Annotated in this window: 115 protein-coding genes (1 of these 115 only partly in view); 61 read left to right on the top strand and 54 right to left on the bottom strand. The window is 64.1% G+C overall.

The window, feature by feature from the left end:
* Positions 1 to 205, top strand: the 3' portion of a protein-coding gene (locus tag ASD04_RS10255) for a hypothetical protein (protein WP_056256100.1). 101 nt of this gene lie to the left of the window's left edge; only the last 205 of its 306 coding nucleotides appear in the window; the start codon falls outside the window, past its left edge; the stop codon is at positions 203 to 205.
* A 35-nt stretch (positions 206 to 240) separates the two neighbouring features.
* On the opposite strand, the gene ASD04_RS19600 is transcribed toward ASD04_RS10255, so the two are convergent.
* A complete protein-coding gene (locus ASD04_RS19600) occupies positions 241 to 537 on the bottom strand; it encodes a hypothetical protein (protein WP_056256096.1) in 297 nt (98 codons plus the stop codon).
* A gap of 115 nt (positions 538 to 652) precedes the next feature.
* Between ASD04_RS19600 and rimM the strand changes: the two genes are divergently transcribed.
* From rimM to ASD04_RS10230, 4 genes are all read left to right on the top strand, one after another.
* Positions 653 to 1186 (top strand): ribosome maturation factor RimM, encoded by a 534-nt coding sequence (rimM, locus tag ASD04_RS10245; RefSeq protein WP_056256093.1) that lies wholly within the window; start codon positions 653 to 655, stop codon positions 1184 to 1186.
* A complete protein-coding gene (gene trmD, locus ASD04_RS10240) occupies positions 1183 to 1866 on the top strand; it encodes a tRNA (guanosine(37)-N1)-methyltransferase TrmD (protein ID WP_056256087.1) in 684 nt (227 codons plus the stop codon). The genes rimM and trmD overlap by 4 nt, the downstream gene beginning before the upstream one ends.
* A gap of 234 nt (positions 1867 to 2100) precedes the next feature.
* Positions 2101 to 2652, top strand: a complete 552-nt coding sequence (gene rplS, locus ASD04_RS10235) for a 50S ribosomal protein L19 (RefSeq protein WP_056256085.1) — start codon at positions 2101 to 2103, stop codon at positions 2650 to 2652.
* 501 nt (positions 2653 to 3153) lie between these two features.
* Entirely contained in the window at positions 3154 to 3966 is an 813-nt protein-coding gene (locus ASD04_RS10230) for an exodeoxyribonuclease III (RefSeq protein WP_056256082.1), read from the top strand.
* A 10-nt stretch (positions 3967 to 3976) separates the two neighbouring features.
* On the opposite strand, the gene ASD04_RS10225 is transcribed toward ASD04_RS10230, so the two are convergent.
* From ASD04_RS10225 to ASD04_RS10215, 3 genes are all read right to left on the bottom strand, one after another.
* The gene (locus tag ASD04_RS10225) at positions 3977 to 4633 is read right to left on the bottom strand and encodes a DUF930 domain-containing protein (protein WP_056256079.1); all 657 of its coding nucleotides are present in this window, start codon (positions 4631 to 4633) and stop codon (positions 3977 to 3979) included.
* Positions 4634 to 4701: 68 nt separating this feature from the next.
* Positions 4702 to 5169, bottom strand: a complete 468-nt coding sequence (locus ASD04_RS10220; protein WP_056256077.1) for a cyclic nucleotide-binding domain-containing protein — start codon at positions 5167 to 5169, stop codon at positions 4702 to 4704.
* Positions 5170 to 5273: 104 nt separating this feature from the next.
* Entirely contained in the window at positions 5274 to 5957 is a 684-nt protein-coding gene (locus ASD04_RS10215; protein ID WP_056256075.1) for a response regulator transcription factor, read from the bottom strand.
* On the opposite strand from ASD04_RS10215, the gene ASD04_RS19415 reads away from it, so the two are divergent.
* Positions 5950 to 6096, top strand: a complete 147-nt coding sequence (locus ASD04_RS19415; protein WP_156461197.1) for a hypothetical protein — start codon at positions 5950 to 5952, stop codon at positions 6094 to 6096. The two genes, ASD04_RS10215 and ASD04_RS19415, sit on opposite strands and share 8 nt — an antisense overlap.
* Before the next feature lie 17 nt (positions 6097 to 6113).
* On the opposite strand, the gene ASD04_RS10210 is transcribed toward ASD04_RS19415, so the two are convergent.
* Positions 6114 to 6788 (bottom strand): YggS family pyridoxal phosphate-dependent enzyme, encoded by a 675-nt coding sequence (locus ASD04_RS10210; RefSeq protein WP_056256072.1) that lies wholly within the window; start codon positions 6786 to 6788, stop codon positions 6114 to 6116.
* A gap of 130 nt (positions 6789 to 6918) precedes the next feature.
* Between ASD04_RS10210 and leuS the strand changes: the two genes are divergently transcribed.
* Genes leuS through holA form a run of 3 tightly spaced genes read left to right on the top strand, consistent with a single transcriptional unit; the run spans position 6919 to position 11088 of the window.
* A complete protein-coding gene (leuS, locus tag ASD04_RS10205) occupies positions 6919 to 9573 on the top strand; it encodes a leucine--tRNA ligase (RefSeq protein WP_056256069.1) in 2655 nt (884 codons plus the stop codon).
* Positions 9560 to 10066, top strand: a complete 507-nt coding sequence (locus ASD04_RS10200) for a hypothetical protein (protein WP_056256068.1) — start codon at positions 9560 to 9562, stop codon at positions 10064 to 10066. Before leuS ends, ASD04_RS10200 begins: the two co-directional genes overlap by 14 nt.
* Positions 10066 to 11088 (top strand): DNA polymerase III subunit delta, encoded by a 1023-nt coding sequence (gene holA, locus ASD04_RS10195; protein ID WP_056256065.1) that lies wholly within the window; start codon positions 10066 to 10068, stop codon positions 11086 to 11088. Before ASD04_RS10200 ends, holA begins: the two co-directional genes overlap by 1 nt.
* Before the next feature lie 69 nt (positions 11089 to 11157).
* Here the strand turns inward: holA and ASD04_RS10190 are convergent, their stop codons facing one another.
* The 8 genes from ASD04_RS10190 to hemE all read right to left on the bottom strand — a co-directional run bounded on the left by ASD04_RS10190 (position 11158) and on the right by hemE (position 19793).
* Positions 11158 to 12033: a ParB/RepB/Spo0J family partition protein gene (locus ASD04_RS10190; protein ID WP_056256062.1), complete on the bottom strand. Its 876-nt coding sequence runs from the start codon at positions 12031 to 12033 to the stop codon at positions 11158 to 11160.
* Positions 12034 to 12043: 10 nt separating this feature from the next.
* Complete coding sequence (locus ASD04_RS10185; RefSeq protein WP_056256061.1) at positions 12044 to 12844, bottom strand: ParA family protein; 801 nt, start codon at positions 12842 to 12844, stop codon at positions 12044 to 12046.
* 27 nt (positions 12845 to 12871) lie between these two features.
* Positions 12872 to 13519, bottom strand: coding sequence for a 16S rRNA (guanine(527)-N(7))-methyltransferase RsmG (gene rsmG / locus ASD04_RS10180; protein ID WP_056256057.1), 648 nt, complete (start codon positions 13517 to 13519; stop codon positions 12872 to 12874).
* The gene (mnmG, locus tag ASD04_RS10175; protein ID WP_056256054.1) at positions 13519 to 15381 is read right to left on the bottom strand and encodes a tRNA uridine-5-carboxymethylaminomethyl(34) synthesis enzyme MnmG; all 1863 of its coding nucleotides are present in this window, start codon (positions 15379 to 15381) and stop codon (positions 13519 to 13521) included. Before mnmG ends, rsmG begins: the two co-directional genes overlap by 1 nt.
* A 116-nt stretch (positions 15382 to 15497) precedes the next feature.
* The gene (gene mnmE, locus ASD04_RS10170; RefSeq protein WP_056256052.1) at positions 15498 to 16784 is read right to left on the bottom strand and encodes a tRNA uridine-5-carboxymethylaminomethyl(34) synthesis GTPase MnmE; all 1287 of its coding nucleotides are present in this window, start codon (positions 16782 to 16784) and stop codon (positions 15498 to 15500) included.
* A 66-nt stretch (positions 16785 to 16850) separates the two neighbouring features.
* Entirely contained in the window at positions 16851 to 18116 is a 1266-nt protein-coding gene (gene rho, locus ASD04_RS10165) for a transcription termination factor Rho (protein ID WP_056256049.1), read from the bottom strand.
* 188 nt (positions 18117 to 18304) lie between these two features.
* A complete protein-coding gene (gene hemJ / locus ASD04_RS10160; RefSeq protein ID WP_056256046.1) occupies positions 18305 to 18733 on the bottom strand; it encodes a protoporphyrinogen oxidase HemJ in 429 nt (142 codons plus the stop codon).
* A 31-nt stretch (positions 18734 to 18764) separates the two neighbouring features.
* Positions 18765 to 19793: a uroporphyrinogen decarboxylase gene (gene hemE / locus ASD04_RS10155; protein WP_056256042.1), complete on the bottom strand. Its 1029-nt coding sequence runs from the start codon at positions 19791 to 19793 to the stop codon at positions 18765 to 18767.
* Positions 19794 to 20224: 431 nt separating this feature from the next.
* Between hemE and ASD04_RS10150 the strand changes: the two genes are divergently transcribed.
* Genes ASD04_RS10150 through dnaQ form a run of 4 tightly spaced genes read left to right on the top strand, consistent with a single transcriptional unit; the run spans position 20225 to position 22966 of the window.
* Positions 20225 to 20827 carry a Maf family protein gene (locus tag ASD04_RS10150; protein ID WP_156461210.1) on the top strand — a complete coding sequence of 201 codons (603 nt, stop codon included), beginning with the start codon at positions 20225 to 20227 and terminating at the stop codon, positions 20825 to 20827.
* Entirely contained in the window at positions 20824 to 21654 is an 831-nt protein-coding gene (locus tag ASD04_RS10145) for a shikimate dehydrogenase (RefSeq protein WP_082531134.1), read from the top strand. Before ASD04_RS10150 ends, ASD04_RS10145 begins: the two co-directional genes overlap by 4 nt.
* 2 nt (positions 21655 to 21656) lie before the next feature.
* Positions 21657 to 22253 carry a dephospho-CoA kinase gene (gene coaE, locus ASD04_RS10140; RefSeq protein ID WP_056256035.1) on the top strand — a complete coding sequence of 199 codons (597 nt, stop codon included), beginning with the start codon at positions 21657 to 21659 and terminating at the stop codon, positions 22251 to 22253.
* On the top strand, positions 22250 to 22966 hold the full coding sequence (dnaQ, locus tag ASD04_RS10135; RefSeq protein WP_056256032.1) for a DNA polymerase III subunit epsilon: 717 nt from the start codon (positions 22250 to 22252) through the stop codon (positions 22964 to 22966). The genes coaE and dnaQ overlap by 4 nt, the downstream gene beginning before the upstream one ends.
* A gap of 71 nt (positions 22967 to 23037) precedes the next feature.
* Here dnaQ and secB read toward each other — a convergent pair whose 3' ends face one another.
* Both secB and ASD04_RS10125 read right to left on the bottom strand, forming a co-directional pair.
* Positions 23038 to 23559 carry a protein-export chaperone SecB gene (secB, locus tag ASD04_RS10130; protein ID WP_056256030.1) on the bottom strand — a complete coding sequence of 174 codons (522 nt, stop codon included), beginning with the start codon at positions 23557 to 23559 and terminating at the stop codon, positions 23038 to 23040.
* 75 nt (positions 23560 to 23634) lie between these two features.
* Positions 23635 to 24090 (bottom strand): FxsA family protein, encoded by a 456-nt coding sequence (locus ASD04_RS10125; RefSeq protein WP_056256027.1) that lies wholly within the window; start codon positions 24088 to 24090, stop codon positions 23635 to 23637.
* Between the two features lie 164 nt (positions 24091 to 24254).
* On the opposite strand from ASD04_RS10125, the gene ASD04_RS10120 reads away from it, so the two are divergent.
* The 3 genes from ASD04_RS10120 to ASD04_RS10110 are packed head-to-tail and all read left to right on the top strand — an operon-like array spanning position 24255 to position 25955.
* Complete coding sequence (locus ASD04_RS10120) at positions 24255 to 24968, top strand: Tim44/TimA family putative adaptor protein (RefSeq protein WP_056256022.1); 714 nt, start codon at positions 24255 to 24257, stop codon at positions 24966 to 24968.
* 31 nt (positions 24969 to 24999) lie between these two features.
* Positions 25000 to 25590 (top strand): Smr/MutS family protein, encoded by a 591-nt coding sequence (locus tag ASD04_RS10115; RefSeq protein WP_056256019.1) that lies wholly within the window; start codon positions 25000 to 25002, stop codon positions 25588 to 25590.
* The gene (locus ASD04_RS10110; protein WP_056256016.1) at positions 25587 to 25955 is read left to right on the top strand and encodes a helix-turn-helix transcriptional regulator; all 369 of its coding nucleotides are present in this window, start codon (positions 25587 to 25589) and stop codon (positions 25953 to 25955) included. Before ASD04_RS10115 ends, ASD04_RS10110 begins: the two co-directional genes overlap by 4 nt.
* Positions 25956 to 26081: 126 nt before the next feature.
* On the opposite strand, the gene hslU is transcribed toward ASD04_RS10110, so the two are convergent.
* Genes hslU through hslV form a run of 3 tightly spaced genes read right to left on the bottom strand, consistent with a single transcriptional unit; the run spans position 26082 to position 28466 of the window.
* A complete protein-coding gene (hslU, locus tag ASD04_RS10105) occupies positions 26082 to 27392 on the bottom strand; it encodes an ATP-dependent protease ATPase subunit HslU (RefSeq protein WP_056256014.1) in 1311 nt (436 codons plus the stop codon).
* On the bottom strand, positions 27385 to 27909 hold the full coding sequence (locus ASD04_RS10100) for a GNAT family protein (protein ID WP_056256011.1): 525 nt from the start codon (positions 27907 to 27909) through the stop codon (positions 27385 to 27387). Before ASD04_RS10100 ends, hslU begins: the two co-directional genes overlap by 8 nt.
* Complete coding sequence (hslV, locus tag ASD04_RS10095) at positions 27906 to 28466, bottom strand: ATP-dependent protease subunit HslV (RefSeq protein ID WP_056256010.1); 561 nt, start codon at positions 28464 to 28466, stop codon at positions 27906 to 27908. Before hslV ends, ASD04_RS10100 begins: the two co-directional genes overlap by 4 nt.
* 166 nt (positions 28467 to 28632) lie before the next feature.
* Here hslV and hisB point away from each other — a divergent pair, with 166 nt between their 5' ends.
* The 7 genes from hisB to coaA all read left to right on the top strand — a co-directional run bounded on the left by hisB (position 28633) and on the right by coaA (position 33352).
* The gene (hisB, locus tag ASD04_RS10090) at positions 28633 to 29268 is read left to right on the top strand and encodes an imidazoleglycerol-phosphate dehydratase HisB (RefSeq protein WP_244488302.1); all 636 of its coding nucleotides are present in this window, start codon (positions 28633 to 28635) and stop codon (positions 29266 to 29268) included.
* A 136-nt stretch (positions 29269 to 29404) separates the two neighbouring features.
* Positions 29405 to 29752, top strand: a complete 348-nt coding sequence (locus ASD04_RS10085) for a DUF2628 domain-containing protein (protein WP_056256004.1) — start codon at positions 29405 to 29407, stop codon at positions 29750 to 29752.
* Entirely contained in the window at positions 29749 to 30399 is a 651-nt protein-coding gene (gene hisH, locus ASD04_RS10080; RefSeq protein ID WP_056256002.1) for an imidazole glycerol phosphate synthase subunit HisH, read from the top strand. Before ASD04_RS10085 ends, hisH begins: the two co-directional genes overlap by 4 nt.
* Positions 30396 to 31169 (top strand): 1-(5-phosphoribosyl)-5-[(5-phosphoribosylamino)methylideneamino]imidazole-4-carboxamide isomerase, encoded by a 774-nt coding sequence (gene hisA, locus ASD04_RS10075; RefSeq protein WP_056256577.1) that lies wholly within the window; start codon positions 30396 to 30398, stop codon positions 31167 to 31169. Before hisH ends, hisA begins: the two co-directional genes overlap by 4 nt.
* A complete protein-coding gene (gene hisF, locus ASD04_RS10070) occupies positions 31166 to 31963 on the top strand; it encodes an imidazole glycerol phosphate synthase subunit HisF (RefSeq protein ID WP_056255999.1) in 798 nt (265 codons plus the stop codon). Before hisA ends, hisF begins: the two co-directional genes overlap by 4 nt.
* A 121-nt stretch (positions 31964 to 32084) precedes the next feature.
* Complete coding sequence (locus ASD04_RS10065) at positions 32085 to 32402, top strand: phosphoribosyl-ATP diphosphatase (RefSeq protein ID WP_056255996.1); 318 nt, start codon at positions 32085 to 32087, stop codon at positions 32400 to 32402.
* The gene (coaA, locus tag ASD04_RS10060; protein WP_056255994.1) at positions 32402 to 33352 is read left to right on the top strand and encodes a type I pantothenate kinase; all 951 of its coding nucleotides are present in this window, start codon (positions 32402 to 32404) and stop codon (positions 33350 to 33352) included. Before ASD04_RS10065 ends, coaA begins: the two co-directional genes overlap by 1 nt.
* Positions 33353 to 33534: 182 nt before the next feature.
* Here coaA and ASD04_RS10055 read toward each other — a convergent pair whose 3' ends face one another.
* A complete protein-coding gene (locus ASD04_RS10055) occupies positions 33535 to 33885 on the bottom strand; it encodes a VOC family protein (RefSeq protein ID WP_156461195.1) in 351 nt (116 codons plus the stop codon).
* A gap of 118 nt (positions 33886 to 34003) precedes the next feature.
* On the opposite strand from ASD04_RS10055, the gene dapB reads away from it, so the two are divergent.
* From dapB to ASD04_RS10040, 3 genes are read left to right on the top strand one after another with little or no spacing between them, the layout of a single operon-like run.
* Positions 34004 to 34831, top strand: a complete 828-nt coding sequence (gene dapB, locus ASD04_RS10050; protein WP_056255991.1) for a 4-hydroxy-tetrahydrodipicolinate reductase — start codon at positions 34004 to 34006, stop codon at positions 34829 to 34831.
* A 2-nt stretch (positions 34832 to 34833) separates the two neighbouring features.
* A complete protein-coding gene (locus ASD04_RS10045; protein WP_056255988.1) occupies positions 34834 to 35283 on the top strand; it encodes an EVE domain-containing protein in 450 nt (149 codons plus the stop codon).
* A complete protein-coding gene (locus ASD04_RS10040; protein WP_056255985.1) occupies positions 35283 to 35897 on the top strand; it encodes a 2,3-bisphosphoglycerate-dependent phosphoglycerate mutase in 615 nt (204 codons plus the stop codon). Before ASD04_RS10045 ends, ASD04_RS10040 begins: the two co-directional genes overlap by 1 nt.
* Positions 35898 to 36013: 116 nt before the next feature.
* On the opposite strand, the gene ASD04_RS10035 is transcribed toward ASD04_RS10040, so the two are convergent.
* On the bottom strand, positions 36014 to 36895 hold the full coding sequence (locus ASD04_RS10035; protein WP_056255981.1) for a bifunctional helix-turn-helix domain-containing protein/methylated-DNA--[protein]-cysteine S-methyltransferase: 882 nt from the start codon (positions 36893 to 36895) through the stop codon (positions 36014 to 36016).
* 119 nt (positions 36896 to 37014) lie between these two features.
* Positions 37015 to 37500, bottom strand: coding sequence for a DUF2244 domain-containing protein (locus ASD04_RS10030; protein ID WP_082531131.1), 486 nt, complete (start codon positions 37498 to 37500; stop codon positions 37015 to 37017).
* 48 nt (positions 37501 to 37548) lie between these two features.
* Between ASD04_RS10030 and nth the strand changes: the two genes are divergently transcribed.
* On the top strand, positions 37549 to 38223 hold the full coding sequence (nth, locus tag ASD04_RS10025) for an endonuclease III (RefSeq protein ID WP_056255976.1): 675 nt from the start codon (positions 37549 to 37551) through the stop codon (positions 38221 to 38223).
* A gap of 11 nt (positions 38224 to 38234) precedes the next feature.
* Here the strand turns inward: nth and ASD04_RS10020 are convergent, their stop codons facing one another.
* The gene (locus ASD04_RS10020; RefSeq protein ID WP_056255973.1) at positions 38235 to 38687 is read right to left on the bottom strand and encodes a DUF2214 family protein; all 453 of its coding nucleotides are present in this window, start codon (positions 38685 to 38687) and stop codon (positions 38235 to 38237) included.
* 60 nt (positions 38688 to 38747) lie between these two features.
* Here ASD04_RS10020 and ASD04_RS10015 point away from each other — a divergent pair, with 60 nt between their 5' ends.
* Positions 38748 to 39311, top strand: coding sequence for a TetR/AcrR family transcriptional regulator (locus ASD04_RS10015; protein WP_056255964.1), 564 nt, complete (start codon positions 38748 to 38750; stop codon positions 39309 to 39311).
* Between the two features lie 64 nt (positions 39312 to 39375).
* Positions 39376 to 40380 (top strand): adenosine kinase, encoded by a 1005-nt coding sequence (locus tag ASD04_RS10010; protein WP_056255960.1) that lies wholly within the window; start codon positions 39376 to 39378, stop codon positions 40378 to 40380.
* A 141-nt stretch (positions 40381 to 40521) separates the two neighbouring features.
* Here ASD04_RS10010 and ASD04_RS10005 read toward each other — a convergent pair whose 3' ends face one another.
* The 4 genes from ASD04_RS10005 to ASD04_RS09990 are packed head-to-tail and all read right to left on the bottom strand — an operon-like array spanning position 40522 to position 43206.
* Positions 40522 to 41292 (bottom strand): TIM barrel protein, encoded by a 771-nt coding sequence (locus ASD04_RS10005; protein ID WP_056255957.1) that lies wholly within the window; start codon positions 41290 to 41292, stop codon positions 40522 to 40524.
* Positions 41289 to 41987: an orotidine-5'-phosphate decarboxylase gene (gene pyrF, locus ASD04_RS10000; RefSeq protein WP_056255954.1), complete on the bottom strand. Its 699-nt coding sequence runs from the start codon at positions 41985 to 41987 to the stop codon at positions 41289 to 41291. Before pyrF ends, ASD04_RS10005 begins: the two co-directional genes overlap by 4 nt.
* Positions 41988 to 42020: 33 nt before the next feature.
* Positions 42021 to 42656, bottom strand: coding sequence for a histidine phosphatase family protein (locus tag ASD04_RS09995; protein ID WP_056255952.1), 636 nt, complete (start codon positions 42654 to 42656; stop codon positions 42021 to 42023).
* Positions 42657 to 42660: 4 nt separating this feature from the next.
* Positions 42661 to 43206, bottom strand: coding sequence for an NADPH-dependent FMN reductase (locus ASD04_RS09990; RefSeq protein ID WP_056255949.1), 546 nt, complete (start codon positions 43204 to 43206; stop codon positions 42661 to 42663).
* Positions 43207 to 43327: 121 nt separating this feature from the next.
* Between ASD04_RS09990 and ASD04_RS09985 the strand changes: the two genes are divergently transcribed.
* Positions 43328 to 43735, top strand: coding sequence for a VOC family protein (locus tag ASD04_RS09985; protein WP_056255947.1), 408 nt, complete (start codon positions 43328 to 43330; stop codon positions 43733 to 43735).
* A 7-nt stretch (positions 43736 to 43742) separates the two neighbouring features.
* On the opposite strand, the gene dnaJ is transcribed toward ASD04_RS09985, so the two are convergent.
* From dnaJ to ASD04_RS09960, 5 genes are all read right to left on the bottom strand, one after another.
* On the bottom strand, positions 43743 to 44879 hold the full coding sequence (dnaJ, locus tag ASD04_RS09980; RefSeq protein WP_056255945.1) for a molecular chaperone DnaJ: 1137 nt from the start codon (positions 44877 to 44879) through the stop codon (positions 43743 to 43745).
* 206 nt (positions 44880 to 45085) lie between these two features.
* Entirely contained in the window at positions 45086 to 46150 is a 1065-nt protein-coding gene (locus ASD04_RS09975; protein WP_056255943.1) for an alpha/beta hydrolase, read from the bottom strand.
* A 229-nt stretch (positions 46151 to 46379) separates the two neighbouring features.
* Positions 46380 to 48293 carry a molecular chaperone DnaK gene (gene dnaK, locus ASD04_RS09970; protein ID WP_056255941.1) on the bottom strand — a complete coding sequence of 638 codons (1914 nt, stop codon included), beginning with the start codon at positions 48291 to 48293 and terminating at the stop codon, positions 46380 to 46382.
* Between the two features lie 214 nt (positions 48294 to 48507).
* Positions 48508 to 48840 carry a hypothetical protein gene (locus tag ASD04_RS09965; protein ID WP_056255940.1) on the bottom strand — a complete coding sequence of 111 codons (333 nt, stop codon included), beginning with the start codon at positions 48838 to 48840 and terminating at the stop codon, positions 48508 to 48510.
* Positions 48841 to 48927: 87 nt separating this feature from the next.
* Positions 48928 to 49260 carry a hypothetical protein gene (locus ASD04_RS09960; protein ID WP_056255937.1) on the bottom strand — a complete coding sequence of 111 codons (333 nt, stop codon included), beginning with the start codon at positions 49258 to 49260 and terminating at the stop codon, positions 48928 to 48930.
* 135 nt (positions 49261 to 49395) lie between these two features.
* Between ASD04_RS09960 and pabB the strand changes: the two genes are divergently transcribed.
* Complete coding sequence (gene pabB, locus ASD04_RS09955; RefSeq protein ID WP_056255935.1) at positions 49396 to 51162, top strand: aminodeoxychorismate synthase component I; 1767 nt, start codon at positions 49396 to 49398, stop codon at positions 51160 to 51162.
* 66 nt (positions 51163 to 51228) lie between these two features.
* Entirely contained in the window at positions 51229 to 51861 is a 633-nt protein-coding gene (pncA, locus tag ASD04_RS09950; protein ID WP_056255933.1) for a bifunctional nicotinamidase/pyrazinamidase, read from the top strand.
* Between the two features lie 204 nt (positions 51862 to 52065).
* On the opposite strand, the gene grpE is transcribed toward pncA, so the two are convergent.
* Both grpE and hrcA read right to left on the bottom strand, forming a co-directional pair.
* On the bottom strand, positions 52066 to 52644 hold the full coding sequence (grpE, locus tag ASD04_RS09945; RefSeq protein WP_056256574.1) for a nucleotide exchange factor GrpE: 579 nt from the start codon (positions 52642 to 52644) through the stop codon (positions 52066 to 52068).
* A gap of 76 nt (positions 52645 to 52720) precedes the next feature.
* Positions 52721 to 53797, bottom strand: a complete 1077-nt coding sequence (hrcA, locus tag ASD04_RS09940) for a heat-inducible transcriptional repressor HrcA (protein WP_056255930.1) — start codon at positions 53795 to 53797, stop codon at positions 52721 to 52723.
* 140 nt (positions 53798 to 53937) lie between these two features.
* Here hrcA and rph point away from each other — a divergent pair, with 140 nt between their 5' ends.
* The 3 genes from rph to hemW all read left to right on the top strand — a co-directional run bounded on the left by rph (position 53938) and on the right by hemW (position 56887).
* Positions 53938 to 54654, top strand: coding sequence for a ribonuclease PH (gene rph, locus ASD04_RS09935; RefSeq protein ID WP_056255927.1), 717 nt, complete (start codon positions 53938 to 53940; stop codon positions 54652 to 54654).
* 226 nt (positions 54655 to 54880) lie between these two features.
* Entirely contained in the window at positions 54881 to 55522 is a 642-nt protein-coding gene (locus ASD04_RS09930) for a non-canonical purine NTP pyrophosphatase (RefSeq protein ID WP_056255925.1), read from the top strand.
* A gap of 210 nt (positions 55523 to 55732) precedes the next feature.
* Positions 55733 to 56887: a radical SAM family heme chaperone HemW gene (gene hemW / locus ASD04_RS09925; protein ID WP_056255922.1), complete on the top strand. Its 1155-nt coding sequence runs from the start codon at positions 55733 to 55735 to the stop codon at positions 56885 to 56887.
* Positions 56888 to 56936: 49 nt separating this feature from the next.
* Here hemW and ASD04_RS09920 read toward each other — a convergent pair whose 3' ends face one another.
* Positions 56937 to 58154 carry a penicillin-binding protein activator gene (locus tag ASD04_RS09920; protein ID WP_082531129.1) on the bottom strand — a complete coding sequence of 406 codons (1218 nt, stop codon included), beginning with the start codon at positions 58152 to 58154 and terminating at the stop codon, positions 56937 to 56939.
* Positions 58155 to 58232: 78 nt separating this feature from the next.
* Between ASD04_RS09920 and rsmI the strand changes: the two genes are divergently transcribed.
* The 5 genes from rsmI to ASD04_RS09895 all read left to right on the top strand — a co-directional run bounded on the left by rsmI (position 58233) and on the right by ASD04_RS09895 (position 61633).
* A complete protein-coding gene (gene rsmI / locus ASD04_RS09915) occupies positions 58233 to 59120 on the top strand; it encodes a 16S rRNA (cytidine(1402)-2'-O)-methyltransferase (protein ID WP_056255916.1) in 888 nt (295 codons plus the stop codon).
* Positions 59089 to 59475: a YraN family protein gene (locus ASD04_RS09910; protein ID WP_056255913.1), complete on the top strand. Its 387-nt coding sequence runs from the start codon at positions 59089 to 59091 to the stop codon at positions 59473 to 59475. The genes rsmI and ASD04_RS09910 overlap by 32 nt, the downstream gene beginning before the upstream one ends.
* Before the next feature lie 123 nt (positions 59476 to 59598).
* Positions 59599 to 60549, top strand: coding sequence for a glutathione synthase (gshB, locus tag ASD04_RS09905; protein ID WP_056255910.1), 951 nt, complete (start codon positions 59599 to 59601; stop codon positions 60547 to 60549).
* A gap of 8 nt (positions 60550 to 60557) precedes the next feature.
* Positions 60558 to 60929, top strand: coding sequence for a hypothetical protein (locus tag ASD04_RS09900; protein ID WP_156461194.1), 372 nt, complete (start codon positions 60558 to 60560; stop codon positions 60927 to 60929).
* 65 nt (positions 60930 to 60994) lie between these two features.
* Positions 60995 to 61633 carry a MarC family protein gene (locus ASD04_RS09895; protein ID WP_056255905.1) on the top strand — a complete coding sequence of 213 codons (639 nt, stop codon included), beginning with the start codon at positions 60995 to 60997 and terminating at the stop codon, positions 61631 to 61633.
* Positions 61634 to 61927: 294 nt separating this feature from the next.
* On the opposite strand, the gene ASD04_RS19980 is transcribed toward ASD04_RS09895, so the two are convergent.
* Together ASD04_RS19980 and ASD04_RS09890 are read right to left on the bottom strand one after the other, a co-directional pair.
* Positions 61928 to 62050 (bottom strand): hypothetical protein, encoded by a 123-nt coding sequence (locus tag ASD04_RS19980; protein WP_280137673.1) that lies wholly within the window; start codon positions 62048 to 62050, stop codon positions 61928 to 61930.
* 86 nt (positions 62051 to 62136) lie between these two features.
* Positions 62137 to 62976 carry a GH25 family lysozyme gene (locus ASD04_RS09890; protein ID WP_056255902.1) on the bottom strand — a complete coding sequence of 280 codons (840 nt, stop codon included), beginning with the start codon at positions 62974 to 62976 and terminating at the stop codon, positions 62137 to 62139.
* Positions 62977 to 63157: 181 nt separating this feature from the next.
* Here ASD04_RS09890 and ASD04_RS09885 point away from each other — a divergent pair, with 181 nt between their 5' ends.
* A complete protein-coding gene (locus ASD04_RS09885) occupies positions 63158 to 64681 on the top strand; it encodes a YifB family Mg chelatase-like AAA ATPase (protein ID WP_056255898.1) in 1524 nt (507 codons plus the stop codon).
* Between the two features lie 51 nt (positions 64682 to 64732).
* Here the strand turns inward: ASD04_RS09885 and cfa are convergent, their stop codons facing one another.
* Positions 64733 to 65851, bottom strand: coding sequence for a cyclopropane fatty acyl phospholipid synthase (gene cfa / locus ASD04_RS09880; RefSeq protein ID WP_056255895.1), 1119 nt, complete (start codon positions 65849 to 65851; stop codon positions 64733 to 64735).
* Positions 65852 to 65988: 137 nt separating this feature from the next.
* Here cfa and ASD04_RS09875 point away from each other — a divergent pair, with 137 nt between their 5' ends.
* The gene (locus ASD04_RS09875; protein ID WP_056255893.1) at positions 65989 to 66618 is read left to right on the top strand and encodes a DUF1294 domain-containing protein; all 630 of its coding nucleotides are present in this window, start codon (positions 65989 to 65991) and stop codon (positions 66616 to 66618) included.
* Positions 66619 to 66659: 41 nt separating this feature from the next.
* Here the strand turns inward: ASD04_RS09875 and aceA are convergent, their stop codons facing one another.
* Together aceA and ASD04_RS09865 are read right to left on the bottom strand one after the other, a co-directional pair.
* Complete coding sequence (gene aceA / locus ASD04_RS09870; RefSeq protein WP_056255890.1) at positions 66660 to 67943, bottom strand: isocitrate lyase; 1284 nt, start codon at positions 67941 to 67943, stop codon at positions 66660 to 66662.
* A gap of 240 nt (positions 67944 to 68183) precedes the next feature.
* Positions 68184 to 68411 (bottom strand): hypothetical protein, encoded by a 228-nt coding sequence (locus ASD04_RS09865; protein ID WP_056255888.1) that lies wholly within the window; start codon positions 68409 to 68411, stop codon positions 68184 to 68186.
* A gap of 151 nt (positions 68412 to 68562) precedes the next feature.
* On the opposite strand from ASD04_RS09865, the gene ASD04_RS09860 reads away from it, so the two are divergent.
* Positions 68563 to 69972, top strand: coding sequence for a short-chain fatty acyl-CoA regulator family protein (locus ASD04_RS09860; RefSeq protein WP_056255883.1), 1410 nt, complete (start codon positions 68563 to 68565; stop codon positions 69970 to 69972).
* A gap of 11 nt (positions 69973 to 69983) precedes the next feature.
* Here ASD04_RS09860 and ASD04_RS09855 read toward each other — a convergent pair whose 3' ends face one another.
* The 3 genes from ASD04_RS09855 to ASD04_RS09845 form a co-directional block, all read right to left on the bottom strand.
* The gene (locus ASD04_RS09855) at positions 69984 to 70694 is read right to left on the bottom strand and encodes a YafY family protein (RefSeq protein ID WP_056255881.1); all 711 of its coding nucleotides are present in this window, start codon (positions 70692 to 70694) and stop codon (positions 69984 to 69986) included.
* Between the two features lie 63 nt (positions 70695 to 70757).
* Entirely contained in the window at positions 70758 to 71873 is a 1116-nt protein-coding gene (locus tag ASD04_RS09850) for an epoxide hydrolase family protein (protein WP_056255878.1), read from the bottom strand.
* A gap of 706 nt (positions 71874 to 72579) precedes the next feature.
* Positions 72580 to 73590, bottom strand: a complete 1011-nt coding sequence (locus ASD04_RS09845) for an aldose epimerase family protein (protein WP_056255875.1) — start codon at positions 73588 to 73590, stop codon at positions 72580 to 72582.
* Between the two features lie 119 nt (positions 73591 to 73709).
* Between ASD04_RS09845 and ASD04_RS09840 the strand changes: the two genes are divergently transcribed.
* From ASD04_RS09840 to ASD04_RS09785, 12 genes are all read left to right on the top strand, one after another.
* Complete coding sequence (locus ASD04_RS09840; RefSeq protein WP_244488296.1) at positions 73710 to 74753, top strand: LacI family DNA-binding transcriptional regulator; 1044 nt, start codon at positions 73710 to 73712, stop codon at positions 74751 to 74753.
* 92 nt (positions 74754 to 74845) lie between these two features.
* Positions 74846 to 76309, top strand: a complete 1464-nt coding sequence (xylB, locus tag ASD04_RS09835) for a xylulokinase (protein ID WP_056255872.1) — start codon at positions 74846 to 74848, stop codon at positions 76307 to 76309.
* Positions 76306 to 77613, top strand: coding sequence for a xylose isomerase (gene xylA / locus ASD04_RS09830; RefSeq protein ID WP_056255869.1), 1308 nt, complete (start codon positions 76306 to 76308; stop codon positions 77611 to 77613). Before xylB ends, xylA begins: the two co-directional genes overlap by 4 nt.
* Positions 77613 to 78056 (top strand): GNAT family N-acetyltransferase, encoded by a 444-nt coding sequence (locus ASD04_RS09825; RefSeq protein ID WP_056255866.1) that lies wholly within the window; start codon positions 77613 to 77615, stop codon positions 78054 to 78056. Before xylA ends, ASD04_RS09825 begins: the two co-directional genes overlap by 1 nt.
* Before the next feature lie 10 nt (positions 78057 to 78066).
* The gene (locus ASD04_RS09820; protein WP_056255863.1) at positions 78067 to 79689 is read left to right on the top strand and encodes a glycoside hydrolase family 43 protein; all 1623 of its coding nucleotides are present in this window, start codon (positions 78067 to 78069) and stop codon (positions 79687 to 79689) included.
* Between the two features lie 334 nt (positions 79690 to 80023).
* Positions 80024 to 80839, top strand: coding sequence for a DUF2189 domain-containing protein (locus tag ASD04_RS09815; RefSeq protein WP_056255862.1), 816 nt, complete (start codon positions 80024 to 80026; stop codon positions 80837 to 80839).
* Positions 80840 to 80927: 88 nt separating this feature from the next.
* Positions 80928 to 83633, top strand: coding sequence for a DNA mismatch repair protein MutS (gene mutS, locus ASD04_RS09810; RefSeq protein WP_056255860.1), 2706 nt, complete (start codon positions 80928 to 80930; stop codon positions 83631 to 83633).
* Positions 83614 to 86406, top strand: a complete 2793-nt coding sequence (locus ASD04_RS09805; RefSeq protein ID WP_056255858.1) for a [protein-PII] uridylyltransferase — start codon at positions 83614 to 83616, stop codon at positions 86404 to 86406. Before mutS ends, ASD04_RS09805 begins: the two co-directional genes overlap by 20 nt.
* A 141-nt stretch (positions 86407 to 86547) precedes the next feature.
* On the top strand, positions 86548 to 88107 hold the full coding sequence (gene murJ, locus ASD04_RS09800; RefSeq protein WP_056255856.1) for a murein biosynthesis integral membrane protein MurJ: 1560 nt from the start codon (positions 86548 to 86550) through the stop codon (positions 88105 to 88107).
* 70 nt (positions 88108 to 88177) lie between these two features.
* Positions 88178 to 89209, top strand: coding sequence for a tryptophan--tRNA ligase (trpS, locus tag ASD04_RS09795; RefSeq protein ID WP_056255855.1), 1032 nt, complete (start codon positions 88178 to 88180; stop codon positions 89207 to 89209).
* Between the two features lie 35 nt (positions 89210 to 89244).
* On the top strand, positions 89245 to 89718 hold the full coding sequence (locus tag ASD04_RS09790; protein ID WP_056255853.1) for a universal stress protein: 474 nt from the start codon (positions 89245 to 89247) through the stop codon (positions 89716 to 89718).
* Positions 89719 to 89891: 173 nt separating this feature from the next.
* Positions 89892 to 90458, top strand: a complete 567-nt coding sequence (locus ASD04_RS09785; RefSeq protein WP_056255851.1) for a NifU family protein — start codon at positions 89892 to 89894, stop codon at positions 90456 to 90458.
* Between the two features lie 87 nt (positions 90459 to 90545).
* Here ASD04_RS09785 and ASD04_RS09780 read toward each other — a convergent pair whose 3' ends face one another.
* From ASD04_RS09780 to miaB, 4 genes are all read right to left on the bottom strand, one after another.
* Positions 90546 to 91574, bottom strand: a complete 1029-nt coding sequence (locus ASD04_RS09780) for a hemolysin family protein (protein WP_244488295.1) — start codon at positions 91572 to 91574, stop codon at positions 90546 to 90548.
* A 71-nt stretch (positions 91575 to 91645) separates the two neighbouring features.
* Positions 91646 to 92119 carry an rRNA maturation RNase YbeY gene (gene ybeY, locus ASD04_RS09775; RefSeq protein WP_056255846.1) on the bottom strand — a complete coding sequence of 158 codons (474 nt, stop codon included), beginning with the start codon at positions 92117 to 92119 and terminating at the stop codon, positions 91646 to 91648.
* 157 nt (positions 92120 to 92276) lie between these two features.
* On the bottom strand, positions 92277 to 93338 hold the full coding sequence (locus tag ASD04_RS09770) for a PhoH family protein (RefSeq protein ID WP_244488294.1): 1062 nt from the start codon (positions 93336 to 93338) through the stop codon (positions 92277 to 92279).
* A gap of 130 nt (positions 93339 to 93468) precedes the next feature.
* The gene (gene miaB, locus ASD04_RS09765; RefSeq protein WP_056255842.1) at positions 93469 to 94863 is read right to left on the bottom strand and encodes a tRNA (N6-isopentenyl adenosine(37)-C2)-methylthiotransferase MiaB; all 1395 of its coding nucleotides are present in this window, start codon (positions 94861 to 94863) and stop codon (positions 93469 to 93471) included.
* A 121-nt stretch (positions 94864 to 94984) separates the two neighbouring features.
* Between miaB and ASD04_RS09760 the strand changes: the two genes are divergently transcribed.
* The 5 genes from ASD04_RS09760 to ASD04_RS09740 all read left to right on the top strand — a co-directional run bounded on the left by ASD04_RS09760 (position 94985) and on the right by ASD04_RS09740 (position 100839).
* A complete protein-coding gene (locus ASD04_RS09760) occupies positions 94985 to 95176 on the top strand; it encodes a hypothetical protein (RefSeq protein WP_056255840.1) in 192 nt (63 codons plus the stop codon).
* 229 nt (positions 95177 to 95405) lie between these two features.
* On the top strand, positions 95406 to 97049 hold the full coding sequence (locus tag ASD04_RS09755) for a sensor histidine kinase (protein ID WP_056255838.1): 1644 nt from the start codon (positions 95406 to 95408) through the stop codon (positions 97047 to 97049).
* Positions 97050 to 97181: 132 nt separating this feature from the next.
* The gene (rpsO, locus tag ASD04_RS09750) at positions 97182 to 97451 is read left to right on the top strand and encodes a 30S ribosomal protein S15 (protein WP_056255836.1); all 270 of its coding nucleotides are present in this window, start codon (positions 97182 to 97184) and stop codon (positions 97449 to 97451) included.
* Positions 97452 to 97821: 370 nt separating this feature from the next.
* Positions 97822 to 99966 carry a polyribonucleotide nucleotidyltransferase gene (gene pnp, locus ASD04_RS09745; RefSeq protein ID WP_056255834.1) on the top strand — a complete coding sequence of 715 codons (2145 nt, stop codon included), beginning with the start codon at positions 97822 to 97824 and terminating at the stop codon, positions 99964 to 99966.
* Between the two features lie 246 nt (positions 99967 to 100212).
* The gene (locus tag ASD04_RS09740) at positions 100213 to 100839 is read left to right on the top strand and encodes a L,D-transpeptidase (RefSeq protein ID WP_056255833.1); all 627 of its coding nucleotides are present in this window, start codon (positions 100213 to 100215) and stop codon (positions 100837 to 100839) included.
* A 431-nt stretch (positions 100840 to 101270) separates the two neighbouring features.
* Here ASD04_RS09740 and infB read toward each other — a convergent pair whose 3' ends face one another.
* From infB to ASD04_RS09715, 5 genes are all read right to left on the bottom strand, one after another.
* Entirely contained in the window at positions 101271 to 104111 is a 2841-nt protein-coding gene (gene infB, locus ASD04_RS09735; protein ID WP_056255831.1) for a translation initiation factor IF-2, read from the bottom strand.
* Positions 104104 to 104805, bottom strand: a complete 702-nt coding sequence (locus ASD04_RS09730) for an RNA-binding protein (RefSeq protein WP_280137672.1) — start codon at positions 104803 to 104805, stop codon at positions 104104 to 104106. The genes infB and ASD04_RS09730 overlap by 8 nt, the downstream gene beginning before the upstream one ends.
* Positions 104806 to 104833: 28 nt before the next feature.
* A complete protein-coding gene (gene nusA / locus ASD04_RS09725; protein WP_056255828.1) occupies positions 104834 to 106432 on the bottom strand; it encodes a transcription termination factor NusA in 1599 nt (532 codons plus the stop codon).
* Positions 106433 to 107056: a ribosome maturation factor RimP gene (gene rimP, locus ASD04_RS09720; protein WP_056255826.1), complete on the bottom strand. Its 624-nt coding sequence runs from the start codon at positions 107054 to 107056 to the stop codon at positions 106433 to 106435. It lies immediately after the preceding gene.
* 254 nt (positions 107057 to 107310) lie between these two features.
* On the bottom strand, positions 107311 to 107976 hold the full coding sequence (locus ASD04_RS09715) for an FAD-binding oxidoreductase (RefSeq protein WP_056255824.1): 666 nt from the start codon (positions 107974 to 107976) through the stop codon (positions 107311 to 107313).
* Between the two features lie 259 nt (positions 107977 to 108235).
* On the opposite strand from ASD04_RS09715, the gene ASD04_RS09710 reads away from it, so the two are divergent.
* Entirely contained in the window at positions 108236 to 108535 is a 300-nt protein-coding gene (locus ASD04_RS09710) for a hypothetical protein (RefSeq protein WP_056255823.1), read from the top strand.
* 45 nt (positions 108536 to 108580) lie between these two features.
* Here ASD04_RS09710 and ASD04_RS09705 read toward each other — a convergent pair whose 3' ends face one another.
* From ASD04_RS09705 to metK, 3 genes are all read right to left on the bottom strand, one after another.
* Positions 108581 to 108964, bottom strand: coding sequence for a helix-turn-helix domain-containing protein (locus ASD04_RS09705; protein WP_056255820.1), 384 nt, complete (start codon positions 108962 to 108964; stop codon positions 108581 to 108583).
* Between the two features lie 110 nt (positions 108965 to 109074).
* Entirely contained in the window at positions 109075 to 109785 is a 711-nt protein-coding gene (gene trmB, locus ASD04_RS09700; RefSeq protein WP_056255811.1) for a tRNA (guanosine(46)-N7)-methyltransferase TrmB, read from the bottom strand.
* A gap of 138 nt (positions 109786 to 109923) precedes the next feature.
* Positions 109924 to 111180, bottom strand: a complete 1257-nt coding sequence (gene metK / locus ASD04_RS09695) for a methionine adenosyltransferase (protein ID WP_056255809.1) — start codon at positions 111178 to 111180, stop codon at positions 109924 to 109926.
* Positions 111181 to 111440 lie beyond the last annotated feature (260 nt).

Genomic DNA, 111440 nt, shown 5'->3' with positions numbered 1-111440 from the left:
GCAGCGCCTGGCAACCCACCGCGACCGAATCGACCTCGCGCTCAAGGAACTCGAAAGCGAACGCTTCGAGCTGATCTCCCGCCGCGACCTGCTGCGCCGCCAGGTGGAAGCGGTCGAGCAGGGCCTGGCCATGCATATCGAAGACATCGAAGCCACCATGCACCTCTATGAGGGCGGCCTCAACGCGCTGCCGGCCAGCAACTGAGCCTGCTTCACCCCGCGGACGGCATCTGTCTTGCGCTAGCGTTCGACGAACTCGAACTCAGCCTCGTTGCCGCCCGCCGGGTCATCTGACACGCGCAGCGCCAGGCCGCCCTCGTCCAGCGCGGCAAACCATTCTTCCCAGCTCACCAGATGAAAACCGCCAATGCGGTCGGGCCCTTCATTGCCATCGGTATTGATGGCGTGCTGGCCGAAAGTCAGTTGCAGCAGCGTGCGGATGCCCGTGCCGTCGGGCGTATCCATCAGCATCGGATTGCCGCCCCGGGCTTCGGCCCATTGGCGGATATCGTCGCGGTCGGTGAGAGTTCTGGCCATCGATAGGCTCCTTGCCGGTTTCGCTTGGACAATTGCCGCCTCCCCTGCTTGGTTCCGCACAATTCCCAAGCCGCCCGGCGCCTGCTAAGACCCATGCACAGCCGCCGGAGCGAGCATGACCAAGTCCAACCAGATATTTCTCGGCCAGATCGGCGCCGCGCATGGCATCAAGGGCCAGGTGCGCATCGCCACCCATACCCAGGATCCCGAGGCCATCGGCAGCTACGGCCCGCTCGATACCGACCGGCCGGGCCTGACCGTAACCCTGACCAAGGTGCGCCTGCAAAAAAATGTGGTCATCGCTCACATCAAGGGCATTTCCGACCGCACGGCAGCTGAACAGCTTAACGGCGTCAGTCTCTTCGTGGATCGCAGCAAGCTGCCCGAACCCGAGGACGAAGACGATTTCTACCATGCCGACCTGATCGGGCTCGATGTCCGGCTCGATAGCGGCGTGGTCATCGGCAAGGTCTCCGCCATGCCCAATTTCGGTGCGGGCGATCTCATCGAGGTGCGCGATCCGCAAAGCGGCGACACCTATCTCTACCCCTTCACCAAGGCCGTGGTGCCTCACATCGACATTGCCGGGGGCTTCCTCACCATCGTCGTGCCGACCGATGCCCCCGAAGGCGAGGAAGAGCCCGATTGAGCTTTTCGGCCGCCATCATCACGCTTTTCCCCGAACTGTTTCCCGGCCCCCTCGGCGCCTCGGTGCTGGGCCGCGGCATGGCCGATGGCCTGTGGTCGCTCGAGGCCACCCACCTGCGCGATTTCGCCACGGACCGGCATCGCACGGTGGACGATACGCCCTCGGGCGGTGGCGCCGGCATGGTGCTCAAGCCCGATATCCTGGCCAGGGCCATCGATGCGGTATCCCCCGCCGGCGATCCGCGCCCGCGCATCCTGATGTCGCCGCGCGGCACGCCGCTGACCCAGGCGCGCGCCCGCGAACTGGCGCTGGGACCCGGCGCTGTCATCGTCTGCGGCCGCTTCGAGGGTATCGACCAGCGTGTCATCGATGGCCGTGCGCTCGAAGAAATCTCCATTGGCGACTATGTGCTGGCCGGCGGGGAAGTGGCCGCCATGGTGCTGCTGGAGGCCGTGGTGCGGCTCATTCCCGGCGTGCTTGGCGGGTCGGACAGCCACGCCGACGAGAGCTTCGAGAACGGGCTGCTGGAATACCCCCAATATACCCGCCCGCAAAGTTTCGAGGGCATGGATATCCCCGCCGTGCTGACTTCGGGCGACCATGGCAGGATCGCCAGATGGCGCGCCGAACGGAGCCGGGAACTCACGGCAATGCGGCGGCCGGATTTGCTCGAAGAGTAGCCGAAATCCCAGCCAGCGCAGTCGCCAAAAGCCTCTTTGCAGCCTTGATGACACTCAAACCCTAGACTCTCGGGCATTTTTCGCCTATAGCCGCGCCACTATCGCGATGTCGGGCTGATCGGACCTGGCTCGCACCAATAAAAAGACGAAAAACCTCCGTTACCAACCAAGACCGGGCGGCGAGCCGAAAGGCCCGATAAACGCTCCTTTGAAAAGATTCAGAACGGAATCGACATGACCAATATCATCGAACAGCTTGAGGCCGAGCAGGTTGCTGCTCTTGCCGCCAAGCGCGAACTGCCCGACTTCACCCATGGCGACACCATCAAGGTGTGGGTCAAGATCCGTGAAGGCGACAAGGAACGCCTGCAGGCCTATGAAGGCGTCGTGATCGCCCTCAATGGCGGCGGCATCACCGCCAGCTTCACCGTGCGCAAGATTTCGTATGGCGAAGGCGTCGAGCGCGTGTTCCCCTACTACTCGCCCAACGTGGCGAGCGTGGAAGTCCTCAAGCGCGGCAAGGTCCGTCGCGCCAAGCTCTATTACCTGCGCGACCGTCGCGGTAAATCCGCCCGTATTTTCGAATCGACCAATTCGCGCACCAAGAAGATCGAAGCCGGCGAGCGCACTGCCGCCCAGGCTGCGCGTGAAGCCCGCGAAGCCGAGAAGATCGCTGCCGCCGAGGCGTTCGCCGCCGAACAGGCCGCCAAGGATGCGGAAGCCGCAGCCGCTGCAAAGGCTGCCGAGGCCGCTGCTGCTGCCGAAGAGGCCCCCAAGGCCGAGTAAGCCCTGGCACATTGCCGCATGTGAAAAACCCGGTCGCAAGGCCGGGTTTTTTGTTGCACGACCTGAGGCTCTTTTCCGCCTCCCGTCCAGTACCGCCCTGGGACTTGATCCGAGAGCCAGCCTCATCCTGGCACAAGCGGCCAATGGTCCTCGGGTCAGGCCCGGGGATGACGCGCAGTGGTTGGGAAAACGCCGGCGAACTTGCGCCACTTATCCATCTTATCCCCGTTCGAAAAAGCTGGTGCATACTGTGCTCATCCCCGCCAATCACGCGGCCCCGACGCAGGGCCGGGACCTGTGTCCGGACCCGGTGAGGAAACTCCAGACCCGTGATGGGCGGCCCTTGGTCCGTTCTATGTCGACAGTTCTTGGTCCAAAGGCCGCCCATCACAAGTGTAACCGCAAGCGAAAGCCGGGCGGCGATTGCGCACGTCCGGCCATTTTCGGCTTGTGAGACTCCGCGCCCTTCGCGATAAAGAGGCTTCTGACCAAAGGCCAAAAATGCCCGTCTCCATCGTCACCTGGAACATCAATTCTATCCGGCTGCGCCTGCCCATGGTGCTGGACTTCATCGCCCAGCATCATCCGGACGTCATCATGTTCCAGGAGATCAAGTGCCTGGATGACCAGTTCCCGCGCAATGCCTTCATCGAGGCCGGCTACAAGCACATGGCCGTACATGGGCAGAAGGGCTATCACGGCGTCGCCATCGTCTCGAAATTCCCGCTGACCGATGTGTCGAGCCGCGTCTTCTGCGACATCCCCGAATCGCGCCATATCTCGGCGCTGACCGATTTCGGCCATGGTCCGGTGACCTTGCACGATTTCTACATTCCGGCCGGCGGCGACGAGCCCGACCCCGAGACCAACCCCAAATTCAAGCACAAGCTGGGCTTCCTCAGCGAGCTGACCAGCTGGTTCACCGATCCCATCTTCCAGCGCGGCCATCTCATCGCCGGCGATTTCAACATCGCCCCGCATGAAAACGACGTGTGGAGCCACAAGCAATTGCTCAAGATCGTCAGCCACACCCCGGTCGAGACCGAGGCGCTCAACGCCATCCTCAATGGCGGGCATGGCTGGACGGACCTGGTGCGCAAGCATGTGCCGCACGACCAGAAGCTCTATTCGTGGTGGAGCTATCGCAGCGCCAATTGGGAGCTGGCCAACAAGGGCCGGCGGCTCGACCATATCTGGGCCACATCGGACGTGGCCGAGCACTGCACCGGCACCGAGATCGTCAAGGCCTTCCGCGGCTATGCCAGGCAGCCCAGCGACCATGTGCCTGTGATCGCCCGGTTTGCCGGGGTCTAGGACCGATCGCCTAGTTCAGCCAGTCGTCATTCCCATTGAGGAAGTGCTCTTCCCATTGCTCCGGCGGCACGGCGGCGCCCAGCGCATATTCAAAGGCGCTGACGCCGGCTATGTCGGGCGTCACCGCACAATGGTAGCGGAAGTGAAACCAGCTTCCGCCGCTGCGCACGGCGCCATCGGGCGCGTCGAGCACAGTGCCGGCGACGGTAATGCTGTCAAAGGCATAGCCCACCAGGGCGTCGGCCGGCACGGCCGGGTCGGCCAGCCGCAATTGCTCCAGCGCTTCCATGTTGCAGAGCTGGGTAACCTGTTCGCTGCTGGCCAGCAGCGGAAAATTCCTGCGGACCTCGGCATTGGCAGGATCGGCCAGGATGCCGCCGGCATAGAAGTCGGTCGCGGCGATCATGCCATCATCGGCGCTGGCTGTGGGCACAGGCGGCGGCGCTTCGGGCACGGCTGCGGGCTTTGGCGCCGGCTCGGCGCTCGCCACGGCGGGCGGTGGCGATTGTGGCGCGGGGCGGACCAGCTCGACCGAAATCACGTGCTGCGCCGGGCGCTCCAGGCTGCGCGGCACCGCCAATGCCAGCAGGGCCGCCAGCAGCCCGCCATGAATGACGACCGATACCGGCAGCGTCCAGCGAACCATGGTGTCGGCGGAGTGAAGCATGTCGAGAGGGTGCGCGCGAACTGACGGGGCCGTCACTGGCATGACTTTGCGCCCTTTTGCGGGCCGGTTCAGCCGCCCTCGTCCGCCTTCATCTTGCGATGTGCCGGCTCGAGCGCGCCCAGATAATCGCCCAGCTCACGCTCGACCCGCGCCACGGCGCGCTGCGCCAGCTCGGGCGATTGCTGCACCAGCTTGAGGAAGGCGGTCCGCGGCACGAACAGCGTTCGCGTGTCGGTGACGGCGGTGACGGTCACGGGCCGCGGCTTGCTGAGGATCAGCGCCATGGCCGACACCACGCTGCCCGGCTCGGAAATGGCATAGGGCTTGCCGGCGCCCGGCCCTTCCGGCTTGGCCTTGAGCGTGCCCTCGAGCAGCACGAACGCTCCCTGCGGCATGTCGCCGGCCTGGTAGAGCACCGCATCGGGATCGAAATGCCTGACATCGCCGGCAAAGGCCAGCATGCGCCGCTGCTCGTCGTCGCAGATATCGAAGAATTCGGCCCGGCCCAGTGCCTCGGCCGCATCGTCCCTGATCATATGCCCAATCCGGATGCGCCAGTGACCCCACCGGAGCGGAGCCACCTCATCCTATAGGGCATTTCATGCTGGTTTGTACTCGATTTTGTGCCGGTCCACCGGGTTTAGGGCACCAGGCGATAGCCACCTTCTTCGGTCACCAGCAGGCGGGCATTGGAGGGGTCGCGCTCGATCTTCTGGCGCAGGCGATAGATATGGGTTTCCAGCGTATGGGTGGTGACGCGGTTATTGTAGCCCCAGACTTCCTTGAGCAGCACGTCGCGGGTGATGGTCTTGGGGCCCTGGCGGTAGAGGTATTTGAGGATGGAGGTTTCCTTGTCGGTCAGCCGCACCTTGCCGCCGTCATTGGCCTCCAGAATCTTGGCCGAGGGCTGGAAGCTGTATTGGCCGATGGTGAAAACCACATCCTCGCTCTGGTCGTGCTGGCGCAAGGCGGAATTGATGCGGGCCAGCAGCACCGGGAAACGGAATGGCTTGGTGAGATAGTCATTGGCGCCCGAATCGAGGCCCCGTATCTGGTCGGCGTCGCTGTCATGCCCGGTCAGCATCAGGATCGGGCTTTTATAGCCCTCGCTGCGCAATACCTTGACCGCTTCGCGCCCATCCATGTCCGGCAGGCCGACATCGAGAATCATCAGGTCGATATTGTTTTCGCGCGTCGCCTTGAGCGCATCATTGGCCGTCGCCGCCTGCATGATTTCGAACTCATTGAAGCTCTCGAGCTGGTCAACCAGCGTCTGGCGCAGATCAGCGTCGTCGTCCACCAGCAGGATGCGTCGCTTGTTCATTGTTTTCTCCGGTCTTTTTGCGTCGGCCCCCGCCAAGGGTCACAATATTGCGACCGGTTTTTGGCCAGCCAATCACAACGGCGTTACAGGCATGAGCAACGAAGAAAAGCGGCAGGAAGTTGCAGTTCGCTGGCAATAAGCAGCGGTGGTCGTGCGCTAGACGCGCTCCCGGTGCCCGAACAGCGCACTGCCCACCCGGACATGGGTTGCGCCCATGGCGATGCCGGCTTCGAAATCGCCGCTCATCCCCATGGAGAGGCCGCTGACACCGGCGTCGCGGGCGAGGGTGGCGAGATGGGCGAAATAGGGGCCGGGCGGCACGCCATCGGGCGGGATGCACATGAGGCCGGCAATATCGAGCCCGTGCACATCGCGGCAGCGGGCGACGAAGGCGGCGGTTTCGGCCGGGGCGATGCCGGCCTTCTGCTCTTCGAGCCCGATATTGACCTGGACGAAACAGGGCAGCCAGCGGCCGGCGCGCGCCATTTCGGCGGCCAGCACGCCGGCCAGCTTGTCGCGATCCAGTGTCTCGATGACATCGAACAGCGCCACCGCCTCGCGCGCCTTGTTGGTCTGCAGCGGCCCGATGAGATGGAGCACCACATCCGGATAAAGCTGGCGCAGGCCGGGCCACTTGTCCTTGGCCTCCTGCACCCGGTTTTCACCAAACACGCGCTGGCCTGCCGCCAGGAATGGCGCGATCGCCTCGGCTGGAAAGGTCTTGGAGACGGCGACCAGCTCCACCGCCTCGGGCGGGGCGCCGAAGCGGGCATGAGCGCGGGCGATGCGATCATTGATGGCAACTAGGCTGGTAGCGGCGGCGGTATCCATGCTTTCGCCCTGTTCCTGTTGACCTTGGCTTGTATTTCTGGTGATGGTCCGGTAGCCAAAATCCCCCCTAAACGCAAGCCAGACCGAACTTTACCCGGCGCTTGCGAAAGATAATCCAAGGACGAATTCAGTGAGCGGCGAACGCTACAATCCGCGTGAAATGGAACCGAAATGGCAAAAGGTGTGGGACGATGCCCGCAGCTTTGTCAGCTCCAATGACGATCCGCGCGAGCCCTATTACGTCCTCGAGATGTTCCCCTATCCCTCGGGCCGCATCCATATGGGCCATGTGCGCAACTATTCCATGGGCGACGTGGTGGCGCGCTATTATCGCGCCAAGGGCCGCAATGTGCTGCACCCCATGGGCTGGGACGCCTTTGGCCTGCCCGCGGAAAATGCCGCCATCGAGCGCGGCATGAATCCGGGCATCTGGACCCGGCAGAATATCGAAGCCATGAAGGCCCAGCTCAAGTCCATGGGCCTGGCCATCGACTGGACCCGCGAAATCGCCACCTGCGAGCCGGACTATTACCGGCACCAGCAGGCCATGTTCATCGACATGCTCGCGGCCGGCCTGGTCACCCGCAAGAAATCCAAGGTCAACTGGGACCCCGTGGACATGACCGTGCTGGCCAATGAGCAGGTCATCGACGGGCGCGGCTGGCGCTCGGGCGCCGTCGTGGAACAGCGCGAGCTGACCCAGTGGTTCTTCAAGATTTCGGACTATGCCGAAGAGCTGCTGGAAGCGCTGGACGGGCTGACCGAATGGCCGGAAAAGGTGCGCATCATGCAGCGCAACTGGATCGGCAAATCCGAGGGGCTGCGGCTGCTGTTCGAACTGGAGCCTGGTCAGACCACGGCAGCGAGCAGCATCGAGGTTTTCACCACGCGGCCGGACACCATTTTCGGCGCTTCCTTCATCGCGCTGTCGCCCGACCATCCGCTGACTTCGGAACTGGCGGCGGGCAACCCGGCTCTGGCTGAATTCGTGGCCGAATGCCATCGCCATGGCACCGCCACCGAAACCCTGGAAAAGGGCGAAAAACTGGGCCTGTTCACCGGGCTGCGCGTCAAGCATCCGGTGATCGAGGGCGCGACCCTGCCCGTCTATGTCGCCAATTTCGTGCTGATGGACTATGGCACCGGCGCCATTTTCGGATGCCCGGCGCATGACCAGCGCGACCTCGACTTCGCCCGCAAATACGACCTGCCAGTTATCCCCGTCGTCCTGCCCCTGGTGCATACTGAGGCCGGGTATGCCGACGCAGACCCTGACGCGTTCATAAGCAAGATGGCTTCCGAGACGGAAGCATATGTGGGACCTGGCAAGATATTCAATTCTGGTTTCCTGGACGGTCTTGAGATCGAAGCCGCCAAGAAGGCCATTGCCGCCCATTTTGCCGCGCGCAAGGTCGATGGCCAGGCGCAGGGCACGGTGGAGGTGAATTATCGCCTGCGCGACTGGGGCCTGTCGCGCCAGCGCTATTGGGGTGCGCCCATCCCGATCATCCATTGCGAGGTCTGCGGCACCATTCCGGTACCCAAGAAGGACTTGCCGGTGGTGCTGCCTGATGACGTCAGCTTCGACAAGCCCGGCAATGCGCTCGACCATCACCCCAGCTGGAAGCATGTGAACTGCCCGCAATGCGGCGGCGCGGCCCGGCGCGAAACCGATACCATGGACACGTTCGTCGATTCGTCCTGGTATTTCGCCCGCTTCACCGCGCCCGACGCCGATACGCCGACCATTCCGGCCATTGCCGATCGCTGGCTGCCGGTTGATCAGTATATCGGCGGGGTGGAACACGCCATTCTGCACCTGCTCTATTCGCGCTTCTTTACCCGCGCCATGAAGGCCACCGGCCATGTGGGGCTGGACGAGCCGTTCAAGGGCCTGTTCACCCAGGGCATGGTGACCCACGAGACCTACAAGTCGCCAGCGGGCGAGTGGGTGCCGCCGACCGAAGTGGTGGTCGAGACCAATGGCGAGCAGCGCACCGCCCGCCATATCCGCTCGAGCGAGCCGATCGCCATCGGTTCGATCGAAAAGATGAGCAAATCCAAGAAGAATGTGGTCGATCCCGACGAGATCGTGGCCAGCTATGGCGCCGATACGGCGCGCTGGTTCATGCTGTCGGATTCCCCGCCGGAACGCGACGTGCAGTGGACCGAGGCCGGCGTCGAGGGCGCGAGCCGCTTCCAGCAGCGCGTGTGGCGGCTGGTCGGCGAAACTATCGATCTGGCGAAACAGTCTTCGGACATTGTTCATGGTTCGGATGACGATGAGGCCAAAACCCTGCGCAAGGCGGTGCATCGCGCCGTGCATCATGTCGGCGCCGATATCGAGGGCCTGCGCTTCAACCGCGCCGTGGCCCAGATTTATGAGCTGACCAACGCCCTGGTGCGCGGCGCCGGGCTGGTTTCGGCGGCTCCGGCGGCGCGTCTGGATGCCCTGCAGCAGGGCGTGGAGCGCCTGGTCCAGCTCATCGCACCGATGATGCCGCATCTGGCCGAGACCTGCTGGCAGGCTCTGGGCAAACCGGGCCTGGTTACCGACGCGCCCTGGCCCGAAGTGGATCCGGCTCTGCTGGTCGATGACACGGTGACCATGCCGATCCAGGTCAATGGCAAGCGCCGCGGCGAAATCACCGTTGCCAAGGGCACGCCCGCCGCGGAGGTGGAAAAGCTGGTCTTGTCAATGGACGAGATTGCCCGCATTCTTGATGGCAAGGCTCCCAAGAAGATCGTCATCGTCCCGGACAGGATCGTCAATGTCGTTGTCTAAGCCCCTGCGCCGTATCGTTGCCGCCGGCTTGCTGGTTGGCCTTGGGACGGCGCTGGGCGCCTGCAGCTTCTCCCCGGTCTATAGCGGCGCGCTGGCCAGCCAACCCATGCTCGAGCTGGCCTATGCCAGGCCCAATTCGCGGCTCGAACAGGTCATCTACCAGGAACTGGCACTACGTTTCGGCACGTCGGACGCCGCAACGGCGCCGCTGGCAACTGTGTCGGCAAGCTCGTCATCGGCGGTTGTCGGCCTGTCGGCGACGGCCAATCCCAACAAGCTGAGCCGGATGACCGTCACCGCCACGCTGACCATCACCCAGCGGGACGAGACCGGCACCGCGCCGATCACCTTCACCCGCACCGCCAGTGCCGAATATACCACCAGCGGCCAGGTCCTGGCCGATACGGCGGCCGGCGCCGAGGCCGCCGAGCGTGCCGCCCGGGCGGCCGCCGAATCGCTGCGGCTGGCCATGCTGGCCTCGCTCAGCCGCTGATGACGGCTCTCAAGGCACATGAAGTCGCCCGTTTCCTCATCCGGCCGGACCTGACCGAGGGCATTTTCCTGGCCTATGGCCCCGATGCGGGCCTGGTGCGCGAAACGGCGCAGCGCCTGATCCGCCAGTTGAGCGGTGACGATCCGGAAGCGGCCAGCGTCATCACGCTCGATGGGGCAGAAGTGGATGCCGATCCCTCCATCCTGGCGGTGGAAGCCCGCACCATGTCGCTGTTCGGTGGCAAGCGCATCGTGCGCGTGCGCGGTGCCGGTAAATCGCTGGTGATGACGCTGACCGAATTGCGTGACGATCCTGCCGGCGCCGCCATCGTGCTCGAAGCGGGCAACCTGGCACCTAAGGATGCCTTGCGCGCCTTGGTGGAAGCCGCCACGCTCGGCCGCGCTTTGCCCTGCTATCCCGATAGCGACGAGACCTTGCAGGCGCTGATTCGCGAGACCTTCAACCAGAACGGCATCCGCATCGACGCCGATGTGGTCGCCACTTTGCGCGAAATCCTCGGCAATGACCGCGAAATCACCCGCCGCGAGCTGGAAAAGCTCTGCCTCTACGCCGCATCCAGCAAGAACCTGACCCGCGAGGACGTGCTGCTGCTCTGTGCCGACAATGGCATGTTGACCATCGACGCCATTCTCGACGCCACCGGCGGCGGCCATGCCGAAAAACTGGAACTGGCGCTCAACCGCGCTTTGTCATCGGCGGTCGATCCGCAGCGCCTCCTGGCCATGTGCACCATTCATTTCGCCAATCTGCGCCGCTGGCGGACCGAGGTGGATGCCGGCAAGGCGCCGCGCATGGTGCTGGAAGGCCTGCGGCCAAAACCGCATTTTTCGCGGATTTCCAGCCTCGAACAGCAATTGCGCCTGTGGTCGGACGCAGCTTTGGCGACCGCCACCGACCGCATCCTGCAGACCACGGCCGACAGCCGGCGCCGCCCGGCTCTGGCCGAAGCCAGCCTGCGCCGCGCCCTGCTCGCCATCTGCATGATGGCCGCCGCGCACTAGCCAGCGCCGCGTTTCACGTGAAACGGGCAGCCGGCGGGAATGACACCGTAGGTTGTGTCGAAGTGGCTGTTAGTTGGGATAGCCCGTGAGCTTCACGCAGATGCCGTCGAGCTGTTCCAGCGTCTTGTAGCGGATTTCGAGCTTGCCGCCGCGTTCGCTATGCGCCAGCGACACCGAAAGCCCCAGCGCATCGGACAGCCGGCGTTCCAGCGCCACCGTATCTGCATCGCGCTGGCTTTGGGCTGCGCTGGGCTTTTTGGTGCCGGCGACATCGCGCTGCTGGCTCAGGGCCTCGGCCTCGCGCACCGACAGGCCGCCAGCGACGATCTGGCGGGCCAGGGTGGCCGGATCCTCGGCGGTGATCAGTGTGCGGGCATGACCCGCCGTCAATGTGCCGCTGGCCACCATGCCGCGCACGTCCTCTGGCAGGCGCAGCAGGCGCAAGGTGTTGGCGACATGCGAGCGGCTCTTGCCGATAACCTGCGCCAAATCCTGCTGGGTATAATCGAACTGCTCGATCAGTTGCCCGTAACCCATGGCTTCTTCAAGCGGATTGAGATCGGCACGCTGCACGTTCTCGATAATGGCGAGTTCGAGCGCTTCCTTGTCGCCCACTTCGCGCACGATGACCGGCACATCATGCAGACCCGCCTTCTGCGCGGCGCGCCAGCGGCGCTCGCCGGCAATCAGCTCGAAAATATTGGGATCGTCGCTCGGCCGCACCAGCAGAGGCTGCATCACGCCCTTTTCGCGAATCGAATTGGTCAGCTCCTCGAGCTGGTCCGGATCGAAGGTGCGGCGGGGATTGGCGCGGTTGGCGATGATGAATTCCACCGGCAGGCGCTTGACCCCGCCCGATTCGGTGACGCGCGCGCCTTCCACGGTGGCCATGTCGCCAATCAGCGCCGCAAGCCCGCGGCCAAGACGTGTGGGTCTGTCGTTCATGGTGGAACTCCTATGCCGCGTTGAGCTGCCGCTCGCGGCGGATTACTTCGGTGGCCAGGCGCAGATAAGCCTGGCTGCCGGCGCATTTGAGATCATAGAGCAAAGCCGGCTTGCCATAGGATGGCGCCTCGCTGAGCCGCACGTTGCGTGGAATGACCGTGTCGTAGACAAGATTGCCCATCTCCTGCCGCACATCCTGCAACACCTGTTCGGAGAGGTTGTTGCGCTTGTCGAACATGGTCATGACCACGCCCTGGATGGACAGGCGCGGATTGAGCGTCGAGCGGATTTGCTCAATAGTTTGAAGCAGTTGGCTCAAGCCCTCCAGCGCGAAGAACTCGCATTGCAAGGGGACCAGCACCGCATCGGCCGCGACCAGAGAATTGACGGTGAGCAGGTTCAGCGAAGGCGGGCAGTCGATGAGGATATAGCTTACCGGCTTCTCGTTGATGCTGAGGTCGCCGAGCTGCTTGAACGCATTGCGCAGCTTGAAGGCGCGGTCCGCATGCCCGGCAATGGTCAACTCCACGCCCAGCAAATCCATGGTCGAGGGGACGATAGCCACATTGGGCACCGACGTCATGATGGCCGCCTGCGCCACGCTGGCTTCCCCGACCAGGAGGTCATAGGACGACACGTCGCGATCGGTGCGCGAAATGCCGAGTCCGGTGGAGGCATTGCCCTGCGGATCGAGATCGACGATCAGCACGCGCTCGCCAATGGCGGCCAAGGCGGTCGCAAGATTGATGGCGGTCGTGGTCTTGCCCACGCCGCCCTTCTGGTTCGCCAATGTCAGGATACGGGGCGCCACAATGGCCTCCAGCTCGTTCGCCGCTAACTAACTCACTGTTTTCGAACGCAAATTCTTGAGCGTGAGCAGGACACCTTCAGCATCGGTGTCGCTCCTGGTTATTACCACGTTAAAGTCCCAATGCGGAACCGCTTCCGCCAGTTCTTCAACATGTTCCCTGCCCTTATGCAGAATTGCCCGCGTTTCCGGGCTAAAGAAGGGCTGCATCCAACCGCACAGGACCGGCAAACCGGCCAGCGCGCGCGATGTAATCACGTCAGGCACCGGTGTTTCACGTGAATCAATTTGGTCGCTGCGCGCCCCCTCGACCGTGACGATAAGACCCAGCTCGCGGGCCACGGTGCGCAGAAAGCTCACCTTTCTGCCATTGGGCTCGATAAGCGTGAAGTGGTGATTTGGGCTCTTGAGCGCAATGGCCAGCGGCAGGGCCGGCAGGCCGCCACCGCTGCCAAGATCGAGAAAGGCGTGGTCATCCGCTGCTAATAGCGGCAGTACCTGCAAGCTATCGGCAAAATGGCGGGACCAGACCAAATTCAATGTTTCACGTGAAACAAGATTCTGTACCGCCTGCCACTTCCTCAGCAGCTGAGCATAGGATTCCAGATCGGCAGCAACATCGGCCAGCGGCCGCGTGAAATGCGCCGCGTAAGGCGCGATGGCGTCAATATCGGCCATCAGCCGGCCTTGCGCAGGTCGCCGCGGCGAATAACGGCCAGCAGCAAAGTCACCGCTGCCGGCGTCATCCCATCCATGGCCTGAGCCTGGGCAATGGTCTGCGGCCGGTATTGCTGCAGTTTCTGCCGCAGTTCCATCGACAGACCTGGGATCGCCGCATAGTCGAGATGATCGGGGATCGGCTTCTGCTCGTCACGCCGCACCGCATCGATGTCGTCGCGCTGGCGCTCGAGATAGACCGCATATTGCGCATCGACAACCAGTTGCTCGATGATTTCAGACGGTATTTCAAGCACTTCCGGCCAAAGCTGGCCGGCATCCGCCGGCGTGACATCAGGATAGGACAGCAGGTCAAAAGCCGACCGCAGCTTGCCGTCTTCATTGACGGCAATGCCCGCCTTGCGAGCTGCATTGGGCGAGGCCATCAGACGGGTCAGCAAAGCGCGGCCCTTGCCGAGCGCATCGGCCTTGGCGACAAATAGAGCGCGGCGCTCTTCTCCGACCAGGCCTTTCTCCACCCCCAGCGGCGTCAGCCGCTGGTCGGCATTGTCGGCGCGCAGATGCAGGCGGAACTCGGCGCGTGAGGTGAACATGCGATAGGGCTCGCTGACGCCGCGCGTCACCAGGTCATCCACCATCACGCCGAGATAACTCTCGGTGCGCGACAGAATCATCGGCTCGCGGCCCATCGCGGCCAAAGCCGCATTGGCGCCGGCCAGCAGGCCTTGCGCGCCGGCTTCTTCATAGCCCGTGGTGCCGTTGATCTGGCCAGCCAGGTACAGGCCGGGCTGGCGCTTGACCTCGAGCGTCGCCCGCAACTCGCGCGGATCGACATAGTCATATTCGATGGCATAGCCCGGCCTGACAATGCGAACATTTTCGAGCCCCGGCATGGAGCGCAGAAAGGCCTCCTGCACCTCTGACGGCAGCGAGGTCGACAGGCCATTGGGATAAATGGTCTTGTCCTCAAGTCCCTCTGGCTCAAGAAAAATCTGATGGCTGTCTCGATCGGCGAAGCGCACCACCTTGTCCTCGATGGACGGACAATAGCGCGGGCCGCGGCTTTGGATACGTCCGGAATACATGGCCGAGCGATGCAGATTTTCAGAGATGATGCGATGTGTCTCGGCCGTGGTTCGCGTGATGTGGCAGGACACCTGGGGTGTGATGATCGCCCTGGTCAGCGCCGAAAAGGCCTCGGGCGGATTGTCGCCCGGCTGTTCCTCCAGCACCGAATAATCGATGCTGGTGCCATCGAGCCGCGCCGGGGTGCCGGTCTTGAGACGGCCGAGCTGCAGGCCGAGATTTTCAAGGCGCGTGGAAAGGCCCAGAACCGGCTTTTCGCCGACGCGGCCGGCTGGCGTGGTTTCCTCGCCGCGATGGATCAGGCCGCGCAGGAAAGTGCCGGTGGTCAGGACCACCGCCTTGGTGCCGAGGCGGCGGCCATCGAGCAGCACGACGCCACTGACCGCGCCGTCGGTGACTTCGATATCGTCGACTTCGCCTTCGATCACGTCGAGATTGGCCTGCGCTGATATCGCTGCCTGCATCGCTTCGCGATAAAGCTTGCGGTCGGCCTGGGCGCGCGGGCCGCGTACGGCGGGGCCCTTGCGACGATTGAGCACGCGGAACTGGATGCCGGCCTGGTCGGCGACGCGGCCCATCAGCCCGTCCAGCGCGTCGATCTCGCGCACCAGATGGCCCTTGCCAAGGCCGCCAATGGCCGGATTGCAGCTCATCTCACCGATCGTGGCGAAGCGATGCGTCACCAGCGCCGTGGGCACGCCCAGGCGCGCCGCCGCCGCCGCCGCTTCGCAGCCGGCATGGCCTCCCCCAACGATGATAACGGCATAGTCGCTCATGGGTCTGTCTCCAGAGCTGGCTCAATAGGCCAATGTTTCACGTGAATCAATTGGCCTGCGGCCGCGCCGCCCTGCCCTCGTGGTTCGACAGGCTCACTTCTGATGTTTCACGTGAATCATTTTCCGATGCAGAAGCTGGCAAACAGGCGATCCAGCACGCGTTCCGCATCAAGGCGTCCCACCAGCCGTTCCAATGATTGCGAGGCGATGCGCAGGCTTTCGGCGGCCAGTTCGGGTACCGCCAGTTGCCGCCGCGCCGCGTCCAGCGATTCATTTGCACTCTCAAGCGCGAGGCGGTCGCGCTCGCGGCTCAGCAAGGCCGGTTCGCCGCCGGACAGCAGCTCGCCAATGGCCTCGATCCGCCGCAGCAATATATCGAGGCCGGCACCCGATTGTGCCGACACCTCGACATCCATGCCGGGCACCGGGCCAAGATCGCGCTTGGTGCCCACCTTAATGATTCTGTCGCCATGCGGCTCGCAAACGCCGGCAATGTCGGGGGCGTGCAGCCAGAGCACGATATCAGCCTGCTCGATGGCCTGGCGAGCGCGGCGCACGCCCTCGGCCTCGGCCTTGCTCTCTGTCTCACGCAACCCCGCCAGGTCGAGCAGGACATAGAGCTGGCCATTGATATCGAGCGGCACCTCGCGCACGTCGCGTGTGGTGCCGGCCTCGTCGGTGACGATGGCAATGTCGGATCGGGCCAAGGCATTGAGCAGGCTGGATTTTCCGGCGTTGGGCGCGCCAGCCAGGGCAACGCGGACGCCTTCGCGGATAATACGGCCGTGCTCCAGGGAGGCGAGGGCGGCGCCGATATCCCGGCGCAGGACAGCGATGCTTCCGCCAAAACTGTCCGGCAGGTCGCCGACATCGCCTTCGTCGGAAAAGTCCAGCCGAGCCTCGATCTCGGCGCGCAGGTCGAGCAGCTGATCGCGCCAGGCATCGATCTTTTGCGACAGCCCGCCCTCGAAGCGGGCGAGCGCCTGGCGGCGCTGGTTTTCGGTTTCGGCATCCAGCAGGTCGCCAAGACCTTCGATCTCGACCAGGTCCAGCTTGCCGTTTTCAAAGGCGCGGCGGGTAAATTCGCCGGCTTCGGCCAGGCGCGCACCCTTTGAGGTGATGAGCTTGATGATAGCCCGCACACCGGCGGGCGAGCCATGCACCTGCAATTCGGCGCAGTCTTCGCCGGTAAAGCTGTGCGGCCCCGGAAACCAGGCGAGGAGTCCACGATCGAGCAGCGAATCGCGGCCGACGGGCCGCAATGTCAGGCGGCGCGGTTCGGGGATTGTGCCGGCAATGTCTTCGATTATGGAAGCCACATCGGGCCCGGAGAGACGGATGACCGCCACCCCGGAAGGCGGTGCCCCGGAGGACAGCGCCACGATTGTATCACCCGACCGCATGGCGGTCAGTCTCTAAAGCCGCGTCGGCTGATCCGAAAACCGGTTTCCACTTTTCGGGCCGGTGCTTCAGGTATTCATCGAATCGAAGAAGTCGGAATTCGTTTTGGTCTGGCGGACCTTGTCCATCAGGAATTCCATGGCATCGATCGTCCCCATCGGGTTGAGAATGCGGCGCAACACATACATCTTCTTGAGGATGTCGCTCTCGACCAGCAGCTCTTCCTTGCGGGTGCCGGACTTGGTGATGTCGAGTGCCGGGAAGATGCGCTTGTCGGCGACCTTGCGGTCAAGGATGATTTCCGAGTTGCCGGTGCCCTTGAACTCTTCGAAGATCACTTCGTCCATTCGCGAGCCGGTATCGATCAGCGCGGTGGAAATGATGGTCAGCGAGCCGCCATCCTCGATATTGCGCGCGGCGCCGAAGAAGCGCTTGGGGCGCTGCAGGGCATTGGCGTCCACGCCGCCGGTGAGCACCTTGCCCGAGCTCGGAACGACGGTGTTGTAGGCGCGGCCGAGGCGGGTGATGGAATCGAGTAGGATGACCACGTCGCGCTTGTGTTCGACCAGGCGCTTGGCCTTTTCGATGACCATTTCGGCGACCTGGACGTGGCGGCTGGCCGGCTCGTCAAAAGTCGATGAGATGACTTCGCCGCGCACCGAGCGCTGCATATCGGTCACTTCCTCGGGGCGCTCGTCGATCAAAAGGACGATGAGATAGCATTCGGGATGATTGGTGGCGATCGACTGTGCAATATTCTGCAACAGTACGGTCTTACCGGTACGAGGTGGCGCAACAATTAGGGCGCGCTGGCCCTTGCCAAGCGGGGCAACGAGATCGAGCAGCCGGGCCGAGCGATCCTTGAGGGTCGGATCGGGCAGCTCCATGCGGAGCCGTTCTTCGGGGTAGAGGGGGGTGAGGTTGTCGAAGTTGACCTTGTGGCGAACCGCCTCGGGATCTTCGAAATTGATGGTGTTGACCTTGAGCAGCGCGAAATAGCGCTCGCCTTCCTTGGGAGACCTTATCTGGCCTTCAACCGTATCGCCGGTACGCAGACCGAAGCGGCGGATTTGACTGGGACTGACATAGATGTCGTCGGGGCCCGGAAGATAGTTGGCGTCCGGGGAGCGCAGGAAACCGAAACCGTCGGGAAGGACTTCGACGACGCCTTCGCCGGTAATGTCGACTTCCTGGGCGGCCAGTTCCTTGAGGATGGCAAACATCAATTCCTGTTTGCGCATAGTCGAGGCATTCTCGACCTCGTGTTCTTCAGCGAACACCAGGAGTTCGGCCGGGGATTTGGCCTTGAGCTCGCTGAGCTTCATATTCTGCATGTAGCGGGAGACCCTATTGGGAAACGGTAATCGTCGCAGGCGATAAATCTGGGAGGGGTAGGCACCGCGCAGCGACCGGGGAGATCAGCTATGATTGGGATGCGTTGGCAAGGCATGTAGCGCGATCTTGCGGCGGTTTCAAGAACGAAACCGTCGCAGAACGGCGGATTCACGTGAAACGCTTCAATTCAGAACGGCTTCACGATAACGGCGACGACGATGACAATCGCGATGACGAAGGGGATTTCGTTGATGGCGCGGTAGAAAGTGTGCGGACGGGTATTCTGGTCGTTCTGGAATTTCCGCAGCAACCCCCCATACCAGCCATGGACGCCCGATAGCGTCAGGACCATCGCGGCTTTGAGCCACATCCAGCCCATGGAAAAATCGACAATGCCGAAGCCGAAGGCCAGCCAAAGGCCGAAAATCCAGGTGGCGATCATCGCCGGAGTGATGATGCCGCGATAGAGCTTACGCTCCATGACCTTGAAGGTCTCGGACTTCTCCGAGCCGACGGGTGACTGGGCGTGATAAACGAAGAGGCGCGGCAGATACATCATGCCCGCCATCCAGGCGATCACCGAAATGACATGCAGCGCCTTGACCCATTCATACACTTTTCGAACTCCTCAACAGTTCGCGTAACGGCTAGCCGTTCTTCACCCGGTTCACGAGCCGTTCAACATGCTCGATCGGGGTTTCGGGCACGATACCGTGGCCCAGATTGAAAATATGCGGCCGATCGGCGAAGGCGGCAATGATCTGGTCGACCCGCTCGTCGAGCTGGCTGCCGCCCGCCACCAGCCGTAGCGGATCGAGATTCCCCTGCACCGGCAACGTGGCCGGCAGGTGCTTGCCGGCAAAATCGAGCGGCGTGGCATAGTCGAGCCCCAGCGCATTGACGCCGGTCTGGCCGGCATAGCGGGCGAGGTTGCCCGCCGCGCCGCGCGGAAAGCCGATGATCGGCGCATTGGGCACTTTTTCCCGCACGCCTTCGACGATCCGGCGATTGGGCACGATGACATGGCTGGCAAAGGCCTGGTCATCCAGATTGAGCGCCCAGCTCTCGAACAGCTGCACCACATCGGCGCCGGCCTGGAACTGCGCCACCAGATAATCCACGCTGGTCTGGACCAGCACGTCGAGCAGCGACGCAAAGGCCTCCGGATGGCGCAGGGCAAAGAGCCGCGCCGCCGCCTGGTCGGGCGAGCCGCGGCCACCGATCATATAGGTCGCCACCGTCCAGGGAGAGCCGCAGAAGCCGATCAGGGTCTTTTCCGGTGCCAGGGCCGTCCGCAGGCGGCGCAGGGTCTCCAGGACCGGCGCAAGATGGTCCAGCGCCTGCCTGTCCTTCCCCAGCCCGGCGATACTTGCAGCACTCACCGGATCAAGGACCGGACCCTCGCCGGCTTCAAAGCGCACCGATTGCCCGAGAGCGTCGGGGATAACGAGAATGTCCGAGAACAGGATGGCCGCGTCGAGATCGAAGCGGCGCAGGGGCTGCAATGTGACTTCGGTGGCGAGATCGGGCGTATAGCAGAGCTCGAGGAAGTTCTTCGCTCTCGTCCTGATCTCGCGATATTCGGGCAGGTAGCGGCCGGCCTGGCGCATGATCCAGATTGGCGGTCGCTCCTGGCGTTGGCCCAGCACGGTGGCGAGCAGGGGCTTGTGGGTCACGACGCCCTTCCCTTCCAAACCCCTAAAGAGTCTTTCTGACTTCGTATCAGTATTATCATGGCGGTGTTTTGAGCCAATTCAGCGTCATCCACAATCGCCCTCATGGCGGCACAACGGCGCAGCCTATGGTAAACAGGGTGTTAACGGCCTCTGTGGAGCGTTCCGGCCGCTGCCGCGCCGCAATGGTTAAGCAGGGCTTAACGGGCTGACTCCGGAGTCAATGATTCGCCCTGCACTGTGCAAAAACGCTTGGCGGGCGAGTGCGGTCCCATCCGGGTTATCCCCAGAGCTATCCCAGCCCCCGCTGGAGCAGGTGCAGAGTCCAGATGTTAATGTTTTGGTAACCAAGTCTAACAAGTTGGGCGCCTGGTCAAAACCATGAGTCATTGTCACAGCCATGGGCTTGAGCTGGGGATGACAGTGTGGAAAACATCGTCGCCATGCTGATCCTCGCCTCGCAAAGCGCCACCCGCAAAGCCTTGCTGGAACAGGCCGGATTGCGGTTTGCCACCGCGCCGGCCCACCTGGATGAACACGTGCTCGAAGACGCCGTGCTGGCGGCTGGCGGCGATGGGCGCGACGTGGCCTTGCTGCTGGCCGAAAAGAAGGCTGCCGCTGTTGCCGCCAGTCATCCCGGCGCCATCGTGATCGGCGCCGACCAGACGTTGAGCCTGGGGACCGCGCTTTTGCACAAGCCGACCGACCGCGCCGCGGCAACCGCCCAGCTCGACCATCTGCGCGGCAAGACCCATCGCCTGCATGCCGCCGTGGCTTTGGTCCGCGACGGCGTATTGCTGTGGTCGGGCGTCGAGACGGCGGAGCTGACACTGCGCGAATTCACGGTCCAGGAGCGTGACGACGTGCTGGAACGTGAAGGCGATGCAATCCTGGCCTCGGTTGGCGGCTATCGGCTCGAAGGCCCGTCCATAAGGCTGTTCGAAACCGTTACCGGCGACTATTTCACCATTCTGGGCTTGCCGCTGTTGCCATTGCTGGCCGCTCTGCGCGCCCTCGCTCCCGAGACCCTCAATTGACCACCAAAGCCTTCGTCATCGGCCATCCGATCAATCATTCCCGCTCCCCGCTGATCCACGGCGCCTGGCTGGCCGAGCATGGCATCGACGGCAGCTATGAGGCGATCGATGTGGCGCCAGCCGACTTGCCGGCGTTCTTCGAGCGGCTGCGCCAAGGCGAATTTGCCGGCGGCAATGTCACCATTCCGCATAAGGAAGCCGTGTTTGCCCTCTGCGACGCGGTCGATCCGCTGGCGCGAAAAATCGGCGCGGTGAATACGCTGGTCGTGCGGTCAGGCAAGGTTTTCGGCAGCAATACCGACTATCTCGGTTTTCTCGGCAATCTCGATGCGGCCATGCCCGGCTGGTCCGACGGCCCCGATGACGCCATGGTGATTGGGGCCGGCGGCGCCGCAAGGGCGGTGCTGGTGGCCCTGCAGCGCCGGAACGGCGGCAAGGTGCATATCCTCAACCGGACCCTGGCCAATGCCCAGGCACTGGTCGACGATATCGAGGGACCGTTTTCCGCGCACAGCTTCGAGGCCTTCGCCGAACTGGCGCCGCGCAACGGCATTGTCATCAACACCACCTCCATAGGCATGCATGGCACGCGCTTCGACTGGCTCGATTTTTCCCTGCTGCCGGAACGGACGCTGGTGACCGATATCGTCTATGTGCCGCTGGTGACCCCGCTTTTGGCCGAAGCTCAGGCGCATGGCTTCCGGACCGTCGATGGCCTGGGCATGCTGCTGCATCAGGCGGTGCCCGGCTTCGAGGCCTGGTTCGGCGTGCGCCCCGCGGTGACGCCGGACTTGCGCGCCCGCATCGAAGCGACATTGGGGCATTGAGCATGTGGCGCATCGGCATGACCGGCTCCATCGCTACGGGAAAATCCACCGTGCTGCGGGCCTTTGCCGAGCTGGGCGTGCCGGTCTTTTCCGCCGATGAGGCGGTGGCCGAACTCTATGAGGGCGAGGCTTTGGCGCCGGTGGAAGCACTTTTCCCCGGAGTTACCACTGACGGTAGGATCGACAGAAGCCTATTGTCGCAACGGCTTGCGGCCGATCCCGCCGCGTTCAGGCGGCTCGAAGCGGTGGTCCATCCCCTGGTGCGCGCCCGCATTGCCCGTTTCATGGACGAGGCCGAGGCGGCGGGTCATGCGCTGGCCGTGGTGGAAGTGCCTTTGCTGTTCGAGAGTGGCTATGACTACGGCTTCGACGCCGTGGGCGTGACTTGGGTCGATGAACCTATTCAACGGCAACGCGCGCTGGCCCGGCCGGGAATGACCGGGGGAAAGTTGGAAACCATCCTTGCCCGGCAGATGCCGCAGGCCGAAAAGAAGGCTCGCGCCAACTATCTGTTCGATACCGGCCAGCCGCTCGAAGAGACGGTGGGCCAGGTCGCCGCATTGGTGGCCAATATCCGAGCCCAAGGTCCAGAACAATGAATCGCGAGATCGTTCTCGATACCGAAACCACCGGCCTGTCGCCTGCCATGGGCGATAGGCTGGTCGAGATCGGCTGCGTGGAACTGATCAACCACATTCCCTCGGGCCGGCACTATCACGTCTATATCAATCCGCAGCGCGCCATGCCCGAAGAGGCGTTTCGCGTGCATGGGCTGAGCGACGAATTCCTGGCCGACAAGCCCCTCTTCAAGGCGGTGGCGCAGGATTTTCGCGATTTCCTCGGCGATGCGCGGCTGATCATCCACAACGCGCCCTTCGACATGGGCTTCCTCAATGCCGAACTGGAGCGTGCCGGCCAGCGCCCCCTGAGCAATGATGTCATCGATACGGTGATGCTGGCACGCGACAAGCATCCGGGCGCCCGCGTCAGCCTCGATGCCTTGTGCAAGCATTACGGCATCGACAATTCCCGCCGGACCCTGCATGGCGCGCTGCTCGACAGCGAAATCCTGGCCGAAGTCTATCTCGAACTGATCGGCGGCAAGCAGGTGAGCCTGGCGCTGATCGCCGAGGTCACCGTTTCGGGCGCCGATGCCATCGCTACCCGCACCATTGCGCCGCGCCGGCCGGTGGCCCTGCCCTCCCGGCTCAGCCAGGGTGAAATCGCCGCGCATGCAGCGCTGGTGGCAACGCTGGGCGCGGATTCCGTCTGGGCGCAATATGCGCCCGAAACCGGCGTGGCCGCGGAATAAGAAAAAGCCCCGCTTTGGGCGGGGCTTCCTGGGTCTTGCAGTTGACCTCATCCTGAGGCTGTTGTGGGATCTCAGTTCGGCTTGTCGGTCTCGGCAGCTGCGGCGGTCAGCGGCGCGGCGCCCTGCTGGGCGGCGAGCTTGGCCAGGTTCTGCCGGTAGATGGCGGCGAAATCGACCGGTTCCATCATCAGCGGCGGGAAGCCGCCCTGCTGTGTGGTCGAGGCCAGCACCTGGCGCGCGAACGGGAAGATCAGCCGCGGGCATTCGATCATCAGCAACTGGCTGAGCTGGTTTTCCGGCACGTTCTTGAGGCGGAACACGCCGCCATAGACCAGTTCCACGTTGAACAGAATGGTCTCTTCGCGGTTGGCCTTGGCGTTGAGCGTCAGCTCCACCGCATAGATATCGTCGGCCTGCTTCTTGACGCCCACCGAAATGGAGACGTTGAAGGCCGGATTGCCGCTGCCGGCCATGATCGAGCTGGGTGCGCCCGGATTTTCGAAGCTGAGGTCGCGGATATATTGGCCCACCAGGTTCATCGAGGGCAGGTTTGCCGGGTTCGGCACCGCGCCGCCCTGGGTTTCATCAGCCATGCTGCAAGTCCTTCACGAGCAAGAGTGTTGGTGGGGTGGCTAGCATCTTTGCCGGGAAGCGACAAGGCTGGCCGCCTAGCGGGGACGGTAGTCGTCCTCGTCGAGATCGATCGTGCCGTCGCCGCCCAGCCGCGGCCCGTCCCAGTCGGGCGGCGGCCGGTAGCCGGCCACATCGACCACGCTCACCCGGCTGGCCAGCGCCGCATAGATCCAGCCGCGCACCGGCGGCAGCAGCAAAGCCAGCGCCACCAGATCGCTCAGGAAGCCCGGCAGCACCAGGAACAGAGCCGCCAGCCCGATCATCATCGCATCGGCAATGGTGCGGCCCGGCATGCGGCCGGTATTGACGTTGTCGCGCAGCTGGGTGAGCACCGAAAGACCCTGCTGGCGCAGCAGCAAACCGCCCAGAATGGCGGCGCCGATGATCAGCGCCAGCGTCGGCAACAGGCCGATCACCTGCCCGACCTTGATGAATATGGCGATCTCGATGATCGGCAGGGCAATGAGCCCGAGGGCGAAAAATCGTGCCAAGGTCTGGGTTTCCTTCTTTCTGTCCCTGCGGCAAAACGCATTCTCGCCCCAACGTGAACTGGTTTTGGGGTGAGGCTTTGCCTATATATAGGCTTCAATGTTGCGCTCAACGAGCGCTGTAGCGTCGATTTTCTCCGGCGCGTTTCGGTAAGGTGCATTGCGCAATGGATGAATTCTTCGATCTGCCGACCCTCATCGTGATTGCCGTGGCGGTCTTCGTACTGTTCCGCCTGCGCTCGGTGCTGGGCACAAGGACCGGCAATGAGCGCCCGCCGATGGAGCGGCGCAAGCCGGCAACGGCCGAGGCCGCCGAGGAAACCGTGGTGCCCCTGCGGCCGCGCGGCACCGGCGCGCCCGATCTCGACGACGAACGCCGCGCCCGCAAGACCGAGGCCGAAATCGAGCAATTCTCCCATGGCGACGCCGATCTTGCCGCCGGCTTCAAGGCGGTGGTCGAGGCCGATCCAAGCTTCACCCCCAAGAGCTTCCTCGATGGCGCCAAGCAGGCCTATGAGATGGTGGTGACCGCCTATGCTGCGGGCGACCGCGCCATGCTGAAGAACCTGCTGGAAAAGGAAGTCTTCGACGGCTTCCAGCGCGCCATTGCCGAGCGCGAAGCGGCCGGCCAGAGCGTGGATTTCACCTTTGTCGGCCTGCCCAAGGTGGAAATTTCCGAAGCCGAATACGACAAGAAGAACGTGCTGGTCACCGTGCGCTTCCATGCCGAAGTGGTGTCGGCCACTCGTGACAAGGATGGCAACCTGGTGGATGGCAATGCCGACCAGGTCCAGACTATTGCCGACGAATGGACCTTTGCGCGCAACCCCAAGTCGCGCGATCCCAACTGGAAGGTCGTCACGACCAGCCAGCTCGACTGATCGCATCGGGGCAAGTATCGGGCGCATTGCAATGTCCAAGCGTGATCCCAGACGCCTGCCCCATGATTTCCACCTATGGACATCGGTGGCCTCCACGGTCGATCCGCTGCGGCGCAAGGGCCTGTTGAAATTCGTCGCCGTTCCCCTGCCGTTGCCGGCGGAGGAGCCGCTGCCCGTCGCGGTGACCACCAAGGCGCCACCCAAGCGGCAGCCGCCGCGAAAGCCCTTCCTGCCGCCCTACCAGGCGCCCCTGCCCTCGGCTGCATTGCCGGATAAGGCGGTGGACCCGGCCATTCGCCGCAAGGTCGGCCGCGGCCGTATCGAGATCGACGGGCGCATCGACCTGCATGGCATGAGCCAGACCGAAGCCCGCTCGGCTTTGCATTATTTCATCCATGCCCGCTTCAGCCGCGGCGACCGCACCGTGCTTGTTATCACCGGCAAGGGCGTCAAGACCGACAATGACTATGTCGCCGCCATGACCGAACGCGGGGTCTTACGCACCATGCTGCCGATCTGGCTCAACGAGCCGAGTCTCGCACCCATGGTGTCGGGTTGGAGCGTGGCGGCGCGCGGCCATGGCGGGGAGGGGGCGTGGTATGTGCGCCTGCGCCGCGCATGACCCCATTGGGCGCAAAAATCCGTGAGTTGCGCCAGGCGCGCGGTATCTCGCTCAAGGAAATGGCGGCGGCGCTCAATGTGTCGAGCGCCTATCTCTCGGCCCTGGAACACGGCAAGCGCGGCCGTCCCACCGGCTTCCTGCTGCATCGCATGATCGCCTTCTTCAACGTCATCTGGGACGAGGCCGAAGAACTGCAGCGCCTGGCCGAGATGAGCGACCCCAAGGTCACCATCGACACCGGCGGGTTGTTGCCCGAGGCCACGGAACTGACCAATCGGCTGGCGGCCGATATCGCCAAGCTCGATGCGGATGATCTGCGGTTTCTGCGCGATGAAGTGGTACGACGGAGCGGGAAGAAACGCTGAATCTTCAGTCGTCTCCCTCCCCTTGCGGGGAGGGATCGAGGGTGGGCTGCCCCGAATATCGCGGCTCCCAACACCCCCTCCCCGTCAAGGGCGGGGGCCGCTCCGTGAGTGTGGTCGGATCGTGCCCTACAGCACGAACTTGCTCAAGTCCGTATCCGCCGCCAGCACGCCGACCTTCTCGGCGACAAACGCCGCATCGATGGTGATGGTCTGGCCCTGCTTGTCGGGGGCTTCGAAGCTGATGTCTTCCACCAGCCGCTCCATCACCGTCTGCAACCGCCGCGCGCCGATATTCTCGACCGAATTGTTGACCTTGACCGCCGCATCGGCGATCGCCTCGATGGCGTCCGTGGTGAAGTCCAGCGTCACGCCCTCGGTGCCCATCAGCGCCACATATTGCTTGATCAGGCTTGCTTCGGTGTCATTGAGGATCTGGATGAAATCCTCGCGGGTCAGGGCTTTGAGCTCGACGCGGATCGGCAAGCGGCCCTGCAGCTCCGGCAGCAGGTCGCTGGGCTTGCTCACATGGAAGGCGCCCGAGGCGATAAACAGGATATGGTCGGTATTGACCGGGCCATATTTGGTCGAAACCGTGGTGCCCTCGATCAGCGGCAACAAGTCGCGCTGCACGCCTTCGCGCGACGGCCCGCCCTGCGCCCCGCCTTCGCGATGGGCCACCTTGTCGATCTCGTCGATGAAGACGATGCCATGGTTTTCCACCAGCTCGATGGCTTCGGCCTTGAGCTGCTCCTGGTCGAGCAGCTTATCGGCTTCCTCGGCGATCAGCGGCTCATAGGCATCCTTGACCTTGATCTTGCGCTTCACCCCGCGCCCGCCCATGGCCTGCTTGAACATGTCTGAAAGGTTGATCATGCCAATGCCGCCATTGGGCATGCCGGGAATTTCGAATCCGCCCGTGCCGGTGGACGGCGTCATCTCGATTTCGATCTCGCTGTCGTCAAGCTCGTTGTTGCGCAGCTTCTTGCGGAAAGAGTCGCGCGTGGAGGGCGCCGCCGAATTGCCCACCAGCGCGTCGAGCACGCGGTTCTCGGCATTGGCATGGGCCTGCGCCTGCACATCGGCCCGGCGCTTGTCGCGCAGCACGGCAATGCCGGCTTCCACCAGGTCACGGATGATCTGCTCCACGTCGCGGCCGACATAGCCGACCTCGGTGAACTTGGTGGCTTCCACCTTGATGAAGGGCGCCTGGGCGAGACGGGCCAGCCGCCGGGAAATCTCGGTCTTGCCGACGCCGGTCGGTCCGATCATCAGGATATTTTTGGGGCTCACCTCGCGGCGCAGCTCGGGGGGGAGCTGCTGCCGGCGCCAGCGATTGCGCAGGGCCACGGCCACTGCGCGCTTGGCGTCATGCTGGCCGACAATATTGCGGTCGAGCTCGCTCACGATTTCGCGCGGGGAAAAATTGGTCTCAGACATTTTCGTTCTTTCCTGGTGCCTCATCGAGGAAGCGCACCATCATGTGTTCGTCGACATAGCGACCGTTCACGTAAAGGCAGCGGGGATCGGTGCCGTAGGTCTTGAAACCCGCCTTTTCATATAGCCGGATAGCGGGTGCATTGTGGGCACCCACCATCAGGTGGAGCTGGATCACTTCGCTCCTGGCATGCTCGACCGCCGCTTCGATCATCGCCAGCGCGGCGCCTGTACCCCGCATGGCGGGCTTTACATAGACCTGCAGCAGCCAACCGCGATGGCTCTCGCGTTCGCCCTGGTCGCGGTCATAGACCACGATCCCTGCCAGTTCATTGGCCGCTGTCACCACGCCGAAGACGGCCCGCCGGCTGAGGAAATCCTCGATCTCCTGGCGCGGCCGGGCGGCAAAACTCTCCGCCGACGTGCCGTAGGATTCGGGATAGTCGCGCAAGGCTTCCAGCCGGATCGCCAGATAGGCGTCGAAATCGTGCCGGGTCAGCCGGCGGATCGACCAGGTCACGCGTCCAGCTCGATGGTTTCAACCGTCACATTGCCATTGGTATAGACGCAGATCTCTTCGGCGATCTTCATGGCGCGGCGGGCGATATCCTCGGCATCGAGCTCGGTCGCCTGATGCAGGGCCAAGGCCGCCGAATGGGCATAATTGCCGCCCGAGCCGATGGCGATGACGCCGTGATCGGGCGTCAGCACGTCGCCCGTGCCGGTCAGCACCAGCGTATCGGTCTTGTCGGCCACGATCATCATGGCTTCGAGCTTGCGCAGGTAGCGATCGGTACGCCAGTCCTTGGCCAGCTCGACCGCGGCGCGCATCAACTGGTCGGGATACTGCTCAAGTTTTGTCTCCAGCCGCTCAAAAAGGGTGAAGGCGTCCGCGGTGGAGCCGGCAAAGCCGCCGATCACCTTGCCACCGGCCAGGCGCCGGACTTTCTTGGCCGTATGCTTCATCACCGTCTGGCCCATGGAAACCTGGCCATCGCCAGCCACCACGACCTTGTTGCCCTTGCGCACGGAAACGATCGTCGTCCCGTGCCACCCGGGGAAGTTGTTGTCACTCATTTGGGGAGGTACTCCAGAACTGTTGGTTGATATTTAGGCGGCAATGGCGGGATTGCAATGCGACGACTGATTTGCTCCTGCCCAACCCCACCCACCGTGTCACCCCGGCCTTGAGCCGGGGTGACATCGTGGTTGGAGCGAGGTGAGCGACTTCAACGCAATCTTTATGCGTTTGCGCATAAGTGCTACTGACGCCCCGACCCCGGAGACCGCCATGCGCACCGCAACCATCGTCCGCAAGACCAATGAGACCGAGATTTCCGTCTCGGTGAATCTCGACGGGTCAGGCACGCACAAGATGGCGACCGGCATCGGCTTCCTCGATCACATGCTCGACCAGCTCAGCCGCCACTCGCTCATCGACATGGATGTTACCTGCAAGGGTGACCTGCACATCGACTTCCACCACACGGCGGAAGACGTCGGCATTGCCTTGGGCCAGGCCGTGCTCAAGGCGCTGGGCGACAAGAAGGGCATCCGCCGCTATGCCTCGGCCGACCTGCCGATGGACGGCACGCTGACCCGTGCCGCGCTGGATGTTTCCGGCCGGCCCTTCCTGGTCTTCCGGGCCGAATTTTCCCGCGACAAGGTCGGCGAAATGGATACCGAGCTGTTCCGCGAATTCTTCCAGGCCTTCGCCATGAATGCCGGCATCACGCTGCATATCGAGAATTTCTACACCGACAATAATCACCACCTGGCCGAGTCCATGTTCAAGGCCGTGGCCCGCGCTCTGCGCGAGGCGGTGGAGATCGACCCGCGGGCCGGCGATCGGGTACCGAGCACCAAGGGCACGCTCTAGGCTTTCGTTTTCCGCGCGTTTGCACTAATCCACCTCCAAGCACGGTGTCACCCCGGCGAAGGCCGGGGTCCATCCTGAGATCTCGAGATGGATTCCGGCCTTCGCCGGAATCACATCGCGTATTTTGGAGCGTCAGGTGACCCTCTACGCCATTTTCGATCCCAAGCCCGGCAAGCCCGATCTGCCTGCGGCCGTGCCCGAGACATTCTCGTGGCTCGCCGCGATCCTGCCGCCTGTTTTCCTGCTGAGGCACGGCCTCTGGCTCGAACTGGTCGCCTGGATGCTGAAAGTGGTGGCGCTTGTCATGCTGTCGCGCGTCATCGGCGATGGCGCTGCATTCCTGCTCTATGTCCTCGCCGCCATCTGGCTCGGTCTTGCCGCACCCGGCCTGCGCCGGCATGCTCTGCAATGGCGCGGCTGGACGCTTCGCGGCGCGCGCATCGCCCCCAGCGCCGACCTGGCGCAGCTGGAGGCTTTGCCATGAGCCTCGTGACCATCATCGACTATGGCGCCGGCAACCTGCACTCGGCCGCCAAGGCTTTCGAGCGCATGGCCGATGGGTTGGGCGGCATCGGTATCGAAGTTACCTCAGACCCGGAGCGCGTTCGCCTGGCCGACCGCATCATGCTGCCCGGTGTCGGCGCCTTCGCCGATTGCAAGGCGGGGCTCGATGCGGTTGCCGGCATGGTCGAGGTGCTGGAGGAGCGCGTCATCCGGGGCGGCGTGCCCTTCCTGGGCGTCTGTGTCGGCATGCAACTGATGGCATCAGAAGGCCGCGAGAAAGTCGTGACTCCCGGTCTCGGCTGGATTCCCGGTGCGGTTGAGAAGATCGCGCCATCCGATCCGGCGCTGAAAATCCCGCATATGGGCTGGAACACCATTTCCATAACCCGCCCGCATCCCCTCTTTGCCGGCATCCCTGACGGTCCCGATGGGCTTCATGCCTATTTCGTCCATTCCTATCACCTGGTGACGGAGAGCGCCGATACGCTGCTGGCGACCACCGACTATGGCGGGCAGGTCACCGCCTGCGTCGGCCGCGACAACATGTTCGGCACCCAGTTCCACCCGGAAAAGAGCCAGGCGCTGGGACTACGACTGATCGAGAATTTCCTGAGGTGGACGCCGTGATCCTTTTCCCCGCCATCGACCTCAAGGACGGCCAATGCGTGCGCCTCAAGCTGGGCGACATGGATCAGGCCACCGTGTTCAACGACGATCCGGCCGCGCAGGCCAAGGTATTCGAGGATCAGGGGTTTGAGTATCTCCACGTTGTCGACCTCAACGGCGCCTTTGTCGGCGAGAGCGTCAATGGCGCGGCGGTGGATTCCATCCTCAAGGCGGTGAAATTCCCGGTGCAGCTCGGCGGCGGCATCCGGACCCTCGCCCATATCGAAAGCTGGCTCGACAAGGGTCTGGCCCGCGTCATTCTCGGTACGGTTGCCGTGCGCGATCCGGCTTTGGTGAAAGAGGCCGCGAAACAGTGGCCCGGCCAGGTCGCCGTCGGCATCGATGCGCGCAAGGGCATGGTGGCGGTGGAAGGCTGGGCCGAGACGTCCGAACTGTCGGTCATCGAGCTGGCCAAGCGCTTCGAGGGCGCCGGGGTTGCGGCCATCATCTATACCGATATCGACCGCGACGGCGTGCTGGCAGGCATCAACTGGGACTCGACGCTGGAGCTGGCCCGCGCCACATCCATCCCAGTCATCGCCTCCGGTGGGCTGGCCTCGATGGCTGATATCGAACGGCTCACCCGCCACGATGCCGCCGTGCTCGAAGGCGCGATTTCCGGCCGGGCGCTCTATGACGGGCGCATTGATTCACGTGAAGCACTCGCGCTGCTGAGGCAGGCGTCGCCCGCAGCGCAGCGAGGACGCGCAAATCAGGGAAGCCAGGCATGAGTTTGAAGACCCGCCTCATCCCCTGCCTTGATGTCATGGGCGGCCGTGTCGTCAAGGGCGTGCAATTTGTCGACCTGCGCGATGCCGGCGATCCGGTGGAAGCGGCCATCGCCTATGATGCGGCCGGCGCCGATGAGTTGACCTTCCTCGACATCACGGCGAGCCACGAAGGCCGCGACACGATTTTCGATGTGGTGGCGCGCACGGCAGAACATTGCTTCATGCCGGTGACGGTGGGCGGCGGCGTGCGGAGCATCGAGGATATCCGCAAGCTCCTCCTGGCCGGGGCCGACAAGGTGGCGATCAATTCTGCCGCGGTAAACGACCCCGATTTCATCTCCCGCGCTGCCGACAAGTTCGGCAACCAGTGTATTGTCGTCTCGGTCGATGCCAAGCAGCGGCTGGACCAGCGCGTGGGTGGCGATAACAGGTCCGAATGGGAAATCTTCACCCATGGCGGCCGCAAGGCCTCCGGGCTCGACGCGGTGGAATTTGCCGTGGCCATGGTCGAGCGTGGTGCCGGCGAATTGCTGGTGACCTCGATGGACCGCGACGGCACCAAGTCGGGCTTCGACCTCAAGCTGACCCGCGCCATATCAGATGCGGTGGAAGTGCCGGTCATCGCCTCGGGCGGTGTCGGCAGCCTGCAGGACCTGGTCGATGGCGTGAAAGAGGGGCATGCCAGCGCCGTGCTGGCGGCCTCGATTTTCCATTTCGGCACTTTCACCCTTCCCCAGGCCAAGGCCTATATGCGCGACCATGGCGTGGCCGTGCGCATGGACGGGGTGGCTTAGTTCCCTCACGCGGTCATTCCCGCGAAAGCGGGAATCCCCCTTTAGTCGGCCAAGGGAGATTCCCGCTTTCGCGGGAATGACGCAGCGGGTAAAGCCGTGATAGCGGAAGGATGACCGTCGAATGACCCTGGAAGACCTCGAAGCCCGCATTGCCAGCCGTGCTGTCGCCTCGCCCGATGAGAGTTATACGGCAAATCTCATCTCCCGCGGCATGGAGAAATGCGCGCAGAAGCTGGGCGAGGAAGCCACCGAAGCTGTCATCGCGGCGGTGACCGGCAACCGGGCCGATCTGGTCAAGGAATCGGCGGATGTGCTCTATCACCTGCTGGTGGTGCTGCGCGCCGCCAATGTCCCCCTTGCCGAAGTGATGGCCGAGCTCGATAGCCGCACCGCCCAGTCCGGCCTCGCCGAAAAGGCCGCGCGCAAGGATAGGTTCTGATGGCCAAGCGTCCGCCGGTCCTCGCGCCCTATCACCGCTTCACCAAGGCGCAGTGGAGCGCCCTGCGCGACGGCCAGCCCATGACGCTGGATGCCGCCGATATCGAGCGCCTGCGCACGCTCAGCGATCCCATTTCGCTGCAGGAGGCCGAAGAGGTCTACCTGCCGCTGACGCGGCTTCTCTCCTATTATGTCGAGGCCGTGCAGGGCCTGCATAACGTTTCCACGCGCTTCCTCGATACACCCGACCAGAAGGTGCCCTTCATCATCGGCGTGGCGGGTTCGGTGGCGGTGGGCAAATCCACCACGGCGCGAATTCTGCAGGCCTTGCTGCAGCGCTGGCCGTCGAGCCCCAAGGTCGATCTGGTCACCACCGACGGGTTCCTCCATTCCAATGCGGTGCTGGCCGAACGCGGCATCATGGAGCGCAAGGGTTTTCCCGAAAGCTACGACCGGCCGCGCTTCGTACAATTCCTCGCCGATATCAAATCGGGCAAGTCCAATGTGCAGGCACCGGTCTATTCGCACCTGGTCTATGACGTCGTGCCCGGAAGCGAGGTCACCATCGACCGCCCGGATATCCTCATCGTCGAGGGGCTCAATATCCTGCAGCCCGGCGAACTGCCCAGGGACGGCAAGCCGATCCTCTTCGCTTCCGATTTCATGGACTTCTCGGTCTATATCGATGCCGACAATGACGATCTCGAAACCTGGTTCATGGAGCGCTTCTTCCGCCTGCGCGAGACGGCGTTCAAGGACCCCACCTCCTTCTTCCGCCGCTTCGCCGAAATGAGCGAGGCCGAAGCGGGCACCTTCGGGCGGATGGTGTGGAGGACGATCAACCTGCCCAACCTGGTGGAGAATGTGCTGCCGACGCGGGGACGGGCGGATTTGATCCTGAAAAAGGGCAAGAGCCATTTGATCGAGACGGTGCAGTTGCGAAGGGTTTAGAGGCCCCTTCCCCTCTCCCCTTGAGGGAGAGGGACGACCTGACGCGTTCAGCGGAAGGTCAGGGTGAGGGGTGCTGCGTTCAGGTATGCCAGAGGCGAAGAAAGAGACCCCTCATCCGCCCTTCGGGCACCCCGGATCAAGTCCGGGGCAGGCTCTTCTCCCTCAAGGGAAGGGAAGAAGCCTCAATACGTCCCCGGTTGCGGCTGGCTCAGGATGACCTGGTTGCCATCGCCATCCCTGAATTTCGCTGTCTTGAAGAAATCGCCCATCGCCTTCGATACGGGCTTCAGGTCTTGCAGGGCCAGCCGACCCAGTTCTTCGCCCAGGTCATCGACCACCAATGTCAGCGACGAGGCGCCGGCGCGGTCGGCATCGGTGAAGACCTGTACCCAGCCGCCACCGGCCAGCTTCCACTCCGCCACGTCCTTCATCGGCCGCGCATCGGGCGGGCGCCCGAACAGGCGCTCGTAGAAGTCGAGTGCCTCGGCAATATCGTCCACGGCGATACTGGCCAGCGCATTGGTGATGGTCAAATCAGCGTCCTTGGTTTTCGGTTCAACCTTCATCCTAGCATGATGACGGCAATGGGGCAGCGCTGTTGGCGTTTGGCCAAGGCGCTGCTATAGGGCAAACCGAATGCGGGAGAGCGTGATGGCGGAACTCAAGGTCGTGGTGGCGGGTGCCGGTGGGCGCATGGGCGCGGCCAATATCCGTGCCGTCGCCGCCCTTTCGGGGCTGGCATTGCACGGCGCCGTGGCAAAGCTCCATGCCGCCGTCGATCGCCCCGGCACGGCGGCCATCGGCCAGGATGCGGGGCTCTATGCCGGCATCGGCCCATTGGGCGTCGCCATTACCGACGATATCGACGTGGCTTTGGTTGGCGCCGATGCCATTATCGACTTCACCGCCCCGCAGGCCAGCGTCATCCTCGCCGCCAAGGCGGCAAAGCTCGGTCTCGTCCATGTCATCGGCACGACGGGGTGTTCAGAGGCCGACGACGCGGCCATTGCCGAGGCCGCCGCAGGCGGCGCCCGCGTGGTCAAGTCGGGCAACTTCTCCATGGGCGTCAGCGTGCTGGCCGATCTCGTGCGTAAGGCCGCGGCGGCGCTGGCCGAATACGACGTGGAAATCCTCGAGATGCACCATGCGCGCAAGGTCGATGCGCCCTCGGGCACGGCCCTGCTGCTGGGGGAAGCTGCCGCCGCGGGCCGCAATATCGCCTTGCGCGACCATTCCGTGCGCGTTCGCGACGGCCATACTGGCCCGCGCGAGGCCGGCACGATCGGCTTTGCCACTTTGCGCGGCGGAACCGTGGTCGGCGATCACTCGGTGATCCTGGCGGGCCCCTCCGAACGCATCGAGCTCAATCATCGCGCCGAGGATCGCGCCATCTTCGCCAATGGTGCCGCCCGCGCCGCGCTCTGGGCCGCCGGCCAGCCGGCCGGGCTCTATTCCATGACCGACGTGCTGGGGCTCTGAGCATGGCCGCGCCGACCTGCTGGATCGGGGTGGCTGCTGCGGCGCATGTCCGCATCGGCCGCGAGCAGGGTTTTGTCATGTTCGCCCATGGCAAACACAGCGCCGTGAGGCAGCTCCGGCCCGGCGATGCCTTTGTCTATTATTCGCCCACCGAAACCTTGGGCGGCATGGATGCGGTGCGCCGCTTCACCGCCATCGGCACCATTGCCGAAGGTGAGCCCGAGCCCAGCAATGTCATGGGCACGACCGACGCCTGGATGCGCCGCGCGCATTATCTCGATGCGCAGGAGGCGGACATCTACCTGCTGCTGCCGCAGCTCGATTTCGTCACCGACCCCAGCCACTGGGGCATATATTTCCGCAAGTCGCTGTTCAAGGCCAGCGCGGCGGACTTCTCACGCATTGCCCAGGCTATGGGCGTCGGCCAACACTTTCATTTCGGAGACTCCTGATGACCGGTACCCTGATCCTCGTGCGCCACGGCCAAAGCGAGTGGAACCTCAAGAACCTCTTTACCGGCTGGCGCAATCCGGACCTGACCGAAAAGGGCATCGGGGAAGCCCGCGCCACCGGCAAGGCGCTCAAGGCCAGGGCCATCGTGCCCGATTGCTACTATACCTCGGCCCTGCGCCGGGCCCAGCATACGCTCGACCTGATGCTGGAGGAGATGGGCATTGCCAATGTTACCATCACAAGGAACATCGCCCTCAACGAACGCGACTATGGCGATCTCTCCGGCCTCAACAAGGATGATGCACGCGAAAAGTGGGGCGAGGAACAGGTGCTGATCTGGCGCCGCAGCTTCGACGTGCCCCCGCCGGGCGGCGAGTCGCTGAAGGATACCGCGGCGCGCACCCTGCCCTATTACGACGCCGAAATCCTGCCTTTGCTCAAGGCCGGCAAGACCGTGCTCGTTGCCGCCCATGGCAACTCGCTGCGCGCTTTGGTCATGGCCATCGAGAACCTGACGCCGGAACAGATCCTCAAGCGCGAAATCGCCACGGGCGAACCAACGATCTACCGGATCGGGACGGATGGGCAGCTTGAGGGGCGTGTTGAGATCTAGGGTCTACGGTTTCCCCAACCTCGTGCGTCATCCTCGGGTCAGGCCCGAGGATGACGCCCGGTGGGTGCGGTGCCAACGGATATGGACTAGGAGACGCCTCACCGATTCACGTGAAACTAGTGCGCCGCCGAAACTACCCCGGCTTCCCAGCCCAGGATCGCCCGCTTGCGCGGGACGCCCCAGTGATAGCCGGTGAGCGCGCCCGACGTGCCCACCACGCGGTGGCAAGGGACCACGAAGCTGATCGGGTTCTTGCCCACGGCCGCGCCCACCGCCCGCGCCGCTGTCGGCCGGCCGATCTGGTTGGCGACGCTTTGATAGGTGGTGGCCTGGCCGCAGGGGATCTTGAGCAGGGTCTCCCACACCTTGACCTCGAAATCGGTCCCGATCAGCACCACCCGCACCGGATGGTCGGGCGACCAGCGCGCCGGATCGAAGGCTTGTGCGATCATCGGCGCCACGCGCGCATCGTCCCTGACGAAGCGGGCATTGGGCCAGCGATTGGCCAGATCCTCGAAGGCCTGTTCGATCGTGGTGTCGGCGTCGGCAAAGCCGAGGCCCGACATGCCGTATTCGGTCGCCGTCACCACCGCCATGCCGAAAGGCGATGGGGCCGCGCCCCAGACCATGTCGATGCCCTCGCCGCCGGCCCTGAAGATGCCCGGCGGCATGGCCTCATAGGCCACGAACAGGTCATGCAGCCGCGAGGTCGAGGAGAGGCCCACTTCGTAGGTTGTATCGAGCACGCTCTCCCTGGCGCGCAGCAGGCCCTTGGCATGGTCGAGCGCCACGGCCTGGGCAAAGCTCTTGGGGCTGAGGCCGCACCAGCGGCGGAACAACTCGGTCAATTGCCGCTCGGTCATCCCCAGTGTGCGGGCAAAGCGACCGAGATCGGCGACGTCGGGGCCATTTTCGCTGAGATAGCGGATGGCGGCGCGGATGGTGTCGTAGTCCGTCGCTGGGGTCATATGTGTGATCTGGTTCATCGGAACACCCATGGTTCGTCTCTGGGTGTCTATCTAGGAAAGGCGGGTTATGGATGCGACCCGGTTTTGACACAAGCATAGGACCAAAAAGTGCCACGCGGTTTTCGGATATTCCTATGCGTCGTCCAAAATCACGCGGTCTGCCGCGCCCGGCGCAGGGCGGTGCCGAAAGCCTTGGCGAAGCTCGAACGGTCCTCCGGCTTGAGGAAGGCGCCGAGCTCGCATTCGTCCTTGCCCGAGCGCAGGCGCATGGCAATGGTCTTTTCGTTCTCGTCGCGATCCAGCACCAGCCGCACTGCCTTGGGATCGAACCGGCGCAAACTGCGCGTGCCGTGGCGATCGACGATGACCACTTCGAGCTGGTCGGTCCACAATGTCACCTGCTGCGCCAGCCGACGCTGCCGCGATTGCCGCACCGACAGGGCCGTCATGCCCACCCCGCCAATGCCGAACGCCGCTGCGGCCGGCAGCAGCACTTCGGGCGCCAGCACGGCCAGCGGCGTCGCGGCTATGGCGGCAATGACAAACGCCACCCAGCCGCCAGTGATGCGCGGCGAGCGATCGGGCTTCAACGCGGCGGCGAATAGCGGCGTGGTGGTTGTGGCTTGCATTGGCATGGCTGACTCTTGGACACTGACTATAGGCGCAGAATCAGGGGCGAGAACATGGCCGGACCGAAAAAAGTGAAGGCGCTTCCCAAGGCCGATGTGGAGGCGATCTTCGCGCGCTTCCACGAAATCGAGCCCGAGCCCAAGGGTGAGCTCGATTATCTCAACGCCTTTACCCTGCTGGTCGCGGTGGTGCTCTCCGCCCAGGCCACCGATGCCGGTGTCAACAAGGCCACCAGGCGCCTGTTTGAACTGGCGCCTTCGCCGGCAGCCATGGTGGCCCTGGGCGTCGATGCCATTACCGAGCTGGTCAAGACCATCGGGCTCTATCGCGGCAAGGCCAGGAATGTCTTCGCGCTGAGCCAGATTCTCATCGACAAGCATGGCGGCGAGGTGCCCGAGGATCGCGAGGCGCTCGAGGCTCTGCCCGGCGTTGGCCGCAAGACCGCCAATGTGGTGCTCAATATCTGGTTCAGGCATCCCACTATCGCGGTGGATACCCATCTGTTCCGCGTCGGCAACCGCACCGGCCTCGCCCCCGGCAAGACGCCGCTCGCGGTGGAACAGCAGCTGCTCAAGGCGGTGCCGGCGCAATATCTGCTGCACGCGCATCACTGGCTGATCCTGCATGGCCGCTACGTCTGCAAGGCGAGAAAGCCCGAATGCTGGCGCTGCGCGATTCGGGAGTGGTGCCGGTTCGAACCGAAGACGCCGCTGCCGAAGGGGAATTAGCGCGTGGCAGCTTAGCTCCCATGGCCTTGCGCCATCGTGGCCGCGAAGATCGGGATCAGCATAAGCATCCCTGCCTGCAGGTGGATATAATGGCGGCTCGTGGCCACTTCCGCTTCCGGCACGGCGTAATCCGCGTCGCCCTTGCGGGCCTTGTCCCAGCCGCGGATGGCCAGCGTCGGCCTTATGCTCAATAGGCCAACGGCGAGGAATGCGGCCATCTTGGCCCAGAAGGCATAGTTAGTGACGTAATATTCCCAGCCGCTGGCGCCCAAGATCACCCGCAGCACGCCGACGACCACCACCAGCCCCGCCACCGCCCCATAGGCAGCATCGATCCGTGCCAGCTGCCCGATGCGGGCGCCGCCAAGGCCCGGCCGCAGCAGGGCGAATTCGGCGGCCAGGACGGCCACCAGCAGGAACACCGCCAGGTGATGGCCACTGGCCAGAATGAGGTCGATATCCATTTGCGAGCCCTCAGCATGTCATGTTATCAGCGCTCACATATATTCACTCATAAGTAAACGATGTCAACATCCCAGCAAAATGCCCCCTATCACCATGGCGACCTGCGCAATGCCCTGCTCGAGGCGGCTTTGGTCATTCTCGAGCGCGAGGGGGAAGCCGGGCTTGGCCTGCGCGATCTGGCGCGGGCCGTGGGCGTCTCGCCGGCAGCGCCCTATCGCCATTTCGACAGCCGCGCAGCCCTGCTCGAAGCGCTTGCCGTCACCGGTTTCCAGCGCTTCACCCGGGCCATGGAAGATGTGGCAGAAGCCAATCCGCCCGACATGCTCCCGGTCATGGGCAAGACCTATGTGCTGTTTGCGCTGCGCAATGCCGCGCTGTTCCGGCTGATGTTCTCGCCCCAGCTCAAGCGCGACAATCGCCCCGGCCTGCGCATGGCGGCCGATGCCGCCTTTGCCACCCTGCGCCATGTCAGCGGCGGTGATACCAGCAATGGCCGCGTGACGGCGCTCGCCGCCTGGGCCCGCGTACACGGCCTCGCCGTTTTGCTGCTCGATGGCCAGATCGCCCTGCAGGCCGGTGAGGATATCGAAGCCCTGATCAGCGAAATCATCGACCGGCACTAGGTTGCCCTGTTTTCCCCTATGCTCTAAACCGGCTGACGGCTTTTCCCCGCGCCGGAACCTCCTGATGACCCAGACCCGCTTCGACGTCCTTACCATCGGCAATGCGATTGTCGATATCATCGCCCCCGTCGAACCAGGCTTTGTCGAAGCCGAAGGCATGAAAGAGGGCATCATGCACCTGATCGATACCGATCGGGCCGAGGACCTCTATGGCAAGATGCCGCTGGGCCGCCAGCAGATCTCGGGCGGCAGCGCCGCCAACACTGCGGCCGGTGTCGCCTCGCTGGGCGGCCGCGCCGCCTTTATCGGCAAGGTGGCCAATGACCCGCTGGGCGATGTGTTCGAAAGCGATCTCAACGCTACCGGCGTCCACTACAATACGAGCCGGCTTAAGAACGGCGCCCTGACCGGGCGCTGCATGATTTTCGTCTCCGGCGATGGCGAGCGGACGATGAACACCTATCTCGGTGCCTGCCACGAACTGACCGAGCGCGATATAGACCCCGACGAAATCGGCAGCGCCGCCATCACCTATATGGAAGGCTTTCTGTGGGACCCGGTGGAAGCCAAGAAGGCTTTCGTGCTGGCAGCGCATTATGCCCACAAGAACGAGCGCGCCGCCGCCCTGACGCTCAGCGATCCCTTCTGTGTCGATCGCTATCGCGCCGAATTTCTCGATCTGATCCGGTCAAAAACCATCGACTATGTCTTTGCCAATGTGCACGAGCTCAAATCGCTCTACCAGACCGAGGATCTGGGCGAGGCAGTGCGCCAGGTGGCCAAGGATACCGAACTGGCCGCCATCACCATGGGCGCCGAGGGCGCCATGGCCATCTATAATGGCGAAGTGACCTCGGTCCCCGCCTTCCCGGTCGACAAGGTGGTCGATGCCACCGGCGCCGGCGACCTCTTCGCCGCTGGATTTTTGCTGGGCATGGCCCGCGGCCAGACGCTGGAATCGGCGCTCAAGACCGGGTGTCTGGCAGCGAGCGAGGTGATTTCCCATATCGGGGCACGACCGCAGCTGGATTTGCAGGATTTGACTGCCGAACACGGGTTGGCGGGGTAGGCGCTGGGCGGCACGCCCTCGTGGTTCGAGGCGCTGAAGAAGCGCACCTCACCATGAGGGCTACTGTTGGCTCGATATTCCAGCAGCCCTCATGGTGAGGTGCGAGCTCTTCGCGAGCCTCGAACCACGAGGGCGTGGCACCTATATCCCCAAGCTCCCGCGCATCTGCGCCAGCGCCTCCGCCGTCGTCGCTGTCGGCCGGAATTCCAGTCCCACGGCGCCGGCATAGCCCTGCCCCTCCAGCCAGTCGAGCTTCTGTTTGAGCGGCAGGCCACCGCTGCCCGGCTGGTTGCGGCCGGGATGGTCGGCGATGTGGACATGGACAATGCGGTTGAGCCGTCCGGCCACCACGGCCTCGGGGTCCTCGCCCATCACCATGGAATGGTACATGTCGTAGGTGATGCCGATTTCCGGCCGGTCGACGGCATCGACAATGTCGAGCGCCTCGGCGGTGCTGGTGAGATAATAGCCGGGATGGTCGACCCGGTCGTTGAGCGGTTCGAGCCCCAGAACCACGCCCGACTCCGCCAGAATGTCGGCCGAGCGCGCCATGGCGGTGGTGAGCGCCTCGTGCTGCCTGGCGCGCTCGACACCATCGAGCAGCGGCCCCGACTGGCAGATCAGCACCGGTGCGCCGAGACGCAAGGCTACGTCGCGGCTCTGTTCGAGGCCGGCGAGAAACCGCTCATGGTCGCCCTCGCGCGTCAGTTCGGCAAACGGCTCGGCCACGAGGCCGGCCAGCTTCACCCCGGTTTCGCCGAGGGCGTCTTCGATGGCATCGAGATCCTTGTTGGACCAGCGCCAGAATTCGACGAGCCCGAAACCCGCGGCTGCGGCGAGGCGGATGCGTTCTGCCGGCTCGGGGCTTTCCGGCACGAACAGCATTTCGATACAGGCGGAAAGGCGGGTCATGCGAGCCGTGAGCCGCTGTTCATTTCGGCGAGGATCGCCCGCGCTGCCGCGGCCGGGTCGGCGGCGGCGATGATCGGGCGGGCCACCACCAGGTGGCTGGCGCCCGCGGCCAGGGCCTCGGCCGGGCCCATCACGCGCTTCTGGTCGCCTATGGCGCTGCCTGCCGGCCTGATGCCGGGGGTCACGATCGCCATTTTCGGCCCGATGATGGTGCGGACCATTTCGGCCTCATGCGGCGAGGCCACGACCCCGCCAATGCCGGCATCGCGCGCCTGCTGGGCCCGCAGTGCCACGAGGCCCGCCGCGTCCCGCTCATAGCCGGCTTCCCGGACATCGGCATCGTCCATCGAGGTCAGGACCGTGACGCCCAGCACCTGGAGCGCGGAGCCGGCAGCCGCCCGGGCGGCGGCGCGCATGGCCTTGGGATAGGCATGCACGGTCAGCATGGTGGCGCCGGTTTCGGCTATGGCCGCCACGCCCTTTTCCACCGTGTTGTCGATGTCGAGCAGCTTGAGATCGAAGAAGACCTGCTTGCCGGCCTTGAGCAGGTCCTTGCCCAGCGCGAAGCCATCGGCGCCATAGAAGCACTGGTAACCGATCTTGTAGAAGCTGACGCTGTCGCCCAGCATTGCCACGATGTCCTCGGCGCGGGCGCGCGACGAAACGTCGAGGCCCACGATCAATTGGCCCGTCATGAGTCTTCCTCCGATGTCGATTATCCGCCGGGACTAGACCATATCGTGCGTATTCGCAACCGGCGCGGCGAACCAGCCCGGCGCGAAATCCTCCATCGCCGTCCATTCGCAGCCCAGTTCGCCTGCCGCGAGGTCGAACACGAAGCAATTGCCGCCGCCGCGATGGCCATGCCGGCTCTGGTCCTCGCGGCGCGCGATGGGGCGGCCCGCCAAGTGGCATTTGAGCAGCGTTCCCACCGCGCCATGCCCGCAGAATACCGCCGGCCGGTTGGCCGGAACGCTCTCCAGCGCCCGGCGCACCGCCGCCACGATCCGGGCCTGCGCGTCGCCGGCTGTCTCCCAGCCTTCGATGCTGTGCTGCGGCTCGGCAAAGAAGCGGTCGGCCGTTGCCTCGAACAGGCCAGGCGTCAGGAAGCCGGTGCTGCTGCGGTCATTCTCGCCCATGGCTTCTTCGGCCACCACCGGTCCGCCGATCGCCGCCGCTATGGCGCCGGCCAGGTCCAGCGCCTTGTTTTCGGTGCTGGAAAAGATCATCGCGCCTTCAGGCACCACGCCGCGCGACGCAAAGGCTTGCGCCCGCGCCAGGCCTTCCGGGCTCAGGCCCCAGCGCGGCGTTGGCACCGCGGGGTCGATCACCACCTGCGGATGCGTCACATAGAGCGCCCGCATGGGTTCACCCGCGCCTGATATGGGTGAGGTCATGCACCAGCGTATCGACCTTGCGGATAATGGCTGGTTCGACCAAATCGCCCTTGTCATCGAAAGCCTGCTCATCCGGCCCGATGCCCAGCAGGCCTGGCACCACCAGCCCGCCCACCTTGCTCAGCGAATCGCGCAGATGGCTCAGCGCCCAGATGGTGCCATACTTGCCCGAGCTGACCCCGCCAATGCCGATCACCGGATGGCGGAACGGGCTCGGCTTCTGCCGGCTGAGCCAGGCCAGTGCATTGACCAGCAGCGGCGGCAGCCCGCCATTATATTCGGGCGTGGCGATGAAGACGATGTCGTGGCTCCGCCACAGCTCGGCCAGCCGTCCGGCGGCTTCCGGCACATGGTCGGGCTCGAGGTCTTCATTGAAGATCGGCATGTCGAAATCGCCCAGCTCGATGGCGTTGACCGTCACCCCTGCCACTTCGAGCTTGCGCCCCACATGCTGCTGTAACATCCGGTTTTGCGAACCCTTGCGGATGGACCCGGAAAGCGTGAGCGCGGTGGTCATAGTCTGTCCTGTGATTTTCCCTCGAAAGTGACCCGGCCCGTTCGTCGTTGCAAGAGCATTGACGGACTCGTCAGCATAGCTTATTCACTTAAGACAACACTTAAGTATAGAGGAAAAAACTATGTCTACCATGATCTTCGTCAATCTTCCGGTACGCAATCTGGCTGCTTCCATGGCCTATTACAAGGCGCTCGGCTTCGACCACAACCCGCAATTCACCGATGACACCGCCGCTTGCATCGTCATCAGCGACACCATTTTCGTGATGGCCCTGACCTACGGCAAGTTCGGGGAATTCTCCAGCAAGCCCATTCCCGACCCGAAAACCACGACGGCCGCCCTCTATGCGCTGTCATGTGACAGCCGCGAAGCCGTCGATGCCATTGCCGAAGCAGGCATCAAGGCCGGCGGCACCGAAACCCGGGACCGGCAGGACTATGGCTTCATGTATGGGCGTGCCGTTGCCGATCCGGATGGCCATGTCTGGGAATATACCTGGATGGACATGAGCCAGACCCCCAGCGAATAGCCGGGCTTCAAGCCTCGAACATCTTCTTGAGCTTGGTGAAGAAGCCGCCCGAGGTGGGGCTGTTTTCTTCGGTCTCGAGCTTGGCGAATTCTTCCAGCAATTCGCGCTGGCGCCGGCTCAGCGCCTGCGGCGTCTCGATATCGAGCTGCACATAGAGATCGCCGACATCCTTGGATCGCAGCACCGGCATGCCCTTGCCCTTGAGCCGCACCCGCTGGCCCGGCTGGGTGCCGGCAGCGACCTTGACCTTGGCGCGCGCCGCGTCGAGCGTCGGCACTTCGAACTCCCCGCCCAGTGCGGCCGTGGTCATGGCGATGGGTATGCGCGCATAAAGGTCGGCGCCATCGCGCTGGAACAGATCATGCGGGCGGATGGAGATGAAGATATAGAGATCGCCCGGCGGACCGCCGCGCAAGCCGGCCTCGCCTTCATTGGCCAGGCGGATGCGGGTGCCGTCCTCGATGCCCTTGGGGATATCGACGCTGAGCTTGCGGTTTTCCTGCCGACGGCCCTGGCCGCCGCAATCGGTGCAGGGCTGGTCCATCATCTGGCCGCGACCCTGGCAGACCGGGCAGGTGCGCTCGATGGTGAAAAAGCCCTGCGCGGCGCGGACCTTGCCATGCCCGTTGCATTGCCGGCAGGTATGGGTGCCGGTGCCCGGCTTGGCGCCCGAGCCGTCGCAGGTGGTGCAGCCCACCAGGGTCGGCACGTCGATTTCGACCGTGCGGCCCTCAAAGCTCTCTTCGAGGCTGATTTCGAGATTGTAGCGCAGGTCGCTGCCACGCAGCTTGGCCGCGCCGCCGCCGCCGCGCCGCTGCTGGCCGCCCATGAAGTCGCCGAAAATGTCGTCGAAGATATCGGACATGGACGAGGTGAATTCCGGCCCGAACCCGCCGGCGCCGGGGCGCCCGCCGCCATTCTCGAAGGCGGCATGGCCGAACCGGTCATAGGCGGCCCGCTTCTGGCCGTCCTTGAGCGTGTCATAGGCCTCGTTGATTTCCTTGAACTTGGCTTCCGCTTCGTGATTGCCCGGATTGCGGTCGGGGTGGTGCTGCATGGCGAGCTTGCGATAGGCGCTCTTCAGCGCTGCGTCGTCGGCGCCCTTCTGCACGCCGAGCACCTCGTAGAAATCCCGTTTGGACAAAAACCCGTTCTCCAATGCAGCCGGTCGCGTCGCGCGCGCCCAGCCTGAAACCTAGCCCCTAGATGGCAATCGACCCCACGCCCCGCAAGGGGCTGGGGTCGTGATGGGGCAAAACCACTGCCCGCTCATAGCAAGAGCGGCCGGCGGCTTCAACAATGCTGATTCGGCCTGGGCATCGTGCGCACAACGATGCGGCAACAATGATGCTAGCTGTGCCGGGCCGGCGCGAAGGCCTTGCCCAGCGCATCCGCCGCATCCGACTGGGCGAACAGCGCCTTGGTGACGACGAGGCCGAGGCCGAAAAACCCCTGCGTCACACCCTCATAGGTCCAGCAATTGACTGCCACGCCGGCTTGTTCGAGCGCTTCGGCCAAGGCTTCGCCCTCCGAGCGCAGCGGGTCGATTTCGGCCAGTATGAGGGTTGCCGGGGCTACGCCGGCCCAATCCTGCTGCGCCACCAGGTTGATGCGGCCGTCGCCCGCTTCGGCCTCATCGCCCAAGAGCTGCCGGAACCGCCAGCGCATCGCCGGCAGGCCGATCGGCCGCGCCCGCAGCGTCTGGCCGTAGGAGGGGGTGGTGAGATCGTTGCCCGCGATCGGATGGATCAGCAGCTGATGCACCGGCTGCGCGCCGCGCGCATCCCGCGCCCGCAAGGCCACATGGGCGGCCAGGTTTGCCCCGGCATCCTCGCCGGCCAGTGCCAGCCGTTTCGGATCGCCGGCCAGCGCCTTGATCCCTGCGGTCATCCAGAGCCAGGCCGCCCAGGCATCCTCATGCGCGGCGGGGAATCGATGCTCCGGCGCCAGCCGATAGCCCACCGAAACCACAATGGCGCCAGTCCGCCGCGCCAGGGCGCGCGCCGAGGCGTCATGGCTGTCGAGATCGCCGGTGACAAAGCCGCCGCCATGGAAATACAGCACCACCGGATTGAGCCGGCTGAGCAGGCCCATAGGCCGATAGATTCGCGCCGGCAGCTCGCTTTCGGCGCCGGGGATGACGATGTCCTCCACCGCGATGCCGTCATCCGGCCGCGTGCGACCCTGCCGGCCGAGAATGGCGCTGATCGCCTCGGCCGCCCGCGGCTGCCGCCGCGCCGCTTCCGGAGACAGCAGTTCCAGCGACCGCGCGCCCATGTCGGCGAGGCCATCGAGCACATGCTTCATATCGGCGTCGATCCGGCTCATCGGATCGCCGCCGATCAACTCGGCAAGCCGGCCGATGGAATCGTCGGCAGGATGCCGGGACAGCTCCTGGCTGGGTGAATCGGTCATGGCGCGGCCTCGCAATATCGTGAATGCCCCTTGGACAGCCAAAACCGGGAGGGAGTTGGGCGCCAATGGGCCCATTTTGCGGCGAATGGATTCACGTGAAACGCGGTGAGACGCTTCTCCCACCCAGGAGCCCACCCTACCCCTTGTGGGGAGGGAAGGACGACTGCCGCATCCCAAACAAAAAGGGGCCCGGCTGGCGCCGGACCCCCCTCAATTCATGTGAGATCGATCAGGCCGACTTCTTGTCGTCGTCGTCCTTGACCTCTTCGAAGTCGGCATCGACCACATCGTCGTCGCCGTCATCGTCTGTGCCATTGGCCTTGGCCTCGGCTTCCGCCTGGCTGGCCTTGTACATGGCCTCGCCCAGCTTCATCGAGGCCTGCGCCAACGCATCGGTCTTTTCCTTGATGGCGTCGCCATCTTCGCCATCGAGCACGCCGCGCAGGTCGGTGATCGCGGTTTCGATCGCGGCCTTGTCCTCGGCCGTGACCTTGTCGCCATATTCGCCCAGCGACTTCTCGGTCGAGTGGATCAGGCTCTCGCCCTGGTTCTTGGCTTCGACCGCTTCGCGCTTCTTCTTGTCGGCCTCGGCATTCTGCTCGGCTTCCTGCACCATCTTCTCGATGTCGGCGTCCGAAAGACCACCCGAGGCCTGGATGCGGATCTGCTGCTCCTTGCCGGTGCCCTTGTCCTTGGCCGAAACCTGCACGATGCCGTTGGCGTCGATGTCGAAGGTCACTTCGATCTGCGGCACGCCGCGCGGTGCGGGCGGAATGCCGGTCAGGTCGAAATTGCCCAGCAGCTTGTTGTTGGCGGCCATTTCGCGTTCACCCTGGAACACGCGGATGGTCACGGCGCTCTGGCTGTCCTCGGCGGTCGAGAAGGTCTGGCTCTTCTTGGTCGGGATCGTCGTGTTGCGGTCGATCAGGCGGGTGAACACGCCACCCAGCGTTTCGATGCCCAGCGAGAGCGGGGTCACGTCGAGCAGCAGCACGTCCTTGACGTCGCCCTGCAGCACGCCGGCCTGGATGGCCGCGCCCAAAGCCACGACTTCGTCCGGGTTGACGCCCTTGTGCGGCTCCTTGCCGAACAACTGCTTGACCGCTTCCTGCACCTTGGGCATGCGGCTCATGCCGCCCACCAGCACGACTTCGTCGATCTGGCTGGCCGACACGCCGGCATCCTTCATCGCCTGCTTGCAGGGCTCGATGGTGCGGGTGATCAGGTCATCCACCAGCGATTCCAGCTTGGAGCGGCTGAGCTTGAGCGTCAGGTGCTTGGGGCCCGAGGCGTCGGCGGTGATGAAGGGCAGGTTGATTTCGGTCTGGGTCGAGCTGGAGAGCTCGATCTTGGCCTTTTCGGCAGCTTCCTTGAGGCGCTGCAGCGCGAGCTTGTCGGAGCGCAGATCGATGCCCTGTTCCTTCTTGAACTCGTCGGCGAGGTAATCGACCAGGCGCATGTCGAAGTCTTCGCCGCCCAGGAACGTGTCGCCATTGGTCGACTTCACCTCGAACACGCCATCGCCGATTTCGAGGATGGAGATATCGAACGTGCCGCCGCCCAGGTCATAGACCGCGATGGTGCCGGTATTCTTCTTGTCGAGGCCATAGGCGAGCGCCGCCGCCGTCGGCTCGTTGATGATGCGCAGCACTTCCAGGCCGGCAATCTTGCCTGCGTCCTTGGTGGCCTGGCGCTGGCTGTCGTTGAAATAGGCCGGAACGGTGATGACAGCCTGCGTGACGGTCTCGCCGAGATAGGACTCAGCGGTTTCCTTCATCTTCTGCAGGATCATGGCCGAGACCTGGCTCGGCGAATACTTGTCGCCCGAAGCCTCGACCCAGGCGTCGCCATTGTCGGCCTTGACGATCTTGAAGGGCACAAGGTTCTTGTCCTTGGCCACCACGGCGTCGTCGAAGCGGCGCCCGATCAGGCGCTTGACCGCAAACAGGGTATTTTCCGGATTGGTGACTGCCTGGCGCTTGGCCGGCTGGCCGACGAGACGTTCGCCATCCTTGGAGAAAGCGACCATCGAGGGGGTGGTGCGCGCCCCTTCCGCGTTTTCGATGACCTTTGGATTGGTGCCGTCCATAACCGCGACGCAGCTATTGGTGGTGCCCAGATCGATACCGATGACTTTAGCCATTATTCTAGCCTCTCTTTCAGCAAACCCATGGTGAAACCCCTCTCGCGAGGCAGTCCCGTGGCCATCAGGCCGGGTTCCTTGCAACTGGAATGCGCCCATTGCTGGGCTTGCTGGCTATATAGGGGGGTGGCCCGGTGGCTTCAAGCGCTTCCGGGCGGCAAAACAATACGGCGCCACCCCGGCCGGGGCGGCGCCGTATCACCGCGCGAGGGCGTTAGTCGTAGATCGTGTATTCGTTCAGCGAACAGATATCGACCGCATTGATCACGGTCTCGCTCTCGTCTTCCATCACGAACTTGAAGTCGTATTCGCACTGGTCCGAGCCATCGCCGATGGTCACCGTGCCCTGATAGCCTGGTTCCAGCGTGCCGTTCTCGCCCAGCAGGTCATAACCCCAGTTGGAGTCATTGCTGGGTGAGGTATAGAAATAATGCAGGGCCCGCGCGCTGTTGTTGATCAGCGTGAACTCGACACTCTGCGCGGCAGCAGGCATGGCGCTGGCCAGCAGCGCCAGGACGGCAAGGCCGCCCCTAAGATTGAAGCTCATGAAAATTCTCCCAAACCAGCGGCGATGCGCCGCCAGCAGCGAATTACATACCACGCCGGGATTAATTGGGAATGGCCGTTCGATGGCTCAGTCGTAGATCGTATAGCTGCCCAGGTCGCAGATATTGATCTCGTTCACCACCGTCTCGCTGCGGTCGCCCATGATGAACTTGAAGTCGTAGTAGCACTCGGTCGAATCGTCGGCGATCGTCACCGTGCCATTGTAGCCGGCGCGCAGCGTATAGCCGCCCCGCAGCAGGTCCGGCCCCCAGCTCGTGGAGTTGGATGGGCTGGCATAGAAATAGTGCAGCGAGCGGTTGCTCTCATTGTAGAGCGTGAAATAGACGTCCTCGGCTGCAACCGGCAAGGCGCTGCCCAGCAGGACCAATGCGGCCGCGCCACCCTTGATGATCGTGTTCATGACTGCGTCCCCGGCTGATCGGTCCTCCCGGGACCGATGGCAGAAATCTGGCAAAGCCGAGGTGCCTGTCCAACCCCTGTTCATGGGGGCGCATGCCCCGGTGACGGCGATGGCAAAAGACTCTAGAAGACCACCATGTTCGCCCCCGGCTCAGTCCTGCTGCACGACACGCTCGCTCCATCAGGGGAAAACCTGCTGTTTTCCGCGCCGCGCGACATCCTCGTTGCCCATGATGCGGCGGGCGTACACGCCGCATTGGCCCGGCTTGAAGCTGCCAATGCGGCCGGCCTCCATGCCGCCGGTTTCCTCGCCTATGAACTGGGTTTCGTTTTCGAGGAGCGGCTGGCCAAGTTCCTGTCGCCGCCCGGCCCCACGCCGCTGCTCTGGCTCGGACTTTATGATGCGCCCGAACGGCTGGGTGCTGCCGAGGTCGCTTCCCGTCTCGCCGCCATGGCCGGCGCCGGCGGCGCCCTCGATATCGTCCCCCGCATGGATGAGGCCGCCTATACCGGCGCCTTCGATACGGTCAAGGCGCTGATATCGGATGGCGACACCTACCAGGTCAATCTGACCTTCAAGGCCGGCTTTCGCCTCGATGGCGATCCGGTGGGGCTTTATCGCGATCTCGTGCGCAAGCAGCCCGTCGCCTATGGCGCCCTCATCAATACCGGGGCGCAGTGGATCCTGTCCCGTTCGCCCGAACTCTTCGTGTCCAGTCGCGGTGGCCAGCTCGCCGCCCGCCCGATGAAGGGCACGCTCAAGCGCGGCCGCACCATTGCCGAAGACGAGGCCGGCCGCGCCGCCCTGGCCGGTGACGCAAAGAACCGTGCCGAAAACCTGATGATCGTCGACCTGCTGCGCAACGATCTCGGGCGCGTCGCCGAAATCGGCTCGGTCAAGGTCACCGACCTGTTCACGGTGGAGACCTATTCGACGCTCCACACCATGACGTCCGGCATATCGGCCCGCCGCCGCCCCGGCGTCACCACCTCGGGCGTCCTCGCCAATCTCTTCCCCTGCGGCTCCATCACCGGGGCGCCAAAACTGCGCGCCATGGAAATCATCCACCAGGTCGAAGCCGGCCCGCGCGGCGTCTATACCGGCTCCATAGGTCATTTCGCGCCCCGTGGCGACTTCACCCTCAACGTCGCCATCCGCACCGCTGTCATCGACGTCGAGGGCAATGGCGAGATCGGCATCGGCGGCGGCATCGTCGCCGACAGCGTCGCGGCCGACGAATATCGCGAGGCCCTGCTCAAGATGGCATTCTTCACCAGTCCGGCCGACCCGGTCACCCTGATCGAAACCCTGCTCTGGGAGCAGGCGGGGGGCTACACCCTGCTCGACCGGCATCTCGATCGCCTGGCCGCCTCTGCCGCCTATTTCGCCCTGCCCTTCGATCGCGCGGTGATCCTGGCCCTGCTCCAATCCCAATCCTTCCCTTCCGGCGCCATGCGCGTCCGCCTGACGCTCGACGCTTCCGGTCCGGCCGTGGCCGCGGTCCCGCTGCCGCCCAATCCAGCGCTCTTCCGCTTCGTCATCGCCCCGGAAAAACTCGAATCGCAGAGCCTCTGGCTCATGCACAAGACCACGAACCGCGCCTTCTACGACGCGCCCCGTCAGGCGGCCCATGCGGCGCAGGGCGTGGACGAGGTCGTGTTCCTCAATGAGCGCGGCGAACTCACCGAAGGCTCGATCACCAACCTTTTCATCCAGCGCGACGGCGTCCTGCTCACCCCACCCCTCTCCTCCGGCCTGCTGCCGGGCACCCTGCGGGCCGAGCTCATCGCCACTGGCAAGGCTGTCGAGCAGGTTTTGATGCTGGACGATCTCGAAGCAGCCGAGGCAATCTGGCTCGGCAATTCCGTGCGCGGCCTCATCCGCGCCGAATGGGTGAAGTAGAGCGTTGCCAGGAAAAGTGGCTGCCGGTTTTCCGGTTCGGCAACGCGACAGTAAGGAGATGCAGCGATGATCGAAATCACCCCGCGCGACGTCCTCGTCGTCGTCGACATGCAATATGATTTCCTGCCCGGCGGCAGCCTTGCCGTCGCAGGGGGCGACGAAATCGTGCCGCTCATCAATACGCTGGCCAAAAAGTTCGCCAATGTCGTCTTCACCCAGGACTGGCATCCGGCGGACCACATTTCCTTCGCCAGCCAGCATGATGGCAAGAGCCCGTTCGAGACCGTGGACCTACCCTATGGCATTCAGGTTCTCTGGCCCGACCACTGCATGTGGAATACGCACGGCGCCGAACTCTCTGCCGATCTCGATATCCCCCACGGCCAGCTCGTCATCCGCAAGGGTTACAACAGGCTGATCGATTCCTACTCCGGCTTCCAGGAAGCCGACCGCGAAACTCTCACGGGCCTTGCCGGCTATCTCAACGAACGCGATGTCGGCCGGTTGTATATCGTGGGCCTCGCCACCGACTACTGCGTCGGCTGGACCGCCATCGACGGCGCTGCCGCGGGCTTCGACGTCACGGTCATCGAGGACGCGACGCGGGCGATAGACAATGCGGGGAGCTTGGCCAGGGCCTGGGTGGATATGGCTGAGGCGGGGGTGGAGCGGGTGATGAGCAAGGATATTCTGGGGTAAACCGGTGCCACGCCCCCGTGGTTCGAGGGTCGCTACGCTCCCGCCTCACCATGAGGGCTGTTGGAGCACCGAGTTGGAAGTAGTCCTCATGGTGAGGTGCGAGTTCTTCACGAGCCTCGAACCACGAGGGCGTGGCACAGCACCCCCTAAAACGAAAAATCCCCGCTCGCGCGGGGATTCACGTGAAACGCTCAGCTCAAAGCCTTACGCGCTCTTGTCCACCGCCTCGTCGGCCGGCGCATGGCTCGGGCCGCCCTTGGCGACGCCCACCATGGCAGGGCGCAGCACGCGGTCGCCGATGGCGAAACCGGCCTGCACCACCTGCACGACAGTACCTTCCGGCTTGCTCGGGTCTGGCACTTCGAACATCGCCTGATGCTTGTGCGGATCGAATTTCTGCCCTTCGGCCTCGATCGGCTTGACGCCGTGCTTGGCCAGCAGCCGCTGCATTTCGCGTTCGGCCAGCTCGATGCCCTCGATCAGGCTCTTGGTGGTGGCGTCGCCGCTTTCGCGCGCCTCCGGCGGCAGCATGACCAGCGCGCGGCTCAGCGCGTCGGTGGCGCTCAGCATGTCGCGGGCAAAGCCGGAAATGGCATAAAGGCGCGTGTCGTTGACATCGCGCTCGGTGCGCTTGCGCAGGTTTTCCATCTCGGCATGCGTGCGCAGCACACGATCCCTGAGCTCGGCATTCTCGGCGCGCAAAGCCTCGATCGGATCGACCTCGGGCGTTTCCGGCGTCTCGACTTCAGGCGTCTCGCCCGAGGCGGCGTTTTCGTCGCTCATCATTGTTCTGTTCCGCAAGTTTCAATTTTGTCCCGCATATCGGCCAAATGCGGCAGGTTTTCAAGCCTGACGCGACCTAGGGTCGCTTCCGCGCCATCATGGCGCTGATCACATTGGCGGTATAATCCACCACGGGCACGATGCGCGCATAGTTGAGCCGGGTCGGCCCGATCACCCCCAGCACGCCCACCACCTTGTCATTGGCGTCCTTGTAGGGGGAAAGGATCACCGAAGACCCCGACAGCGAGAACAGCTTGTTCTCCGAGCCGATGAAGATGCGCACGCCCTGCGCCTTCTCGGCATCGCCGAGCAGGTCCAGCAGCCCGTCCTTGCTTTCCAGCTCATCGAACAGCTGCCGCATGCGCAGCAGGTCATCGCTCGCCATGGCGTCGTTGATGAGATTGGCCCGCCCGCGCACGATCACCGTCGGCTGGCTGGAAGGCGAGGCCTGCGCCAGCGTTGCAATGCCGGCATCCACCAGCTTCTGCGTCAATTCGTCCAGCTCGGCCCGCTGCTCGGCCCGCAGCGCGGCCAGCGCTTTGCGCGCCTCGGCAATGGTGCGCCCCACCACGTGATGGGCAAGGTAATTACCCGCCTCCGTCAATGCCGAAGCGGTGAGGCCGGGCGGAATGTCCATGATGCGGTTTTCCACCTGCCCGTCCTGCCCGACGAGAATGGCCATGGCCCTGGTGGCGTCCAGCCGCACGAATTCGATATGCCGCAAAATGATATCGGCCTTGGTGGTGATGACCACGCCGGCGCCCTGGCTGAGGCCCGAGAGCAACTGGCTGGCCTCGGTCAGCACATCTTCCACCTGCCCGCGATGTTGCCCTTCGATGGACTTGGCGATCTGGCTGCGCTCGCTTTCGTTGACGGCGCCCACTTCGAGCATGGCATCGACGAAAAACCGCAGGCCTTCCTGCGTCGGCGCTCGTCCCGCCGACGTATGCGGCGCCGCGATCAGCCCGAGATCCTCGAGATCGGCCATCACATTGCGCACCGAGGCCGGCGACAGCCCCATCTGCAGCATGCGCGACAGGTCGCGCGAGCCCACCGGCGATCCGGTGTCCAGGTATCGCTCGACGATCTTCTTGAAAATGTCCTGGCTGCGGGCATTGAGCACGCTCAGGAAGTCTTCGGGCGGTCTGACCATGCTGTGTTCGATAAAATCGTCCGCTTTAACCCTGCGCTCTCATTTAAGCGCATTGCAGCCTCCCGCCAAGCTCCCGCCGCTTGTGAGCCGGCCCGGCTAGGGTTAAGAGGCGGTTAACTGCAATTTCTGACGGATTCCCGATGCGCCCTTCCGGACGTGAGCCCAACCAGATGCGTTCCGTGACCATCGAGCGCAATGTCGCCCAGAAGGCGGAGGGCTCCTGCCTCGTCAGCTTCGGCAATACCAAGGTGCTGGTCACCGCCTCGGTCGAAACCAGCCTGCCCGGCTGGCTGCGCGGCAAGGGCCAAGGCTGGGTCACCGCCGAATACGGCATGCTGCCCCGCGCCACCGGCTCGCGCACCCGCCGCGAGGCCACGGCCGGCAAGCAAAGTGGCCGCACCCAGGAAATCCAGCGCCTCATCGGCCGCTCGCTGCGCGCCGTGGTCGATATGCAGCTGCTGGGCGAAAACCAGATCACCGTGGACTGCGACGTGCTCGAAGCCGATGGCGGCACCCGCACCGCCTCGATCACCGGCGCCTATGTGGCTTTGGCCGACGCCGTCAATTGGATGGACGAGCGCAAGCTGACCAAGGGCAAGGCCCTGCGCGATTCGGTCGCCGCGGTGTCCTGCGGCATCTATCGCGGCGCCCCGGTGCTCGATCTCGATTATCTCGAAGATGTCGAAGCCCATACCGACGCCAATTTCGTCATGACCGGCTCCGGCAAATTCGTCGAAATCCAGGGCACGGCCGAGCAGGTCCCGTTTTCGCGCGAAGAATTGAACAGCCTCATGACGCTGGCCGAGCAGGGCATTGGCGAACTGACGCTGATGCAACAGGCGGCGCTGGAAGCATGATGTTTTTCGGCAAGAAGAGAGCCCCCTCATCCGCCCTTCGGGCACCTTCTCCCACAAGGGGAGAAGGGGATCCGGTGCGTGGGCTTGATGGTGCCAAAAACGCGGAGGCACCCTTCTCCCCTCGTGGGAGAAGGTGGCTCGGCCAAGCCGAGACGGATGAGGGGGCCTTTTCCGAGCGCAACTGCGCCATCTGGCAAGACATTCGTCGCGCGCTGGAGGGAAGCAAATGAGCATCCCCCGCCTCCGCGAAGGCGACCGCCTGGTCCTCGCCACCCACAATGCCGGCAAGCTCAAGGAATTCCAGGAGCTGTTCGAGCCCTATGGTCTCGATCTGGTTTCGGCGGGTGAACTCGGCCTGCCCGAGCCCGAGGAAACCGGCACCACCTTTGCTGAAAATGCCCGTCTCAAGGCCCATGCCGCCGCCCATGCCTCCGGCATGCTGGCGCTTTCCGATGATTCCGGCCTCTGCGTCGATGCGCTCAATGGCGATCCCGGCGTCTACACTGCCGACTGGGCCGGCGTGCCGCGCAATTTTGCCCATGCCATGAAGCGGGTGGAAGATGCGCTGCAGGCCGCCAACGCCACCGAGCCCTCGCGCCGGCGCGCGTCGTTCAACGCCACGCTCTGCCTTGCCCACCCCGATGGGCGTGACGTCATCTTTTCCGGCGTCTGCCCAGGCACTTTGGTCTGGCCGCCGCGCGGCGAGCGCGGTCACGGCTATGACCCCATGTTCATGCCCGATGGCTATGACATCACCTTCGGCCAGATGCCCCCCGAAATGAAGCATTCCTGGTCGCCCGGCGAACAGGGCCTCAGCCACCGCGCCCGCTCCTTCGCCAAATTCGTGGAGGGCCAGATTGAGCGGTGATGGGATCCATTTGCGTGGAGCGAAAGTCACCTCTCCCCTGAGGGGAGAGGCCGACCCGAAGGGTCGGGTGAGGGGTTCAGCGCCGCATTGGGCACCGTGCTCGTCACCAGCACTGAACCCCTCACCCCACCCTCTCCCCTCAGGGGCGAGGGAGCCCACGTTCAGTGGGACTAACGGAACGGCTTCAGCTCCGTCCCGTGGGTGCCGCCCATGAGCAATCCCAACGACCTCTTCGGGGTTTACGTGCATTGGCCGTTCTGCGCGTCCAAGTGCCCCTATTGCGACTTCAATTCCCACGTCCATCGCGGCCCCTTCGACGAGATCGACTATGTCGCCGCCTATGAGCGCGAAATCGCCACGGCGGCCGAGCTGGCGCCGGGCCGTGTCGTGCAGTCGGTATTTTTCGGCGGCGGCACCCCATCGCTGATGAACCCGCAATCCACCGGGCGGATTCTCGACGCCATCGCCAAACACTGGACGATGGATGCCAATGCCGAGATCACGCTGGAGGCCAACCCCACCAGCGTCGAGGTCGACCGCTTCCGGGGCTATCGCGCCGCCGGCGTCAACCGCGTCTCGCTCGGCGTCCAGTCCCTGCGCGAAGGCCCGCTCGCCGAACTGGGCCGCCGCCATACCGTGGACGAAGCCATCGCCGCTGTCCGTATCGCGCAGTCGGTCTTCGAGCGCTCCAGCTTCGATCTGATCTATGCGCGTCCGAAGCAGACGCTGGAAGATTGGGAAGACGAGCTCAAGGAGGGCCTCTGGCTGGCCCAGGGCCATGTCAGCCTCTACCAGCTCACCATCGAGCAGGGCACGCGCTATTTCGACCTGCACCAGGCCGGCAAGCTGCAGATGCCCAACGAGGACCTGGCCGCCGATTTCTATGAAATGACGCAGGAGCTGACCGCGGCTGCCGGACTGCCCGCCTACGAGATTTCCAATCACGCAAGGCCCGGCCAGGAAAGCCGCCACAATATGCTCTATTGGCGCTATGGCGAATATGCCGGCATCGGCCCCGGCGCCCATGGCCGCCTCATGATCAACAACCAGCGCCACGCCACCGCTGCCGAGAAAATGCCCTTCGACTGGCAGAAGCAGGTGAAAGCCAAGGGCCATGGCATGGTGGTGGACGATGTCCTCACCTGGGAAGAGCAGGGCGACGAATTCCTCGTCATGGGCCTGCGCCTCAAGGAAGGCATCTCCCCCGCCCGCTTCACCGCCATTTCCGGCCGCCAGATCAGCAAGACCCAGATCGAAGCGCTCAAGGGCTACGGCTTCGTCGAGTCATTGCCGAACGGCAATCTCCGCGTGACGGACAAGGGCTTTCCGGTGCTCGATGCCGTGGTAGCGGATTTGGCGGCCTGACTCTATCCATTGCCACACCGGAGTCATGGCCCGATCCCCTGGTCGACACTTAAAGCCCCGCTCCCTCCACCATCTGCGCGCCGCCTGGCATGATCCGCTTGATCACCAGCGCATATTCCGCCCGTCCATTGCCCAGGAACCGGAACACCCCGTCGCGCCCGTTAAAGCCCTGGGCGTTCGTCATCAGCACGGGATTATAGGGCGGCGTCGCCATGGAGAGCGTGTTCACATTGGCCAGGATGACCGCCGTATAGGCGATGGTCGCCAAGGCATGCGGCTGGCCGCCGAACTGGCGCTGGTAATCGGCTGCTATCGCCGCCATGCCTGCCGGGTCGACCGCAGGATAGATGGCGCCGCTGAGCGGACTGGCCGTGGCAATTGTGGGGTCGCCCTCCCAGTCGGCCGAGCCGACGATCTGGACGGCATCGGGCGCGATCCCTGCCTGCGCCAGCAGCACGCCGAAGCTCGGCGCGGTCGCCCGGTCCGGCAGGAACAGCGTATCGATCATGCCCTTCTGGATTTGCGGCAGCGCCTGATCGACGATCTGCCTGGCTTCTTCCACATTGGAGAATGTATAGACCGCCGATGGCGCGAAGCCCGCAATCGCCGCCTGCTGGCGGAAGGCGGTCTGCTGGGCCTGCCCGAAGGCCGTGGCCGGGAATACGCCGGCAATGCCGCGCCGGCCCTGCGTCTTGAGCCAGTTGAGCGAGCGCTTCATCTCCATGTCGGGCAGCACGCTCAGCAGGTATACGCCCGGGCCGGCGGCTGTGGGATTGTTGGAAAAGCCGATCACCGGCACCCCGCCCGATCGCGCCACCGCGCCCACTGCCGTCACTGCCTCCGCCGTGAGCGGCCCCAGAATCAGCTTGGCCCCGTCGGCCAAAGCCGCACTCGCCGCCGCTGTGGCCCCGGCCACTGTGCTGCCGGTATCGCGCAGGCTGATGGTGATATTCTCCGCGATATTGGGATTGGCTTCGACAAAGGAAATGGCCAGCCGGCTGGCATTGGCCAGCGATTGCCCCACCTGTGCCAGTCCGGGATCGCCGGTCAGCGGCAGCAGCAGCGCCACCTGCACCGGCCCGCGGCCGAAACTCTGCGCCGGGCCTGATGGCATCATGGCCGGCTGCATGGGCATGGTCTGGGCATTGCCGCCCCCGCCGCCGAAGTCGAGCACCCGCGAGCCGATCTGGATGGGCGAGCAGGCGGCGAGCGCAATGAGGCCCACCGCGCCAAGACCCCGTGCTATGACTTTCCCGAGATTCCGCATGTCGGGCCTCTCAATGCTAGCAGTCTGTTAACACTTGGCAGCAATTGCTTAACCAAATCTCAACCCTCGTGAACGCGCATGACTGACCCCATCGCCGGCTATTTCATCGCCGGCTCCGCCTTCACCGCTCCTCCATTGGCGCCCGGCCTCTATGTCGTCGCCACCCCCATCGGCAACCTGCGCGACATCACCATAAGGGCGCTGGAAACCCTGGCCGCCGCCTCGGTAATCCTTTGTGAAGACACAAGAATGTCGGCCCGGCTGCTCGATCATTACGGCATCAGGGCCCGCCGCGTGGCGCTGCATGAACACAATGAGCGCGCCAAGGCCGATGACATCGTCGCCCGCGTCGCCGCCGGCCAGGCCATCGCTCTCATCTCCGATGCCGGCACCCCCCTGCTCTCCGACCCCGGCTTCCCCCTGATTCGCGCTTTGGCCGAAGCCAACCAGCCGGTCTTCCCCATTCCCGGAGCCTCGGCTTTGCTCTCGGCCTTGGTCGTCGCGGGCCTGCCCACCGACGCCTTCGCCTTTCACGGCTTTCTGCCATCCAAGGCTGGTGCCCGCGCCAATGCGTTGAAAGCGCTGAGCGATTCACGTGAAACCATGGTCTTCTACGAATCGCCCCGACGCCTCGATGACACACTGGCTGCCATGGCTGAACTCTGGGGCCCTCGCGCGGCCGCCGTAGCCCTGGAGCTGACCAAGCGCTTCGAGCGCGTCCATCGCGGCCCCCTGCCCGACCTCGCCGCCGAATTTGCTGGGGCTGAAACCAAGGGCGAAGCCGTCATTGTCGTGGCAGGTGCCGCCGAAGCCGCCGCGCCTGATGCAGCCGACTGGCAGGCGGCGCTGCTATCCGAGATGGGTGGGCAGCCCCTGCGGGCCGCAGTCGACGAGGTGGCAAAGAGATACGGCCTCAAGCGCAAGGAAGTCTACGATGCCGCCCTCGCCATCAAAGCCGAAAAGTAGAGCCCGCATAGCGGCTTACCTGGGCGGCCATCGCGGCGAGACGCTGGCGGCCTGGTTCCTGCGATTGAAGCTCTACCGCGTGGTCGAGCGCCGCTGCAAAACCCCCGTCGGAGAGATCGACCTCATCGCCACCCGCTTCGGCACCACGGTCTTTGTCGAGGTCAAGGCGCGCAGCAAAGCCGCTGTCGAAGCCGAGGCGTTGCAGGCGGTCAATCGTTCCCGCATCACCCGTGCCGCGCAATACTGGCTGGCCCGCCACCCCGGCAAGGCGCAAACCAACCTGCGCTTCGACGTAATTTTCCTTGCACCCGGCCGATGGCCGCGCCATGTCATCAACGCCTTCGACGCCAGCTGATCCGTGACCTCACGGTGAGCCTGTCGAACCACGAGGTCGGGCATGCCGATCTCGCCACGACCTCGCCCTTCGACAGGCTCAGGATGAGGTCTACTGAGATATCGGGCCGGTCGAGAAGGTCAAATGGCAAAAAAACTCAAAGTCGCGGTCCAGATGGACCATGTCGCCACGATCAATCCGCGCGGCGATTCCACCTTCGCCATGATGCTGGAAGCCCAGGCCCGCGGCCACGAACTGCTGCATTACACGCCTGATACGCTGGCTTTGCGCGGCAATGTGGTCTCGGCGCTGGCCGCCCCGATCATGGTTTTCGACAAACCCAAGGGCGAACATTTTACCCTCGGTCAGGAAGGCCGGGTCGATCTCTCGACCCAGGACGTGATCCATATGCGCCAGGATCCGCCCTTCGACATGAATTATATAACGCTCACCCACCTGCTCGAGCGGCTGCATCCGAAGACGCTGGTGGTCAATCCGCCGGCCGCCGTACGCAATGCGCCGGAAAAAATCCTCGTCACCGATTTCCCCGAACTCATGCCGCCGACCCTGGTGACGCGCGACCGGGCGATGATCCACGACTTCCGCAGGGAGCATGGCAATATCATCGTCAAGCCGCTCTACGGCAATGGCGGGGCCGGTGTATTCTTCATCCAGGAGGGCGACCATAACCTGGCGAGCCTGCTCGAACTGTTCGAGAGCAATTACCGCGAACCCTTCATGATCCAGAAATATCTGCCGGATGTCAGGAAGGGTGACAAGCGCATCATCATCATCGACGGCGAGCCGGTGGCCGGCCTCAACCGCATCCCAGCCGATGGCGAGGCGCGCAGCAACATGCATGTCGGCGGCCGTCCGGAACTCAGCGAACTTACCGCGCGTGAGCGCGAGATTTGCGCCGCCATCGCCCCGGCGCTCAAGCAGCGAGGCATGATCTTCGTCGGCATCGACGTCATCGGCGACTATCTCACCGAGATCAACGTCACCTCCCCCACCGGCATCCGCGAGATCAAGCGCTTCGGCGGGCCCGATATTGCTGTGATGATCTGGGACGCCATCGAAAAGCGCCGCGCCTGATGTGGGCATTGGCTGCCGCGATTCTGGCTGGTGTCGGCTGGTTCCTGTTTCGCCGCTGGCGGAGGAACCTGCCGGTCGATCCACGGCTGACAGCCGCCTATTGGCAAAAGTCCGGCATCGTGCTGGGTGCCTACCTGCTCTCCATCCTGGCCGGCGCCGGGGTGACCCGCATCATGGTCGGCTTCAACCGCTCCGGCTGGGCCGACCTGCTCATGGTCGCCTTCTTCGCTGTCTGGGTACTCTATGGCGCACTCTGGCTGCTGCGCTTCCTGCCCACCAGCAAGCCGCGTTCCGCCTGGCTCACCCGCTCGCGCGGCTGGGCCGATGCGCTGGCCCTGCTGCTGCTGGCCGGCCTGGCTGCCGGAGCACGGATGCTCTGATGCCGGGGGTGGGCAAAGCCCGGTGAAACCGCTAGGTCTATTTCTGTCTTGAGGGGACCAGCGCCATGCCCACCACCACATTCTTCGTCGCTTTCGCGACCCTGTTCGCCACGGTGGGCGTGGCCGATATCGCTTTCATCTTTGCGGCACTGACCAAGCACAATACGTCGCGGGAACGCTTCGCCTTCGCTACGCGCGGGGTCATCATCGCCGGGGTGATTCTCCTGCTGTTCGGCGTGCTGGGCAATCCGATCCTCGAAGTCTTCGGCATTACCATCCCGGCTTTGCGCACGGCCGGCGGCCTGCTCCTGTTCCTCATCGCCATCGACATGGTCTTCGCCCGCCATTCGGGCGGCACCGGCACGACCGACGAGGAAGAGGTGGAGGCCCGTTCGCGCGACGATATCGCCGTCTTTCCGCTGGCCATGCCCCTGTTGGCCGGTCCCGGCGCCATCAGCGCCGTCATCCTGCTGACGACAGGCACCAAGACCGATCTTGAATTCTGGGCCGTGCTGGTCGCCGTGGTGGTGATCCTGTTCCTGGCCTGGCTGACCCTGCTGGTGGCCATTCCCATCCAGCGGCTGCTCGGCGTTACCGGGCTTGCCGTGGTGTCGCGCGTCGTCGGCATCCTGCTGGCGGCGCTCGCCGTGCAGTTCGTTTTCGACGGGGTCAAGGCCAGCTGCCTGCTGGGTGGCGCAGCCTGAAATTTTGCGTCGGAATTTCGCAAAATTGCCATGTTAATCAAGTCTTAACGCGATGGTTGACCATGAAGGCCGGGCGGCGCATCTGCTGTGCTGGAGACCTCTGTCGAGGACTGGACCCATGCGCGTCGCTGCCGCTATCGCCCTGATGATCCTGGCCATGCTGGCTGCAAGCTCGGCCCAGACCACCGTCGCGCGGTCCGACATATTGCTGCCGCTCGAGGCCGCCGCCACCTGAGGGCAAAAGCAAAGCGGCCAGCACGTGCCGGCCGCTTCGTTCATTTCGAAAATTCGAGCCTACTTCTTGGCGGTGTTGCCAGTGCTGCCCGCGCCGAGGCCGGTTACCGGCTTGGCTGCCGCCACCTTGTCCTTTTTCGGCTTCTTGGCTTCCTTGTTGCTGCGCATCTGACCCTTGGCCATGCCCGTTCTCCTCGCTGCGGGCCCATGGCCCGGATCAATAATGGACAAAGGCTAGACCCGCGCCGATTCGGTGGCAAGTCCCCGGATTACTTGGCCGATTGGCAACGTCCGCCCGGCCCCAGCGAGGCGATGGCGCGGGGATCGCAACCGGTCAGCAGGAAGGTTATCCAGTCGTTCTGGTTACCGAAGAAGGCATTGCGATCGACCTCGCCGCGCACGCCGCGGACGACACCGGTCTGCGTCCACTGCCAGAAGGTCCAGACGCGGTTGCCATAGCGCTCATGCGGCTCGGCGGCGGTGGAGCGCAGCCAGAAGGCATTGGGGAAATACTCGCCCTCCAGCACGTCGCGGTGGAAGGTCATGTCGGTATAGATGATCGGCAGCTTGCCGGTATGGCGCTCCATCGCCTCGAGCATGACGCGGATCTTTTCCAGCGCGTCGGCGCGGCTCGGCTTGTTGGTGCAGCTCGAATGTTTGTTCCATTCGAGATCGAGCACCGGCGGCAGCGCGTCGAAATCATTGGGTACGTTGGCGACGAACCAGGCGGCCTGTTCGGAGGCCAGCGAGCACCAGGTCATGAAATGATAGGCGCCGCGCGGCATGCCGGCTTCGCGGGCCCGCACCCAGTTAGTGCGGAAATTGGGGTCGAGATAGTCCTTGCCCTCGGTCGCCTTCATGAACACGAAATGCATGCCGCTCTGGAAGGCGGTGCGAAAATCGATGTTTTCCTGGTAGCGCGCCACGTCGATCCCCTGGATCGGCATGGTGCGCGCCCGGTCGACGCCCGAATGGGGCCGGTTGTCGCCCTGGATCGGGCCATAGAGCCCGCCGCCCGACGAACAGGCCACCAGCATAGCGGCCAGCAGCGCCGACAGGGCGCCTTTCGCGATCGCGGCAAACGAGGGGAAAGGCCTTCTGGCATTCATTGGGCAGAACTCTACGCAATACGAAACTGAGCCTTTGATTCAACATGGGTCGGTTAACGCCGGATTAGGTTTACCCATGTGGCAAGCAGCGTGGTTAACAGGCCATATTCCGTTCGCTTTACGTTCTTGTTTGGCGCCGTTTGCTTTGCTAGATTGCCGTGGGGCTTGGGGGCATTGGGCAATGGTCACCCGCGTAGCGACAGTGGCGTTTCAAGGCATCGAGGCAGTGCCGGTCGATGTGCAGGTGCAGATCGCGCCGGGCTTTCCGCAATTCATCCTGGTCGGCCTGCCCGACAAGGCGGTCAAGGAATCGGGGGAGCGGGTTCGCGCCGCGCTTGTCGCTTCCGGGCTCGGTCTGCCGCCCAAACGCATCACCATCAATCTGGCGCCGGCCGACCTGCCCAAGGAAGGCAGCCACTATGACCTGCCCATCGCGCTCGGCCTCATGGCCGCCATCGGCGCCATTCCCCAGGATGCGCTCGATGGCTATCTGGCGCTGGGCGAACTGGGGCTCGACGGGCGGCTGGCCCATGTCGGCGGCATCCTGCCGGCCGCCATCGCGGCGCAGGGCCGCGATCTGGGTCTCATCTGCGCGGCACCCTCGGGCGCCGAAGCTGCCTGGGCCGGCGAGAACCTCGATATCGTCGCGGCCGAGAGCCTGCTGGCGCTGGCCAATCACCTGACCGGCCATCAGCTGGCGGCGCGTCCGGTTCCCCGCAAATACCTGCCGCAAGGCGCGTTGCCCGATCTCAGGGACGTGCGCGGGCAGCAGGTGGCGCGGCGCGCGCTGGAAGTGGCGGCCGCCGGTGGCCACAATATGCTGATGGTGGGGCCACCCGGGGCGGGCAAATCCATGCTGGCAGCCCGGCTGCCCTCCATCCTGCCGCCGCTCGATCCGCGCGAGCTGCTCGATATCTCGATGATCCAGTCCATCGCCGGCGAGTTGGCCGGTGGAGCGCTGTCCGATCGGCGCCCGTTTCGCGCGCCGCACCATTCGGCCTCGATGGCGGCTCTGGTCGGCGGCGGCTTGCGGGTGCGGCCCGGCGAGGTGAGCCTCGCCCATAACGGCGTGCTGTTCCTCGACGAATTGCCCGAATTTGCCCCCAGCGTGCTCGACAGCCTGCGACAACCATTGGAATCAGGTGAAACCGTCATCGCCCGTGCCAATGCCCGCGTCAGCTATCCGAGCCGCGTGCAGCTGATCGCCGCGATGAACCCATGCAAATGCGGCCTGGCCGGTACTCCCGGCCATACCTGCCGCCGCGGCAAGGCCTGTGCCGACGATTATCAAGGCCGCGTCTCCGGCCCCTTCCTCGACCGCATCGATATCCGCATCGACGTGCCAGCCGTGACCGCGGCCGACATGATCGCGCCCGCCGCAGCGGCCGAAAGCTCAGCCGTGGTGGCCGAGCGCGTCGCGCAAGCCCGCGAGCGGCAACGGCAGCGCTTTGCCGAGCATGGCGCGCCTGAAATCTTCACCAATGCCGCCGCGGGTTCGGCGCTGATCGAAGCCGTGGTCAATCCCGACAAGGAAAGCCAGGCGCTGCTGCTGCAGGCGGCCGAGCGCTTCAATCTCTCGGCGCGGGCCTATCACCGCGTGCTCAAGGTAGCTCGTACCCTGGCCGACCTGGCGGGGGTCGAGCGTGTCGGCCGCCCTCATATCGCCGAGGCGCTGAGCTATCGGCTCAATTTCGGGGCGGCGTAGCCGGCCAGGCTGTGCATAAGCCTGTGGATAAGTGTTTCACGTGAATCCGTGTCAGCGGACGCTTTGATAGCCGCCGGGCACGCCATGGGGCGATAGCACCACCTGCCACAGGCTGATGCTCCGGGCGCGGAACATGGCGGCGAAGGAGCTGAGATAGTAGCGCCACATGCGCTGGAAGCGGGTGTCGTATTTCTCGCTATCCAGGCTGGGCCAGGCGGCGTCGAACCTGTCGCGCCAGGCCATCAGCGTACGATCGTAGTCTGCACCGAAATTGTGCCAGTCCTCCATTACGAACAGACCTTCCACGGCCTTGCCGATCTGGGCGATGGAGGGCAGCATGCCATTGGGGAAAATGTACTTCTCGCTCCATGGATCGCCATGCGTCGTCGACGTATGGCCGCCGATGCTGTGCAGCAGCATCAGCCCGTCCGGCTTGAGCAGGCTCGCCGCCTTTTCGAAATAGGCACGGTAATTCTTGTAGCCGACATGCTCGAACATGCCGATCGAGATGATGCGGTCGAACTGGCCGTCGAGCGCCTGGTAGTCGAGCAGCCGCGTTTCGACCGGCAATCCGGCGGTCCGCGCATTGGCCAAAGCCGCCTGCTCCTTGCTGACGGTCACGCCAACCCCCGAAACGCCATAGCGCTCGGCGGCAAACTGCAGGAAACCGCCCCAGCCCGAGCCGATATCGAGAATGCACATGCCCGGCGCCAGCCCCACCTTGCGGCAGATCAGGTCGAGCTTGGCCTCCTGCGCCGCGTCGAGATCGGTGGCGTTTTTCCAGTAGCCGCAGGAATAGATCATCCTGGCATCGAGCATGGCGGCATAGAGATCGTTGCCGATATCGTAGTGCTTCTCGCCCACCTCGGTCACATGCAGGCGCTGCAGGTTGAGCAGGCGCCCGCGGGCCACGCTCCACATTACGGCAAGGTCCTTGGGAAAGGCGTTCTGGATATTGCCGCTGATCAGGCGGAACAGGAACTGGTCGAGCGCCGCTGCGTCCCACCAGCCTTCCATATAGCTTTCGCCCAGGCCCAGCGTGCCGTCGCGCAGCAAACGCCCCCACAGGCGGTCATTATGAACCTGCGGATCCCACGGATTGGGGCCGTTGACGATAACGCCAATCTTGTCCAACTGGCTGGTAACGAAGCGCTTGGCGGATTCTGACATGGCAGCAGCAAATGTCTGGTCGGCAATGCCGCAAAGGTTACTGCCATCGTCGTTTGGCGATCAATAGCTTATTTGGCAGATAGACGTCCTTAACCCGCGCCGCATATTGGTCATGGCGACGTGCCAGCAGGATAAAGATGCGAAGATCGGGCGAACTGGTCCAGTGGAACAACAAGGGCGGCTATGGCTTCGTGCGCGACGACACGGGGCGGGACTATTACGTCCATATTTCCAAGGTCGCCGGCGATGGGCGGCCGCGTGTCGGCGATAGCGTCACGTTCGAAACCGCCATCGGCCGCAAGGGGCGCCCATCGGCGGTGGAAGTGATCATCACCACCATTCCCGCGCCACAGCCAGCCACCTTGCGCGACATCAAGCAGTCACCCGCCGGCATATCGCGCTACAGGCTCGGCCTGCGCACAGCTGCCGCGACCCTGATGACCCTGCTGATCCTCTGGGCCATCGGCACCGGGCGGACGCCGGAATGGATCGGCCTGCTCTATGCCGGGATGGGCGCCGGCTCGGCTTTGCTCTATCGCTTCGACAAGCTCTATGCGCTGACGGGCAAATACCGGGTCAGCGAAACGAACCTGCATGTCGTCGACCTGTCCTTCGGCATTATCGGCGGGCTGGCGGCGCAGGAAGTCTATCGCCACAAGACGGTCAAGCCGCGCTTCGTCGCCGCGACATGGACAATCGCACTGGTCCACACCCTGTTTCTTGCCGCGCTGGCCTTTGGCTGGCTGGGCGCACTGCTGCCCACCTGAGCGAGCAGCCGCCTCCCCACAGGGAAGCGGCCAGGTCGGTCTTAGTGGAACTGTGCCGCCTCGGTCGATTCACCCATCGCCGTGGTCGCGCTCTTGCCTTCGCTCACTGCCAGCGACACCGCATCGAAATAGCTGGTGCCCACTTCGCGCTGGTGCCGAACCGCCGAGAAGCCATGCGCTTCGGCAGCAAACTCGGCCTGCTGCAACCGGCTATAGCCGGCCATGCCATCCTGCTTGTAGGCACGCGCCAGTTCGAACGTGGTGAGGCTGAGATTGTGGAAGCCCGCCAGGGTGATGAACTGGTATTTGTAGCCCATCGCCGCGATTTCGCGCTGAAAGGCCGCCATGGCCGCCTCGTCCATATGCCGGGCCCAGTTGAAGCTTGGCGAGCAATTATAGGCCAGCATCTGCTCGGGATGCACCTTGCGCACCGCTTCGGCGAACTTGCGCGCCTCCGCCAGGTCCGGTTTCGAGGTCTCGCACCAGATGAGATCGGCATAGGGCGCGTAAGCAATGCCGCGCGCGATGGCGGCATCGATGCCGCCCTTGAGCTGATAAAACCCCTCGGCGGTGCGCTCCTTGCTGACGAAAGGCGCGTCATAGGGGTCGATATCGGAGGTGATGAGCCGGGCCGCTTCCGCATCGGTGCGGGCCATGATCAATGTCGGCACGCCCATCACGTCGGCGGCCAGCCGTGCCGCATTGAGCGTGCGGATGAACTGGCTGGTCGGCACCAGCACCTTGCCGCCCAGATGACCGCATTTCTTCTCGCTAGCGAGCTGGTCCTCGAAATGCACCGCCGCGGCGCCGGCCTCGATCATGGCCTTCATCAGCTCGAACACGTTGAGCGCGCCGCCAAAGCCGGCTTCGGCATCGGCGATGATCGGCACGAAGAAATCGTAGTCGGTGGTGGCCATGCCGTCGGCCTGCTCCATGGTCTGGATCTGGTCGGCCCGCTGCAGCGCCTTGTTGATGCGCTTGACGACGCTGGGAACGCTGTCGACCGGATAAAGGCTCTGGTCGGGATACATATTGCCCGATGAATTGGCATCGGCAGCCACCTGCCAGCCGCTGAGATAGATGGCCTTGAGCCCGGCCTTGACCTGTTGCACCGCCTGATTGCCGGTAAAAGTGCCCAAAGTCGGCACGAAATCCTCGCTCTGCAGCAATTCCCACAGGCGGCGGGCGCCGTTCTCCGCCAGCGTATGGCGGATCGGCAGCGAGCCGGAGAGGCGGGCGACATCGGCCTGCGTGTAGGTGCGGGTGATATTGCGCCAGCGATCGGGGGCATAGTCGGGCGTCGGGAAAATCGGCTTGTCGAGCATGGTGTCTCCTCCTGATGGACATGGCTTCGCCGGTCCGCTGGAGCGGCGGGGATTTCGGTGATTCACGTGGAACAAGTTCTTTCTTCCCTTCTCCCCCTTGGGAGAGAAGGTGGCCGAAGGGCGGATGAGGGGTTGCTTCCGCAACCATTAAAGCATGGCGAAGGCAGCCCCCTCGCCCTGACCTTCCGCTGAACGCGCCAGGTCGCCCCTCTCCCTCAAGGGGAGAGGGGGAAGGCCCAGCTACCCCGCCACCTTCCGGCTGAAGGTCGCGGCGATCATGCCGTTGCCGGCGAACAGCTCCGTGCTGCCCTCGCCGCCGACCAGGGAAAACTGGTGCCGGCCGATCTTGCCGGCAATGGCATAGCCCTGCTCATCGAGATGGCGGGCCTTGAACTGGGCCATGGCCTCGCCCGCCGTGGGGGCGATGATGGTCAGGTATTCCTCGCGTTCGCTGCTAGACGGGCTCATCCGAAAGTCTCCTCACTTCGTTGGTGTAAATATTTGACAAGCGGACGGAGTATGCAAGAAATAAGCGCATACCGGCCAGTAAAGCTGTAAAGGGCGGTCAAATTTCCATGGCGGATTTGTAAATTCTGTCAAGAAATGCCGGAGGAAAGGCATGAACGAGACGCAGGACATGCAGATCGGCGGCCGCATCAAGCGGCTGCGGCGGCAGAAGAAGATCGCCCAGGCCGACCTCGCCCAGGCGCTCGGCATTTCCGCCAGCTACCTCAATCTCATCGAGCACAACCGCCGCAAGGTCACGGTGCCGCTGCTGTTCTCCATTGCCGGCCATTTCGGCGTCGAACCGGGCGAGCTGGTCGATGGCGACGAAGGCCGGCTGGTCGGCGACCTGATGGAGGCGTTCGGCGACGACCTTTTCGCCGATAGCGACGTGACCAATCTCGAAATCCGCGACCTGGCCCATGCCAATCCGGCCGCGGCGCGCGCCATCCTCAAGCTCTATGACCGCTATCGGCTGGTCGCCAAGCCCGGCCTGGCGCCCGCCGCCCTGGGGGAGGCCGAGCCGTTCCACCTTGCCACGGATGCGATCTCCGATTTCCTGCAGGAGAATGCCAACCACTTCGCTGATCTGGAGGATGCCGCCGAGCGCATCCGCGCCGATATCGACAATAGCGGCGACAATTTCGAGTTCGGGTTGCGGACCTATCTGTTCAATGTCTTTGGGCTGGATGTCCGTTTGGCTTCCCTGCCCCATGGCATTGCCCGCCAGCTGGACCAGCGGCGCAGCCACCTGCTGGTGTCCGATATCCTGCCGGCGGAATCCGCGCTGTTCCTCATAGCCCACCAGCTCGGGCAACTGGCCGCCGGCAGCGAAATCGCCGCCATCATCGCCCATTCCACCCTGCCGGAAGGCGATGCACCGGCCCTGGCGCGCAATGTGCTCTCGGCCTATTTCGCCGCCGCGCTCATCATGCCCTATGAGCCCTTCCTGCGCGCCTGCCGCGACTATCGCTACGATATCGAGCGCATTGCCCGCCGCTTCGGCGCCAGTTTCGAGCAGGTCTGCCATCGCATGACCACCCTGCAGCGCAAGGGTGCCTCGGGCATTCCGCTGCATCTGGTACGATCCGATATTGCCGGCAATATCAGTAAGCGCTTCTCGCTCTCGGGCATCCATATTCCGCGCCATTCGGGCGCCTGCCCGCGCTGGAATGTCTATTCGGCTTTCCTCTCGCCCGAGCGGATCAATATCCAACTCAGCCAGATGCCCGATGGTCAGCGCTATTTCTGCATCGCCCGCACCATCGCCAAGGGCGATCACCGTTACAATGCGCCGCGCCGCTACATGTCGATCGGGCTGGGTTGCTCGATCCATCATGCGCGGGAGATGATCTATTCCGACGGCATGGACCTGACGGGTGACAGCCAGCTCGTGCCGGTCGGGGTCGGCTGCCGCATCTGCCCGCGGCTCGAATGCGGCCAGCGCGCCCATCCCCCGGCCGATCACCGCTTCCGGCTGGATGACGATATCAGGCCGGAAAGCCTTTACGCGCGGATGAGCTAGGACGTTTCTCTCTAAGAGCCGCCCTGCCAGCGTGCATCGTGTTGCCAGCTGTCGCGCCATTCGCGTTCCAGTACGGCGCGGCGCTTGCCATAGCGCGCCTCTGTCACGGTCAGCTCGACAATGCGGTCGGTGCGGAAATTGCGGAAGGCGGTGCGCAGGCAGCACCAGGCGGCGATCACCTGCTTGCCCTCGTAATAGGCCAATTGCACCGGCCAGATGGCGCGCTCGGTCGGATTGCCGCTTTCGTCCTCGTATGAGATTTGCAGCGCCTTTTCCGTGCGCATGGCTTGGCGCACCTGCCCCAATATGGGCATGGGTTGCCGTGAATTGGCGCTCCACACGGCGACCGGCCACAGCCCGGTGTCGTTGATGCGGTCGCGCAAATCCTCGGGCGAGGCGGTGGCGATCTTGCCCAGCGCATTTTTCGCCGCCGCGCCCAGGCCGTCATCGGGCTGCGCGCCGACCCAGCGCGCGCCCAGCACCAGCGCTTCCAGCTCCTCGGGCGTGAACATCAGCGGCGGCAGGAAGAAGCCGGGCTTCAGCATATAGCCGACCCCCGCTTCGCCATCGATGGGCGCGCCGAGCCCGATAAGGGTCTGCACGTCGCGATAGAGCGTGCGCACGGAAACGCCCTGCTCCTCGGCCAGTGCCGCCGCCGTGACCGGCCGTCTATGCCGCCGGAGGGCGTCCATGACGGCAAACAGGCGCTCGGTTTTGTCCATGTTTCGTTCTCCCCTGTTCGGTCTGGATGCCAGATTCCCGGCCCGGGGCCAAGCCTGCAATCGCTATGCGATCTGGCCATGGAACGCACGGATGTCATGGGCCAGCGTCTCGGGTATTTCGAGCGCCGGGAAATGCCCGCCGCAGGGCAGTTCGGTCCAGCGCACGATGTTCCACAGGTTGCGTTCGCCCCAGGCCCGCGGCGCCGGATTGTCGGCCGGCGGCAGCAGGATCGCATGCGGCACGTCGTGTTTCGGTGCTTTTTTGGGCAGTTCCGTGTCGGCAAAGGCCTCCTTGTAGAGCCGCACCGAGCTGCCGATGGTCTGGGTGAACCAGTAGACAGACAGGATGGTGCAGAGATCGTCGAGCTCGAAGGCATTGAGCACGTCGCCGCCGGTATCGCCCCATTTCTGGTATTTTTCGAGTATCCAGCTCGCCAGCCCGGCCGGGGAATCGTTGAGTCCCACCGCCAGAGTGGCCGGCTTGGTGCCCTGGATCATGGCATAGGCGCCCTCCGCAAAGGCCCAATAGTCCGTTGTGCCGAAATAGGCCCGTTCCTCCGGCGTCGGTTGCTCGGGCCGCGGAAAGCCGGAATAGACATTGACGTAATGCGCGCCGATCAGCCGTTCGGGGAAATCGCGCACCAGCCCCATTTCGGCACCCGCGCCCAGATCCGAGCCTGAAACCAGGAATTTGGGATAATTGAGCCGGGTCATCAGTTCGGCCCAGAGCGGGGCGACCTGGCTGAGATTCATACCCGGCTTCGTGGGCTGGCCGGAAAAGCCGTAGCCGGGCAGCGAGGGGATGACCACGTCGAAGGCCAGGCCATCGGCCGGTTCGGTCAGCAGCGGCGCCAGCGGCAGCAATTCGACGAAATTGGAGGGCCAGCCATTGGTGAGCAGGATCGGCACATTGGTCTCGCCGCGACCCCGGACATGGACGAAATGCACGCTCTCGCCGTCGATCTCCTCGATGAACTGCGGGAAGGCATTGAGCCGAGCCTCGGCGGCGCGCCAGTCATACTGGGTGCCCCAATAGGCGACGAAGCGGCGCAGGAATTGGTCTTCGGTGCCATAGTCCCAGCCGACGCCATCCAGCGTCCGGGGAAAGCGGGTCGCGGCCAGCCGCGCCTTGAGGTCGGCCAGCTCGGCATCCGATATCGCGATGGTGAAGGGAGTCATGCTGTCTCTCCAGGGTCATTGGGAAGACGATGCCTTGAGGCCCTGACAGGTCCCGTCAGCAGCCTCTATGGCCGGACGTGCGCAATCGCCGCCCGGCTTTCGCTTGCGGTTACACGGATGATGGGCGGCCTTTGGACCAAGAACTGTCGACATAGAACGGACCAAGGGCCGCCCATCACGGATCTGGAGTTTCCTCACCGGGTCCGGACACAGGTGNNCCGACTTTCTGCCCGGCCAAACGGGCGCCCCCGTCTCCAGCCTCCCCGCCCGGCCCTGCGTCGGGGCCGCGTGATTGGCGGGGATGAGCACAGTATGCAGCAGCTTTTGGAGACGGGGATAAGATGGATAAGTTGGGGCTTGTGGCCACCCCCTCACTGGGGAATGTTTACCTCGAGCGCCTGGGCTTTTTCCCTTCTCCCCTTGAGGGAGAAGGTGCCTCCCCGTGTCGCTTCGCGCACGAGGACAGGCTCCGGGCGGATGAGGGGTATCGAGCCCTCCGCTGACATGCAAGCATGGCAGAGCGCAGCACCCCTCACCCGCAAATCCGCTGAACGCGGATTTCCACCCTCTCCCTCAAGGGGAGAGGGGTAACTGGCCTCATGCGTCCAAGGGTGGGGGTGTTGATCGACTACCTTGCGGTGGTGGCGCGATCTCGGGATGGTGCCACCACCTCAGAGCGTCGTAAATGCCCTGGTAGAGGCCGGCGTCAGGCGATCTCGAACTCGCACCAGTGGCGATAGGGCCGTTCGGGCGCGTAGATCACATTGGGGAAATGCGGATTGTGCACCGCGTCGGCAAAGGCCTGGTCTTCGAGGCAGAAGCCGGCATGCTTGCCGTAGCTTTTGCCATCGAGCCCCGGCACCGGGATGTCGGTCCAGACGCCATTATAGACCTGCACGCCCGGCCGGTCGCTCCATAGCTTCAGCGTCAAATCCTTGCCCGGCGCGACCACGGTGGCGATCGGCTCGCTGGTGCTGCGGCCGGTATCGAGCGCCATGCCGATATCATAGTCGACCGGCTGGCCCGCCGCGTCGCGCATGCTGCGGGGCTGCCGGAGGTCGTAGATGGTGCCGCGCGAAGGCAGGATGGCGCCGGTCGGCGCCAGGTCGGCGCCCAGCTCGGTATAGGCGGAGGAATTGACCTGGATCGTATGGTCGAGCACGTCGGCCGATGTGCCGAGGTTGAAATATTGGTGCTGCACCAGGCTGATCGGGGTCGGCTGGTCGGTGGTGGCGCTGAGTTCGAGGCGCAGGCGGTTGCCGCGCAAAGTATAGGTCGCCGAAAAGTTCACATTGCCGGGATAGCCCATGGCGCCATCGGGCGAGAAATGGGTGAAGCGCACGGTGTTGTTGGCCTCGTCCACCTGCCCGTCCCATACCTGCCGTCCCAGGCCTTCGGCCCCGCCATGCAGCTGCAGGTCGCCGGCATTGGCGGGCAGCTTGTAGGTCTTGCCGTTCAGATCGAATGAAGCCCCCTTGATGCGATTGGCGACCCGTCCGGCCAGCGAGCCGAAATGCGGGCTGTGCTCGGCATAGGCGTCGAAACTGTCGAAGCCGAGCACCACGCCGCGCTCGCCGCCCGACACCGGCACGCGCCAGTCGCGCACCGCCACGCCATAGGAAATGAGGTCGACCCGGACACCGGTCTCGCTGACGAGGCGGAACTGGTCGACCCGCTTGTCCCCGAAGCTGCCGAACGTCGATACTGCTATGGCCATGACCCGCACCCCGTAATTTGCGCGGAACCTGTAGCCTGCTTTCTCGTCTGCCTGCAACGATGCACTTGACCTTTCCGCACCACCTGACGATCCTCCGCGTGAGGACAAGGGGAGCATGCGTGAACGAGATCGGGTTGAGACGCCGGGCTACGGTGCATGATGTGGCGCGGGCGGCCGGCGTTTCGCTGGCCACCGTCGATCGCGTGCTCAATAGCCGCCCGGGCGTGCGCGCCGCCACGGCCGAAAAGGTCGAGGCGGCCATTGCCGAAATCGGTTTCCAGCGCGATCTCAGTGCGTCCCTGCTGGCGCGTGCGCGCGATCTCAAGCTCAGCTTCATCATCCCTGACGGCTCCAATGAATTCATGGCGAGCCTCGCCGATGCGGTGGCGCGGCGGGTTGGTCCTGCCTTGGCCGACCGCATGCATATCGAAACCCATCGCATCCGGGCGCTCGATGCCGATGCCCTGGCCCGGAGCCTCGACGCGCTCGATGCCCGCCAATGCGATTGCGCCGTCATCGTCGCCGGCGAGGAACCCTCGGTGCAGGCGGCAGTCGATAACGCTACGCGCCGCGGCATCGTGGTGATGACGCTGGTTTCCGACCTGCCGGGCACGTTGCGCCGGCATTTCATCGGCATCGACAATGCAGCCGCCGGCCGCACCGCGGCTTCGCTGATGGGGCGGTTCCTGCCCGATGGCGGCAAGGTGGCGGTCATCGCCGGTTCGCTCCATCTGCGCGACCACTCGGACAGGCTCGAGGGCTTCCGGGCCGCCCTGGCCGCCGAATTTCCCGCCATCGAGATCATCGGGCCCATCGAGGGCCATGACGAGCGCAGCGAAACCCAGGCCATCGTGGCCGAATTGCTCGAACGACATGGCGATCTGGCCGGGCTCTATAATCTGGGGGCCGGCAATAGTGGCCTGGTGGCGGCGCTCGAAGCCTCGAAGCGCGCCGGAGCCATCCGCGTCATTGCCCATGAGCTGACCGATCCGACACGCCGCGGGCTGCGCTCGGGCGCCATCGACGTGGTGCTGGACCAGAACCCCGATGGCGAAATCCGCGAGGCGATTGCCGCGGCGCGCAGCCTGGCCCTGGGCAGCAGTGGCAAGCCAGTAACGGACCCCATTGAAATCGGGATTTTCCTGCGCGACAATCTGCGCTAAGAAGCACGCCAATCATCAAACCGGCGGGGCCCGAAAACGGGCCGGGAGGACGTTCAGATGCTGCACCGCTCCAGATATGAGGTACGTGCATCATGACCTATCTCGGCATTGATATCGGCACGTCCGGCGTCAAGGCGCTGCTGATCGACGAGCATGGGCGGGCGCTGGGCGACGCCTCGGCCGCCGCTGTCGAGCCGGTGCGGCCGCATCCGGGCTGGTCCGAACAAAATCCGGCCGATTGGTGGACCGCCACCCTGGCCGCCATCGACAAGCTCAAGGCGTCCCATCCAGCGGAGCTAGCTTCGGTGCGCGGCATCGGCCTTTCCGGCCATATGCATGGCGCTACCCTGCTCGGCAGGAATGACGAAATCCTGCGCCCGGCCATTCTGTGGAATGACGGGCGCTCGGCGCAAGAATGCAAGGAAATGGAAGCGGCGCTCCCCTCGCTGCGCCAGCTGGCCGGCAATATCGCCATGCCCGGCTTCACCGCGCCCAAGATCGCCTGGGTCCGCAAGCACGAGCCGGCGGTATTCGAAAAAATCGAGAAGGTCCTGCTGCCCAAGGCCTATGTGCGCCTGCTGCTGACGGGCGAATATGTGGAGGACATGTCCGACGCGTCGGGCACGCTGTGGCTCGATGTCGGCAAGCGCGACTGGTCCGACGCGTTGCTGGCTGTGACCGGCCTGGATCGCTCGCATATGCCGCGCCTGGTCGAGGGCTCGGAGAGTTCGGGCACGCTCAAGCGCGAGCTGGCGCAGCGCTGGGGCATGGACGGTCTCGTCGTGGTGGCCGGCGGCGCCGGCGACAATGCCGCCTCCGCCTGCGGCATCGGCGCCATCCGGCCGGGCGAAGGCTTTGTTTCGCTGGGGACGTCGGGCGTGCTCTTCGTCTCCAACGAGCGCTTCAGCCCCAATACCGAAGGGGCGGTGCATGCCTTCTGCCACGCCATCCCCGATACCTGGCACCAGATGGGCGTCATCCTTTCGGCGACCGATAGTCTCAACTGGCTGAGCAAGATCACCGGCCAGAAACAGGCCGCGCTTTCCGCTGCTGCCGAGGCGCAGTTCACCGGACCGGGCGAGGAAATCTTCCTTCCCTATCTCTCGGGGGAACGCACCCCGCATAACAATGCCGCAGCGCGTGGTTCGTTCGTGGGCCTCAGCCATCTCTCCGATCCGGCCCGTTTGGCCCAGGCGGTGATGGAGGGGGTGACTTTCGCCTTCCGCGACAGCCAGCGTGTCCTGTCCGATGCCGGCACGAAAATCGACCATCTGCTGGCCGTGGGCGGCGGGTCAAAATCCGCCCTCTGGCTCCGCATGATCGCCACCAATCTGGATATGGAAATCGCCCTGCCCGAGGATGGCGATTTCGGCGGTGCGCTCGGCGCTGCCCGGCTCGGCCTCTGTGCCGCCGAAGGAGCTTCGCCCCAGACGGTGATGACCATGCCGCCGATACGAACAGTCATTGCGCCCGACAAAAACTTGTCGGCCGCCTATTCCGACCAATATGCACGCTATCGCGCGCTCTATCCTGCCATCGAGGAGGCACGTAATTGACCGACTTTTTCAAGGGCATTTCGCCGGTGAAGTTTGAGGGTGCCAACAGCACCAACCCGCTGGCCTATCGCCACTACAACAAGGACGAAATCGTCCTCGGCAAAAGGATGGAAGACCATATCCGTCCCGGCGTCGCCTATTGGCACACCTTCGCCTGGGAAGGCGGCGACCCGTTCGGCGGCCGCACCTTCGACCGGCCCTGGTATGACAAGGGCATGGAGGGCGCGCGCCTCAAGGCCGACGTGGCCTTCGAGCTGTTCGACCTGCTCGACATCCCCTTCTTCTGCTTCCACGACGCCGATATCGCGCCGGAAGGGGCGACGCTCGCCGAGAGCAACCGCAATGTGCGCGAAATCGGCGAAATCTTCGCCCGGAAGATGGAAAAGAGCCGGACGCGCCTGCTCTGGGGCACGGCGAACCTGTTCTCCAACCGCCGCTACATGTCCGGCGCCGCCACCAATCCGGACCCGGAAGTCTTCGCCTATGCCGCCGGCCAGGTGAAGAACGTGCTGGAGCTGACGCACGAACTGGGCGGCGCCAATTATGTGCTGTGGGGCGGCCGCGAGGGGTATGAAACCCTGCTCAACACCAAGATCGGCCAGGAGCAGGACCAGATGGGCCGCTTCCTGCATATGGTCATCGAGCATGCCGAAAAGATCGGCTACAAGGGCCAGATCCTGATCGAGCCCAAGCCTCAGGAGCCCAGCAAGCACCAGTATGATTTCGACGTCGCCACGGTCTATGGCTTCCTCAGGAAGTACGGCCTCGAAACCAAGGTGAAGTGCAATATCGAGGTCGGCCACGCCTTCCTCGCCAACCACTCCTTCGAGCACGAACTGGCTCTGGCCGCCTCGCTCGGCATTCTCGGCTCGGTCGATGCCAACCGCAACGACCTGCAGTCGGGCTGGGATACCGACCAGTTCCCCAACAATGTCCCCGAGACGACGCTCGCCTTCTACCAAATCCTCAAGGCCGGCGGCCTCAATTCGGGCGGCTGGAACTTCGACGCCAAGGTGCGCCGCCAGTCGATCGATCCGGCCGACCTGCTGCATGGCCATATCGGCGGCCTCGACGTGCTCGCCCGCTCGCTCAAGGCGGCGGCGGCGCTCATCGAGGACGGCACTTACGACAGGACAGTCGATGCCCGCTATGCCGGTTGGAACCAGGGCATGGGCAAGGACATCCTGGACGGCAAGCTGTCGCTCGCCGACCTCGCCGCCAAGGTCGATGCCGACAACATCAACCCGCAGCCGAAATCCGGCCAGCAGGAATATCTCGAAAATCTGATCAACCGCTTCGTGTGATGATCAGACCGATCGAAGCGGCTGACCGCGCCGCCTGGACGGAATTGTGGAAGGCCTACCTGGCCTTCTACGACACCGTGCTGCCCGATGAGGTCTATGCCTCGACCTGGTCGCGCCTGCTCGATCCCGACGAACCCACCTGGGGCGCCCTGGCGCTCCAGGACGGGATGCCCGTGGGGCTGGTGCACTGGCTTTACCACCGCACCAACTGGTCCATCTCCGACAGCTGCTACCTGCAGGACTTGTTCGTCGCGCCTGCGGGCCGCGGCCAGGGCCATGGGCGGGCACTGATCGAGCATGTCGCGGCCGACGCGACGGCCAAGGGTTGCTCGAGGGTCTATTGGACCACCCACCGTACCAATCACACGGCCATGCAGCTCTATGACCGCCTGGCCAGCGAGTCCGGTTTTCTTCAATACCGCATGACGCTGCCGCTTACCTAGGATCCCTGCCATGCCCCAGATCACCAATCCCATCCTGCCCGGCTTCAATCCGGACCCGTCCATTCTCCGCGTCGGCGACGATTATTACATCGCCACCTCCACCTTCGAGTGGTTCCCCGGCGTGCAGATTCACCACTCCAGGGACCTGGCCAATTGGGAGCTGGTCACCCGCCCGCTGACGCGCAAGGCGCAGCTCGACATGCGCGGCGACCCCGATAGCTGCGGCGTCTGGGCCCCCTGCCTGACCCATGACGGCGAAAAGTTCTGGCTGGTCTATACCGACGTCAAACGCAAGGACGGCTCGTTCAAGGACGCCCATAATTACATCGTCTGGGCCGACCGGATCGAGGGCCCGTGGTCGGACCCGGTCTATACCAACAGCTCGGGCTTCGACCCGAGCCTGTTCCATGACGATGACGGCCGCAAATGGATCGTCAACATGATCTGGGACCACCGCACCCGCCCGCTCAAATTCGCCGGCATCGCGCTGCAGGAATTCGATGCCAAGGCGGGCAGGCTGGTCGGTCGGATCAAGAATATCTACCAGGGCACCGACCTCAAGCTGGTCGAGGGTCCACATCTCTATAAGCGGAACGGCTGGTACTACCTGCTGACCGCTGAGGGCGGTACGGCCTATGACCACGCCTGCACCTTCGCCCGTTCGCGCAACATCGACGGGCCTTACGAGACCCATCCGCAAAAGCACATCCTGACCTCCAAGGATGCCCCGCTCGCTGCCCTGCAGCGCGCCGGCCATGGCGACATCGTCGAGACTCCCGAGGGCAAGACCTACCTGGTCCACCTCACCGGCCGCCCCACCACCCAGGAGCGCCGCTGCGTCCTCGGCCGCGAAACCGCGATCCAGGAAGCCTATTGGGGCGATGACGACTGGCTCTATGTGAAGAACGGCCCGGTACCCTCGTTGCATGTCGAGGTGCCCGGCACCCGTGACGAGGCAAAATACTGGGCCGAGCAGCGCTATACGTTCGAGAACGGCCTGCCCATCGACTTCCAGTGGCTGCGTACGCCCGAAGCCGACCGCATTTTCAGGGTCGAGGGCGGCAGGCTGACGCTGTTCGGCCGCGAGTCGATCGGCTCCTGGTTCGAGCAGGCTTTGGTGGCCCGCCGGCAGCAGCACTTCTCCTACGATGCGGAGACGGTGGTGGATTTCAAAGCCACCGACGAGCGCACCATGGCGGGGCTGACGGCCTATTACAGCCGCTACAACTTCTTCTACCTCGCCGTGACCGCGCATGCCGACGGGCAGCGCGAATTGCTGCTGATGAGCTCGGAAATCTCCTGGCCCGACGGCAATCTGACCTTCCCGGCCGCGCCGGTGCAGATTCCGAATGAAGGCAAGGTCAGGCTGGCGCTGACCATTCGCGGGCGGAAGCTGCAATTCTTCTACGCGCTGGAAGGCCAGGATCTGCAGCCCATCGGCCCGGTTCTGGACGCCTCGATCCTCTCGGACGAATGCGGCGGCCATCAGGCCCATGGCAGCTTCACCGGCGCCTTTGTCGGCATGGCGGCCCATGACCTCAACGGCACCGCCAGCCCGGCGGTCTTCGACTACTTCACCTATCGCCCGCAGCACGATCCGTCCGATCGCTACGAGGTGGATTCGCTGCGATAGGGCGAGCGGAAGCGCCGCTTGGGGTGTGGTTGTCGGATAAGTGCGTGTGACTCACCCCACCCTCATTCCCTCCCCACAAGGGGGAGGGAAGCCTGCTCAGCGGTTGAGTAGATATCCGAGTTGACCCTTGAAGGTCGATCTGGCGCCTCCCTCCCCCTTGTGGGGAGGGATTGAGGGTGGGGTGTTGCGGAAGGCCCGATCACGTTTCCCCGATTTGGGGCGACAATCGGTCGCACCTGGGCTAGGCTCACCTCGTTGCGGCCGCGGTTCGCGGGGGCGTGACGGGGCAGCGTTCTCATGGGCCAGCGGCCTCCTGAAAAGGAGACCTGACGCCATGGCCAATTTCCACGTCATTTCCGGTGCCGGCGACAAGCTCGACATGCCGGTCATCCATACGATCACGCTCGGCGACCTGGGCGATGCCCTGCGCCGGGGCATTGCCGATTTCTGGGAAAAGCCCAGCCATTACGTCCTGCTGGTGCTGATCTATCCCATTGTCGGCATCGTGCTGACGGTGTGGATGGATGGCTATTACACCTGGCCGCTGCTCTACCCCCTGGTGGGCGGTTTCGCGCTGATCGGGCCTTTCGCCGCCATCGGGCTCTACGAAATTTCCCGGCGGCGCGAACAGGGCCTCGACACGTCCTGGCATCACGCTTTCGAAGTGCTGAAATCACCGGCCATAGGCTCGATCGCCGCGCTGGCCATCATGCTCCTGGCGGTCTTCACCCTGTGGCTGACCGCGGCGCAGGCGCTGTACGAGAGCCTGTTCGGCTCATCCACGCCGCAGACGCTGGGCGGGCTGATGAACCAGATCTTCACCGAACCGGGCGGCATGACCCTGCTCATAACGGGCACCATGCTGGGCGCGCTCTTCGCCATCTTCACCCTCTGCACCACGGTCATCGCCTTTCCGCTGCTGCTCGACCGCGATGTGGGGGCCTTTGTGGCCGTCGAAACCTCGTTTCGCGCGGTCATGCATAATCCGGTGTCGATGCTGGCCTGGGGTATCATTGTGGGGGCAGGCATCTTCATCGGCTCGCTGCCGCTCTTTGTCGGCCTGGCCGTGGCCATCCCCATTTTCGGCCATGCCACCTGGCATCTCTATCGCAAGGTGGTGGAGCCGGCTTCGGTCATAAGGGGGATGTAAACACCGGGGCAAACCCCGGTGCCGAAGGTTGGATTTCCGCCCCGAACGCCATAAGGTCTCGGCTTCCTCGCCGAGACCCCTTTGCCCCATGGACCAATCGCCCATCGAACAAGCGCAGACCCCGGCCCTGACGCCGATGATGGCGCAGTATTTCGAGATCAAGGCGGTCAATCCCGGCTATCTGCTGTTCTATCGCATGGGCGATTTCTACGAGCTGTTCTTCGAGGATGCCGAGATTGCCAGCGCCGCCCTGGGCATCGTGCTGACCAAGCGCGGCAAGCATCTGGGCGAGGATATCCAGATGTGCGGCGTGCCCATCCATGCCGCCAACGACTATCTCAACAAGCTCATCAAGCTGGGCCACCGTGTCGCCATCTGCGAACAGGTGGAAGACCCCAGTGAAGCAAAGAAGCGCGGCGCCAAATCGGTGGTGAAGCGCGACGTGGTGCGGCTGATCACTGCCGGCACGCTGACCGAGGATGACCATCTCGACGCGCGTACCTCCAATTTTCTGGCCGCCCTGGCCATGGTGCGCCATGGCGAGACCGATTTCGCCCTGGCCTGGGCCGATGTCTCGACCGGCGAGACCTTTACCGCCGATCTGTCGGCTGAACAGCTCCAGGACGAACTGGCCCGCATCGGCCCGGCCGAACTGCTGCTGACCGAAGCGACCCGGCTGGCGCTGACCGAGCGGCACCTGTTCGCCCCGGCCTGGACCCCCATCACCTACGCCGCGCCTGCCGACAGCTTCGACAGCGAAACGGCCACTTCAAGCCTGCGCGCCGCCTTTCCCAATAGTGCATTCGACCCCACGTCGCTGTCCCGCGCCGCGCGAGCGGCTCTGGGCGCAGTGGTCGCTTATGTGCGCGAGAGCCAGAAGGGCGTCGGCGTGGCCTTGCGGGCCCCGATAGCCGATACGGCCAGCCGGCACATGGCCATCGACCAGGCCACGCGCGCCAGTCTCGAGCTGCACCAGACCCAGCGCGGCCAGGTCAGGGGCTCGCTGCGCCAGGTCATCGACCTGACGGTCACCGCTCCCGGCTCGCGGCTGCTGTCAGCGCGGCTGGCGTCGCCTTTGGCCGATGCCGCAGCCATCAACGAACGGCTCGATGCGGTGGGTCTGCTCGCCAATGACACGTTGCTGACCGGTCGCCTGCGCGCCGATCTCAAGGCGGTGCCCGACCTCGCCCGCGCGCTGACGCGGCTGGCGCTCGACCGCGGCGGTCCGCGCGATCTGGCCGCCATCGGCAAGGCGGTGAGCGCCGCCGCGGCACTGGCGCAGCATTTCGGCCGTATCGAGGACGCCCCCGCAATATTGGCCCGGCTGGCGCAGACCCTGGCCGCCGCGCCCTTGCCGCTGGCCTCCGAGCTGGCGCTGGCGCTGGACGACGAATTGCCGCTGCTGAGCCGTGATGGCGGCTTTGTCCGCAAGGGCTACGACCAGGCGCTCGATGACGAGCGGGCCCTGGCCAGCCAAACCCGCGCCGTCGTTGCAGCGCTGCAGGCAAGGCTGATCGAGGAAACCGACGTCCGCTCGCTGAAGATCCGGCACAATGGCGTGCTCGGCTATTTCGTCGAAGTGCCGGCCGCCCATGGCACGCGGCTGCTCGAAGAGCCCCACCGGCAGAGCTTCATCCATCGCCAGACATTGGCGAACGCGATGCGCTTCACCACGACCGAGCTGGCCGATCTCGAAGGCCGCATCGCCCGCGCGCATGAGGCGGCGCTGGAAATCGAGCTCAAGGTCTTCGCCAGCCTGCGCTATGACGTGTTGAGCCGCACCGATGCCCTGCGCGAGCTGGCCGATGCCCTGGCCGAGCTGGACGTGACCGCGGCCCTGGCGCATCTGGCTGCCACTCGCGCCTATATCCGCCCCGAAATCGACGATTCGCTGGCTTTCCGCATCGATGGCGGTCGCCATCCGGTGGTTGAAGATATGGTCTCGGCCGAGGGCCAGAGCTTCGTCGCCAATGACGCCGATCTCAGTGGCGACGACGCCATTGGCGGCGGGCGCCTGTGGCTGGTGACTGGCCCGAATATGGGCGGTAAATCGACCTTCCTGCGCCAGAATGCACTCATCGCCATCCTGGCGCATATGGGCAGTTTCGTGCCCGCGACGTCGGCCCATATCGGCGTGGTGGACCGGGTGTTTTCCCGCGTCGGCGCCAGCGACGACATTGCCCATGGCCGTTCGACCTTCATGGTCGAAATGGTCGAGACATCGGCCATCCTCAATCGCGCCACCCGGCGCAGCCTGGTGGTGCTCGACGAGATCGGCCGGGGCACCGCCACGTTCGACGGTCTCTCCATCGCCTGGGCGGCCGTCGAGGCCTTGCACGAAACCACCGGCTGCCGGGCGCTCTTCGCCACCCACTTCCACGAACTGACCAGCCTCGCCAAGACACTGAGCCGGGTTGCCAACGTCACCATGAAGGTGCGCGAATGGGAGGGCGAAGTGGTGTTCCTGCATGAAGTGGGGCCAGGCGCCGCAGACCGCTCCTATGGCATCCAGGTGGCGCGGCTGGCCGGCCTGCCCGAGCCGGTGCTGGCGCGGGCGCGCCAGGTTCTCACTGTGCTGGAGCAGCGCTCGGCCGGCACCGCCTCTTCCAGCCAGAAGGCCAGCGTGCTAGACGATCTGCCACTTTTCGCCCACCAGCCGCCCTCCCGGCCGGCAGGGCCGGACCCTGTACATGCCGCGCTCGACGTCGTTCGACCCGACGAGATGACCCCCAAGCAAGCGATCGAAACGCTCTACGAGTTGAAGAAAATCCGCGATGACGCTCGCCGAAGCTGAGGCAAAGCCGCGAAAACCGCTCTTCTCGCTCAAGCCGGCCGAGGTCATTCTCAGCGAGCTCGATGCGGCGATTGGCGAGGATGCGCCCAAATCCTCCACCGCCCGCGCTGCGGTGCTGGCGCATATCCGCAAGACCCTGGCCGAAGCGCGCAAGCAGGCCGAGGCCGAATTGCTGGCGTCAGGCAAGGGCGCACGCTGCGCGCAGAACCTCTCCAATGCCCAGGACGAGATCATCGCCGCGGTGCATCTGTTTGCCACCCGCCGCGTCTATCCGGTCGACAATCCCAGTGGCGCCGAGGCCATCGCCCTCTCCGCCGTCGGCGGCTATGGCCGTGGCACGCTGGCGCCGGGGAGCGATATCGACCTGCTGTTCATCCTGCCCTACAAGCAGACGCCCTGGGGCGAGCAGGTCACCGAATATGTGCTCTACATGCTCTGGGATCTCGGCCAGAAGGTCGGCCACGCCGTCCGTTCGGTCGATGAATGTATCCGCATGGCCCGTGCCGACATGACGGTGCGCACCGCCACGCTCGAAGCCCGCTTCCTGACCGGCGACCGGGCGCTGTTCGACAATCTCGTCACGCGCTTCGAAACCGAGATCATGCCGAAAACCGGCCCCGAATTCATCGCCGCCAAGATGGCCGAGCGCGATGAGCGGCACAAGCTGATGGGCAATACCCGCTATGTGGTCGAGCCCAATATCAAGGACGGCAAGGGCGGGTTGCGCGACCTCAACACACTGTTCTGGATCGGCAAGTATTTCTACCAGGTCAAGACATCGCATGAACTGGTCGGCAAGGGCGTGCTGTCAGCCGCCGAATACCGCCTGTTCTCGCGCGCCGAGGATTTCCTCTGGGCGGTGCGGTGCCACCTCCATTTCGTAACCGGCCGGGCCGAGGAGAAGCTGACCTTCGACGTGCAGCCCGAACTGGCCGAGCGCATGGGCTATGCCCAGCGCGTCGGCATGCTCGGCGTCGAGCGCTTCATGAAGCGCTACTTCCTCGTCGCCAAGGATGTGGGCGACCTGACGCGCATCATCTGCGCCAGCCTTGAATTCAACCACGCCAAGGATATGGACCTGGTCGGCCGCGTGCTGGCGCCCTTCCGCTCGGGCAAGTCGCGCATCAAGGGCGAAACCGATTTCGTGCTCGATACCGGAAGGCTCAATATCGCGGCCCCCGACGTGTTCGAGAAGGACCCGGTCAACCTCATCCGTATGTTCCTCGTCGCCGGGCGGGAGCAATTGCTGTTCCACCCCGATGCCATCAAGCATATCGCCCGCTCGCTGCGCCTCATCGACAACACGCTGCGGCACGATGCCAAGGCCAACGAGCACTTCCTGACCATCCTGACCAGCCCGCAATCGGTCGAGCGCATCCTGCGCCAGATGAACGAAAGCGGCGTGCTCGGCCGCTTCGTGCCCGATTTCGGCAAGATCGTCGCGCTGATGCAGTTCAACATGTACCACCACTATACGGTGGACGAGCACCTGATCCGCTCGGTCGGCGTCATGGCCGACATCGCCAATGGCGGGCTGCGCGACCAGCTGCCGCTGACCCACGAACTGCTGCCGCAGCTCAACGATACGCGCCTGATCTATGTCGCGCTGTTCCTGCACGACATCGCCAAGGGCCGCCCGGAAGACCATTCCATCGCCGGCGCCCGCATCGCCCGGAAACTCTGCCCGCGCTTCGGCCTCTCCCCGGCGGAGACCGACACCGTTTCCTGGCTGATCGAATATCACCTGCTGATGAGCGAGATCGCCCAGGCCCGCGATATCCAGGATCCCGAAACCGCAAAGGCCTTTGCCGATGTGGTGCAGTCGCCCCAGCGCCTGGCTTTGCTGATGATCCTCACCGCCTGCGATATCCGCGCCGTCGGCCCCGGCGTCTGGACCGGCTGGAAGGGCTCTTTGCTGCGCGCCCTCTACTATGCCACCGAGCCGTTGCTGTCTGGCGGGCACAGCCAGGTGACGCACTCCGATCGCGTCAATGCGGCGCGCCGTGCGCTGGCCGCCTCGCTCGAAGCCTGGCCACCGGCCGATGTGGAAGCCTATGTGGCGCGCCACTACGATCACTACTGGCTGCGCGCCGAGCCCGAATTGCAGGTGGAGCATGCCCGCATGATCCGCCAGGCCGATATGGCCGGGGAGCCGTTTGCCGGATCCATCAGGGTCAAGGCCTTCGAGGGCATTACCGAGGTGTCGTTCTATACGCCCGACCATCCGCGCCTGCTGTCGCTGATCGCCGGTGCCTGCACCATGCAGGATGCTTCCATTATCGGGGCGCAGATTTTTTCCACCCGCGACGGCCACGCCCTCGATACCTTCCGGCTGCGCCGCTCCTTTACCTCGGACGAGGACGAGAAGGTTCGCGCCACCCGCATCATCGATACGGTCAAGCAATTGCTGCAGGGCAAGCGGCAGATCCTCATCGATCTGGGCAAGGAAAGCCGCCACAACAAGCGGCTGCGGCCCTTCGCTTTGCCCTCGCAGGTCACGGTCTCCAATGCGCTCAGTGAAAAGTTCACCGTCATCGAGGTGTCCGGCCTCGACCGCATGGGCCTGCTGCATTCGCTGACCCATCAGATTTCCGACCTCAACCTCACCATCGGCTCGGCCCATATCGGCACCTATGGGGAAAAGGCGGTGGACGTCTTCTACATCACCGATCTCACCGGCCAGAAGATCACCTCCAAGCCCCGCCAGCGCAAGATTCACGACGCGCTGATGGGCGTGTTCCACCCCCGCGGCGAGAAGGTGGCCAATGGGTAGCGGCCCGTGCCACGCCCTCGTGGTTCGAGGGTCGCAAGTGCTCCCGCCTCACCATGAGGGCTACTGGGATACCGAGCCAAGAGTAGCCCTCATGGTGAGGTGCGCGTCCTTCACGCGCCTCGAACCACGAGGGCGTGGCAGGTGAGCCTCTACCGCAATTTCCTCTCCGTGGGCGGCCTCACGCTCGTTTCCCGTGTCGCCGGCTTCGTGCGCGATGCGCTGATGGCCGCGGTTCTGGGCACCGGCCCGGCCGCCGATGCCTTCTTTGCCGCCTTCCGCTTTCCCAACCTGTTCCGGCGCCTGTTTGCCGAGGGTGCCTTCAACACCGCTTTCGTGCCGCTATTCTCGGGGGCGCTGGAGCAGCAGGGACGCGATGGCGCGCTCGATCTCGCCTCGCGCATCATGGCCTGGCTGGTCGCCATGCTGGTGGGCGTGACGATCCTGGCGGAAATCTTCATGCCGCAGCTCATGATCGCCTTCGTCCCCGGCTTCCTCGACGATCCTGAAAAGTTCGATCTCACGGTGCTGCTGACGCGCATCATGTTCCCTTACCTGGCCTGCATGTCGCTGATGGCCGCTTATGGGGCGATCCTCAATTCGCTGGGCCGCTTCTTTGCCGCCGCCTTCGCGCCGGTGCTGCTCAACCTGGTCAATATCGCCGCCCTGATCCCGCTGATCACCTTCTGGGCCCAGGACCCGGCAGGCGCGGCCACCTGGGTCGGCATGGCCACCATGGCGGGCGGGCTGGCGCAACTGGCGCTGGTCTATGGCGCGATAAAGCGGGCCGATTTCGTGCCGGCGCTCCGCCTGCCCCGGTTCGATCCGGAGGTGCGCCGCTTCTGGATATTGGCCGTGCCGGCCATCCTCACCGGCGGCATTACCCAGATCAATATCTTCGTCGGCACCATCATCGCCTCGGGCGCCGACAATGCCATTTCCATCCTCAACTATGCCGACCGGCTCTATCAGCTGCCGCTCGGCATTATCGGCATCGCCATCGGCACGGTGCTGCTGCCCGAACTGTCCAGGCATCTGAAGGGCGGTCGAGAAACGGAGGCCCGTGCCACTCAGGATCAGTCCCTGCTGGCCGCGATGCTGCTTTCCATGCCCGCCGCCACGGCCCTGATCGCCATGGCCGAACCCATCGTGCGCGTGCTGTTCGAGCGCGGCGCCTTCGACGCGCTGGCCACCACCCAGACGGCGCAGGCACTGATCGCCTTTGCCACCGGCCTGCCCGCCTATGTGCTGATCCGCGTGCTGCAGCCGGGCTATTTCGCCCGCGAGGACACGCTGACGCCAACCGTTTTCGCCACCATTTCGGTGGTGATCAATATTGCCCTCTCGCTGCTGCTGTTCCCCAGCCTGGTCCATGTCGGCATCGCCATCGCCACCTCGGTCTCGGCCTGGCTCAATGCCGTGCTGCTGGCCCTGTTCCTGGCGCGGCGCGGCCATTTTGCACTGACCGGAGCAGAGTGGATCAAGCATGGGCTGATCATCGCCATCAGCGTGGTCATGGGCGGCGTGCTCTATCTTCTCGCGCAGCGCGGCGTGGGCTATTTCGCCAGCGGTGTCCCGCTCTGGCAGCAGGCGGGCCTGCTGGCTGCGCTGGTCGGCTTCGGCATGGTCCTCTATTTCACGCTGGTCCACATCACCGGCGCACAGAAGCTGGGTCTGCTGTTCCGCCGGATGCGGCGGGGGTGAGGCGATTGTTCGCCATGGCGTAAGCATGCTAACAGCCGGATCGCGCATTTCTGGAACTGCTAGGCTCGCCATGACCTTCACCCCCCGCGTTTTTTCCGGCATCCAGCCTTCGGGCGATCTGCATCTGGGCAATTATCTCGGCGCTATAAGGCGTTTCGTGCCGCTGCAGGATACCCATGACTGCATCTATTGCGTGGTCGACATGCATGCCATCACGGTCTGGCAGGATCCGGACGACCTGCGCCGCGCCACCCGCGAAGTGGCCACCGCCTATATCGCTGCCGGCATCGACCCCAAAAAAGCGATCGTTTTCAACCAGTCCCAGGTCATGCAGCATGCCGAACTGGCCTGGGTGTTCAATTGCGTCGCCCGCATCGGCTGGATGAACCGGATGACCCAGTTCAAGGACAAGGCCGGCAAGAATTCGGAAAACGTCTCGCTGGGCCTCTTGGCCTATCCCTCGCTGATGGCGGCCGATATCCTCGTCTACAAGGCCACCCACGTTCCCGTCGGCGACGACCAGAAGCAGCATCTCGAACTGACGCGCGATATCGCCGCCAAGTTCAACAACGACTATGCCAAGTCGATCGCCGATCGCGGGCTGGGCGAAGACTTCTTCCCCATCACCGAACCGCTGATCGCCGGCCCGGCCACGCGCATCATGAGCCTGCGCGACGGCACCAAGAAGATGAGCAAGTCGGACCCGTCCGACCAGTCGCGCATCTCGCTGCTCGACGATGCCGATGCCATCGCCAGGAAGATCAAGAAGGCCACCACCGATCCCGCGCCCCTGCCCGAGACGGTGGAAGGCCTCCTCGGCCGGCCGGAAGCCGACAATCTCGTAGGCATCTACGCCGCGCTTTCCGATACATCCAAGGCCCAGGTCATCGCCGAATTCGGCGGCAAGGGCTGGGGCATCTTCAAGCCGGCTCTCGCCGAACGCGCGGTGGCCCAGCTTGGCCCCATGGGTGACGAAATGCGCCGGCTGATCGAGGATACGACGACGATCGACGCCATCCTGCACGACGGCGCCGAGCGGGCCCGCGCCATTGCAGAGGCGACAATGGTCGATGTCCGCTCTATCGTCGGCTTCATCCGCTAAGCCTTGCCAGAAACGCGACAGAAGAAGGAGCGGCCGTGGTTTCACAGACCGAATACAAGCGCAAATTCCTCGTCGTCATCGACGAGACGCCCGAATGCGAACGGGCGCTGACCTTTGCCGCCTATCGCGTCAAGCGCACCGGCGGCACCGTGGTCCTGATGAGCGTGGTGCAGAAGCCCGAATTCATCGGCCTGGGCGTCGAGGACGTGCTGCGCGCCGAAGCCGTCGAGGAGGCCGAGCGCAATCTCGACGCCCGCCTCGCCCGCATCCGCGATATCGGCGAAGTGCGCAGCGAATCGGTCATCCGCGAGGGCAATGCCGCCGAGGAAATCGAGCATGTCATCGACCAGGACCGCGATATCGCCATCCTGGTGCTGGCGGCCTCTACTTCGGGCGAGGGCCCCGGCCCGCTGGTGATGCACTTCGCCAACCGCGCCAACGCCCTGCCGATACCGCTGACCATCGTGCCGGGCCGCATGAGCGACGAGGAGATCATCGCGATCTGCTGAGCGTGCAGCAGGCAAGATCGCGCCGGTGGCGCGATTTTAAAGCAGGCCATGAGAGCTATGCTCGAATGGCCCAGGTATCGGGACATGCATATCTGCTCCGCGCCTTTGGCCTTGCATCCTGACCGCAAAAGTCTATTTTAGAAGCGTTCTAATCGTAAACCGCAGGCGCCCCGATGTTCATCCAGACCGAAGCCACGCCCAATCCGGCGACCCTCAAGTTCCTGCCGGGGCGCGATGTGCTGGTGGGTGAACCGCGCGATTTCCGTAGCGTCGAGGCCTCGTCCAATTCCCCGCTTGCCCAGGGCCTGTTCTCGATTTCCGGCGTCACCGGGGTATTCCTTGGTTCCGATTTCATCTCGGTGACCAAGGACGATACCAACTGGGCCCATATCAAGCCGGCCATTCTTGGCGTCATCATGGACCACTTCCTGTCTGGCAAGCCGGTCATCGTTGAGGGCGGCGTCGATGTCGCCAATTTCGATGAGGTCGATGAATTCTTCGAGGAAGAAGACAGCGAGACGGTGGAGGTCATCAAGGAATTGCTGGCCACCCGCGTCCGCCCGGCCGTCGCCATGGATGGCGGCGACATCACCTTCAAGGGCTTCAAGGAAGGCACCGTGTTCCTCCATATGCAGGGCGCCTGCTCGGGCTGCCCCTCTTCCACGGCCACGCTCAAGAGTGGCATCGAAAACCTGCTCCGCCACTTCGTGCCGGGTGTGGAAGCCGTGCAGCAGGTCTGAGGTTCAGTTAAGCAGCAAGCCAAAGGGTCTGGAGAGCAATCTCCGGACCCTTGGTTTTTTAAAGACACCGTGGATGTGGGAACAACCCTATTCCGCCGCCGCCTTGTCCACCGCGCTGCGCTGGTCGGTGATGGCCAATGGCTCAGCATCGCCGTCCCGCTTTCGCCGGATGCGCAACCGCTTGATGCGGCGGCTGTCGGCGGCGAGAATCTCGAACTCGAAACCATCGAGCCGCGTCACCCGCTCGCCGCGCTTGGGCACATGCCCGGCCAGATCGAACACCAGCCCGCCGATGGTTTCCACGTCATCGGCATATTCGCCGGGGTCGAAATCCGGCCCGATCAGGCTCCGCACGTCGCTGAGCTCGGCGCGGGCATCGGCGATATAGCTATCGGCACCCACCTTGCGGATCAGCGCGGCAGCCAGCTCGTCATGCTCGTCCTCGATCTCGCCGACCACGGCTTCGAGCAGGTCCTCGATGGTCACCAGGCCATCGGTGCCGCCATATTCGTCGACCACGATGGCCATATGCACGCGGCTCGCGCGCATCGATTGCAGCAGGTCGCCCACCGGCATGAAGGTCGGCACGAACATGGCGTCGCGCGTCAGGTCGAGCTTGACGATCTTCTGCTTGAGCACGGACGAGACCAGCTTGACTGGTACATCCTTGGCCGGGTCCATCACCGGCTCGGTGATCTTGCCCAAGGCGTCCTTGACGTGAATGAAGCCGAGGATATTGTCGAGATTGTCGTCATAGACCGGCAGGCGCGAATGGCCGACCTGGCGGAACTTCGCCAGCAGCGCACCCAGGTTGACATCGGATTCGATGGCCTGGATGTCGGATCGTTCCACCATCACGTCGGCAACCGACACGTTGGAGAGCTTGAGCACATTCTGCAGGATCGTGCGCTCGCTCTCGGAGAAGTCGCCGGTTTCGGCGCTTCCCTGCTCGTCGAGCGCGACCTGCAGATCGTCGCGCAATGAAACCGTGCCGCGGGCCAGCATGGCCTTGATGCGGTTCCAGATCGATGGCCCCCGTGCAGGCACGGAGGCGGGACTAGAAGGAGGCTCGGGATTGGTGGGCGCTTGATGGCCCAGACTGTCGCTGTCGTTCATGGTCTCTCGCCGCAACAAGCGGCTTATCTGTCCTCGAAACGGGATGACGCCCGGCTCGTTCTCGTGCCGGCCTAATCGGCATAGGGGTCGGCGACCCCAAGGCTTCCCAATATCTGGGTTTCGAGGCCCTCCATTTGAAGAGCCTCCGCGTCGGTAAGGTGATCATACCCTAAAATATGCAGAAATCCATGCACCACGAGATGGGTGAAATGGTCGGCAAAAGTCGTGCCCTGCTCGGCCGCCTCGCGCTCCAGCGTCTCGCGCGCCAGCGTGATGTCGCCGAGCAGCCCGATCACCGGCCCGAAGGGCTCGATCTGCGGGAAGCTCAGGACGTTGGTGGAACTGTCCTTGCCGCGCCATTCCCGGTTGAGCGCGTGCTGCTCCTCGTCATTGGTGAGCAGGATCGACAACTCCGCCGCGCCCTTGACCTTGGGCCTGGCAAAGGCGAGCGCCGCCAGCACCGCTGCTTCGGCACGCGCTTGCAGATTTTCGGGCCAGGCGTCGTCGTTGACGATGACGGCGATATCCAATGGTGCAGGAGGCATCTAAAGCACTAACCTTGCTGCCACGCCTCGTGGTTCGAGGGTCGCTACGCTCCCGCCTCACCATGAGGCTACTGCGAGCGCTGGGTTTCAAGTAGTCCTCATGGTGAGGTGCGCTTCTTCAGCGCCTCGAACCACGAGGACGTGGCACCATCAAAGCTCAGCTCCGCGACACCGTTCCCAGGGTGCGCGCCAGCCCTTCGGAATCCCGGTCCTTTTCGGCGAGCTTCCTGGCCGTATCTGCCTCGTAGGCCCGCACGATGCGGCCGACCAGTGCGTGGCGCACCACGTCCTTGTCGTTGAAGCGTGAAATATGTACGCCCTCGACGCCATCGAGCAGGTTCACGGCCTCCACCAGCCCCGATTTCTCGCCGCGCGGCAGGTCGACCTGGGTCGGATCGCCGGTAACGATCATCTTGGAGTTCTCGCCCAGGCGGGTGAGGAACATCTTCATCTGCATCGAGGTGGTATTCTGCGCCTCGTCGAGAATGACCACGGCATTGGCCAGCGTGCGGCCGCGCATGAAGGCCAGCGGCGCCACTTCGATGATCCCCGAAGTGATGCAGCGCTCGACATTCTCGGGCTTCATCATATCGTAGAGCGCGTCATAGAGCGGGCGCAGATAGGGGTCCACCTTCTCCTTCATGTCGCCGGGGAGGAACCCCAGGCGCTCGCCGGCTTCCACGGCCGGGCGGCTGAGGATGATGCGGTTGATATCGCCGCGTTCGAGCAGGCTGGCAGCATGGGCCACCGCCAGATAGGTCTTGCCGGTACCGGCCGGGCCGATACCGAACACCAGCTCGCTCCGCTCCATGGCGCGCATATAGGCGTCCTGCGCCGGGGTGCGGGCGACGATGGTGGATTTGCGCGTGGCGATCTGGGCCATGCGCACCTTGCCCTTGCGCTCCAGCGTCGGCAGGGTGAGCTGGCTGTCCTCGGTCTCGATCATGCGGATGACGCCATCGACATCTGATATGTCGATGCTGCGGCCTTCCTCCAGCGAACCATAAAGCGATTCCAGCACGCGCCGCGCCTGGTCGACCGCGCTCGCTGCGCCTTTGAGCAGGACATGATTGCCGCGGGGCGTGGCCGAAACCTTGAGCCGCTGTTCGATCAAAGCGAGGTTCTGGTCGAAATCGCCATAGAGCTGGGCAGCGAGGCGATTGTCTTCAAAAGCGAGTTCGAGTTGCGATGCGAGTGCGTTGTCTGCGGTCGGTGACAAATGCCTGCTCAAACTGGTGTGGCTCCCGGAGGGACGGCGCGGGCTTGCGCCTGTCGCTGGACAACGAGGCTAGGATGATTTGGGTCCCGTGTCTGTAGCAATATTGTGACGGCTCACCGCATGCACAAGCCTAGGCCGCGGCCTTCACCTTCAGCCGCCCGACCAGCGAATTGGTGCTGGTGCCGATGATCTCCACCTGGTGGATCGCCCCGATCAGCTCGGTACTCCCCTCCAGATGCACCGCCTGCAGATAAGGCGAACGCCCGCCCACCTGCCCGGCCTGCCGTCCCGGACGCTCGACCAAAACCGGCAGGGTCTTGCCAACGCAGCTTTGATGGAAAGCCGTGGTCTGGGCATTGACCAGTTCCTGCAGCCGATACAGCCGCTCGGTCTTGACCGCTTCGTCCACCTGATCGGTCAGCGACGCGCCGGGTGTACCCGGCCGCGTCGAATATTTGAACGAATAGGCCGAGGCATAGCCGACATCGCGGATAATGCGCAGCGTATCCTCGAAATCCTGGTCGGTTTCGCCGGGGAAGCCGACGATGAAATCGCCCGACAGCGCCATGTCCGGCCGCGCCGCCTTGATGCGCGCGATGACATCGAGATATTCGGCCGCCGTGTGGCGCCGGTTCATCGCCTTGAGGATCGTGTCGCTCCCCGACTGCACTGGAAGGTGCAGGTAGGGCATCAATATATCGAGGTCGCGATGCGCCGCGATCAGCGCGTCGTCCATGTCGCGCGGATGGCTGGTCGTATAGCGCAGCCGTTCCAGCCCTGGAATTTCGGCCAGCAGATAGGCCAGTTCGCCCAGCCCCACGGCGCGGCCCTTGTCGTCGCCGTGATAGGCGTTGACGTTCTGCCCCAGCAGCGTGATTTCCTTGACGCCCGCCTCCACCAGCCCGCGCGCCTCCGATATCACCTGCGCCACCGGCCGGCTGACCTCCGCGCCGCGCGTATAGGGCACGACGCAGAACGAACAGAATTTATCGCAGCCTTCCTGCACGGTGAGGAAAGCCGTCAGCCCGCGCTTGATGGTGACTTCCTTCTTCGCGGACGGCAGGTGCTCGAACTTGTCCTCCTCGGGGAAGTCGGTATCGATGACAGCGCGCTTGAGGCTCGGATGCAGGTGCCTTTGCGCCTCGGCCTGAACCAGCATGTCGGGCAGCTTGTGATAGGCCTGCGGCCCGAACACCATGTCGACGACAGGCGCGCGGCGGGCGATTTCCTCGCCCTCGGCCTGCGCCACGCAGCCGGCCACGCCGATCAGCATGTCGCCGCCCAGCGCCCGGCGCTCGTTCTGCAGTTCCTTGAGCCGGCCGAGCTCGGAAAACACCTTTTCCGAGGCCTTTTCGCGGATATGGCAGGTATTGAGCAGCACCAGGTCCGCCTGACCCATGTCGAGCGTCGTCTCATAGCCGTGCGGCGCCAGCGCATCCATCATGCGGTCGCTGTCATAGACGTTCATCTGGCACCCATAGGTCTTGATGAACAGCTTCTTGGTATTGGCGCGCGTCTCGATCATGCCGGCTCTTTACCAGACTTCGAGGTGTGCGGCATAGCCGCAGAAGACTCAAAGCCGACTCCGGGCGCTTGCAACCTTGCGGCCACCGCAGGGGTTTCCCTTCCAGAAAGGGAGTGTCCAAATGACCCAGACCCACAAGACCGACAAGGCCGCCGCCATGAAGCACGGCAAGAAGCCCGGCCCCAAGGATGCACCGGTGCAGGTACGCAATGCCGGCAAGGATGCACAGGCCGACAAGCCCGCCGAATGGGACGAGCAGGACGAAGCCGTGGACGAGAGCTTTCCAGCCAGCGATTCCAGCGCCAAATACTGACCGGCGTGGCATTTGTGCCAGCCCTGCCAAACATTTGGCCCATGGGGACTTCTGACGCTATCGGGGCAACCGCGTCTGACGCTATGGTCATGCTGCGGCAGGGCGGTTTTGCGTAGCATCCGGCCGCGAAAGGCGCGGCATGGCGGGGGCACCCCACACCACGGACGACAGCAAGGACGCGACAAGCCCAGCAGGCCCGCAAGGCCGGTCGTGGTCCCGCTCGCAGCCCATGGCTTTTTACCTCTTCGCGCTGGTGCTGGTTATCCTCATTCCGGCACTGGTCGTGTCGCTGGTGCTGCTCAATCGGAACAACCGCGCCCAGGAAGAGGTTGTACGCGCGCTGACCAATGCCACCGTGCAGGCCATGGGCCAGTCGGTGGAACGCGAAGTCGCCGGCATGGCGACGACGCTGCGAATCCTGTCCTCCAGCCAGGAATTGGCCGAGAACGACCTTGCCGCATTCCATGAGCGCGCCGTGGTGGCCCTGGCCGGCAGTGGCTCCTATCTGCTGGCGCTCGATCGGAATTTCGATCAGTTGCTCAACACCCGCGTACCCTATGGCGAGCCGCTGAATCGTACCTCCAACCCCAAGATCGCCGCCGAGGCATTCGAGCGCGGCATTGCCACGGTGTCCGGGCTGTTTTTCGGTCAGACGGCGCAGCAATGGGTCTTCAATGTATTGCTGCCGATACCCAACGGGCGGGAGGTCGTGCTGCTGGCCCTGACGCGGAATGCCGCCAATCTCGCTGCCACATTGCAATCCCGCCAACTGCCGACGGGCTGGCATGCGGCCCTGGTCGATAGCGCCAATCTCGTGCTGGCAGCGACCGCCGATGCCGGGCTCGAAACCGGCGCCGTGCTTCCGATGCGCCAGGCAGTCGACCGGTCCCCCGACGAATGGCGGCGCGAGCGGTTCGATGGTGACATGGTGGTGACATCGGAATGGCGCTCGGGCCTGTCCGGCTGGCGCGTCATTGCCTGGGCCTCGGTCGGCACCGTCGAGCGCCCGCTGGGCGAGTCGCTGCTCTGGCTGGCGGCCTGGAGCGTGGTCATCGCTGGCGTGGCCGGTGGGCTGGCATTGCTCATCGCCCAGCGTGTCGGTCATTCGGTGCGTGGCCTGCGCCGCGATGCCCAGCGGCTGGGCCGGGGCGAGCCGGTGGTGCCCCGCGATTATCCGGTTACCGAAATCGCCGAAGTGTCGCAGGCGCTGGTCAATGCGTCGACCAAGCGCCTGGCGGCCGAAAGCGAGGTGCGTTTCCTGATGCGGGAACTGGCGCACCGCTCCAAGAACCAGATGACCGTCATCGCGGCCATGGCCAAGCAGACGGCCCGCGGCGCCGAGGATGTCGACAGCTATGTGCAGGCCTTCGAGCGGCGCATTCTGGGCCTCGCCCGCTCCACCGACCTGCTGCTGACCCACGGCCTGGCAGGCGTGCTGCTGGCTGAGCTGGTCGAGAGCCATATCGCCCCCTTCTGTCCGCTCGATGCCGCAAGGGTAAAACTGTCCGGGCCGATGGTCCGCCTCAATGCCCAGGCCGCTCAGGTGCTGGGCATGGCGGTGCATGAGCTGGCGACCAACGCGGTCAAATACGGCGCCTTTGCCGGCAATTCGGGTGCGCTCGCGGTGCGCTGGCGTGTCGTCGACCAGCACCTGGATTTCAACTGGCGCGAGACCGTGCCTCCGGGCCTCGTCGTTTCGGAGCGGGTCGGCTTCGGCACCACCGTCCTGCAATCCATGGTTGGCCGCTCGCTGAACGCAGAGGTCGAGCGGCATTGCCACGATGACGGTATGGAATGGCGCTTTCTCATCCCGCTCAGCGCCATCGATCCGGCCGCCACGCCCGCGCCGGACCAGGAGCCGGCATCCGAATAAATTCTGGCGTTATTCCGCTCTTTGCACTATAGGGACGCCAGTCTTGGGCCTTGCGGCCCGAGCATTCACGGCCCCGCCTGGACGACATCCCGGCCGGGGCGACCCGATCCTCCTTTGTAAAGGATATGCCCGATGTCGATTACTGCTGAGCGCAAGACCGAACTGATCCAGGAATACGCAACCAAGCCGAACGATACCGGTTCGCCGGAAGTCCAGGTTGCCATCCTGTCGGAACGCATTGCCAACCTCACCGAACACTTCAAGGACCATGGCAAGGACAACCATTCCCGCCGCGGTCTGCTGAAGCTTGTTTCGACCCGTCGCCGCCTGCTTGACTACGTCAAGACCGTCGATGACGCCCGTTACAAGGCCCTGATCGAAAAGCTCGGCCTGCGCCGCTAAGCGCGCATACCGAATTGCGGATGCGGGGCCTCGGCTCCGCGTCTGTTGCCAGCGCCTTGAGCTCGTGAAGATCAAGGGGTTGGAAGCGTAGACCGGCGAATGCCGGAGCATGGCAGGATTATTGGCCGCTCCCTCGCCTCACGCTCACAAAATCAGTCTTTTGGTTTTGATCTCGTGAGGCCTCCAGAATTGCTGGGAGCTGCTTGTTGTCTTGCCCATGTTTCGTCTTCGCCAAGGACGTAAACCGCGCCTGATTTTGAGCCTGGGCTGCACATGGGGTGCAGAGCCGGGTGCGGGCGCACCGGACGAGTTCGCGGGATTTCCTACGCCCCTGCGTTACCGCTCACCGGCAGAATGGAAAGACGATACAATGTCGACGATCAATTTTGACTACCACAAGGTCGAGCTCAACTGGGGCGGCCAGCCCCTGACGCTCGAAACCGGCAAGATGGCCCGCCAGGCCGATGGCGCCGTGCTTGCCACCCTGGGCGAAACCGTGCTGCTGGCCACCGTCGTCAGCGCCAAGTCCGCCAAGCCGGGCCAGGACTTCTTCCCGCTGACCGTCAACTACCAGGAAAAATACTTCGCCGCCGGCAAGATCCCGGGCGGCTATTTCAAGCGCGAAGGCCGCCCGACCGAGAACGAGACGCTGACGTCTCGCCTGATCGACCGGCCGATCCGCCCGCTCTTCCCCGAAGGCTACAAGAACGAGACCCAGGTGGTCGTGACCGTTCTGCAGCATGACATGGAAAACAACCCCGACGTGCTGGCCATGGTCGCCGCTTCGGCTGCCCTCACCATTTCGGGCGTGCCTTTCATGGGCCCGATCGGCGCTGCCCGCGTCGGCTATGTCGATGGGCAATATGTGCTGAACCTGGCCGTCGATCGCCGTTCGGAATCCAAGCTCGACCTCGTCATGGCCGGCACCGAAGACGCCGTGCTGATGGTCGAGTCCGAAGCCAAGGAACTGAGCGAAGAAGTCATGCTCGGCGCCGTGATGTTCGGTCATGCCGAGAGCCGCAAGGTGATCCAGGCCATCATCAAGCTGGCCGAGCTGGCAGCCAAGGAACCCCGCGATTTCCAGGCGCCCGATTATTCGGACCTCGAAAAGGACGTGCTCAAGGTCGCCGAAGCCGATCTGCGCGCTGCCTACAAGATCACCGACAAGGCCCAGCGCTACGCTGCCGTCGACGCCGCCAAAAAGGTCGTCAAGGAAGCCTTTGCCGCCAAGATCGAAGCCGGTGACGTCTCCGCCGAAGCGCTCGGCGAAGTGATCCACAACCTGCAGGCCAAGATCGTGCGCTGGAACGTGCTCGATACCGGCCTGCGCATCGACGGCCGTGATCTCAAGACCGTGCGCCCGATCGTTTCGGAAGTCGGCGTGCTGCCGCGCACCCATGGTTCGGCTTTGTTCACCCGCGGCGAAACCCAGGCGCTGGTCGTTGCCACGCTGGGCACCGGCGAAGACGAGCAGTATATCGACTCGCTCGAAGGCACCCAGAAGCAGAACTTCCTGCTGCATTACAACTTCCCTCCCTATTCGGTGGGTGAAGCCGGCCGCATGGGGTCCCCGGGTCGCCGCGAAATCGGCCACGGCAAGCTCGCCTGGCGCGCCATCAACCCGATCCGTCCCTCGGTCGAGGAATTCCCCTACACGATCCGCATCGTGTCCGAGATCACCGAATCCAACGGCTCCTCCTCGATGGCCACCGTCTGCGGCACCTCGCTGGCGCTGATGGATGCCGGCGTGCCGCTGGCGCGTCCGGTTGCCGGTATTGCCATGGGCCTGATCCTGGAAGGCGAGAAGTTCGCCGTGCTGTCCGATATCCTGGGTGACGAAGATCACCTGGGCGACATGGACTTCAAGGTCGCCGGCACCGATCAGGGCGTGACCTCGCTCCAGATGGACATCAAGATCGCCGGCATCACCGAGGAGATCATGAAGATCGCCCTCGAGCAGGCCAAGGGCGGCCGCATCCACATACTGGGCGAAATGGCCAAGGCCATCACCGCCTCGCGTTCGGAAGTGGGCGAATTCGCTCCGCGCATCGAGACCATGAAGATCCCGACCGACAAGATCCGCGAAGTGATCGGCACCGGCGGCAAGGTGATCCGCGAGATCGTCGAAAAGACCGGCGCCAAGATCAACATCGACGACGACGGCACCATCAAGATCGCCTCCTCGGACGGCAGCCAGATCGAAGCGGCCATCAAGTGGATCAAGTCGATTACCGATGAAGCCGAAGTGGGCGCCATCTACCAGGGCACCGTGGTCAAGACCGCCGATTTCGGCGCCTTCGTCAACTTCTTCGGCGCCAAGGACGGCCTGGTCCATATCAGCCAGCTCGCCGCCGAGCGCGTTGCCAAGACCACCGATGTCGTCAAGGAAGGCGACAAGGTCTGGGTCAAGCTGCTGGGCTTCGACGAGCGCGGCAAGGTCCGCCTCTCCATGAAGGTGGTCGACCAGGCCACCGGCAAGGAAATCGCCCGTGACGCGGAAGCCGCCGCCGAATAGCAGGCAAATCGCAGGCAAAACTGCAGGAAGGCCCGGAGCAATCCGGGCCTTTTCTTTGCGTTGCATGCCGGCAACACCCCGCCATTCATCACATTCCGGAGAGGAACCCTCTCCTTGACGGCCCGTTAGGCGAGTGAGGCTTTCCTGCACTAGCGAACCTCCCGGCCTTTGCTTACCCACTGGCCGACCACGAAATTGCGTCACCCGCTTACCCAGGGAACCACCTTGCTCTCTCGTCGCCTTTTCATGATTGGCCTCTCCGCCACCGCCCTCGCCGCCTGCTCCTCCACCCGGACCCCGGTCGTGCAGGAGCCCGTCGTTGATCCTTACTATCAGCGCATGTATGGCGCTGTGCTCGGCGAACCCTACCCGGTCGCCGCCATGGACCTGCGCCGTGTCGATCCCAAGTGGTGGCGCCAGGAAGTGCCCTATATGACCAATGAGCGGCCGGGCACGCTCGTTATCGATACGCCCCAGCATTTCCTCTACCTGGTGCTCGAAGGCGGCCGCGCGATCCGCTATGGCATTGGCGTCGGCAAGGATGAATCGCTGGTCTTCCGCGGCACCGCCACGATCGGCCGCAAGGCCCAGTGGCCGCGCTGGACACCCACCCGCTCGATGATCGCCCGCGAACCCGAACGCTACGGCCCCTATGCCGGCGGCATGGAAGGCGGCCCGACCAACCCGCTTGGCCCGCGTGCGCTCTATCTCTACAAGGACGGCCGCGACACGCTATTCCGCCTACATGGCACCACCGAGCCCTATACGATCGGCACCAATGTCTCCTCCGGCTGCATCCGCCTGATGAACCAGGACATCATCGATCTCTACGCCCGCGTGCCCACCGGCTCCCGCGTCGTGGTGATCAACTAAAAGCAATTCCAGGGAAAGTGGTCCCGGTTTCCCGTGCGGAATTGCGACTTGAGGACCCATCCGGGTCGCTGCCGCGGCAGCGGGGCGCCTTGTTTCGGAATCCGTAGTCACCGAAGCAAAGTTTTCCGCTGCCGCGACAGAGGCCCGGAATGAAATTGAAAAGGCCCGCTCCCGAACAGGGGGGCGGGCTTTTTGGTTTGAAGGGGCTACCGAACGATCCCATCCCGATGTCACCCCAGCCTTGAGCCGGGGCCCATCCTGGGATCGTCCCACATCCGCAAGGTGGTTCCGAACGACAACTCTGCAAGAACAGCCATCTCAGGGTGGATCCCGGCTCAAGGCCGGGATGACACCGTGTGTAGGAGTGGATCGAGAACAACGAAAAAGGGCGCGGTCTGCACCGCGCCCTTTTGCATTCCTGGCCGTGAAACTTACAGCGTGCGCTGCACTGTCTCGACGCGGAAGCATTCGATGACGTCGCCCTGGCGCATGTCTTCGTAATTTTCGAAGGCCATGCCGCATTCCTGGCCGGTCTGGACTTCCTTGACCTCGTCCTTGAAGCGCTTGAGCGTCTTGAGCTTGCCTTCGTGGATGACGACGTTGTCGCGGATGAGGCGCACGCCGGCGCCGCGTTCCACGATGCCCTCGGTGACCCGGCAGCCGGCGACCTTGCCGACCTTGGTGATCTGGAAGACTTCGAGGATTTCGGCATTGCCGATGAAGGTCTCGCGACGTTCGGGCTTGAGCAGCCCGCTCATGGCGTTCTTCACGTCATCCACGAGGTCGTAGATGATGTTGTAGTAGCGGATTTCGATGCCGTCGCGGGTGGCGAGATCCGATGCCTGCTTGTTGGCGCGGACATTGAAGCCGATGACGATGGCGTTCGAAGCCGAAGCCAGTGTCACGTCGGATTCGGTGATGCCGCCCACCGCGCTCATCAGGATCTGCGCCGACACTTCGTCGGTCGAGAGCTTGTTGAGCGAAGCGACGATGGCTTCCACCGAACCCTGCACGTCGCCCTTGATGATCAGCGGGAACTTGGCGATACCGGCCACCTTGAGCTGATTCATCATCTGCTCGAGGCTGGTGGCGCCGCCGCCGGCCGTCTTTTCACGGATGGCGCGCTGACGATATTCGGTGACTTCGCGGGCACGGGCTTCGGTCTCGACGACCGAGAAGCGGTCGCCCGCGCTCGGCACGCCGGTAAAGCCCAGCACTTCCACCGGAATGGAGGGGCCGGCTTCCTTGACCTGCTCGCCCTTGTCGTTGATCAGGGCACGGACGCGGGCAAATTCGGTGCCGGCGACCAGGATGTCGCCGATGGCGAGGGTACCGCGCTGCACGAGAACCGTGGCAACGGCGCCGCGGCCGCGATCGAGCTTGGCTTCGATGACCAGGCCTTCGGCGCGGCCATCACGGGCCACCTTGAGCTCCAGCACTTCGGCCTGCAGCAGGATGGTTTCGAGCAGCTTGTCGAGACCGGCCTGCGTCTTGGCCGAAACTTCCACGTCGAGCACGTCGCCGCCCATCGATTCCACGAACACTTCGTGCTGCAGCAGCTCGGTGCGGACGCGGGTCGGGTTGGCTTCCGGCTTGTCCATCTTGTTGATGGCCACGATGATCGGAACCCCGGCCGCCTTGGCATGCTTGATGGATTCGATCGTCTGCGGCATCACGCCGTCATCGGCTGCCACCACCAGCACGGCGATATCGGTCGCCTGGGCGCCGCGGGCACGCATGGCGGTGAACGCCTCGTGGCCCGGCGTATCGAGGAAGGTGATCTTGCTGCCGTTCTTTTCGACCTGATAGGCGCCGATATGCTGGGTGATGCCACCGGCTTCACCCGAAACCACATTGGCTTCGCGGATGGCGTCGAGCAGGCTGGTCTTGCCGTGGTCGACGTGACCCATGATGGTCACGACCGGCGCACGATCGGTCAGGTCCTCGGCCTTATCGTCCGATGCGATATCGAACAGGCCTTCTTCGACGTCGGCTTCCGACACGCGCTTGACCGTGTGGCCCAGCTCGCTGGCGATGAGCTCGGCCGTATCGGCATCGAGCACGTCGTTGATGGTTGCCATCGTGCCCTGCGCCATCAGCATCTTGATGACGGTGACGGAGCGCTCGGCCATGCGGTTGGCCAGCTCGGCGACCGTGATGACTTCGGGAATGACGACTTCACGGCTGAGCTTGGGCGCATCCTGCTGGTTGCGGCCCATTTTCTTGTCGCGGCGGCGGCGCATGGCGGCGAGCGAAGGACCACGATCGCGATCGCTTTCAGCGCCGGCATTGGTCACCGTCAGGCGGCCGCGGGCATTGGCATCCTCGCCGGCACGGCGCGTCGGCCGTTCCGGCGTGGCACGCGAGGCGCGGCGGGCGTTTTCGAGCTCGGCTTCGGTGGTCGGGCGAACCTGCGGCGCGCCGGTGCGGACCTTGCGGCCATCGGCTTCGCTGGGCGGAGCCGGCGGCACGTTGCCGATCGGCGCCATGCCCGAGCCGGGCGGACGACGTTCGCCGGCCGGACGGCCAGCGGTGCCTGAGGGACGCGCGCCGGGCGCACCGGGGCGAGCCCCGGCGGTGCCAGGACGGAGCAGCGCATTGGCGCCGCGTTCGCTTTCCGGGCGGGTATTGCCGCTTGGGCGTTCACCGGCCGGACGGGTCGGGCGCGGCGGCTGGCCGGGGCGGCCGGCAACCACGCGCACGCTGGACGGGCCGGGATTGCGCTGCGATGCCGGGGTATAGCCCGGCTCGTCGGCCTGCGCAGGTGCGGCGGCTTCCGGCTCGGCCGCAGCGGCAGGCGCCGCTTCGCTGACGACTGGCGCCGGTTCCTCGGATACGACCTGGCGGCGTTCCTCGTCGGCGCGCTCGGCTTCCTCGCGAACCTGGCGGCGGCGCGCGTCGTCTTCCATGCGGCGCGCTTCTTCGGCCGCGAAACGTTCCTTGTCCTCGGCCTGGCGGGCGCCGGCCAAAGCCAGCGCCTGACGGCGGGCCTCGGCCTCGGCGGCGCTCAGTCCCAGCGGCGCACGCGGCGCAGCGGCCGGACGGCCGGCGGCGGGACGCTGGCCCTGTGCCGGGGCACCGGGCTGCGGCCGATGCGGAGCGCTCGGAGCATTGGGCTTGGGAACCAGGCGCGTGCGCTTTTCGACAACAACCGTCGAGCGCGAAGGACCGCGCGACATGCCCGGACGGTTGCCCAGGCCTGGGCCGCCCTTCAATGTCAGCGTCTTCTTCGCGCCAGTGTCGTCGGTGCGCTTGTCGTCGTTATCAGCCATGTATCTCGCGTCTTTCGTCGGTGGCCTCGGGCAAAAGGTCACCGTCAACCGCAAGGCGGTCGGTGTCCTTTTCCGTCGGTTTGGCAGTGTAAAGAGCCAGTCTACGGGCCTTTTCCACTGCCGCTTGGGCTGCCGCCCCTCTCGTGAGGGCAGCATGTATCACATTTTCCAGCCCGAGTGCCAAACCCATTTGCTCTGAGGAGAGCAATTCGAAATGGGGCACTTCGAAGCCGTCTATTTCTTCTTCCGCCGCCGCGTAATGCAGCGCCTTGAGCGGTCCCACCATTTTGCTGCGCCCGTCTTCGGCGGCATCGGTGGCGGTGATCAGGGCAATGAGGTTCCCTGTCTCGATCAGGCTGCGGACCTTGGTGGCGCCAAAGGTCAGTTGCCCGGCCTTGCGCGCCATGCCCAGCGCATTGAGATAGCGCTGTTCCAGCCTGACCTGGGCCAGTCCGGGCAGGTCGTCCGGCAGGCGAACCTCGGTCTTGAGGCTGCGCGCGAACACCTTTTTCTTGACCGCCTCGGCCACGGCATCGCGGCTGAGGCTGATCCAGACGCCACGGCCCTCGGCCTTGGCGTCGGTGTCGGGCACCAGCACGCCATCGGGCCCCAGCACAAAGCGGATGAGCTCCGCCACGGGCTTCTCAGCCCGTGTCAGAGCGCACATTCTGGTCGTTTCTTCGCGCCGGGCCATCTCTGGTGCCCTCGCTCGGATTCGGCCCTTAGGCCGAAGCCTCTTCGGCATAGTCGCCGCCTTCGACCGGCGGCAGGTCTTCTTCGTTGATCCACCCGGCCTTGATGCGGGCTTGCAGGATCATGTCCTCGGCCTCCTCGCGGCTGACCGGGAAATCCTTGAAGGTGCCTTCGAAGCGCTTGGTCTCGCCGTCCTTGCGTTCGCTCCAGCCGATCAGGTCGTCCGAGGCGCAGCCGGCAAAGTCTTCCACGGTCTTGACGCCGTCCTTGCCCAGCGCGACCAGCATGGCGGCGGTGAGGCCGGCAATTTCATAGAGCTCGTCCTCGACGCCGAGCGCCTTGCGCTCTTCGTCATGGGCCTTGTCGATGGCCGCCAGGTATTCGGTGGCGCGGTTCTGGATTTCGCCGGCGGTTTCTTCGTCGAACCCGTCGATCGACGCGATTTCATTGGCGTCGATATAGGCCAGTTCCTCGACCGAGGAGAAGCCTTCCGAAGCCAATAGCTGGGCAACCATCTCGTCAACGTCAAGGGCCTGCATGAACAGGGTCGAGCGTTCGGTGAATTCCTTCTGCCGGCGTTCGCTTTCTTCCTGCTCGGTCAGGATGTCGATATCCCAGCCGATCAGCTGGCTGGCGAGGCGCACATTCTGGCCGCGGCGGCCGATGGCCAGCGAGAGCTGCTCGTCGGGAACCACCACTTCGATGCGCTCGGCCTGCTCGTCGAGCACCACCTTGGCCACATCGGCCGGCTGCAAGGCGCTGACAACGAGATCGGCAATGCTGTCCGTCCACGGAATGATGTCGATCTTTTCGCCCTGCAATTCGCCGACCACGGCCTGGACGCGCGAACCGCGCATACCGACGCAGGCGCCGACCGGATCGATCGAGCTGTCCGACGAGGTCACCGCGATCTTGGCGCGCGAACCCGGATCGCGGGCAATCGAGCGGATGGTGATGACGCCATCGTAGATTTCAGGCACTTCCTGCATGAACAGCTTGGCCATGAACTGCGGATGGGTGCGGCTGAGGAAGATTTGCGGGCCGCGCTGTTCGCGGCGCACGTCATAGACATAGGCGCGCACGCGGTCGCCATAGCGGAACATTTCGCGCGGGATCAGCTCGTCGCGGCGGATAATGGCTTCGCCCCGGCCCAGATCGACGATGACATTGCCATATTCGACGCGCTTGACGGTGCCGTTGACGATCTCGCCGATGCGGTTGAAATACTCGTCATACATGCGCTCGCGTTCGGCATCGCGCACCTTCTGCACGATGACCTGCTTGGCCGACTGCGCCGCAATACGCCCGAATTCCATCGGCGGCAGCGGCTCGGTGAGGAAATCGCCGACCTTGGCTTCCGGCGACTTGAGCTGGGCGTGCTTGAGATCGATCTGGCGGCTGGTCTCTTCGACGTCCTCGACGATTTCGAGCAGGCGCCACATGCGGGTTTCGCCCGAGCGCGGATTGATCTCGACCTTGATCTCGGTCTCGGCGCCGTAGCGCCCCTTGGCCGCCTTTTCCATGGCGTCCTGCATCGCCTCGATCACCACCATGCGGTCGATCGACTTTTCGCGGGCAACGGCATCTGCGATCTGCAGCAGTTCGAGGCGGTTCGCGCTCACGGCCATTTAGTGTGTCTCCTCGGAGATAGAATCGTCGTCGTCATTGGCGATTTCGACCGTCTCGGTCTCATCGTCGTCGATGGGGTGGGCTTCCTGGTCGATGCGCGCTTTTTCCATCAGCGCATCGGTCATCACCAGCTTGGCTTCCGCCAGGGTGGAAAACAGCAGGCGGTGGTCGGGATCGGTCCCGGCGGGGGCGTCGGGCAGGGTAATGGTCACAGCCTCGTCGTCGACGCCCTTGATGAAGCCGCGGAAGCGCTTGCGGCCATTGATCATGTCCGCCAGTTCGATCTTGACCTCGTGGCCGGCATAGGCGGCGAAGTCGCGTTTGCGCACCAGCGGCCGGTCGATGCCGGGCGAGCTGACTTCGAGATGATATTCGCGGTCGATCGGGTCTTCCACATCGAGCACCGGCGAGAGGTCCTTGGAGAGGGTCTCGCAATTAACGATGGTGAAGCGCCCGTTCTCGTCCTCGGCCATGATCTGCAGCGTCATGCCGTTTTCCTGGGTGATCTTTACCCGCACCAGCGAAAAGCCCAGGCCATTGGCCACCGGCTCGACGATACGCGAAACCCTGGCTTCCAGGCCCGTTTCCCTGATGTAGCGCTTTTCGGTGAGATCGAAGCTCATCGGCCCCTTCGGTAATAAAAAAGAGCGGGGCCGGGCGGCTCCCACTCTGCAAACTTGCTGAGATGTTGGCGCCTATATAGCGCCGTTGGGCGGGAGTGGCAAGGGCGGGACAGAAGCTGCAGTGCCACGCCCTCGTGGTTCGAGGCTCGCGAGGGGCTCGCACCTCACCATGGCGGCCACTTTAAACTCCGCGCTCTCAGTAGTCCTCATGGTGAGGCGCGCCTCTTGGCGCCTCGAACCACGAGGGCGTGTCCCTATTTCTCCCAGGTCACGCTGTTCACGTCGGCGCCCAGTTCCTCCAGCGACGCGCGCAGGTCGGCGACCATGGCGTCCGGGCCGCAGAGATAGAAGTGCTGGCCGAAGCGGGAAATGTGCTGCTTGAGGAAAGCCGTGTCGATCCGCTCCTGCAGCAGTTTGGACTTCGGATCCTCTGTCACGGTCCACAGCGTCTCGAGCCCGTCCATCGCCTCGAATTCGTCGCGCAGGATGATGTCCTTTTCGGTCCGGTTGGAGACGATCAGCCGGTTGCCATTGAGCCCGCCCTTCGCATTGAGGCTGCGCAAGATGGCGATGAAGGGCGTGACGCCCGCGCCCCCGGCAATGAAGGTGCCCGGCCCCTTATACTGGATGGTGCCCCACACATCGCGCAGCAGCAGATAATCGCCCGTCTCGCAGTTCCAGAGCGCATTGGTGACGCCGGCATGGTCGCGGTAGCTCTTGATGGTGAATTCCAGCGTCGGCTCGTCCTGCAGCGAGGTAAAGGTGAAAGGCCGCTTCTTGTCCGCCCAATCCGGCTTGTCGATGCTGACTTCGGTGGCCTGTCCGGGGCCGAAATGAAAATTCTTCGGCTTTTCGACGCGATAGTGGCGGACATTGTGGGTGACCATTTCGGTCTTCAAAATCTGGACGCGGGTGGGCATGGCAATCTCCTTGTGCCTGTTAGACGCGGGGCCACCGCAATGGTTCCTCCCCGCCCGAACGCCCGCAGCGCCTGGGGTCGCCTGGAAGATACACGGTAGCATCGAGGAAACCGGGGCGCTCGCAAACGCCTTGATATCACTGGCAAAACTCTCGCAATCATCGACCGGACTTCAAGGGCAGGAATAGCTGATATCGCGTCTTGCGGGGACAACCGGGCAGGATCATTTCCGCTGTGTTCAAAACGAAAGGAACACCGAAATGATCAAGAACACCATTATCGCCCTCGTCGCCGCTGCCTCGCTGGCCGGCGTTGCCGTTCCCGCCTTCGCGGCCCCGGCTCCCGAGGAAAGCGACATCAACACCGTGTTTGGTGGCGGCTCGACCGAGATGCGTGAATTCATCGCTGATTCGGTTCTCAGCCAGCTGCAGCAGAAGGGCGTCAACGCCACCGCCGTCGAAGACTGGAGCGGCCTGATCCGCGCCTATGTCACGCTCGAAGACGGCAGCCAGACCATGCAGTTCTTCAAGCCCGGCTCGCTCGAGCAGGTTCAGCTCTAGGCGTTCTGCCCACGGCGCCGCCGGTTCACCGGCGGCGCCCGTAGCCTATTGGGCGTGCATGAGCCGGATGGCCGGATCGCCGCCCGTGATATCGAAGCGGTGGCGGGCCGCCAGGATTTGGTCGCGATTGCGATCCGCGAACCCCCGCAGGCTGTCTGCCAGCTCCAGCAATTCGCGGCCCAGCTCGGTCAGCGAATAATCGACGCGGGGCGGAATGGTCGCGAACATCGTGCGGGTAATGAAGCCGTCGCGCTCCAGTTCGCGCAGGGTCATTGTCAACGTCTTCTGGGAAATGCCGCCCGCCCGTTTCAGCTCGTTGAAGCGCAGCGTTTCGGTGCGCAACATGGTGACGATAGTCAGCGTCCACTTGCCGGGCCTGACCATCAGCACGTCGTTTTCGTGCTGGTTGGACTTGGACAAACTGGACATGGCGAGCCTCGGAAACAGTGTGGATCGAGGTTCGCATATGGGGCGCGATTGTGACGCTACCAGTGCCGCGGGCCATTAAACTTTGATATGATGGTCATCAATGTGGGTGACTAAACCCGCGTGAAGCTGAAATAAAAGCTCACCAGGCGCCCTTCGCGGCGCGCTTTCTGCTCATAGCGCGTCGCCTGCCAGCCGGGATAGGGCTGGTGCCAATCGCCCGGCTTTTCCGGCGCAAACCGGAAGTCCGGCGCCCGCACGATATGGGCCAGGGTCCAATCGGCATAGTCCTCGATATCGCTGGCAAAGTGGAACTGCCCGCCCGGCCTTATCACCCGCGCCAGCGCGCCCAGGGTAGTGGGTGAGACAAACCGCCGCTTGTGATGGCGCGTCTTGGGCCAGGGATCGGGATAGAGCAGGTAGATTTCATCCACCGATGCGTCGGGCAGCGCCAGCAGCAGTTTGAGCGCGTCGTCGGTATAGAGGCGGATATTGCCCAGCCCCTCGGCGGCGATGGTCTGCACCATCTTGCCGATGCCGCCGGTAAACACCTCGCAACCGATATAGCCGGTCTCAGGGTGCCGCCCGGCCTCCAGCGCCAGATGCTCGCCGCCACCATAACCGATCTCGATGATGATGCGGTTCGCATCGGCAAACAGGTCGCGCGGATCCAGCTTGCCACTCAGCTTGATTTCGAGAGCCGGCAGGGTGGCGTCGAACACCGCCTGCTGCCCGCCATGCAGCTTCTTGCCCGAGCGCCGCCCGAAAAAGGCGCGCGGCTCGCCCGAGCGGGTCTTGGGGAGCTGGTGATCCGGTTTGGTCATGGTTGTCTCCGCGCTGCGCGGCGCCATATACCACCGCGTCATTCCCGCGAAAGCGGGAATCCACTCTTCCTGGGTAGAGAGATTCCCGCTTTCGCGGGAATGACGCGGTGATTTTAGTGCATCACGAGCAGGCGGGGATTACTTCACCGCGGCCTTGAGGGCCCCAACCAGGTCGGTCTTTTCCCAGGAGAAGCTGCCGTCGCGGCCGGCCTTGCGGCCGAAATGGCCATAGGCGCTGGTCTTGGCATAGATGGGCCTGTTGAGATCGAGATGAGTGCGGATACCGCGCGGCGTCAGGTCCATCACCTTGCCCAGGGCGGTCTCGACCACCGATTCCTCGACCTTGCCGGTGCCGTGCAGGTCGACATAGATCGACAGCGGCTGCGCCACGCCGATGGCATAGGAAAGCTGGATCGTGGCACGATCGGCCAGGCCCGCCGCGACCACGTTCTTGGCGAGATAACGCGCCGCATAGGCGGCCGAGCGGTCGACCTTGGTCGGGTCCTTGCCGGAAAAGGCGCCGCCGCCATGCGGCGCCGCGCCGCCATAGGTATCGACGATGATCTTGCGGCCGGTGAGGCCGGCATCGCCATCGGGACCGCCGACCACGAACTTGCCCGTCGGGTTGATGTGCCAGACCGTCTTGGCGTCGATCCAGCCTTCCGGCAGCGCTTCGCGGATATAGGGCTCGACGATGTTGCGCACGTCGGCCGAGGTCAGCGTCTCGTCCAGATGCTGGGTCGACAGCACGATCTGGGTCACGCCCACCGGCTTGCCGTCTTCGTAGCGCACGGTGACCTGGCTCTTGGCATCCGGCCCCAGCTTGCCTGCCGGGCCATGATTGGCCTTGCGCGCGGTGGTCAGGGTTTCGAGAATCTTGTGCGCGTAATAGATCGGCGCCGGCAGCAGTTCGGGGGTCTCGCGGCTGGCATAGCCGAACATGATGCCCTGGTCGCCCGCGCCCACATCCTTGTTGCCCGCTTCGTCCACGCCCTGGGCGATGTCGGCCGACTGGCCATGCAGCAGCACGTCGATCCTGGCCGTCTTCCAGTGGAAGCCGGCCTGCTCGTAGCCGATGCTGCGAATGGCCTTGCGCGCCGCCGACTTGAACTTGGCCGGATTGACCACCGGTGCGCCGGACTTGTCGAGCAGCACCTGACCGTCCTTGCCCTTCTTGAGCAGCGTTTCGGGTACGCGCACTTCGCCGGCAATCACCACGCGATTGGTCGTGGCCAGCGTCTCGCAGGCGATGCGGACCCGGGAAGCATCCATGCCCGCCTTCTTGGCCTCGCGGAACACCAGGTCGACAATTTCATCGGAAATCCGGTCACACACCTTGTCCGGATGACCCTCGGATACCGACTCCGAGGTGAAGAGATATGAAGAGCGTGCCAAACCGAAATCCCCTGAAACTGCCTAAAAACGCTCAAAACGAGCCATTCCGCGCCGTTTGTGGCATCCATCGCCATTTCGGTCAAGCGGGATATAAAGAAAGCTTTATGCCTTCGCGCAGCTTTTGGAGCATAGTTTGGTGCAAGCGGAAGCGCCGCCTGTATTGCGGTTGTCATGGATGGGCGGACCCCGAGACGGCTGACGCCCCTGAGTAATTAATAGTGAGACGGAAGCCGTCTCGGGGCGCCGGTTTTTGGAGCAGT

The sequence above is a fragment of the Devosia sp. Root436 genome (assembly GCF_001426345.1).
In the GTDB taxonomy this organism is placed as follows: domain Bacteria; phylum Pseudomonadota; class Alphaproteobacteria; order Rhizobiales; family Devosiaceae; genus Devosia.
Note: the sequence above shows the minus strand (reverse complement) of the source record. Positions and strands in the feature narration are given on the sequence as shown.

What these genes read in the sequence shown, in the direction of transcription:
- dnaK (WP_056255941.1), bottom strand. Translation starts at nt 48,293, where the DNA reads ATGGCTAAAGTCATCGGTATCGATCTGGGCACCACCAATAGCTGCGTC.
- ASD04_RS09995 (WP_056255952.1), bottom strand. Translation starts at nt 42,656, where the DNA reads ATGCGGGCGCTCTATGTGACGCATCCGCAGGTGGTGATCGACCCCGCG.
- hslU (WP_056256014.1), bottom strand. Translation starts at nt 27,392, where the DNA reads ATGTCTGAGACCAATTTTTCCCCGCGCGAAATCGTGAGCGAGCTCGAC.
- ASD04_RS09815 (WP_056255862.1), top strand. Translation starts at nt 80,024, where the DNA reads ATGGCCAATTTCCACGTCATTTCCGGTGCCGGCGACAAGCTCGACATG.
- ASD04_RS09705 (WP_056255820.1), bottom strand. Translation starts at nt 108,964, where the DNA reads ATGTCCAGTTTGTCCAAGTCCAACCAGCACGAAAACGACGTGCTGATG.
- nusA (WP_056255828.1), bottom strand. Translation starts at nt 106,432, where the DNA reads ATGGCCGTGAGCGCGAACCGCCTCGAACTGCTGCAGATCGCAGATGCC.
- ASD04_RS10020 (WP_056255973.1), bottom strand. Translation starts at nt 38,687, where the DNA reads ATGGATATCGACCTCATTCTGGCCAGTGGCCATCACCTGGCGGTGTTC.
- cfa (WP_056255895.1), bottom strand. Translation starts at nt 65,851, where the DNA reads ATGTCAGAATCCGCCAAGCGCTTCGTTACCAGCCAGTTGGACAAGATT.
- hslV (WP_056256010.1), bottom strand. Translation starts at nt 28,466, where the DNA reads ATGAGTGACAACAACTTCCCCGGGTGGCACGGGACGACGATCGTTTCC.
- ASD04_RS09975 (WP_056255943.1), bottom strand. Translation starts at nt 46,150, where the DNA reads ATGACCGATTCACCCAGCCAGGAGCTGTCCCGGCATCCTGCCGACGAT.
- ASD04_RS09860 (WP_056255883.1), top strand. Translation starts at nt 68,563, where the DNA reads ATGAACGAGACGCAGGACATGCAGATCGGCGGCCGCATCAAGCGGCTG.
- ASD04_RS10010 (WP_056255960.1), top strand. Translation starts at nt 39,376, where the DNA reads ATGACCCAGACCCGCTTCGACGTCCTTACCATCGGCAATGCGATTGTC.
- ASD04_RS09825 (WP_056255866.1), top strand. Translation starts at nt 77,613, where the DNA reads ATGATCAGACCGATCGAAGCGGCTGACCGCGCCGCCTGGACGGAATTG.
- ASD04_RS09910 (WP_056255913.1), top strand. Translation starts at nt 59,089, where the DNA reads ATGCCGCCCTCGCCATCAAAGCCGAAAAGTAGAGCCCGCATAGCGGCT.
- ASD04_RS10040 (WP_056255985.1), top strand. Translation starts at nt 35,283, where the DNA reads ATGACCGGTACCCTGATCCTCGTGCGCCACGGCCAAAGCGAGTGGAAC.
- ASD04_RS09920 (WP_082531129.1), bottom strand. Translation starts at nt 58,154, where the DNA reads ATGCGGAATCTCGGGAAAGTCATAGCACGGGGTCTTGGCGCGGTGGGC.
- ASD04_RS09715 (WP_056255824.1), bottom strand. Translation starts at nt 107,976, where the DNA reads ATGCCCACCCGCGTCCAGATTTTGAAGACCGAAATGGTCACCCACAAT.
- ASD04_RS09885 (WP_056255898.1), top strand. Translation starts at nt 63,158, where the DNA reads ATGGTCACCCGCGTAGCGACAGTGGCGTTTCAAGGCATCGAGGCAGTG.
- ASD04_RS09850 (WP_056255878.1), bottom strand. Translation starts at nt 71,873, where the DNA reads ATGACTCCCTTCACCATCGCGATATCGGATGCCGAGCTGGCCGACCTC.
- pnp (WP_056255834.1), top strand. Translation starts at nt 97,822, where the DNA reads ATGTCGACGATCAATTTTGACTACCACAAGGTCGAGCTCAACTGGGGC.
- hemW (WP_056255922.1), top strand. Translation starts at nt 55,733, where the DNA reads ATGAGCAATCCCAACGACCTCTTCGGGGTTTACGTGCATTGGCCGTTC.
- pncA (WP_056255933.1), top strand. Translation starts at nt 51,229, where the DNA reads ATGATCGAAATCACCCCGCGCGACGTCCTCGTCGTCGTCGACATGCAA.
- ASD04_RS19600 (WP_056256096.1), bottom strand. Translation starts at nt 537, where the DNA reads ATGGCCAGAACTCTCACCGACCGCGACGATATCCGCCAATGGGCCGAA.
- ASD04_RS10230 (WP_056256082.1), top strand. Translation starts at nt 3,154, where the DNA reads ATGCCCGTCTCCATCGTCACCTGGAACATCAATTCTATCCGGCTGCGC.
- rpsO (WP_056255836.1), top strand. Translation starts at nt 97,182, where the DNA reads ATGTCGATTACTGCTGAGCGCAAGACCGAACTGATCCAGGAATACGCA.
- ASD04_RS10005 (WP_056255957.1), bottom strand. Translation starts at nt 41,292, where the DNA reads ATGACCCGCCTTTCCGCCTGTATCGAAATGCTGTTCGTGCCGGAAAGC.
- xylB (WP_056255872.1), top strand. Translation starts at nt 74,846, where the DNA reads ATGACCTATCTCGGCATTGATATCGGCACGTCCGGCGTCAAGGCGCTG.
- ASD04_RS09845 (WP_056255875.1), bottom strand. Translation starts at nt 73,590, where the DNA reads ATGGCCATAGCAGTATCGACGTTCGGCAGCTTCGGGGACAAGCGGGTC.
- ASD04_RS09855 (WP_056255881.1), bottom strand. Translation starts at nt 70,694, where the DNA reads ATGGACAAAACCGAGCGCCTGTTTGCCGTCATGGACGCCCTCCGGCGG.
- ASD04_RS10215 (WP_056256075.1), bottom strand. Translation starts at nt 5,957, where the DNA reads ATGAACAAGCGACGCATCCTGCTGGTGGACGACGACGCTGATCTGCGC.
- ASD04_RS09865 (WP_056255888.1), bottom strand. Translation starts at nt 68,411, where the DNA reads ATGAGCCCGTCTAGCAGCGAACGCGAGGAATACCTGACCATCATCGCC.
- ASD04_RS10045 (WP_056255988.1), top strand. Translation starts at nt 34,834, where the DNA reads ATGGCCGCGCCGACCTGCTGGATCGGGGTGGCTGCTGCGGCGCATGTC.
- holA (WP_056256065.1), top strand. Translation starts at nt 10,066, where the DNA reads ATGACGGCTCTCAAGGCACATGAAGTCGCCCGTTTCCTCATCCGGCCG.
- rph (WP_056255927.1), top strand. Translation starts at nt 53,938, where the DNA reads ATGCGCCCTTCCGGACGTGAGCCCAACCAGATGCGTTCCGTGACCATC.
- mnmE (WP_056256052.1), bottom strand. Translation starts at nt 16,784, where the DNA reads ATGCGGTCGGGTGATACAATCGTGGCGCTGTCCTCCGGGGCACCGCCT.
- dnaQ (WP_056256032.1), top strand. Translation starts at nt 22,250, where the DNA reads ATGAATCGCGAGATCGTTCTCGATACCGAAACCACCGGCCTGTCGCCT.
- ASD04_RS09710 (WP_056255823.1), top strand. Translation starts at nt 108,236, where the DNA reads ATGATCAAGAACACCATTATCGCCCTCGTCGCCGCTGCCTCGCTGGCC.
- ASD04_RS09730 (WP_280137672.1), bottom strand. Translation starts at nt 104,805, where the DNA reads ATGGCCCGGCGCGAAGAAACGACCAGAATGTGCGCTCTGACACGGGCT.
- nth (WP_056255976.1), top strand. Translation starts at nt 37,549, where the DNA reads ATGGCCGGACCGAAAAAAGTGAAGGCGCTTCCCAAGGCCGATGTGGAG.
- hrcA (WP_056255930.1), bottom strand. Translation starts at nt 53,797, where the DNA reads ATGGTCAGACCGCCCGAAGACTTCCTGAGCGTGCTCAATGCCCGCAGC.
- ASD04_RS10190 (WP_056256062.1), bottom strand. Translation starts at nt 12,033, where the DNA reads ATGAACGACAGACCCACACGTCTTGGCCGCGGGCTTGCGGCGCTGATT.
- ASD04_RS09805 (WP_056255858.1), top strand. Translation starts at nt 83,614, where the DNA reads ATGACGCTCGCCGAAGCTGAGGCAAAGCCGCGAAAACCGCTCTTCTCG.
- aceA (WP_056255890.1), bottom strand. Translation starts at nt 67,943, where the DNA reads ATGCTCGACAAGCCGATTTTCCCGACGCCCGACTATGCCCCCGATCGC.
- hisB (WP_244488302.1), top strand. Translation starts at nt 28,633, where the DNA reads ATGCGTTTGCGCATAAGTGCTACTGACGCCCCGACCCCGGAGACCGCC.
- ASD04_RS10225 (WP_056256079.1), bottom strand. Translation starts at nt 4,633, where the DNA reads ATGCTTCACTCCGCCGACACCATGGTTCGCTGGACGCTGCCGGTATCG.
- ASD04_RS09780 (WP_244488295.1), bottom strand. Translation starts at nt 91,574, where the DNA reads ATGAACGACAGCGACAGTCTGGGCCATCAAGCGCCCACCAATCCCGAG.
- rplS (WP_056256085.1), top strand. Translation starts at nt 2,101, where the DNA reads ATGACCAATATCATCGAACAGCTTGAGGCCGAGCAGGTTGCTGCTCTT.
- ASD04_RS09785 (WP_056255851.1), top strand. Translation starts at nt 89,892, where the DNA reads ATGTTCATCCAGACCGAAGCCACGCCCAATCCGGCGACCCTCAAGTTC.
- secB (WP_056256030.1), bottom strand. Translation starts at nt 23,559, where the DNA reads ATGGCTGATGAAACCCAGGGCGGCGCGGTGCCGAACCCGGCAAACCTG.
- rho (WP_056256049.1), bottom strand. Translation starts at nt 18,116, where the DNA reads ATGCAGAATATGAAGCTCAGCGAGCTCAAGGCCAAATCCCCGGCCGAA.
- rimM (WP_056256093.1), top strand. Translation starts at nt 653, where the DNA reads ATGACCAAGTCCAACCAGATATTTCTCGGCCAGATCGGCGCCGCGCAT.
- ASD04_RS09755 (WP_056255838.1), top strand. Translation starts at nt 95,406, where the DNA reads ATGGCTTTTTACCTCTTCGCGCTGGTGCTGGTTATCCTCATTCCGGCA.
- ASD04_RS09895 (WP_056255905.1), top strand. Translation starts at nt 60,995, where the DNA reads ATGCCCACCACCACATTCTTCGTCGCTTTCGCGACCCTGTTCGCCACG.
- ASD04_RS10115 (WP_056256019.1), top strand. Translation starts at nt 25,000, where the DNA reads ATGTCCAAGCGTGATCCCAGACGCCTGCCCCATGATTTCCACCTATGG.
- ASD04_RS10210 (WP_056256072.1), bottom strand. Translation starts at nt 6,788, where the DNA reads ATGGATACCGCCGCCGCTACCAGCCTAGTTGCCATCAATGATCGCATC.
- mutS (WP_056255860.1), top strand. Translation starts at nt 80,928, where the DNA reads ATGGACCAATCGCCCATCGAACAAGCGCAGACCCCGGCCCTGACGCCG.
- ASD04_RS09890 (WP_056255902.1), bottom strand. Translation starts at nt 62,976, where the DNA reads ATGAATGCCAGAAGGCCTTTCCCCTCGTTTGCCGCGATCGCGAAAGGC.
- rsmG (WP_056256057.1), bottom strand. Translation starts at nt 13,519, where the DNA reads ATGGCCGATATTGACGCCATCGCGCCTTACGCGGCGCATTTCACGCGG.
- coaE (WP_056256035.1), top strand. Translation starts at nt 21,657, where the DNA reads ATGTGGCGCATCGGCATGACCGGCTCCATCGCTACGGGAAAATCCACC.
- ASD04_RS10120 (WP_056256022.1), top strand. Translation starts at nt 24,255, where the DNA reads ATGGATGAATTCTTCGATCTGCCGACCCTCATCGTGATTGCCGTGGCG.
- ASD04_RS10200 (WP_056256068.1), top strand. Translation starts at nt 9,560, where the DNA reads ATGTCGTTGTCTAAGCCCCTGCGCCGTATCGTTGCCGCCGGCTTGCTG.
- ASD04_RS10220 (WP_056256077.1), bottom strand. Translation starts at nt 5,169, where the DNA reads ATGATCAGGGACGATGCGGCCGAGGCACTGGGCCGGGCCGAATTCTTC.
- ASD04_RS09965 (WP_056255940.1), bottom strand. Translation starts at nt 48,840, where the DNA reads ATGAGCTTCAATCTTAGGGGCGGCCTTGCCGTCCTGGCGCTGCTGGCC.
- mnmG (WP_056256054.1), bottom strand. Translation starts at nt 15,381, where the DNA reads ATGAGCGACTATGCCGTTATCATCGTTGGGGGAGGCCATGCCGGCTGC.
- miaB (WP_056255842.1), bottom strand. Translation starts at nt 94,863, where the DNA reads ATGATCGAGACGCGCGCCAATACCAAGAAGCTGTTCATCAAGACCTAT.
- ASD04_RS09820 (WP_056255863.1), top strand. Translation starts at nt 78,067, where the DNA reads ATGCCCCAGATCACCAATCCCATCCTGCCCGGCTTCAATCCGGACCCG.
- ASD04_RS10015 (WP_056255964.1), top strand. Translation starts at nt 38,748, where the DNA reads ATGTCAACATCCCAGCAAAATGCCCCCTATCACCATGGCGACCTGCGC.
- ybeY (WP_056255846.1), bottom strand. Translation starts at nt 92,119, where the DNA reads ATGCCTCCTGCACCATTGGATATCGCCGTCATCGTCAACGACGACGCC.
- ASD04_RS09960 (WP_056255937.1), bottom strand. Translation starts at nt 49,260, where the DNA reads ATGAACACGATCATCAAGGGTGGCGCGGCCGCATTGGTCCTGCTGGGC.
- ASD04_RS10030 (WP_082531131.1), bottom strand. Translation starts at nt 37,500, where the DNA reads ATGCCAATGCAAGCCACAACCACCACGCCGCTATTCGCCGCCGCGTTG.
- ASD04_RS09930 (WP_056255925.1), top strand. Translation starts at nt 54,881, where the DNA reads ATGAGCATCCCCCGCCTCCGCGAAGGCGACCGCCTGGTCCTCGCCACC.
- pyrF (WP_056255954.1), bottom strand. Translation starts at nt 41,987, where the DNA reads ATGACGGGCCAATTGATCGTGGGCCTCGACGTTTCGTCGCGCGCCCGC.
- ASD04_RS10110 (WP_056256016.1), top strand. Translation starts at nt 25,587, where the DNA reads ATGACCCCATTGGGCGCAAAAATCCGTGAGTTGCGCCAGGCGCGCGGT.
- ASD04_RS10035 (WP_056255981.1), bottom strand. Translation starts at nt 36,895, where the DNA reads ATGGGTGTTCCGATGAACCAGATCACACATATGACCCCAGCGACGGAC.
- pabB (WP_056255935.1), top strand. Translation starts at nt 49,396, where the DNA reads ATGTTCGCCCCCGGCTCAGTCCTGCTGCACGACACGCTCGCTCCATCA.
- ASD04_RS09760 (WP_056255840.1), top strand. Translation starts at nt 94,985, where the DNA reads ATGACCCAGACCCACAAGACCGACAAGGCCGCCGCCATGAAGCACGGC.
- ASD04_RS19980 (WP_280137673.1), bottom strand. Translation starts at nt 62,050, where the DNA reads ATGGCCAAGGGTCAGATGCGCAGCAACAAGGAAGCCAAGAAGCCGAAA.
- ASD04_RS09990 (WP_056255949.1), bottom strand. Translation starts at nt 43,206, where the DNA reads ATGACCACCGCGCTCACGCTTTCCGGGTCCATCCGCAAGGGTTCGCAA.
- hisH (WP_056256002.1), top strand. Translation starts at nt 29,749, where the DNA reads ATGAGCCTCGTGACCATCATCGACTATGGCGCCGGCAACCTGCACTCG.
- coaA (WP_056255994.1), top strand. Translation starts at nt 32,402, where the DNA reads ATGGCCAAGCGTCCGCCGGTCCTCGCGCCCTATCACCGCTTCACCAAG.
- hisF (WP_056255999.1), top strand. Translation starts at nt 31,166, where the DNA reads ATGAGTTTGAAGACCCGCCTCATCCCCTGCCTTGATGTCATGGGCGGC.
- rsmI (WP_056255916.1), top strand. Translation starts at nt 58,233, where the DNA reads ATGACTGACCCCATCGCCGGCTATTTCATCGCCGGCTCCGCCTTCACC.
- gshB (WP_056255910.1), top strand. Translation starts at nt 59,599, where the DNA reads ATGGCAAAAAAACTCAAAGTCGCGGTCCAGATGGACCATGTCGCCACG.
- ASD04_RS10065 (WP_056255996.1), top strand. Translation starts at nt 32,085, where the DNA reads ATGACCCTGGAAGACCTCGAAGCCCGCATTGCCAGCCGTGCTGTCGCC.
- ASD04_RS09740 (WP_056255833.1), top strand. Translation starts at nt 100,213, where the DNA reads ATGATTGGCCTCTCCGCCACCGCCCTCGCCGCCTGCTCCTCCACCCGG.
- ASD04_RS09875 (WP_056255893.1), top strand. Translation starts at nt 65,989, where the DNA reads ATGCGAAGATCGGGCGAACTGGTCCAGTGGAACAACAAGGGCGGCTAT.
- trpS (WP_056255855.1), top strand. Translation starts at nt 88,178, where the DNA reads ATGACCTTCACCCCCCGCGTTTTTTCCGGCATCCAGCCTTCGGGCGAT.
- trmB (WP_056255811.1), bottom strand. Translation starts at nt 109,785, where the DNA reads ATGACCAAACCGGATCACCAGCTCCCCAAGACCCGCTCGGGCGAGCCG.
- infB (WP_056255831.1), bottom strand. Translation starts at nt 104,111, where the DNA reads ATGGCTGATAACGACGACAAGCGCACCGACGACACTGGCGCGAAGAAG.
- rimP (WP_056255826.1), bottom strand. Translation starts at nt 107,056, where the DNA reads ATGAGCTTCGATCTCACCGAAAAGCGCTACATCAGGGAAACGGGCCTG.
- ASD04_RS09985 (WP_056255947.1), top strand. Translation starts at nt 43,328, where the DNA reads ATGTCTACCATGATCTTCGTCAATCTTCCGGTACGCAATCTGGCTGCT.
- dapB (WP_056255991.1), top strand. Translation starts at nt 34,004, where the DNA reads ATGGCGGAACTCAAGGTCGTGGTGGCGGGTGCCGGTGGGCGCATGGGC.
- grpE (WP_056256574.1), bottom strand. Translation starts at nt 52,644, where the DNA reads ATGAGCGACGAAAACGCCGCCTCGGGCGAGACGCCTGAAGTCGAGACG.